Annotated in this window: 115 protein-coding genes, 1 tRNA gene and 2 pseudogenes (1 of these 118 running past the window's edge); 53 read left to right on the forward strand and 65 right to left on the reverse strand. The window is 71.5% G+C overall.

Annotated elements, in window-relative coordinates; translation table 11 throughout:
* The 5 genes from AB0J88_RS30135 to AB0J88_RS30155 all read right to left on the reverse strand — a co-directional run.
* Nucleotides 1-302, reverse strand: a 302-nt coding sequence (locus tag AB0J88_RS30135; protein WP_364347579.1) for an NUDIX domain-containing protein, incomplete at its 3' end; no start/stop codon positions are given.
* 9 nt (nt 303-311) lie between these two features.
* Nucleotides 312-1,082 (reverse strand): nucleotidyltransferase domain-containing protein, encoded by a 771-nt coding sequence (locus AB0J88_RS30140; protein WP_364347582.1) that lies wholly within the window; start codon nt 1,080-1,082, stop codon nt 312-314.
* Nucleotides 1,082-1,576, reverse strand: coding sequence for a hypothetical protein (locus AB0J88_RS30145; protein ID WP_364347585.1), 495 nt, complete (start codon nt 1,574-1,576; stop codon nt 1,082-1,084). The genes AB0J88_RS30140 and AB0J88_RS30145 overlap by 1 nt, the downstream gene beginning before the upstream one ends.
* A gap of 95 nt (nt 1,577-1,671) precedes the next feature.
* Nucleotides 1,672-3,960: a hypothetical protein gene (locus AB0J88_RS30150; RefSeq protein WP_364347588.1), complete on the reverse strand. Its 2,289-nt coding sequence runs from the start codon at nt 3,958-3,960 to the stop codon at nt 1,672-1,674.
* A gap of 358 nt (nt 3,961-4,318) precedes the next feature.
* Complete coding sequence (locus tag AB0J88_RS30155) at nt 4,319-4,717, reverse strand: VOC family protein (RefSeq protein WP_364347591.1); 399 nt, start codon at nt 4,715-4,717, stop codon at nt 4,319-4,321.
* A gap of 28 nt (nt 4,718-4,745) precedes the next feature.
* On the opposite strand from AB0J88_RS30155, the gene AB0J88_RS30160 reads away from it, so the two are divergent.
* Entirely contained in the window at nt 4,746-5,795 is a 1,050-nt protein-coding gene (locus AB0J88_RS30160; protein ID WP_364347594.1) for a YafY family protein, read from the forward strand.
* Nucleotides 5,796-5,825: 30 nt separating this feature from the next.
* Here the strand turns inward: AB0J88_RS30160 and AB0J88_RS30165 are convergent, their stop codons facing one another.
* Nucleotides 5,826-6,998 (reverse strand): GDSL-type esterase/lipase family protein, encoded by a 1,173-nt coding sequence (locus AB0J88_RS30165; RefSeq protein ID WP_364347597.1) that lies wholly within the window; start codon nt 6,996-6,998, stop codon nt 5,826-5,828.
* Nucleotides 6,995-7,582, reverse strand: coding sequence for a WHG domain-containing protein (locus AB0J88_RS30170; RefSeq protein WP_364347600.1), 588 nt, complete (start codon nt 7,580-7,582; stop codon nt 6,995-6,997). Before AB0J88_RS30170 ends, AB0J88_RS30165 begins: the two co-directional genes overlap by 4 nt.
* A 116-nt stretch (nt 7,583-7,698) precedes the next feature.
* Here AB0J88_RS30170 and AB0J88_RS30175 point away from each other — a divergent pair, with 116 nt between their 5' ends.
* A complete protein-coding gene (locus AB0J88_RS30175) occupies nt 7,699-7,974 on the forward strand; it encodes a hypothetical protein (protein ID WP_364347603.1) in 276 nt (91 codons plus the stop codon).
* On the opposite strand, the gene AB0J88_RS30180 is transcribed toward AB0J88_RS30175, so the two are convergent.
* From AB0J88_RS30180 to AB0J88_RS30195, 4 genes are all read right to left on the reverse strand, one after another.
* On the reverse strand, nt 7,975-8,556 hold the full coding sequence (locus tag AB0J88_RS30180; RefSeq protein WP_364347606.1) for a dihydrofolate reductase family protein: 582 nt from the start codon (nt 8,554-8,556) through the stop codon (nt 7,975-7,977).
* Between the two features lie 64 nt (nt 8,557-8,620).
* A complete protein-coding gene (locus tag AB0J88_RS30185) occupies nt 8,621-9,460 on the reverse strand; it encodes a helix-turn-helix domain-containing protein (protein WP_364347609.1) in 840 nt (279 codons plus the stop codon).
* Nucleotides 9,461-9,513: 53 nt separating this feature from the next.
* Nucleotides 9,514-10,236, reverse strand: coding sequence for a copper homeostasis protein CutC (locus tag AB0J88_RS30190; protein ID WP_364347612.1), 723 nt, complete (start codon nt 10,234-10,236; stop codon nt 9,514-9,516).
* 2 nt (nt 10,237-10,238) lie between these two features.
* Nucleotides 10,239-10,982, reverse strand: a complete 744-nt coding sequence (locus AB0J88_RS30195; protein WP_364347615.1) for a helix-turn-helix domain-containing protein — start codon at nt 10,980-10,982, stop codon at nt 10,239-10,241.
* A 64-nt stretch (nt 10,983-11,046) separates the two neighbouring features.
* Between AB0J88_RS30195 and AB0J88_RS30200 the strand changes: the two genes are divergently transcribed.
* Nucleotides 11,047-11,619, forward strand: a complete 573-nt coding sequence (locus AB0J88_RS30200) for a TIGR03086 family metal-binding protein (protein ID WP_364347618.1) — start codon at nt 11,047-11,049, stop codon at nt 11,617-11,619.
* Between the two features lie 75 nt (nt 11,620-11,694).
* On the opposite strand, the gene AB0J88_RS30205 is transcribed toward AB0J88_RS30200, so the two are convergent.
* From AB0J88_RS30205 to AB0J88_RS30215, 3 genes are all read right to left on the reverse strand, one after another.
* Nucleotides 11,695-12,081: a VOC family protein gene (locus AB0J88_RS30205; protein ID WP_364347621.1), complete on the reverse strand. Its 387-nt coding sequence runs from the start codon at nt 12,079-12,081 to the stop codon at nt 11,695-11,697.
* A 74-nt stretch (nt 12,082-12,155) separates the two neighbouring features.
* Nucleotides 12,156-13,424 carry a cell wall anchor protein gene (locus tag AB0J88_RS30210; RefSeq protein ID WP_364347624.1) on the reverse strand — a complete coding sequence of 423 codons (1,269 nt, stop codon included), beginning with the start codon at nt 13,422-13,424 and terminating at the stop codon, nt 12,156-12,158.
* 192 nt (nt 13,425-13,616) lie between these two features.
* Complete coding sequence (locus AB0J88_RS30215) at nt 13,617-13,913, reverse strand: antibiotic biosynthesis monooxygenase (protein ID WP_364347627.1); 297 nt, start codon at nt 13,911-13,913, stop codon at nt 13,617-13,619.
* 41 nt (nt 13,914-13,954) lie between these two features.
* On the opposite strand from AB0J88_RS30215, the gene AB0J88_RS30220 reads away from it, so the two are divergent.
* Together AB0J88_RS30220 and AB0J88_RS30225 are read left to right on the forward strand one after the other, a co-directional pair.
* A complete protein-coding gene (locus AB0J88_RS30220; protein WP_364347630.1) occupies nt 13,955-14,356 on the forward strand; it encodes a hypothetical protein in 402 nt (133 codons plus the stop codon).
* An 8-nt stretch (nt 14,357-14,364) separates the two neighbouring features.
* On the forward strand, nt 14,365-14,871 hold the full coding sequence (locus AB0J88_RS30225; RefSeq protein ID WP_364347633.1) for an O-acetyl-ADP-ribose deacetylase: 507 nt from the start codon (nt 14,365-14,367) through the stop codon (nt 14,869-14,871).
* On the opposite strand, the gene AB0J88_RS30230 is transcribed toward AB0J88_RS30225, so the two are convergent.
* On the reverse strand, nt 14,868-15,239 hold the full coding sequence (locus AB0J88_RS30230; RefSeq protein ID WP_364347636.1) for a nuclear transport factor 2 family protein: 372 nt from the start codon (nt 15,237-15,239) through the stop codon (nt 14,868-14,870). The two genes, AB0J88_RS30225 and AB0J88_RS30230, sit on opposite strands and share 4 nt — an antisense overlap.
* A gap of 24 nt (nt 15,240-15,263) precedes the next feature.
* Between AB0J88_RS30230 and AB0J88_RS30235 the strand changes: the two are divergent.
* Nucleotides 15,264-16,193: pseudogene (locus AB0J88_RS30235) on the forward strand (RNA polymerase subunit sigma-70); the annotation flags it as partial.
* Between the two features lie 95 nt (nt 16,194-16,288).
* Here AB0J88_RS30235 and AB0J88_RS30240 read toward each other — a convergent pair.
* The 5 genes from AB0J88_RS30240 to AB0J88_RS30260 all read right to left on the reverse strand — a co-directional run bounded on the left by AB0J88_RS30240 (nt 16,289) and on the right by AB0J88_RS30260 (nt 26,544).
* Complete coding sequence (locus AB0J88_RS30240; protein WP_364347639.1) at nt 16,289-17,917, reverse strand: zinc-binding dehydrogenase; 1,629 nt, start codon at nt 17,915-17,917, stop codon at nt 16,289-16,291.
* A gap of 128 nt (nt 17,918-18,045) precedes the next feature.
* Nucleotides 18,046-20,493 carry a M14 family metallopeptidase gene (locus AB0J88_RS30245; protein WP_364347642.1) on the reverse strand — a complete coding sequence of 816 codons (2,448 nt, stop codon included), beginning with the start codon at nt 20,491-20,493 and terminating at the stop codon, nt 18,046-18,048.
* 183 nt (nt 20,494-20,676) lie between these two features.
* Entirely contained in the window at nt 20,677-21,549 is an 873-nt protein-coding gene (locus tag AB0J88_RS30250; RefSeq protein ID WP_364347644.1) for an RNA polymerase sigma-70 factor, read from the reverse strand.
* A 16-nt stretch (nt 21,550-21,565) separates the two neighbouring features.
* Nucleotides 21,566-22,768 (reverse strand): FAD-dependent oxidoreductase, encoded by a 1,203-nt coding sequence (locus tag AB0J88_RS30255; protein ID WP_364347647.1) that lies wholly within the window; start codon nt 22,766-22,768, stop codon nt 21,566-21,568.
* Nucleotides 22,769-22,890: 122 nt separating this feature from the next.
* Nucleotides 22,891-26,544, reverse strand: coding sequence for a S8 family serine peptidase (locus AB0J88_RS30260; protein ID WP_364347650.1), 3,654 nt, complete (start codon nt 26,542-26,544; stop codon nt 22,891-22,893).
* Between the two features lie 135 nt (nt 26,545-26,679).
* Here AB0J88_RS30260 and AB0J88_RS30265 point away from each other — a divergent pair, with 135 nt between their 5' ends.
* From AB0J88_RS30265 to AB0J88_RS30275, 3 genes are all read left to right on the forward strand, one after another.
* The gene (locus AB0J88_RS30265) at nt 26,680-27,657 is read left to right on the forward strand and encodes a helix-turn-helix domain-containing protein (protein WP_364347653.1); all 978 of its coding nucleotides are present in this window, start codon (nt 26,680-26,682) and stop codon (nt 27,655-27,657) included.
* Between the two features lie 259 nt (nt 27,658-27,916).
* Nucleotides 27,917-28,387 (forward strand): hypothetical protein, encoded by a 471-nt coding sequence (locus AB0J88_RS30270; protein ID WP_364347656.1) that lies wholly within the window; start codon nt 27,917-27,919, stop codon nt 28,385-28,387.
* 44 nt (nt 28,388-28,431) lie between these two features.
* On the forward strand, nt 28,432-28,833 hold the full coding sequence (locus AB0J88_RS30275; RefSeq protein ID WP_364347659.1) for an integrase: 402 nt from the start codon (nt 28,432-28,434) through the stop codon (nt 28,831-28,833).
* A gap of 13 nt (nt 28,834-28,846) precedes the next feature.
* Here AB0J88_RS30275 and AB0J88_RS30280 read toward each other — a convergent pair whose 3' ends face one another.
* Both AB0J88_RS30280 and AB0J88_RS30285 read right to left on the reverse strand, forming a co-directional pair.
* Entirely contained in the window at nt 28,847-29,548 is a 702-nt protein-coding gene (locus AB0J88_RS30280) for an MOSC domain-containing protein (protein WP_364347662.1), read from the reverse strand.
* Nucleotides 29,549-29,589: 41 nt separating this feature from the next.
* Entirely contained in the window at nt 29,590-30,144 is a 555-nt protein-coding gene (locus tag AB0J88_RS30285; protein ID WP_364347665.1) for a DUF6529 family protein, read from the reverse strand.
* Nucleotides 30,145-30,263: 119 nt separating this feature from the next.
* On the opposite strand from AB0J88_RS30285, the gene AB0J88_RS30290 reads away from it, so the two are divergent.
* From AB0J88_RS30290 to AB0J88_RS30320, 7 genes and pseudogenes are all read left to right on the forward strand, one after another.
* Nucleotides 30,264-31,112, forward strand: coding sequence for a GDSL-type esterase/lipase family protein (locus AB0J88_RS30290; protein WP_364347668.1), 849 nt, complete (start codon nt 30,264-30,266; stop codon nt 31,110-31,112).
* 126 nt (nt 31,113-31,238) lie between these two features.
* Nucleotides 31,239-31,547: pseudogene (locus AB0J88_RS30295) on the forward strand (permease); the annotation flags it as partial.
* Nucleotides 31,548-31,949: 402 nt separating this feature from the next.
* Nucleotides 31,950-32,081, forward strand: a complete 132-nt coding sequence (locus AB0J88_RS30300) for a hypothetical protein (protein WP_364347671.1) — start codon at nt 31,950-31,952, stop codon at nt 32,079-32,081.
* 536 nt (nt 32,082-32,617) lie between these two features.
* On the forward strand, nt 32,618-32,836 hold the full coding sequence (locus tag AB0J88_RS30305; protein ID WP_364347674.1) for a hypothetical protein: 219 nt from the start codon (nt 32,618-32,620) through the stop codon (nt 32,834-32,836).
* 13 nt (nt 32,837-32,849) lie between these two features.
* On the forward strand, nt 32,850-33,689 hold the full coding sequence (locus AB0J88_RS30310; RefSeq protein WP_364347677.1) for an EamA family transporter: 840 nt from the start codon (nt 32,850-32,852) through the stop codon (nt 33,687-33,689).
* Between the two features lie 176 nt (nt 33,690-33,865).
* Entirely contained in the window at nt 33,866-34,102 is a 237-nt protein-coding gene (locus AB0J88_RS30315; protein WP_364347680.1) for a hypothetical protein, read from the forward strand.
* A gap of 15 nt (nt 34,103-34,117) precedes the next feature.
* On the forward strand, nt 34,118-35,041 hold the full coding sequence (locus AB0J88_RS30320; protein WP_364347683.1) for an aminoglycoside phosphotransferase family protein: 924 nt from the start codon (nt 34,118-34,120) through the stop codon (nt 35,039-35,041).
* Here the strand turns inward: AB0J88_RS30320 and AB0J88_RS30325 are convergent.
* From AB0J88_RS30325 to AB0J88_RS30340, 4 genes are read right to left on the reverse strand one after another with little or no spacing between them, the layout of a single operon-like run.
* The gene (locus AB0J88_RS30325) at nt 35,007-35,648 is read right to left on the reverse strand and encodes a methyltransferase domain-containing protein (RefSeq protein WP_364347686.1); all 642 of its coding nucleotides are present in this window, start codon (nt 35,646-35,648) and stop codon (nt 35,007-35,009) included. The genes AB0J88_RS30320 and AB0J88_RS30325 overlap by 35 nt on opposite strands.
* Nucleotides 35,649-35,704: 56 nt before the next feature.
* Nucleotides 35,705-36,706, reverse strand: coding sequence for an alpha/beta fold hydrolase (locus tag AB0J88_RS30330; protein ID WP_364347689.1), 1,002 nt, complete (start codon nt 36,704-36,706; stop codon nt 35,705-35,707).
* A 9-nt stretch (nt 36,707-36,715) separates the two neighbouring features.
* The gene (locus tag AB0J88_RS30335; RefSeq protein ID WP_364347692.1) at nt 36,716-37,036 is read right to left on the reverse strand and encodes a GYD domain-containing protein; all 321 of its coding nucleotides are present in this window, start codon (nt 37,034-37,036) and stop codon (nt 36,716-36,718) included.
* 5 nt (nt 37,037-37,041) lie between these two features.
* Nucleotides 37,042-37,914 carry an alpha/beta hydrolase gene (locus AB0J88_RS30340; RefSeq protein ID WP_364347695.1) on the reverse strand — a complete coding sequence of 291 codons (873 nt, stop codon included), beginning with the start codon at nt 37,912-37,914 and terminating at the stop codon, nt 37,042-37,044.
* A 58-nt stretch (nt 37,915-37,972) separates the two neighbouring features.
* Here AB0J88_RS30340 and AB0J88_RS30345 point away from each other — a divergent pair, with 58 nt between their 5' ends.
* Nucleotides 37,973-38,605, forward strand: coding sequence for a DUF305 domain-containing protein (locus AB0J88_RS30345; protein ID WP_364347698.1), 633 nt, complete (start codon nt 37,973-37,975; stop codon nt 38,603-38,605).
* Between the two features lie 22 nt (nt 38,606-38,627).
* On the opposite strand, the gene AB0J88_RS30350 is transcribed toward AB0J88_RS30345, so the two are convergent.
* On the reverse strand, nt 38,628-39,182 hold the full coding sequence (locus AB0J88_RS30350; protein WP_364347701.1) for a GNAT family N-acetyltransferase: 555 nt from the start codon (nt 39,180-39,182) through the stop codon (nt 38,628-38,630).
* A gap of 138 nt (nt 39,183-39,320) precedes the next feature.
* Between AB0J88_RS30350 and AB0J88_RS30355 the strand changes: the two genes are divergently transcribed.
* The gene (locus AB0J88_RS30355; RefSeq protein ID WP_364347704.1) at nt 39,321-40,106 is read left to right on the forward strand and encodes an alpha/beta hydrolase; all 786 of its coding nucleotides are present in this window, start codon (nt 39,321-39,323) and stop codon (nt 40,104-40,106) included.
* Nucleotides 40,107-40,119: 13 nt separating this feature from the next.
* Nucleotides 40,120-40,629 carry a DUF4188 domain-containing protein gene (locus AB0J88_RS30360; protein ID WP_364347706.1) on the forward strand — a complete coding sequence of 170 codons (510 nt, stop codon included), beginning with the start codon at nt 40,120-40,122 and terminating at the stop codon, nt 40,627-40,629.
* On the opposite strand, the gene AB0J88_RS30365 is transcribed toward AB0J88_RS30360, so the two are convergent.
* Nucleotides 40,626-41,192 (reverse strand): GNAT family N-acetyltransferase, encoded by a 567-nt coding sequence (locus AB0J88_RS30365; RefSeq protein WP_364347708.1) that lies wholly within the window; start codon nt 41,190-41,192, stop codon nt 40,626-40,628. The two genes, AB0J88_RS30360 and AB0J88_RS30365, sit on opposite strands and share 4 nt — an antisense overlap.
* 105 nt (nt 41,193-41,297) lie before the next feature.
* Between AB0J88_RS30365 and AB0J88_RS30370 the strand changes: the two genes are divergently transcribed.
* The gene (locus AB0J88_RS30370) at nt 41,298-41,738 is read left to right on the forward strand and encodes a VOC family protein (RefSeq protein ID WP_364347709.1); all 441 of its coding nucleotides are present in this window, start codon (nt 41,298-41,300) and stop codon (nt 41,736-41,738) included.
* 225 nt (nt 41,739-41,963) lie between these two features.
* Here the strand turns inward: AB0J88_RS30370 and AB0J88_RS30375 are convergent, their stop codons facing one another.
* A complete protein-coding gene (locus AB0J88_RS30375) occupies nt 41,964-42,905 on the reverse strand; it encodes a nucleoside hydrolase (protein WP_364347711.1) in 942 nt (313 codons plus the stop codon).
* Between the two features lie 75 nt (nt 42,906-42,980).
* Here AB0J88_RS30375 and AB0J88_RS30380 point away from each other — a divergent pair, with 75 nt between their 5' ends.
* Complete coding sequence (locus AB0J88_RS30380) at nt 42,981-43,310, forward strand: putative quinol monooxygenase (RefSeq protein WP_364347713.1); 330 nt, start codon at nt 42,981-42,983, stop codon at nt 43,308-43,310.
* Here AB0J88_RS30380 and nadE read toward each other — a convergent pair.
* The gene (nadE, locus tag AB0J88_RS30385; protein ID WP_364347715.1) at nt 43,307-44,137 is read right to left on the reverse strand and encodes an ammonia-dependent NAD(+) synthetase; all 831 of its coding nucleotides are present in this window, start codon (nt 44,135-44,137) and stop codon (nt 43,307-43,309) included. The genes AB0J88_RS30380 and nadE overlap by 4 nt on opposite strands.
* Nucleotides 44,138-44,261: 124 nt before the next feature.
* Here nadE and AB0J88_RS30390 point away from each other — a divergent pair, with 124 nt between their 5' ends.
* The 4 genes from AB0J88_RS30390 to AB0J88_RS30405 all read left to right on the forward strand — a co-directional run bounded on the left by AB0J88_RS30390 (nt 44,262) and on the right by AB0J88_RS30405 (nt 46,316).
* Nucleotides 44,262-44,705 (forward strand): hypothetical protein, encoded by a 444-nt coding sequence (locus tag AB0J88_RS30390; protein ID WP_364347717.1) that lies wholly within the window; start codon nt 44,262-44,264, stop codon nt 44,703-44,705.
* A gap of 106 nt (nt 44,706-44,811) precedes the next feature.
* Nucleotides 44,812-44,991 (forward strand): hypothetical protein, encoded by a 180-nt coding sequence (locus AB0J88_RS30395; protein WP_364347720.1) that lies wholly within the window; start codon nt 44,812-44,814, stop codon nt 44,989-44,991.
* A gap of 20 nt (nt 44,992-45,011) precedes the next feature.
* Complete coding sequence (locus AB0J88_RS30400) at nt 45,012-45,395, forward strand: VOC family protein (RefSeq protein WP_364347722.1); 384 nt, start codon at nt 45,012-45,014, stop codon at nt 45,393-45,395.
* An 84-nt stretch (nt 45,396-45,479) separates the two neighbouring features.
* Complete coding sequence (locus tag AB0J88_RS30405; RefSeq protein ID WP_364347725.1) at nt 45,480-46,316, forward strand: polysaccharide deacetylase family protein; 837 nt, start codon at nt 45,480-45,482, stop codon at nt 46,314-46,316.
* On the opposite strand, the gene AB0J88_RS30410 is transcribed toward AB0J88_RS30405, so the two are convergent.
* The 3 genes from AB0J88_RS30410 to AB0J88_RS30420 form a co-directional block, all read right to left on the reverse strand.
* Nucleotides 46,307-46,609: a hypothetical protein gene (locus AB0J88_RS30410; RefSeq protein WP_364347728.1), complete on the reverse strand. Its 303-nt coding sequence runs from the start codon at nt 46,607-46,609 to the stop codon at nt 46,307-46,309. The genes AB0J88_RS30405 and AB0J88_RS30410 overlap by 10 nt on opposite strands.
* A 61-nt stretch (nt 46,610-46,670) precedes the next feature.
* Nucleotides 46,671-47,276, reverse strand: coding sequence for a GNAT family N-acetyltransferase (locus AB0J88_RS30415; protein WP_364347731.1), 606 nt, complete (start codon nt 47,274-47,276; stop codon nt 46,671-46,673).
* A gap of 103 nt (nt 47,277-47,379) precedes the next feature.
* Nucleotides 47,380-48,291, reverse strand: coding sequence for an NAD(P)H-binding protein (locus AB0J88_RS30420; RefSeq protein WP_364347733.1), 912 nt, complete (start codon nt 48,289-48,291; stop codon nt 47,380-47,382).
* A gap of 257 nt (nt 48,292-48,548) precedes the next feature.
* Here AB0J88_RS30420 and AB0J88_RS30425 point away from each other — a divergent pair, with 257 nt between their 5' ends.
* A complete protein-coding gene (locus tag AB0J88_RS30425; protein ID WP_364347736.1) occupies nt 48,549-49,337 on the forward strand; it encodes an SAM-dependent methyltransferase in 789 nt (262 codons plus the stop codon).
* Nucleotides 49,338-49,340: 3 nt separating this feature from the next.
* Here the strand turns inward: AB0J88_RS30425 and AB0J88_RS30430 are convergent, their stop codons facing one another.
* Nucleotides 49,341-50,129 (reverse strand): hypothetical protein, encoded by a 789-nt coding sequence (locus AB0J88_RS30430; protein ID WP_364347739.1) that lies wholly within the window; start codon nt 50,127-50,129, stop codon nt 49,341-49,343.
* A 104-nt stretch (nt 50,130-50,233) separates the two neighbouring features.
* Between AB0J88_RS30430 and AB0J88_RS30435 the strand changes: the two genes are divergently transcribed.
* Together AB0J88_RS30435 and AB0J88_RS30440 are read left to right on the forward strand one after the other, a co-directional pair.
* Complete coding sequence (locus AB0J88_RS30435) at nt 50,234-51,037, forward strand: NAD(P)H-binding protein (RefSeq protein ID WP_364347742.1); 804 nt, start codon at nt 50,234-50,236, stop codon at nt 51,035-51,037.
* Between the two features lie 96 nt (nt 51,038-51,133).
* Entirely contained in the window at nt 51,134-51,409 is a 276-nt protein-coding gene (locus AB0J88_RS30440) for a hypothetical protein (RefSeq protein WP_364347745.1), read from the forward strand.
* Nucleotides 51,410-51,632: 223 nt separating this feature from the next.
* On the opposite strand, the gene AB0J88_RS30445 is transcribed toward AB0J88_RS30440, so the two are convergent.
* Complete coding sequence (locus AB0J88_RS30445) at nt 51,633-52,622, reverse strand: AraC family transcriptional regulator (RefSeq protein ID WP_364347748.1); 990 nt, start codon at nt 52,620-52,622, stop codon at nt 51,633-51,635.
* A 102-nt stretch (nt 52,623-52,724) separates the two neighbouring features.
* Nucleotides 52,725-53,159 (reverse strand): hypothetical protein, encoded by a 435-nt coding sequence (locus tag AB0J88_RS30450; RefSeq protein WP_364347751.1) that lies wholly within the window; start codon nt 53,157-53,159, stop codon nt 52,725-52,727.
* A gap of 393 nt (nt 53,160-53,552) precedes the next feature.
* Here AB0J88_RS30450 and AB0J88_RS30455 point away from each other — a divergent pair, with 393 nt between their 5' ends.
* The 3 genes from AB0J88_RS30455 (at nt 53,553) to AB0J88_RS30465 (ending at nt 55,261) form a co-directional block, all read left to right on the forward strand.
* Entirely contained in the window at nt 53,553-53,906 is a 354-nt protein-coding gene (locus tag AB0J88_RS30455) for an STAS domain-containing protein (RefSeq protein ID WP_364347754.1), read from the forward strand.
* A 71-nt stretch (nt 53,907-53,977) separates the two neighbouring features.
* Nucleotides 53,978-54,739: a serine/threonine-protein kinase gene (locus AB0J88_RS30460; protein WP_364347757.1), complete on the forward strand. Its 762-nt coding sequence runs from the start codon at nt 53,978-53,980 to the stop codon at nt 54,737-54,739.
* A 9-nt stretch (nt 54,740-54,748) separates the two neighbouring features.
* Nucleotides 54,749-55,261 carry an SRPBCC family protein gene (locus AB0J88_RS30465; protein ID WP_364347760.1) on the forward strand — a complete coding sequence of 171 codons (513 nt, stop codon included), beginning with the start codon at nt 54,749-54,751 and terminating at the stop codon, nt 55,259-55,261.
* Here AB0J88_RS30465 and AB0J88_RS30470 read toward each other — a convergent pair.
* Nucleotides 55,255-56,328, reverse strand: a complete 1,074-nt coding sequence (locus AB0J88_RS30470) for a hypothetical protein (RefSeq protein ID WP_364347763.1) — start codon at nt 56,326-56,328, stop codon at nt 55,255-55,257. The two genes, AB0J88_RS30465 and AB0J88_RS30470, sit on opposite strands and share 7 nt — an antisense overlap.
* 230 nt (nt 56,329-56,558) lie before the next feature.
* The gene (locus AB0J88_RS30475; protein ID WP_364347766.1) at nt 56,559-57,467 is read right to left on the reverse strand and encodes a cation diffusion facilitator family transporter; all 909 of its coding nucleotides are present in this window, start codon (nt 57,465-57,467) and stop codon (nt 56,559-56,561) included.
* A 169-nt stretch (nt 57,468-57,636) separates the two neighbouring features.
* Here AB0J88_RS30475 and AB0J88_RS30480 point away from each other — a divergent pair, with 169 nt between their 5' ends.
* Entirely contained in the window at nt 57,637-60,174 is a 2,538-nt protein-coding gene (locus AB0J88_RS30480; RefSeq protein ID WP_364347769.1) for an ABC transporter permease, read from the forward strand.
* Nucleotides 60,175-60,227: 53 nt separating this feature from the next.
* On the opposite strand, the gene AB0J88_RS30485 is transcribed toward AB0J88_RS30480, so the two are convergent.
* Both AB0J88_RS30485 and AB0J88_RS30490 read right to left on the reverse strand, forming a co-directional pair.
* Entirely contained in the window at nt 60,228-60,518 is a 291-nt protein-coding gene (locus AB0J88_RS30485; protein WP_364347772.1) for a metal-sensitive transcriptional regulator, read from the reverse strand.
* A 14-nt stretch (nt 60,519-60,532) separates the two neighbouring features.
* Nucleotides 60,533-62,590 (reverse strand): copper-translocating P-type ATPase, encoded by a 2,058-nt coding sequence (locus AB0J88_RS30490; protein ID WP_364347775.1) that lies wholly within the window; start codon nt 62,588-62,590, stop codon nt 60,533-60,535.
* Between the two features lie 57 nt (nt 62,591-62,647).
* Here AB0J88_RS30490 and AB0J88_RS30495 point away from each other — a divergent pair, with 57 nt between their 5' ends.
* The 3 genes from AB0J88_RS30495 to AB0J88_RS30505 all read left to right on the forward strand — a co-directional run bounded on the left by AB0J88_RS30495 (nt 62,648) and on the right by AB0J88_RS30505 (nt 64,547).
* On the forward strand, nt 62,648-62,965 hold the full coding sequence (locus AB0J88_RS30495; RefSeq protein WP_364347778.1) for a hypothetical protein: 318 nt from the start codon (nt 62,648-62,650) through the stop codon (nt 62,963-62,965).
* 10 nt (nt 62,966-62,975) lie between these two features.
* Nucleotides 62,976-63,551: a YdeI/OmpD-associated family protein gene (locus tag AB0J88_RS30500; RefSeq protein ID WP_364347781.1), complete on the forward strand. Its 576-nt coding sequence runs from the start codon at nt 62,976-62,978 to the stop codon at nt 63,549-63,551.
* Nucleotides 63,552-63,620: 69 nt separating this feature from the next.
* On the forward strand, nt 63,621-64,547 hold the full coding sequence (locus tag AB0J88_RS30505) for a superoxide dismutase (protein ID WP_364347784.1): 927 nt from the start codon (nt 63,621-63,623) through the stop codon (nt 64,545-64,547).
* Here AB0J88_RS30505 and AB0J88_RS30510 read toward each other — a convergent pair.
* Nucleotides 64,537-66,642 carry a UvrD-helicase domain-containing protein gene (locus AB0J88_RS30510; RefSeq protein ID WP_364347787.1) on the reverse strand — a complete coding sequence of 702 codons (2,106 nt, stop codon included), beginning with the start codon at nt 66,640-66,642 and terminating at the stop codon, nt 64,537-64,539. The genes AB0J88_RS30505 and AB0J88_RS30510 overlap by 11 nt on opposite strands.
* Nucleotides 66,643-66,795: 153 nt before the next feature.
* Here AB0J88_RS30510 and AB0J88_RS30515 point away from each other — a divergent pair, with 153 nt between their 5' ends.
* A complete protein-coding gene (locus AB0J88_RS30515) occupies nt 66,796-67,848 on the forward strand; it encodes a saccharopine dehydrogenase NADP-binding domain-containing protein (protein WP_364347794.1) in 1,053 nt (350 codons plus the stop codon).
* Nucleotides 67,849-67,921: 73 nt separating this feature from the next.
* Here AB0J88_RS30515 and AB0J88_RS30520 read toward each other — a convergent pair whose 3' ends face one another.
* Entirely contained in the window at nt 67,922-68,851 is a 930-nt protein-coding gene (locus tag AB0J88_RS30520) for an alpha/beta hydrolase (RefSeq protein WP_364347797.1), read from the reverse strand.
* 257 nt (nt 68,852-69,108) lie between these two features.
* On the opposite strand from AB0J88_RS30520, the gene AB0J88_RS30525 reads away from it, so the two are divergent.
* Both AB0J88_RS30525 and menC read left to right on the forward strand, forming a co-directional pair.
* A complete protein-coding gene (locus AB0J88_RS30525) occupies nt 69,109-69,960 on the forward strand; it encodes a GNAT family N-acetyltransferase (RefSeq protein WP_364347800.1) in 852 nt (283 codons plus the stop codon).
* Nucleotides 69,961-69,970: 10 nt separating this feature from the next.
* Complete coding sequence (menC, locus tag AB0J88_RS30530; RefSeq protein WP_364347803.1) at nt 69,971-71,092, forward strand: o-succinylbenzoate synthase; 1,122 nt, start codon at nt 69,971-69,973, stop codon at nt 71,090-71,092.
* Here menC and AB0J88_RS30535 read toward each other — a convergent pair.
* The 5 genes from AB0J88_RS30535 to AB0J88_RS30555 form a co-directional block, all read right to left on the reverse strand.
* Entirely contained in the window at nt 71,044-71,244 is a 201-nt protein-coding gene (locus tag AB0J88_RS30535) for a hypothetical protein (RefSeq protein WP_364347805.1), read from the reverse strand. The two genes, menC and AB0J88_RS30535, sit on opposite strands and share 49 nt — an antisense overlap.
* Before the next feature lie 73 nt (nt 71,245-71,317).
* Complete coding sequence (locus AB0J88_RS30540) at nt 71,318-73,507, reverse strand: hypothetical protein (protein WP_364347808.1); 2,190 nt, start codon at nt 73,505-73,507, stop codon at nt 71,318-71,320.
* A 149-nt stretch (nt 73,508-73,656) separates the two neighbouring features.
* Nucleotides 73,657-74,679, reverse strand: a complete 1,023-nt coding sequence (locus AB0J88_RS30545; protein ID WP_364347811.1) for a glycosyltransferase family 2 protein — start codon at nt 74,677-74,679, stop codon at nt 73,657-73,659.
* Nucleotides 74,680-74,739: 60 nt separating this feature from the next.
* Nucleotides 74,740-76,455 carry a glycoside hydrolase family 3 protein gene (locus AB0J88_RS30550; protein ID WP_364347814.1) on the reverse strand — a complete coding sequence of 572 codons (1,716 nt, stop codon included), beginning with the start codon at nt 76,453-76,455 and terminating at the stop codon, nt 74,740-74,742.
* A 152-nt stretch (nt 76,456-76,607) separates the two neighbouring features.
* Complete coding sequence (locus AB0J88_RS30555; RefSeq protein ID WP_089248762.1) at nt 76,608-77,099, reverse strand: DUF3145 domain-containing protein; 492 nt, start codon at nt 77,097-77,099, stop codon at nt 76,608-76,610.
* A 218-nt stretch (nt 77,100-77,317) separates the two neighbouring features.
* On the opposite strand from AB0J88_RS30555, the gene AB0J88_RS30560 reads away from it, so the two are divergent.
* From AB0J88_RS30560 to AB0J88_RS30580, 5 genes are all read left to right on the forward strand, one after another.
* Nucleotides 77,318-77,647 carry a hypothetical protein gene (locus AB0J88_RS30560; RefSeq protein WP_364347817.1) on the forward strand — a complete coding sequence of 110 codons (330 nt, stop codon included), beginning with the start codon at nt 77,318-77,320 and terminating at the stop codon, nt 77,645-77,647.
* Nucleotides 77,648-77,768: 121 nt separating this feature from the next.
* Entirely contained in the window at nt 77,769-78,329 is a 561-nt protein-coding gene (locus AB0J88_RS30565) for a TetR/AcrR family transcriptional regulator (protein WP_364347820.1), read from the forward strand.
* A complete protein-coding gene (locus tag AB0J88_RS30570) occupies nt 78,326-78,991 on the forward strand; it encodes an alpha/beta hydrolase (RefSeq protein ID WP_364347823.1) in 666 nt (221 codons plus the stop codon). Before AB0J88_RS30565 ends, AB0J88_RS30570 begins: the two co-directional genes overlap by 4 nt.
* 9 nt (nt 78,992-79,000) lie before the next feature.
* Nucleotides 79,001-79,636: a DJ-1/PfpI family protein gene (locus tag AB0J88_RS30575; RefSeq protein ID WP_364347826.1), complete on the forward strand. Its 636-nt coding sequence runs from the start codon at nt 79,001-79,003 to the stop codon at nt 79,634-79,636.
* 21 nt (nt 79,637-79,657) lie between these two features.
* On the forward strand, nt 79,658-80,572 hold the full coding sequence (locus AB0J88_RS30580) for an ion transporter (protein WP_364347829.1): 915 nt from the start codon (nt 79,658-79,660) through the stop codon (nt 80,570-80,572).
* Here the strand turns inward: AB0J88_RS30580 and AB0J88_RS30585 are convergent.
* From AB0J88_RS30585 to AB0J88_RS30595, 3 genes are read right to left on the reverse strand one after another with little or no spacing between them, the layout of a single operon-like run.
* On the reverse strand, nt 80,545-82,251 hold the full coding sequence (locus AB0J88_RS30585; RefSeq protein WP_364347832.1) for an ATP-binding protein: 1,707 nt from the start codon (nt 82,249-82,251) through the stop codon (nt 80,545-80,547). The genes AB0J88_RS30580 and AB0J88_RS30585 overlap by 28 nt on opposite strands.
* A 14-nt stretch (nt 82,252-82,265) precedes the next feature.
* Nucleotides 82,266-82,895, reverse strand: a complete 630-nt coding sequence (locus AB0J88_RS30590; protein ID WP_364347835.1) for a class I SAM-dependent methyltransferase — start codon at nt 82,893-82,895, stop codon at nt 82,266-82,268.
* Nucleotides 82,896-82,908: 13 nt separating this feature from the next.
* Entirely contained in the window at nt 82,909-83,607 is a 699-nt protein-coding gene (locus AB0J88_RS30595; protein ID WP_364347838.1) for a class I SAM-dependent methyltransferase, read from the reverse strand.
* Between the two features lie 27 nt (nt 83,608-83,634).
* Between AB0J88_RS30595 and AB0J88_RS30600 the strand changes: the two genes are divergently transcribed.
* On the forward strand, nt 83,635-83,853 hold the full coding sequence (locus tag AB0J88_RS30600) for a hypothetical protein (RefSeq protein ID WP_364347841.1): 219 nt from the start codon (nt 83,635-83,637) through the stop codon (nt 83,851-83,853).
* Here the strand turns inward: AB0J88_RS30600 and AB0J88_RS30605 are convergent.
* The 6 genes from AB0J88_RS30605 to AB0J88_RS30630 all read right to left on the reverse strand — a co-directional run bounded on the left by AB0J88_RS30605 (nt 83,850) and on the right by AB0J88_RS30630 (nt 90,249).
* Nucleotides 83,850-85,259: a carboxyl transferase domain-containing protein gene (locus AB0J88_RS30605; RefSeq protein ID WP_364347844.1), complete on the reverse strand. Its 1,410-nt coding sequence runs from the start codon at nt 85,257-85,259 to the stop codon at nt 83,850-83,852. The genes AB0J88_RS30600 and AB0J88_RS30605 overlap by 4 nt on opposite strands.
* 40 nt (nt 85,260-85,299) lie before the next feature.
* Nucleotides 85,300-86,526, reverse strand: a complete 1,227-nt coding sequence (gene fabF / locus AB0J88_RS30610; protein ID WP_089248742.1) for a beta-ketoacyl-ACP synthase II — start codon at nt 86,524-86,526, stop codon at nt 85,300-85,302.
* 1 nt (nt 86,527) lies between these two features.
* Nucleotides 86,528-86,767 (reverse strand): acyl carrier protein, encoded by a 240-nt coding sequence (locus tag AB0J88_RS30615; protein ID WP_116075309.1) that lies wholly within the window; start codon nt 86,765-86,767, stop codon nt 86,528-86,530.
* Between the two features lie 41 nt (nt 86,768-86,808).
* Nucleotides 86,809-87,753 carry a beta-ketoacyl-ACP synthase III gene (locus AB0J88_RS30620; RefSeq protein ID WP_364347848.1) on the reverse strand — a complete coding sequence of 315 codons (945 nt, stop codon included), beginning with the start codon at nt 87,751-87,753 and terminating at the stop codon, nt 86,809-86,811.
* On the reverse strand, nt 87,750-88,919 hold the full coding sequence (locus tag AB0J88_RS30625; protein ID WP_364347851.1) for an acyltransferase domain-containing protein: 1,170 nt from the start codon (nt 88,917-88,919) through the stop codon (nt 87,750-87,752). Before AB0J88_RS30625 ends, AB0J88_RS30620 begins: the two co-directional genes overlap by 4 nt.
* A gap of 136 nt (nt 88,920-89,055) precedes the next feature.
* Nucleotides 89,056-90,249: a helix-turn-helix domain-containing protein gene (locus AB0J88_RS30630; protein WP_364347854.1), complete on the reverse strand. Its 1,194-nt coding sequence runs from the start codon at nt 90,247-90,249 to the stop codon at nt 89,056-89,058.
* Between the two features lie 23 nt (nt 90,250-90,272).
* Here AB0J88_RS30630 and AB0J88_RS30635 point away from each other — a divergent pair, with 23 nt between their 5' ends.
* The gene (locus AB0J88_RS30635) at nt 90,273-90,908 is read left to right on the forward strand and encodes a phosphatase PAP2 family protein (RefSeq protein WP_364347857.1); all 636 of its coding nucleotides are present in this window, start codon (nt 90,273-90,275) and stop codon (nt 90,906-90,908) included.
* A 591-nt stretch (nt 90,909-91,499) separates the two neighbouring features.
* Here AB0J88_RS30635 and AB0J88_RS30640 read toward each other — a convergent pair.
* A complete protein-coding gene (locus AB0J88_RS30640; RefSeq protein WP_364347860.1) occupies nt 91,500-92,672 on the reverse strand; it encodes a histidine kinase in 1,173 nt (390 codons plus the stop codon).
* 169 nt (nt 92,673-92,841) lie between these two features.
* On the opposite strand from AB0J88_RS30640, the gene AB0J88_RS30645 reads away from it, so the two are divergent.
* Both AB0J88_RS30645 and AB0J88_RS30650 read left to right on the forward strand, forming a co-directional pair.
* Nucleotides 92,842-93,393, forward strand: a complete 552-nt coding sequence (locus tag AB0J88_RS30645) for a hypothetical protein (RefSeq protein ID WP_364347863.1) — start codon at nt 92,842-92,844, stop codon at nt 93,391-93,393.
* Between the two features lie 1,097 nt (nt 93,394-94,490).
* The gene (locus AB0J88_RS30650) at nt 94,491-95,048 is read left to right on the forward strand and encodes a WHG domain-containing protein (RefSeq protein ID WP_364347866.1); all 558 of its coding nucleotides are present in this window, start codon (nt 94,491-94,493) and stop codon (nt 95,046-95,048) included.
* Here the strand turns inward: AB0J88_RS30650 and AB0J88_RS30655 are convergent.
* From AB0J88_RS30655 to AB0J88_RS30675, 5 genes are all read right to left on the reverse strand, one after another.
* On the reverse strand, nt 95,045-95,680 hold the full coding sequence (locus tag AB0J88_RS30655) for a hypothetical protein (RefSeq protein WP_364347869.1): 636 nt from the start codon (nt 95,678-95,680) through the stop codon (nt 95,045-95,047). The genes AB0J88_RS30650 and AB0J88_RS30655 overlap by 4 nt on opposite strands.
* Nucleotides 95,681-95,911: 231 nt before the next feature.
* Nucleotides 95,912-97,318 carry a glutamate--tRNA ligase gene (gltX, locus tag AB0J88_RS30660; RefSeq protein ID WP_364347872.1) on the reverse strand — a complete coding sequence of 469 codons (1,407 nt, stop codon included), beginning with the start codon at nt 97,316-97,318 and terminating at the stop codon, nt 95,912-95,914.
* A 165-nt stretch (nt 97,319-97,483) separates the two neighbouring features.
* On the reverse strand, nt 97,484-98,761 hold the full coding sequence (locus AB0J88_RS30665; protein ID WP_364347874.1) for an MFS transporter: 1,278 nt from the start codon (nt 98,759-98,761) through the stop codon (nt 97,484-97,486).
* Nucleotides 98,748-100,064, reverse strand: a complete 1,317-nt coding sequence (locus AB0J88_RS30670; RefSeq protein WP_364347877.1) for a GH1 family beta-glucosidase — start codon at nt 100,062-100,064, stop codon at nt 98,748-98,750. The genes AB0J88_RS30665 and AB0J88_RS30670 overlap by 14 nt, the downstream gene beginning before the upstream one ends.
* 70 nt (nt 100,065-100,134) lie before the next feature.
* Complete coding sequence (locus tag AB0J88_RS30675; protein ID WP_364347880.1) at nt 100,135-101,199, reverse strand: winged helix DNA-binding domain-containing protein; 1,065 nt, start codon at nt 101,197-101,199, stop codon at nt 100,135-100,137.
* 286 nt (nt 101,200-101,485) lie between these two features.
* Between AB0J88_RS30675 and AB0J88_RS30680 the strand changes: the two genes are divergently transcribed.
* Both AB0J88_RS30680 and AB0J88_RS30685 read left to right on the forward strand, forming a co-directional pair.
* Complete coding sequence (locus AB0J88_RS30680; protein WP_364347883.1) at nt 101,486-101,815, forward strand: hypothetical protein; 330 nt, start codon at nt 101,486-101,488, stop codon at nt 101,813-101,815.
* Between the two features lie 310 nt (nt 101,816-102,125).
* The gene (locus AB0J88_RS30685; protein WP_364347886.1) at nt 102,126-102,422 is read left to right on the forward strand and encodes a hypothetical protein; all 297 of its coding nucleotides are present in this window, start codon (nt 102,126-102,128) and stop codon (nt 102,420-102,422) included.
* A gap of 174 nt (nt 102,423-102,596) precedes the next feature.
* On the opposite strand, the gene aceE is transcribed toward AB0J88_RS30685, so the two are convergent.
* Nucleotides 102,597-105,347, reverse strand: a complete 2,751-nt coding sequence (gene aceE / locus AB0J88_RS30690) for a pyruvate dehydrogenase (acetyl-transferring), homodimeric type (RefSeq protein WP_364349325.1) — start codon at nt 105,345-105,347, stop codon at nt 102,597-102,599.
* Between the two features lie 154 nt (nt 105,348-105,501).
* Nucleotides 105,502-105,909: a YjbQ family protein gene (locus AB0J88_RS30695; RefSeq protein ID WP_364347890.1), complete on the reverse strand. Its 408-nt coding sequence runs from the start codon at nt 105,907-105,909 to the stop codon at nt 105,502-105,504.
* Nucleotides 105,910-105,986: 77 nt separating this feature from the next.
* Between AB0J88_RS30695 and AB0J88_RS30700 the strand changes: the two genes are divergently transcribed.
* From AB0J88_RS30700 to AB0J88_RS30715, 4 genes are all read left to right on the forward strand, one after another.
* Nucleotides 105,987-108,251: a thiamine pyrophosphate-dependent enzyme gene (locus AB0J88_RS30700; RefSeq protein ID WP_364347893.1), complete on the forward strand. Its 2,265-nt coding sequence runs from the start codon at nt 105,987-105,989 to the stop codon at nt 108,249-108,251.
* Between the two features lie 156 nt (nt 108,252-108,407).
* A complete protein-coding gene (locus AB0J88_RS30705) occupies nt 108,408-108,842 on the forward strand; it encodes a DUF3052 domain-containing protein (protein ID WP_089248697.1) in 435 nt (144 codons plus the stop codon).
* Nucleotides 108,839-109,306: a peroxiredoxin gene (locus tag AB0J88_RS30710; protein ID WP_364347896.1), complete on the forward strand. Its 468-nt coding sequence runs from the start codon at nt 108,839-108,841 to the stop codon at nt 109,304-109,306. The genes AB0J88_RS30705 and AB0J88_RS30710 overlap by 4 nt, the downstream gene beginning before the upstream one ends.
* A gap of 34 nt (nt 109,307-109,340) precedes the next feature.
* A tRNA-Val gene (locus tag AB0J88_RS30715) sits at nt 109,341-109,412 on the forward strand.
* A gap of 76 nt (nt 109,413-109,488) precedes the next feature.
* On the opposite strand, the gene AB0J88_RS30720 is transcribed toward AB0J88_RS30715, so the two are convergent.
* Nucleotides 109,489-110,234: the 3' portion of a tyrosine-type recombinase/integrase gene (locus tag AB0J88_RS30720; protein WP_364347899.1), read on the reverse strand. 661 nt of this gene lie beyond the right edge of the window; 746 of the gene's 1,407 nt are visible here — the last part of the coding sequence; the start codon falls outside the window, past its right edge — the gene reads right to left on this strand; it ends in the stop codon at nt 109,489-109,491.

Below are 110,234 nucleotides of genomic sequence, written 5' to 3' on the forward strand. Positions count from 1 at the left end.
TCATCTGCGGCAAGCACTTGGTGCCAGATGTGCGGCGGATCGGCGATGGTCGCCAAGCCGGTTTCCTCGCGCAGCTCGCGGCGCAGTGCGGACAGTCGGTCCTCACCTGGTTCTATGCCGCCACCAGGAGCAGCCCACACCGCGGGTGCTCCGTTCGGGACCGCCGGGTGGGGAGAGACGAAGCGGCATAGCAGGACCCGGTCGGCCTCGTCGAGGATGATCGCGCGGGCAGAGGTTCGAAGGTTCAGTGATATGGCGAGCTCCTGATCTCCTGGGCGCCCGAGGTCCGCGGTCTCGACCATGAAGCGCGTTCACCGAGGTTGGTCGGCGTGTTCCGTCGAGGCGAACAGGGCCTCCGCGGCGGCCACCGCACGGGTCAGCGCCGCCGGTTCCGGTCGGAGCCCGGCCACGATCCCGTCGAGGTCGCGTAGGCCCGCCCGGTCCAGCAGCCGCTTCTCGTTGGTGGTCCACTCACCGCGGGAGGCGAGGACCGCGTGGCCGGTCTGCATCGCGGCGGTGACCAGGGTGCCGGCGACCTCGGCGGCCTGGCCCCGCGGCGCGTAGGAGGCCCGGGCGTAGCCGAGCGTCATCGCGGCCCGCTGCCGCCAGACCGCCGGCGCCGCCGCCCGCAGCGCCGGCGGATAGTCCGGGCGCGGCAGCGTGCCGCGCAGCACCCGGTTGACGGCGAGCTCGGCGACCAGCAGGTAGCTCGGGATGCCGGCCAGGTGGAACATCAACGGCTCCCAGTGGAACCGGCCCTCCCGCGCCTCCGCCAGCTCCTGTTCGACCACGTCGAGGTCGCGGTAGTGCACATCGACCCGGCGTCCGTCGATGGTGAGCCAGGCTCCGCCGTTGAAGACCCCGCCGCCCCAGCCGCCGACCTCGGACACCTCGCCGGCCCAGCCCACCGCGCGCAGGTCCGCCGGATCGAAACCGCCCCGGTAGTAGACGGCCAGATCCCAGTCACTGTCCGGGGTGTGGGTGCCCTCCGCGCGGGACCCACCGAGAGTCACCGCCTCGACCGTGGGCAACGCGGCGAGCCGATCGGCGACGGCGCCGAGGAAACTGTCTCGGAGGCACATCAGTAGGGCAGGTCGATGTTCTGCCGCCGGGCGAACTCGCGATGGGCCGTGATGATCGTGTCGAGCCACCGGGCGAACACGTCGTCCGCTCGCAGCACGCGCGTCAGACTCACCTCGAAGAGCTCGCGATCGGCGTGGTAGGCCTCCGCGACGTCCGGCTGCGCGGCGAGCGCTTCCTCGAGGAGGTCGTCTTCGACCAGGTCGCAGCCTGCGTCGACCACCAGTTTCACCTCGTCGCCGAGGCTCAGATCCCACCGCAGACCGTCGCTCGTGCCGAGGTAGAGCACCTGGCACAGCGCCTCGCGGCTCAGCGGATCCTCACCGAGGTCGGGCTGGACAATTGGAAGCAGTGCCTGCGGGGCGCGGTCGAGCACCGCGGCGACCGGCGTCGTCGCGGCGAGCTGGTCGCCGCGCCACGAGATCTGGCGTCCGTCCTGCGACGTGCGAGAAGGTTCGACCCCGGGCACCGCGTACGCGGGAAGGTTGGAGCTCATGCGGCCAGTTTTCCTCATCTTCTGGTTGGCGAACCACCGCGGACCCGGGGTCGACGGGAGTGTCGACCCCGGGATCCGCGGTGGCGTCGTGAACGTCAGTCCAGTGGCATGTGGATCGTGAACGTGATGCCCTTTTCCTCCATGCACTTCAGCAGCGCGTCAGAAACCCCGAGGCTGTTGTAGGGCGCGGACCGCGGGCCACCGCCGTGCGGCATGAAGTGCCAGTGCACTCCGACGATCTTCCGGTTGCCGAAGCCGCGATCGGCGTTGTCCGCCTGGATCTTCGCAATATTGGCGGGATCCTTGTACCAGCCGTCCTTGCGGCACTGGATCAGGTGCTCGTCGGTGTTGTCGCTGGGGATGCCGGTCTTGACCTCGTGCAGAAGATAGTCGCCGGCGGCGTTGACCTCCTCCGCGAAGTCCACCTCGCGACCGCCGACGAACGACCCTTCGGCGTCGTCACCCGGCTTGCGGAGATACAGCTTCTGGCCTGGCTTGCCGGCGAGCACGTCCTCGCGGAGAACCTTTTCGCCGTCCCGCCAGCTGTAGACCCAACGGACCTTCTGCCCGTCGACGTGGTTGGCTCGCCAGGTCGCACGGTAGAGCTTGGCCATGTCGGTGCGCTCGCTGGCAAGAAGCTTGTTGAACTGCTGCTTGCTCAGCTTCGAGGCCGGGCCGAGAGCGGCGAAGCCGTCGGACTCGACGAGCCCGGCCCACACCTCCGGCATGATCAGCTCGTAGGTGATGTCCTTGACGGCGTCCGGGATCTTGTCGTACTTGGCGACCATCCGGGCCGTCGCGCCCAGACGGTGGACGTACCGCTGGACGAACTTGGCGATCTTGGCGGGAATGGCTACCGCGTCGCCCGCGTACGGGATCAGGCTCAGGACGCTGAAGCCCGCACTGACCCAGTCACCGCGGATCGCGGCGGCCACGGCGTCGCGGATGTCGGTGATGGCACCGGCGATCCAGCCGAACACGGGGATGAAGCTGAGGGCGGTGGAGCAGATGTTGCCCGCCAGCCACGCCATCGAGTCCCGCATCGCGAACTCGCCCGCGACCAGGCCGAGCCCGAAGTCGGAGATGTAGGTCCACGTGCTGATCTGCTCGTCGACGCGGCCAGGGTCCAAGGCCTGGTCGACGGCGTGTGCCACCTCGTAGTCGTCGCGCAGGCCGTCTCCGTCGGTGTCCTGCTTGAGCGCGCTGATGCCCCGGTCGAACTCTTCGCCGTCGGAGAGACCGTCGCCGTCCGCGTCGGGGTTGTCGGCGGGCGTGCCGTTGTCTTCCTCCATGACGTCCGGCAGGTCGTCACCGTCGGCGTCGGTGTCTGTCGGGACGGGCACGATCGGCGGCAGGTCACCGGCGACCGGAGGCGCACGAGGCTGGTCGGCCACGAGCGGGTTGCTGCCCTGTGCCACCTCGGTGCCGTCGTTGACGCCGTCACCGTCGGTGTCCGGATCGGTGGGCGAGGTGCCGAGCCGCTGCTCGTCGAGGTTGTTCAACCCGTCGTTGTCGACGTCTTCCGCACCGTCCGCGATGGAGTCCTTGTCGGTGTCGACCGCGTTGGGCTGTGTCCAACCCACCAGTTCGGTGATCTCGAACTTGTCGGTCAGGCCGTCGCCATCGGTGTCGACCAGCAGCGGGCTCGCTCCGAACCGCAGCTCCACGACGTCGACCAGGCCGTCGTTGTCGTGATCACCTCCGTAGGTGATGCCGAAGCGAGCGAGCACGTTGAAGCCGTTGCGCCAGGCGTCGGTGGCCTGGATGGTCGCCGGCTCGGGGTTGGCCTTGACCAACATCTCGTCGGCCTTGGCCAGGTCGGCCTTCGCCTCCTCGAGGTCCTCGAACGCCTCGGCGAGGCCCGCCGGGGCCGGCCCGGGTGGCGGGTCGGCCCGGAACGGGCCGATCGTGATCTCGGCGTCCTGGACCGCGGCGTCGGCGAGCATCCGCACGCCGCTGAGGGTTTCGACCAGCGCCTTGACGTGCGCCTGCTCCGCCTCGCCGTTGGGCGGACTGGAGCCGGTCATCCGGCTCTTGAGGAACGACTCCAGGTGTTGGAGGTTGTCGAACGCGATCTCGGCGTCAGCGGTGCCCTTGAGCCGGGCGCCGTCGAAGTAGCGGACGTCGACATCGGCCAACACCGGATCGATCCGGCTCGCACCAAGCCCGTCACCGACGTACGGGCGCAGCGCCTGGGTGGCCTCGCTGATGTAGAGCTTCGCGTCGCGGGTGTATTCCGCGGTGGGAATCTTCGCGACTTCCACTTCCCACAGTGGAGTCTCGTTCGCCACTGCGGCGGCGCCGGAGAACGCCAGTTGTCCGACGACCGCCGCGGCCACCGCCGCGGCAAGACTTCTTCGGCGTAACGGTGCGCTGATGCGCATGTGCTCCCCCCGTCTGTCCAAACATTAAGGATGGTGACGAGAAGAATAATTGTGAACATCGATGTCCGTGGCCCCGCGAGCAGCCTTCGAAGTCGAATGTGGAATTGATAACTATGACTCGCGAAGTCGTGACGCCACGGGCTTCCTGGACGCTCCTCAAGGGGGTCTCCATGCCTCGCGCACGGGTCAGAAGCAGGTCCCTGAGATCCCCGAACGGCCAATATTCCATAAATCGCGTGGCGTTCCGGGAGAGATTCCAGGCAGTACATGACCACCTCATCGGCGACGACGTCGCCGGCTGACCCCAACCCGACGCCCAGAGCCAGCACCGTAGCCCGCCACGCACGCGCCGGCTCGGTCAGCGGCTGAACTTTTCGATCGCCTCGGGGGTCACCGGGGTGAAGAAGTTGACCAGGTTGCCCTCGGGGTCGCGGAACAGCAGCGCTCGGTTGCCCCAGGGCATCGTCGTGGGCACGTTCTCGAAGTCGTCGACCACGCCCTTCAGGTCCTCGTAGAGCGCGTCCACGTCGTCCACCAGGAACTCGATGATCGCGGTGTGGTTGTCCGCCGGGTGGGCCGAACCGGGCGCGAACAGCGGGACCGTGCGGGTGCTGCCGATGGCCAGCGTGCCGTGTGCGGTGCGCAACTCGGCGAAGTCCTCGTTGCTCCAGACCGCCTGCACGCCCGTGACCTTCTCGTAGAAGCCGACGAGGCGGTTGATGTCGTCGGCGATTACGCGGATCGAGACGAGATCCATGGATTCTCTCCTTGCTCGGTGGGGTCCCGTGTTGCCCGTCGAGATCCACGCTAGGCCGAATACTGGACAGAATCGGTCCAGTATTCTCGGTACAGTTCGAAACATGGCACGACCGACGGCTGGGGTGCTCACGCTGCTCGAACTCCTGCAGTCTGGCGGCGTTCGGACGATGGCCGAGCTCGCCGACCGCCTCGGTGTCGATCAACGCACGGTGCGGCGCTACATAGGGCATCTGATCGACCTCGACGTACCGGTCGAATCGGTGCGCGGCCGCTACGGCGGATATCGGCTCGCCGCCGGCTATCGTCTGCCGCCGCTCATGCTCGGTGACGACGAAGCCCTGGCCGTGCTCCTCGGCCTGGTTGCCGGCCGGCGCGCCGGGTTGGCGACGACAACGGGCACGGGTACGGCGAGCGAGACGGCCGCCGCGAAGATCCGTCGCGTCCTGCCAGGGCGGATCGCGGATCGGCTGGACGCGGTACTCGAATCCCTCGCTTTCACCGCCGAGCCCTACGACGTCCCTCGACCGCGGACAGGGGTCCTGCTCACCGTCGCCGACGCTGTCTGGCACCACCGGCCGATCTCGATCAGATACACCTCGGGCGGCGGTCACGGCAGCGTCCGCACGCTGCATCCGTTCGGGCTGGTCAACCATGCGAACCGGTGGTACGTCACCGGTGCCGATCCGGAGATCGGCGAGGATCGGACCTTCCGGCTCGACCGCATCGCCGACGCGAGGACGTTGCCCGGCTCGTTCGAGCCGCCCGCCGGACCTGAGCCCGCGGAGCGCCTGCTCACCTCGCTGGCGCGGGCTCCGTACCAGCACGAGGTGACGTTGCGGATCCAGGGGACGCTCGATCAGCTCCGCGAGCGGCTACCGGCCAGCGTGGCCGAGGTACAGGACGGTGCGGACGAGGGCTGGCAGCTTGTGGAGATCCGGGCGGAGAGTCTGGACTGGCTGCCCGCGGTGCTTGCCGCGCTCGACCTGCCGTTCGTCATCGAGCGCCCGGACGAACTGCGCGACCGCGTAATCGCGCTCGCCGACCGCCTGGCGACCTCGGGACGGAGACGGCCGTAGTGCCGGTTGGGCTCGGACGGGAACCGGCCGTCAGCCGTTGTGGGTGCCGGCGAAAGCGCCCGCGAACGCCAGCTTTCCGAAACGCTCGCCGATGCGGCGGTGCGCGGGAGCATCGGGATGCAGTCGATCGGGCAGCGGGAGATCCGCGAAATCCGCCTCGCCATAGAGCTCGAGCCCATCCAGATAGTGCAGGTGGGGATCACGAACAGCGCGCTCGGCCACGATCCGGGCGAGCTCGTCACGGATCACTCGCAGCGTCAGCTTCCCGGCGGCCCGGTCGGCGGGGTCGCCGGTCGCGACGAACGTGACCTGCCCCTCGCGCAGGGCCTCGAGATCGAAGGCGCCGGGACCAGGAGTGTCCTCATGGATCGGGCAGTAGATCGGCGATACCACCAGCATTGGCGTGGCGGGGTGCCCGTCCCGGATCGTGTCGAGGAAGCCGTGCACCGCCGGGGTGAACGCCCGCAGCCTCATCAGGTCGGTGTTGACCAGGTTGATGCCGATCTTGACGCTGATCAGGTCGGCGGCCGTGTCCCGGATGGTGCGGGCCGTGAACGGGTCGAGCAGCGCACTGCCGCCCAGACCTAGGTTCACCAGTTCCACACCGCCCCGCGCCGCCGCCAGCGCCGGCCAGGTGGTGGACGGGCTCGCGGCGTTCGAGCCGTGGCTGATCGAGCTGCCGTGGTGAAGCCATACCGAGCGATCACCTCCCGCGACCGGTGTGACCGGGGCGTCGGTGCGCAGCGCCACCAGGTCGGCGATCTCGTTGTACGGCAACCAGATCTCGACGGTCTTCTCGATGCTCGGCAGGCCGGCGAACGACGCCGTGCCGGCCGGCCCGGTCCGGTGTTCAGCGTTACCGGTGCTCAGGTCGATGGTCACGACGTTGCCGCCGGGCACGCTGCTCTGCCCGGCCAGGCTGCCGTCGACGAGCAGGTCGTAGCGGCCGGGCGGCTGGGCCGGCAGGCCGGTGTAGACCCGCCGGGTGGCCACGGCGTCGAGCTCGATCGCGGTCGCGGCAGTGCGGAAGCAGACCCGTACCCCGGACGGCTGGGCTTCGACCAGGTGCAGTTGGGGGTCGGGGCTCTGTGCGCGGGCCCAGCCCGGCAGCCGGTGCGGCCGCAGGCCGTGCTCGGTGCGTTCCCACTCGGCGGCGCCGTGCAGGAGGCCGGTGGTGATCGGTGTGGTGATCCAGGTGCTCATGACGCCACCTCAGGGGTCGGGGCGGGCCAGTTGTGCAGCAGGGCGTCGAGGGCGTCCATGATCCGCTCCCAGGATTCCTGCGGGTCGGGCTCGCTGTGGTCGAAGCCGCCGGCCAGTTCGAGGCTGATGTAGCCGTGGAAGGTGCTGCCGATCAGCCTGACGGCGTGGACCTGGTCGGCCCCGTCCAGGCGGTAACCGAGCAGGATCGCCCGCATCAGCTGTGCGTGCCGCGGTCCGGCGCTGGTGGCGGCGGTCCGCGGGTCGAGGCGCAGGCGGGCCGCGGCGTACCGGCCGGGATGCTCGCGGGCGTAGTCGCGGTAGACGGTGCCGAGGGCGATCAGCGCGTCCCGTCCGGCCCGGCCGGCCAGCGCGGCGGCGGCGCGGTCGGCCAGCTCGGCCAGGGCGTACAGGGTGATCCGGGTCTTGAGGTCGCGAGAGTCCCGCACGTGCGAGTAGAGGCTCGGCACCTTGACGTCGAACCGCCGGGCGAGCGCGGAGACGGTGACGCCGTCGAAGCCGACCTCGTCGGCCAGTTCCGCACCGGCCTGCACCAGACGCTCCGGCGTCACACCCGCTCGAGCCACGCTCACCACCTCATTTCCTAAAACCATTATGCAACAGCCTAATGGTTTTAGGCGACCGAGGAGGTCGAAGGGGCCGCCGATGGACGCGCGTCGCCCGTTCACCGATCATGAAACTCATGGAGGATCAGCAGGCGCCGGAGTCGGCCCAGGGTGAGGCGAAGGTCATCACGCTCTGCGGCTCGACCAGGTTCGAGGCTGAGTTCGCGGAGGTCAACCAGCGGCTCACGATGGAAGGTTGCGTCGTGATCAGCCTCGGGATGTTCAGCCTTCCCGATCTGCCGGGCTACGACTGGACGGTCGACAGCTCGGACCTGAAGGGGCGCCTCGGCGCCGGTTCGGTACCTGAGTCGCGAGCGCTCGGCGCCGCGCGCCTCCGCCGGCAAGAGGTCTGACTAGCGGCGCACCCGATAGCGCAGGTGGAGCACCCGGTTGCTCTGGATCACCACGTCGGGGTCCTCCAACAGGTGCTGCGCGTGGACCGACCCGAAGTAGCGCTTGCCCGATCCGAAGACGACGGGTACGACGTCCATGCGCACCTCGTCGACCAGGCCCGCGGCGAGCGCCTGGCCACCCACGTCGCCGGCGGCGATCTCGACCACGCGGTCGCCCGCGAGCTCCTGCGCCCTGGCCACGGCCGCCTCGACACCCTCGACGAAGTGGAACGGCGCCTCGGGGTCCCAGCCCTCGGGTGCCGGCCGGTGCGTCACGACGACCACGTGGTCGATCCCGCTCGGAGGCTTCCCGTCCCAGCCGTCGGTCAGGTCGAAGACGTGGCGGCCGGCGATCGTCACCCCGATCTGGTCCCAGTGCGGCCGCGTGTAGTCGTAGGACGTCCGCGACACCTTCAACACGCCGCTCTCGTCCAACGGGACGTCACCACCGGTCAACCAGTCGAACAGCGGTCCGGGTTGGTCATTCTCGTCAGCGATGAAGCCGTCCACCGACACCGTGCTGTACATGACCACCTTGCCCACGGGGCTCTCCTCTGTTTGGGTGCCCCCAAGTTAGCGTCGCGGGATCGGTCGGTCTTGTAAGAAATCAATCGGACGGCAGCGGCCAGCCCTCGATCGCGTGGCCGGGATGTTCGCGCAGGAACCGCTGCCGGACCTCGACGTACCGGGTCGGAGTGAGCCCGGTGAACGCCCGGAACTCGTGGCTGAAATGGGCCTGGTCGAAATAGCCGGCGTCACCGGCGAGGGCGCCCCAGTCGACCGGTCCGGCGGGGTCGATCGCGAACACGGTGGCGGTGAAGCGGTACGTGCGGGCCAGCCGCTTCGGGGTGACGCCGATGAGCTCCTTGAACCGCTGCGCCAGGTGTGTGCTGCTGACCCCGGCCGCCGCCGTCAGGTCGCCGATCGCCGTCCCGCCGTTGGTCGCGGCGATGACGCTGCTCGCATGGCGGACCAGCCCCAGGCCGGTGGTCGCGCACAGCCGTCGCATCAGCTCCTCCTCGAGCAGCGTCAGCATCTCGTGCGGTCCGTGCGCCGTGGCGAGCCGGTCTCGAAGCTCGGCGACGGCGGGCCGGCCCCACACCTGCTCCATCGTCACCGGCCGGTCGCACAGCTCGGCGGCGGGCATCCGCAGGAACGGCGCTAGCCCCCACGGCTTGACGTGCGCGCCGACCGACCGGGTCCGCGGTGGATAGCCGAACTCGTACGCGCGGGTGGGCATGGTGATCACGCAGCCGTCGGCGTACTCGCCCGTCTCGATGTCAGCGCCACCCCGGATGCCGAACGGCGCCCCGAGGTTGACGATGAGCAACGCCGACGGCGCGGGCGGCAGCGTCAGCCGGGCGTACGGCGGTGCACCCTCCAGGTAGTAGAGGTCGTCGATCAGCCTGTCCAGCGGCGGTCGCGGCACTCTGGACACGTACTCCATGCCCACAGCATCGACTATCGCGCCGACAAGTTATCGGCCCGCACCAAAGGTTCCTACGCGGTGCGGACCACCGTGCAGAGTGCGGCCACCTCGTCCGGGTCGGTCTCGAAGTGGTCGTAGCCGGGTGGGACGCCGGCGCCGGCGTACGACACGTCGCCGGCTCGGGCGGTGCCCGCGGGTCGGCGGGGCGCGGCGTGCAGGTCCTCGACGCCGGTCGCGGCGACGACCAGCGCGGCGTTGGCGGCCCGCACGCCGCCGCATGCCATCACGGTGACGCTCGTCCGGGTGGCCAGTTCCTTGATCAGTGGCGCACCGTCGAGTGCGGACCGCCGCCGGCCCGAGGTCAGCACCCGCGTGAAACCCAGGTCCGCCAGCCGGTCCAGGGCCTGACGGGAGTCCGCGCTGACGTCGATGGCGCGGTGGAACGTCGTCTCCAACCCTTCGGCGGCGTCGACGAACCTGGCACAGTCGTCCGCGACCGTGCCGTCCCCGGCCAGCGCGCCGACGACCACGCCCGTCGCGCCGTGCCGCCGTGCGACGGCGATGTCCCGGAGGACGAGGTCCACCTCGTCGCGCGAGTAGTGGAAGTCGCCGGGTCGCGGCCGCACGAGCACGTGCACCTCGGCCAGCGAGGCGGCGGCCTCGATCAGCGCCGCGCTGGGAGTGAGGCCGCCGTCCGACAAACCGGCGCACAGCTCGACGCGCGCCGCGCCGGCCCTGGCGGCGATCCGGACGCCGTCGACCGACTCGACACTGATCTCGACGCGCGTGGGCACCACTAGTACCGCTGGGCGTACCAGGTCGGCGGCTCGCCGAACATGCTCTTGAAGTCGCGGATGAAGTGGCCCTGGTCGGCGTAGCCGAGGTCCGCCGCCAGCCCGGCCCAGTCGATCGTGCCGCCGTCGGCCATGCGCGCGGTGACCTCGTGCAGGCGGTAGCGCCGGATCACCCGCTTGGGCCCGATGCCGACGTACTCCGCGAACAGCCGTTGCAGCCCCCGCATGCTCAGCCCCAGCTCGGCGGCGAGTTTCTCGACCCTGGTCACGGCCTTGTCCTTGGCGACCAGCTCGACCGCGGCCGCCGCCTGCTGGGCCTGGGGGTCGTCGCCCGGCAGGTGTGCGCGCAGGAACGCCTCCACGGTCGGCACGTCGAGCGTCGTGGGCAGGTCCGGGCCGAACACCTTGGTCGCCGGGACGACGCGGTCGGTGATCGTCGAGACGGAGGCACCGAGGAACGGGCGGAAGCAGCCCGGCCGGAACGCGACACCGAAGACGTGGTCGCGGCCCTCGAGGACCTTGATCTGGTGGCCGCTGGACACGCCGTTGACGTCCGCGCGGCCCCGGCCGAAGGACAGGTGCACGTTCGGGTACGGCACGATCTTCTGCCGGTACGGCTCGGCGTAGTCCCAGCGAGCCTCCCAGTACCGCTCCACCCATGGCGCGAGCACCGGCGACGGGCTGTGGAACGCGTGGCGCTGAAATCTGGTCCACGCACTCCGCAGCTCACGAACGTCCCGCCCCACAGCGCCGAGTCTATGGCGCGTTTGTTCAATACCGCTCCGGCCGGGGCCGCCTAGCGTGGCCGCCATGTCACACCTTTCCCACGCGGCCGAGGCCATGGCCGCGGTCGCCCGCACCATCACCGACGACCAGCTTGCCAACAAGACGCCCTGCACGGAGTACGACGTGCGGGCACTGGTCAACCACCTGCTGTTCTGGGGGCCGTCGCTCGCCGGCGCCGGTCGCAAGGAGTCGGTGCCGCAGCCCGCGGCCGCCGAGGCCGACGTTGACCTGGCCGCCGGCGACTGGCGCGGCAGCCTGCTCGCCCTGCTGGAGGACCTCACGTCGTCGTGGGCGCCGCCGAGCGCCTGGGAAGGCGAGACGAGCATGGGCACGCCGCAGAAGCTGCCGGCACCCGTCATGGGCGAGATGATCGTCGGCGAGCTGGCCGTACACGGCTGGGACCTGGCGGTCGCGACCGGACAGCGGCTCGAACTGCCCGCCGACCTGCTGGCCCATCTGCACGAGACGATCCTCGCCGGCGTGGAGCAGGGGAGGGAGATGGGAATGTACGGACCGGAGATCGCGGTGCCGGCCGACGCGCCCACCTTCGACCGCATCCTCGGCCTGACCGGCCGTGATCCCGCCTGGGTGCGATAGACGTGCCGCGGTGGACCCCGCAGATCGCGAGCGAATGCTGAACATGGTGGTGTCGTTCGCGGGGTTGCGAGGATTTCAGTGGTCCGAGAACGCTTGCCTGGCGCAGAACTCGTTGCCTTCCGGATCGGCCAGGACCCGCCAACCGTCATGTTCGGACAGCACCGTGGCGCCGAGCCGGACGAGGTCCTCCAGATGGGCCTCGTCGCGGAGCCGCACGTCGACGTGCATGCGGTTCTTGACGGTCTTCGGCTCGGGAACCTCTTGCAGGAAGAAGACCAGGGAGCCGTCGGGGGAGTCGATGGCCACCGTCGGATCGGTCTGCGGTGTCAGTCCCAGGGAGGCGAGCCGAGCAACCTCGGCCTCGTCGTACGGCCGGATCCGCCAACCGAGCGCGGCCTCCCAGAACGGCGCCAGGCTCGACGGGTGACGGCAGTCCAGCACGATCTCCACGAGGTGGCTCATCCGCCGAACGCTAGCGCGCCCAGCGGGAATGCGAAGAGGGCCTCGGTTCCGGTCGAGGCCCTCTTCGGGTGTGGTCAGGACGCCAGGCTGAACTCAGAACCGCCCGAGATGGAGCGGGCCGGATCGAGGCTGGTGACCACGGCCTCGGCCCGGTTGGTCGAGCCGCGGTCGCCGATGCCGAGTTGGCCCACTCGGTTCGCGCCCCACGCGAGCACGCCGCCACGGGCGATCGCGAGGCTGTGGCCGCTGTTGCTCGCGCCGTCATAACCGGCGGCGACGGCCGTCACCCTGGTCAGGCCGAGCACGTCGACCGGCGTGAGCCGCGTCGTGTTCGTGCCGTCACCGAGCTGGCCGGACGCGTTGCTGCCCCAGGCCTTGACCCGGCCGTTGGTCAACAGGGCGACGGTGTGGCCGAACCCGCCGTCCAACGACTTGACGCGTACGCCGGTCAGGCCGACGGTCGCGACCGGGCTGGTCTGCGGGCTCACGAAGTTGCCGATGCCGAGCTGGCCGGTGAAGTTCGCACCCCAACCGCGGACCGAGCCGTCGGCCAGCACGGCCAAGCTGTGGAAGAGGCCCGCTCCGATGCTCGTGGCCCGCTGCGGCAGGCCGACCTCGAGTGGCACCGGGTGCGGCCCGTCGTCGGCGTCGCCCTGGCCGAGCTGGCCACGCGTGTTGCTGCCCCAGGCCAGGACGGTGCCGTTGGCCAGCAGTGCCAGGGCGGTGCCCTGACCGGCCGCGATCGCGGTCACCCGGCCGGGCAGGCCGTCCACCTGGACCGGAACGGTCCGGTCGGTGGTGGTGCCGTCGCCGAGCTGGCCGTAGAAGTTCAAGCCCCACGCACGGAGCGTGCCGTCCTCGAGCAGCGCGAGGTTGAAATAGCCGCCGGCGGCGATCGCCTTGACCCCGCTCAGCCCGGCCACGCTGCCCGGGATCGGACGCGAGGTCTGCGTGCCGTCGCCGAGCTGCCCGAACTCGTTGGATCCCCAGGCCTTCACCGTGCCGTTGGACAGCAGGGCGAGGCCGTGCTCGCCGCCGGCGGAGACCGACCGCACGGTGTGCGGGCCGGCCACCGTCACGGCCGTCGGCCGGAACTCCAGGTTCCCGACCGTCCCGATGCCGAGCTGTCCCACAGAGTTGTATCCCCAGGATTCGGCCTGGCTGCCGCGATCACCGCCACCGTCGTGGCCGCCGCCACCACCGCCATGACCGCCGCCACCACCATGGCTGCCGCCATTGGTCGGAGCGGCCTGGGCGGGCGCGCCGAGCACACCCGGCAGGGCGATCAACGCCCCGACAACGACGGCGGCGAGCTGTCGCCGCCGTATGAACATTGCTCGCATGTGGTTTCCCCCCGTTAATGCGAACGCGGGCTGACCGCGCAGAAGCGCAGCTCAGCCACCCTGCGTCACATTACGCACTCCGGCCCCTCCTGAACCGTGAAACCCATTGCCTCCGAGCGGACCGAGCCACCCGGGACGAATCGGGTGCCGGGTACGTCGCCGGGCCGGGGCGAAGGAAACCGAAACAGCGGGTCAGGCGTTCTGGACCACCTCGAACTCGAGCAGCGTCGAGCCGGAGGCGACCGGCTTGGCTCGGGCGCCCGCGTGGGCCTCCTTGGCCGGGCCGTTGGACCATGCTTGGAACGACTCTTCGCTGTCCCACTTCGTGTAGACGAAGTAGCGGGTCTCGCCCGACACCGGGCGCAGCAGTTCGAAGCCGAGGAAGCCCGGCTGGTTCTCCACCGCGTGCAGTCGGGCGGCGAACCGCCGCTCCAGCTCCGGGCCGGCGCCCTCGGGGACCTCGATCGCGTTGATCTTCACTACTGCCATGCGTCTCACCGTAGTCGCGTCGGTGCGACACCATGGCGGGCATGGCGGACGCAGGCAACTACCAGGGCGAGCGGCTGTGGAACGCCGCTGTCGCGGCCTTCGACGGTCTGGACGGCTTCCATGTCGTCGAGCCGCGCCTGGACGCTTGGCGAGGGGCCGGCGTCACCGTGACGAGCGAGACGGTCTCGATCATCGTGGAAGCGGACTGGGTGGAATGCGAGCTCGCGGTGTGGGTCCAGGTCGCGGGTGCGCCTCCGGTGCCGGTCGAGAAGCTGGTCCCCGAGCTGCGGGGCCTCCGGCGGCTGCCGCGTGGCGCGACCCGCGGCGTGCTGCGCAGCCGCCTCGAACAGATCGTGCGTGCGGTCCAGGAACGGGCGCCGGAGGTGCTCGACGGAGGCGAGCCGGCGCTTGCGCGCTTCCGAGATGGCGACAGCGAGTCATGATGGCGAGCGTGGAGATCGAGATTGTCACCGGTGACCTGACCGCCGAGCGGGTGGACGCCATCGTCAACGCGGCGAACTCCTCTCTGTTGGGTGGCGGCGGTGTCGACGGCGCGATCCATCGCAAGGGCGGGCCGGCGATCCTGGAGGAGTGCCGGGCGTTGCGCGCCGGTCACTACGGCAAGGGGCTGGGCGTCGGGCAGGCGGTGGCCACCACCGCCGGTCGCCTCGACGCGCGTTGGGTCATCCACACCGTCGGACCGGTCTGGAGCGAGACCGAGGACCGCTCGCCGCTGCTGCGCGCCTGCTACCGGAACTCGCTCGCCGTCGCGGCCCGACTCGGCGCGCGCTCGGTGGCGTTCCCGCTGATCTCGTCGGGCATCTACCGCTGGCCCAAGCAGGACGCCGCCGCCCAGGCGCTGGCCGTGCTTCGGACGCCACCGCCCGGCATCGAGGTCGTCCGCCTCGTCCTGTTCGACGACGACACCAGGCGCGCCGCTGAACGGGCGTTGAGCTAACGGCCCTGCTGTCGGCGGCGGAACTCCTCGAACGGCAGCCGGTCGAAGACGAACCGGTTGTAAACGATCTTGCCCGCCCGGACCGTCAGGCATTCGGCTGCCGGCGCGCTCGCGGCCGGGATCGTCTCCGTGTCGTACATGAGCAGGGCCGTCTCCTCGTCCCCGAAAGCGGCGATCAGCTCCGCGCGGACCAGGAACCGCTCGGCGAAAGGACGCAGAAACTCGCGGTACGCCGGGGCGCCGGTGAGTCGCCCGGCCGGCGCGTCGAGCACGACGTCGTCCGCGATGTAGGCCATCGCCGCCGTCAGGTCCTTGCTGGTCCAGGCGCGGTGGTGGGACAGGGCGATCTGCAATGCTGAACTGGTCATGCCTGTAACGACACCGACGACGCGGCGAACGGAACGGCTGTGACGCAGGCCACTTTCGAGGATCTGGTCGCGACGCACCGGCGTGAGCTGTTGGTGCACTGCTACCGCCTCCTGGGCTCGCTGACCGACGCCGAGGACGTGCTCCAGGAGACGCTGCTGGCGGCCTGGCGTGGCCTGGACGGATTCGAGGGCCGCGCGTCCGTGCGGTCCTGGCTCTACCGGATCGCCACCAACCGCTGCCTCAACGCGCTGCGCGACCGCGGTCGACGGATCCCGGCCGAGCCGACGCCGCCGTTCGAGCCTCCCGAGCCCAGCCGGCGCGGTGACGTGACCTGGCTGCAGCCGTACCCGGACGCCTTGTTGCCGGACACCGATCCCGGTCCCGAAGCGCGCTACACCAACCGGGAGGCGATCGAACTGGCCTTCATCGCCGCGGTGCAGCGGCTCACTCCCCGGCAGGCCGCGGTGCTGGTGCTCTGCGACGTGCTGGGTTACCCGCTCGCCGCGGTCGCGCCCATGCTCGACACCACGCCGACCGCGGTCAAAGGCCTGCTCCAGCGGGCACGGGGCGCGATGGAACGACACCGCGAGGCGCCTCCCGCACCCGGGTCCACAGCGGAACGCCGGCTGGTCGACCGCTTCGCCGAGGCCTTCGCCGGCGACGACATCGACACGTTGGTCAGCCTGCTCACCGACGAGGCGTGGCTGGCGATGCCGCCGGCTCCGCACGAGTACCACGGCCCGGCGGCGATCGCCGCGTTCCTGCGGGCCAGCGCCGCCTGGCGGCGAAGCCAAGGGCTACGGATCCGGCTGCGCCCCACGCGCATGAACGGCCAGCCCGCGTTCACGTCGCGGCTCGTCGGAACCGCCTTCGAGCGACCCGGCGGGCTGGTGGTGCTCACGCCGACCGGCGACCGCCTGCGCGGCATGACGTTGTTCCTCCACGACATCTGACTCCGCTTCGCCCACGTGCTGCGCGGGCGCGGCGGTGGGCGAAGCGGCATCGCAGCGGCGATGGGCACCCTCGGGCACCCTCGGACCTGAAACCGTCAGATCAGCCGGCGGAACAACTCCTCCTCGGCGGCCTGGGTCCAGTGGATGCGGTCCAGGTGCTCACCGACCTCGGGCAGCACGCCGCGTAGCGCGATCAGCGCCGTCAGCGGCAGCGGCTCCCGCAGGTTCGGGAAGATGACGACCTTGCCGCCGAAGCGCCCTTCGGCGACCGCTCGCAGCGCGTCCGGCGCCGCGTCCAGCCCGCCGATCGCCGCCACCGACCGGTTCGGCTGGAGCGCGCCGCTCTCGATGCGGTCGCGGGCCTGGCACAGATCGGCCACCGAGGAACCGCTCGTCCCGACGGCGCGCACGCCGCGGTGCGCGACCGCGGTCAGGTCCCACGCGCAGCGGGTGCCGCGGGGGAGTCCCGCGAACAGGTTGATCACTCCGCCGTCGGCCAGGTGCTCGAACGCCGTCTCGACGGCCGTCGGGGCCGGTGCCGTCACCACGACGTCGTCGAACCCGAGCCCGCCCGTCGCGTCCAGGAGCCCCTTCGCCAGGGTCTCGGCGTTGCCGCACTCCCGCTCGGACAGGAACGTGAGCACGCCCGGCGCGATCCGCTCGAACCCGCGCCGCGCGCGCCCGCTGCGGTCCGTCGCCACGATGGTCGTCGGCGCGCCGTCCCGCTGGAGCGCGCGCCGCAGGTGCATCCGGCCCATCGGACCGCCGGCCCCCACGACCCAGAGACGGCCGCCGGGGGTGAGCTGGGTGCGGATCGGCGCGTACGCGGACGCGATGTCGCTTCGCCCGGTGCCGAACAGGGCCAGGCCGTCGTAGTGCAACCGGCCGACGTCGACCCGCACGTGGTGGGGCAGCGGATCGGTGGTGACCAGGGCGCAGGTGCCGTGCGGCGCCAGCGCTTCGATGGCGTGCTCGACGCGCTCGGGCTCCGGGCCGAGCACGACGACGTCGTCCACGGCGTCCTCCGGCGCCCCGGCGACGACCTCCACCCCGGCGGCGTGCGCCCAGGCGCGTACCCGATCGGCGAACGCGGTGTCGCGGACGTCGAGGTGCACCCGGCGTGGACGCCAGGCGGCCGCGTCGCCGAGCTCCGCCCCGGCGCCGTCGCCGGTCAGCCAGAGCGTGCCGCCGGCGAGCCAGGTGGTGCGGTAGGCGACGGAGTAGGAGGCCTCGACGCAGGCCCACGGCTCGACGAGCGCGGCCTCGGCGTAGCCCATGCCCGACCGTACCGGCACGAGGAAGGGCAGCACGTCCGACCCGAGCACGGCGTACTGGGCGAGGCCGCCGCGCAGGTCGTACCCGTAGCAACGGGTGACCCCGCCGGCGGTCATCGTGGCCTGGACGATGAAGCGGTCGCCGGGCGCGTAGGCGTCCCGCAGTGCCGGACCGACGGCCGCCACCGTGAGGCACACCTCGTGGCCGGGAACGACCGGAAACTCGCGGACCCGCGGATGGTCGAGCCCGAGCCGCGCGATCCTGGCGTCGGACACGCTCAACCCGACGGCGTCGTGCCGCACGAGCAACTCGTCGGTCCCGGGCACCGGCAGCGGCTCACCGACCGGCTCCTCCAGATCGGACAGTCCAGGCCCGGTCAGCCGCCAGACCCGGTGTTCCGTGGGCAGCGGCCCGGCCACTGCGCGGTAGTCATCGAGAAGATCCCCCATGCGCGGACGGTAGTTGATCCGGGGGATCGGGGACCGGAACGCCGGAAAATTGCGTTCGATCGGGTCCCCGGAGACGGCACCGCCGCCAGGACCATGGGCTGTCCTGGCGGCGGGCCGTACGCGGGGTGCTAGCGGATCGTGATCGTTGCCTTGCGGTAGTTCTTGCCGTTCTTGTCGGGGTCGTAGTTGCCCTCGACGTTGCCGGCGGCGTCGACCGAGAACCAGTGGAACGTGGTCGTCTCGGTCACGTGGAAGATCTGGCCCGGCTCCCGGAACTCCGTCGCCTCGTAGCGGGGCGAGTCGAGCGTGGGCCGGCTGCCGTCGGTCGTGTAGTAGATCGTCGCCGGCTCGTTCGTCTCGAAGTGCACGTCGACGGGCCGGGTGAACGTGCCGCTGTCGGGGACGAGGGTGGACTTCGGGTCCTTCTTGTCCTTGCCCCAGTCCGCGGCGACCCGGAACATCTCCATGAGGCCGTTCGCGTACTCCATCGTCTCGGAGTGGCCGCTGACCAGGTTCGGGTCGCCCTCCCACACCGGCTGGAACGAGCCGCCCTGCCAGTTGCCGGTGGCCGGGTTGTAGACCGAGCCGCCGACCTCCCAACCGAAGGCGAAGATGCCGTACGTGTGGTAGAGGTCCTCACGCACGTTGCCGGCCGACGAGTAGAGGACGTCCGACGAGCCGCCCACGTTCTCCGGGGTGACAACCGTCTCGCGGTACGCCTTCACCTGGGACAGGATCCGGCCGGCCGACTGCCAGTAGAACGCCTCGTCACCCAGCGGCGGGCGCGGCGTGGTGATCCGGCCGTCCGCGATGTAGGCGCCCGGCTGCCAGAACAGCTGGCCGCCGTTGGAGTGCACCGACATCATGAACTTGATGTTCTGGAACTTCTCGACCAGCCAGATGATGTTCTTCGACTCCGGCTCGGACAGCTCCGCCGGACCCTGGTACGTCCCGCTGGTGCAGGTCGACGACGCGCCGTCGTAGCCGTCGAAGCCCGAACCGACCCGGTAGTTGCGGTTGAGGTCGACGCCCCACGAGTCACGGCGACCCGGGTCGTCGTTCGCGTCCTCGCAGTGGTTGGTCATGTTCTTCCGCTGCGAGGCGAAGTTGTAGAAGCTGTAGTTCGCCCCGTCAGGGTTGTTGGAGAGGATGAAGAAGACGTCGGTGTTGTTGACGATCTTTTTCGTCTCCTGGTCGGTCCGGTAGTTCCGCACCAGCCGCTCGGCGGCCTCCAGCGAGGCCGTCGCCGGCACCCACTCGCGTGCGTGGTCCTGCGCCTGGATCAGGACGCCGGGCTTGCTCATGTCGCGGTGCTTGCCGATCCGCAGGACGGGGATCGTCTTCGGACCGCGCGGCACCTCGCCCTCCGGCGCGCCGACGCGCTTCTGGTCGAGGGAGTCCGTCAGCTTGACCGGGCTCGGCGTCGCGGCGACGATGCCGGTGCCCGCGTTGGTGCGGTACGGGTGCGCCCGGTCGACCAGGCCCTGCGACTGGGTCTCCAGCGCCGTCGACACCTGCGCGGCGGTGCTGGACACGGCCCCGTCGGCGTTCGTGGCGAGCAGGACGCGGATGGCCTTGCCGGTCACCTCGACACCGAGCGGCAGGTTCGCACCCGATCGCTCGACGAACTCGACGGTGATGTCGTTGCCGCCCTGGTGACCCCACGCCGCCGAGCTCAGCACGACCGCGGACTGACCGGTGCCACCGATCTGGGCCTGCGCCTTGCGCTGGTAGCCGTTGGTCCGGTTCGGCAGGTAGATGATCTCGGCGATGTCCGGGTACTGGTCCGCGATCTCCTCCGCGCGGGAGTAAAGCTGCTGCGGGTGCTTGTAGCCGTCGATGAAGTTGGACTTGTAGCCCGGACGGTCCGTCAGCGGCGGAGGAGCGTTCTCGAGCCAGTCGGAGACCTTGCCGACGGCGACGCCGCCCGTCGAGCTGGTGACCCTGATCTCGTGGGGACGGGTGTCCAGCTTGAACAGGTTCCGATGGAACATGTACTCGCCGGAGTCGACGAACCGGCTCATCGTGCGGGCGTAGCCCCAGTCGGTGGCCTTGCCCGAGTCGTTCTCGAGCTGCATGCCGACGATCGGGTCGGTCTGCGCGCCTTCGGTGGTGCGGGCCTCGACGTAGAGGAAGCCCTGGCCCTTCGTGGTGAACCAGTCGGCGCGTACGACCCGCACCGTCTCCTCGTGGTTGAGGGTCTGCACGGACCGCGCGCTGGCGGAGGCGCCGGCGATGCCGCCGTCGGCGACCTCGGGCCACTCGAAGCCCTCGTTGTCGGCGAGGATCTTGACGCCCATCGCCTTGAGCTTGGCGACGTCCTCGGGGGTCGCGAAGACCTCGCCCTCGATGCCGTTCGGCACCCGCTCGAGGCCGTGCTCGATGTCGAAGCCGGCGTCGTTCACCTTGTTGAGCAGGGCGGCGCCGGACAGCTCGATCCGGACGAGGCGCGCCCCGTCCTGGTTCTGCGCGGAGGTGGTCGGGTCCGCGCCGGCGGACGGTGTTGCGATGAGGACACTGCTGGCCACCAGGGCCGGCAAAGCGAGAAGTGCGATCCGCAGCCGTCTGCGTCGCATGCTTCCTCCTTCTAAAAGGACACCTCGTCACGACGCCGCCTGGGTACGGCAAAGCAGCCTCGACCACAGGGGTCGGGGCTGTCCGTGAGCGAGCTGGGTCTGATCAGCGTATGTGTATCTCTCACTCCCGCGACGGCGCGCGGAGGATCTTGAGTATTACTTGAGCTGGGGAGACGACCGGGGTCAGCGCAGGGTGAGTGGGGTCAAGGACTCCACGCGGGAGAGTTTCTCCGGGTTTCGGACGTAGTAGATGCCCGTGACGCGGCCCTGCTCGACGCGCAGGGCTGCTACTCCGTCGAGCTCGCCGTCCAGCCTGAACAGCAGCGCCGGGTTTCCGTTGATGACCGTCGGCTCGACCGTGAGGGTGCCGCCGACCTTGCGCATGCTGCCGACGAAGAAGCGGATCGCCTTCTCCGCTCCCACGACCGGGCGCAGGGCCGCCAGTTTCAGGCCGCCGCCGTCGCTGACCACGACCACGTCGGGGGCCAGCACGTTGAGCAGCGCCTGCAGGTCGTTGGTCTCCACCGCGTGCTGGAACGCCGCCAGGGCCGCCCGTTGCTCGCCGGGGGACACCGTCGCTCGGGGGCGGCGGGCGTCGACGTGGCGGCGGGCGCGGTGGGCGATCTGGCGTACCGCCGTCGCGCTCTTGTCGACCGCTTCCGCGATCTCGTCGTAGCCGACGTCGAAGACCTCGCGCAGCACGAAGACGGCGCGTTCGGTCGGTGACAGCGTCTCAAGGACGAGCATCATCGCCATCGACACGCGCTCCGACAGGTCGGCGTCGTCGGCCGTGTGCAACGGCTCCGGCAGCCACGAGCCGACATACGCCTCCCGGCGCCGCTGGTTGGTGCGGATGCGGTTGAGCGACTGCCGGGTGGTGATCCGGATCAGGTACGCGCGCTGGTCGCGTACCTGATCCAGATCGACCTTGGCCCACCGGAGCCAGGTCTCCTGCAGCACGTCCTCCGCGTCGGCCGCCGATCCGAGGATCTCGTACGCGACGGTGAACAGCAGGTTCCGGTGCGCGAGGAAGGCGTCGGTAGCCGGGTCACTCATCTCCGCACCCTTGTCCTCACGCCGGCTGGCCACTGACCTCCGGGGACTCGTCGGCCCTGGCGCGCAGCACCCTCGGCCGTTCGCGGTCCTTGAACCAGAGGTTGAACCGGCCGGGCCGGCGTGCCTCCTGCGAGAGCTGCCAGACGGTGCTCTTGCACACGCCTTCCTTGAGCATCGCCATGCCCCGGTTGCCCAGGACGAACACACCGGTCACGGTGTCGTCCCTCCGAGCGTACTGGACGACCCCGCCGCGCCGGCCCAGGCTGATGCACTGGCCGAAGAGCCCGACCTCGAACCGGGCCGGCTGCTTGCCGGCGATGCGGCTGAGCACCGTCTCGGCGGCCTGCGGGCCGATCTGCATCGCGGACTGGCAGCTCATCCGCACCGGCAGGTTCGACGGTGACGCCGAGTCGCCCGCCGCGATGACGCGCGGGTCGTCCACGCTGGTCAGCGTCTCGTCGGTGAGCAGGCGACCCACCGCGTCGGTGCTGAGTCCGCTGCGGGCGGCCAGGTCCGGCACGCCGAAGCCGGCGGTCCAGATGGTCACGGCGCTGGGCAGGTCCCGACCGTCGGCGAGCTGGACCGCGTCCCGGGTCACGCCCGTCACCGTCGCGCCGGGGCCTTCGACCAGGGTCACACCGAGCTTGACGAGCCGTGCGGCCACCGCCTTCCGCGTGCGCGGGTGCAGGTAAGCTCCGAACGTCCGTCCACACACGAGCGTCACTGTGCGACCCAGCTCCCCGAGCTCGGAGGCGGTCTCGATGCCGGTCGACCCGGCACCCACCACGGTCACCGGGGCCGACGCCGCCGCGGCCGCGAAGACCGGGCGCAGGCGCTGGGCGTCCTCCAGGGTGGAGATGGGATACGCGTACTCCGCCGCACCGGGCACGGTCGGCTCGGCACTGCCGCTGCCCACCGCGTAGACGAGGTAGTCGTAGTCGAGCGCGTCGCCGCTCGCCAGCGACACCCGCCGGGCGGCCGGGTCGATCAGCGTCACGGTGTCGACCACGAGCCCGACGCGGCGGCCCAGGATCTCCTGGTAGTCGACGACCGCGTCGTCCGACCCGCCGACGAGCTGGTGCAGGCGGATCCGTTCGACGAACGCCGGGCGAGGATTGATCAGGGTCACGCTGACGTCGTCGCGCTGCGTCAGCCGGTTCGCCGCCATCACGCCGGCGTATCCGCCGCCGATCACGATGACCTTGGTGTGCTCAGGCATTGGCCTCTCCTTCTCCGTGAAGGTGTGACCACGAGACACCGCTCGTCCGGCCGTCTGTGACGGTCAGTGGTCCAGTTCACTGGCCGGGCGGCCCGCCCCTGGTGGAGGCGGGCCGCACGGGGCTAGCGGAGGCCGACGGCGCGGATGATCGTCTGGGTGACGGAGTTGCCGGCGGAGTCGCCGGCGGTCACCCGGAGCGACGCGAACCGCGCCTTCTTCGGAGCGTCGAAGCGGGACGAGAGCCGGCTCCAGGTCCGGCCGTCGTCGTAGGAGACCTCGACCCGGGGTGAGCGAGGCGTGCCGCCGCCACCGACCGACACCGGGGTCAGGCCGACGGAGACGGGTGCGCGGGTCTCGACAATGACTCCGACCGTCGAGTCCCGGCGCACGAACCCGGCGGCGTCCGGGTCCACGGCGTACCGGATCTGCAGGAGCGGCAGCAGATCCCGCTGGCCGGGAACCTTCGGCGCCGCCGAGGTGAACCTCCACTCCGTGGTGGTCGACGACGAGTACGGGCTGATGGTCGCGTCGCGCTGGTTGGTGACCACCAGGCGGTACGGCAGCGGGCCGGCGCTGGGAGCGGTGGGATAGAAGACGAGCCCGTTGTCGGACCGGCCCAGCAGCGTGTCGCCCTGGTAGAGGACAACGCTCTGGCTCGCGTGCTGCTGGTCCGAGATCGCCCCGACGTGGTCGGCGTTGCCGTAGCCCGGCAGGTCGATCCGCATCTCGTTGTCCGTACGCGTGGGGCCGAGGTAGTTGTTGTTCAGGTAGGGCCGCTGGATCGGCGTGAACCACTTGTCGCTCGACACGCTGCCGGCCCGGTACGTCCGCCGGACGCCGTACTGGCCCGACACTCCGTCGTAGACCTCGTGACCCCATCGGTTCGCGCCGTCGGTGGTGACCCAGTCCGTGCGGTGCCCGCTGGCGGCCATGGCGACGTAGTTCCCGATGCCCCATTCCGTGTACGCCGGGAAGTCGTACCGCCATTCCTGGCCCTGACCGCTGGGCACGAGGCCGGCGAACGTCTGGTCGATGCGCGCGAGGTTCCTGTTCGAAGCCTGCACGAGCATGTTTCGCGGCACCTCGTTGTGCCAGGTGTGCGCGAGGTCGTACACGTAGGCCGGCGCCGGATGTGACTCCGCCCGCAGCGTCGCGTGGCGCTGCCGGGCCTGGGCGATCAGCTTCTCGCCCTCGTCGACGCCCACGAGCGCGACGTCGAGCGCGTCCGTCCCGAAGTACAGGCTCTCCCGGCCGGGCCGGTCGTTGGCCACGAGCAGGAGCTTGGCGCCTGCGTCGGCCGCCGCCCGGGCGAGCACGTCCGGGGTCACCGAGTCGCTGCGCCGGACGACCACGGCCTTGCCCCGAGCCCGGACACCGGCGTAGTCCGACGGCGCACCGGCACCCGCGAAGACGAGCGGCAGGGTCCGGGTGCCGTCGGGCAGTGCGGCGACGGCCCGCTGCCGCACGACGTCGGTGTAGTCGGTGCCCCGGACGGACACCGCCAACGCCGGCTGTTCCTTGCGCCAGCGCGCACCGACCAGGAAGTCGCCGTGCGTCACCTTGCCCTGCGGCTGGATCCAGAGGCTGTCGACGTCCATGCCGGCGAGACCGAAGTCGTGCAGGCGGCCGTCCGCGTGGAGCATCCGCGAGTACTCGAGCCGCTGGTAGGTCGCCACGCTGCGCTGCGGGGTGGTCTCGTCGACCAGCCTGACCTTGGCCGCGTCCAGCGTGACCGTTCGGTCGCCGTCGAGCGTGAAGTCGGGGTCGCCGACCAGCGCGAGTCCCTTCGAGGTCGGGCCGTGACGGCCCGGCACGGCCACGAAGCCGAGTGCCGAGTACTGGTCGTCCGGCGTGTAGAAGCTCGCCGTGCCGTCGATCGCGAGCAGGATCGGGTTCGGGTCGCCGGCCCGCAGCGCGATGACGAACGCCCACGCGGGCCGGCCCGCCGCGTCCTTGACGTCGATGGTCAGTCGGTGGGCCAGCGCGCCGACCGAGACCGCGGTGTGCGCGGCGAGCGCGCCGTCCGGCCCGGTGGCCAGGATCTGGGCGCTGAACCCGGTGGACCCACGCGGCGCCTTGCGGGGGTCGATGGTCACGGTGACCGTCGCGGTCCGGTGCGCGGGCACGGTGACCTCGCTGCCGGAGAGCGTGAACATCCCGGCCGGTACGCCCGACGCCACGATCGACAGGTCGAGCGTCACGGGAGCGGAGCCGAGGTTGGTGTACGTGACCGGGCGGCTGACCGGGCCGGACGCGCTCTGCCCGGCCGACGCCGTCGCCGACGCGAAGACCCCGGCGCGAGCCGCGGAGGCCACGTCCACGCGGCCGCTGCCCGCCTGGAACGCGTTGTACTCGGGAGTCCGCTTGGCGGTGCTGGTCAGCAGGTCCTTGAGCTGGGCGCCGGTGAGCTCGGGGTGCTGGGCGGCGAGCAGCGCGGCGGCGCCGACCACGTGCGGCGTCGCCATCGACGTGCCGCTCATGGTCAGGTAGGGGCCTTCCCCTTCGGACATGTACTGCGACCGCGCGGCCAGGACCTCCACGCCGGGTGCCGTGAGCTCCGGCTTGAGCGCGCCGTCACCGACCCGGGGACCCTGGCTCGAGAACTCGGCGAGGTGGTCACCGCTGTCCACGGCGCCGACGGTGAGAGCGGCGTCGGCGGCACCCGGCGAGCTGACGGTGCCGGACCCGGCGGTGTTGCCCGCCGCGATCACGAACAGCGCGCCGGTCTGCGCGCTGAGCCGGTTCACCGCCTGCGACATCGGGTCCGTGCCGTCGGACGGCTCCTGCGTGCCCAGGCTCATGTTGATGATCTTGGCGTGCTGGTCGACCGCGGCCCACTCCATGCCGGCCAGCACCTGGGAGTCGGTGCCGGAGCCCGAGTTGGCCAGCACCTTGCCGATGTGGAGGCGAGCGCCCGGTGCGACACCCTTCTCGGTGCCGCCGGACGCCGCGCCCGTGCCCGCGATGGTGGAGGCGACGTGGGTGCCGTGGCCGCGGACGTCCTTGACGTCCTCGCCCTCGACGAAGCTGCGCGCCTCGACGATGCGTCCCGCCAGATCGGGGTGGCCCTCGTCCACGCCGGTGTCGAGGACCGCGACGTCGACCCCCTGCCCGGTGTCACCGCCGGCCCAGACCTCTGGTGCGCCGATCTGCGCCACCGACTCGGCCAGGTCCGGGTAGACCTTGCCGTCGAGCCAGATCTGCTTGATGCCGTTGGCGAACGCCGGTGCCGCGCTGCCCGCCGCGAACGCCGCCGGTGTCCCGCTAGTGGCCGCCGCCCAGAAGTCCCGTGCGCGCGCGTGGTCCGCGGTCACGGCGGCGCCGTCCACGCTCGTGAGGCTCCGCACCACCGTCGAGCCCGGCAGCGCGGCGTTCGCGCGGAGCCCGGCCGACGAGCTGGCGTAGGAGACGATCAGCGGCAGGTCGTCGCGGTGCGCGTCGTCGTAGCCGGCGGCGATCAGGTCGGTGACGTTGAAGAGCCGCCTGTCGAGCACGCCCTTGCCGAGATAGGACGCCGCCGAGTTCGGGAAGACATAGACGTCTCCAGCCGACTCCAGGATCCGTGCGTCCGCGGGTCCGCCGTCCGGCCCCTTGACCGAGATCGTCCCTCCGCTGTCGCCGGGGTCACCGGCCGCGTTCACCGTGACGACATCGCCGGTGATCAGAGTGAGCGTGTGGGTGGCCGCGGCCGACCCCCCGGGTGCGGCCGAGGCCGGACCGGCGATCATGATGGAGTGGAGCGACGACGCGAGGCACGCGGCCGTCGCGATGGCCATGACCCGACGTGTACGTGAGGTTCTCAACGGCGGGATTCCTTTCTGTGCAGGAGCTGGCCGAACACTGTCAGCCGTCGATTCCCGTCACAAGATCCCTATGTGGCTGCTTACTGCCAGCTGGCACAATCTGGCCCCATGGAGCTCGCGGTCCTGGGTTTGTCCGCCGACGAGGAGCGGGTCTACGAAGCGCTCGTCGCCCTCCCCGGATCGACGGTCGCGGCGCTCGCCGACCACCTGTCGACCCCGCCGGAACGGTTGCGGCTGACCCTCGACGCCCTCACCGCGAAGCACCTGGTGGCCGCCAGCGGCAGCCCGGCCCGATACTTGGCCGCACCGCCGGACATCGCCATCAACCAGCTCGTGCAGCAACGGGAACGCGAGCTGAGCGCGGCCCGGGCCAAGGTGCATTCGCTGTCGGAGATCCACCGCAGCGCGCACCGGACCAGCCCCGAGCTCGTCATCGAGCAGTTGACCGACCGGGAGACGATCGCGGCGGCCGTCGCCCACCTGGAGTCCGAGGCGCGCCACCAGGTCCGGGTGTTCGACACGCCGCCCTACTACGAGCTGCCGGGCGGTGCGGGCGCGGCCCGGAACACCCAGGCGCAGATCGCCCACCACAAGAACGACGGCGTGGCACACCGCGTGATCTACAGCCTGGACGCGCTGGCCTGGCCCCAGAAGCTGGAGACGGACATCCTCCCGGCGGTACGCGGTGGCGAGCAGGCACGAACCCGGCGGACCCTGCCCATCAAGCTGATCATCCGTGACGACCAGGACGCGCTGATCCCGTTCGACCTGAGCCGGAGCGGCCTGCAGGTCGCCTACCTCGTCCGCCGATCGCCGTTGCTGACCGCCCTCGAGGCGCTCTTCGAGGGCGAGTGGGCACAGGCCGCCCCGCTCGACGTCGCTCCGGCCGGCCGCTCCGAGCCGGACGAGGAGACCCGGTCGCTGTTGAAGATGATGATGGCCGGGCTGACCGACACGGCCATCGCGCGCGTCAACGGCTGGAGCACGCGGACCACGTACCGCCGGCTCCAGGCCCTGATGACCGAGCTCGGCGCGTCGAGCCGGTTCCAAGCGGGCTGCCTGGCCGAACGCCGCGGCTGGCTCTGAGCGCGGCGTCCGCCTCGGCGACCGGCACGTCCCGCGTCCTCAGGCCGGAGTCGGTGCTCGGCTGGACGCCGTGCACCGACTACAAGCTGGCCACCTACGAGCAGATCGCCGACTACTACCGCAAGCTCGACGCGGCCAGCGACCGCATGAAGCTGATGGAGATCGGCAAGACCTCCGAGGGACGGCCGCAGCTCATGGCGATCGTGTCCTCCGAGGAGAACCTCAAGGACAAGAACCTCAAGCGGTACAAGGTGAGGCGATGGGGCAGCGGCTCGACCGCGAGGGCAAGGTCGGCGCGCTGGCCCGCCAGTCCTACGACATCTGGTGGAACGGCGGTGCGCGGACGGCGCCGTACTACCACAACCAGATCGGCATCCTGACCGAGACGGCGCACGCGTCGGCGACTCCGCGCGTGTACGACCCGAAGGACTTCCCGGCCACGTTCGCCGACGGCACGTCGACCACCCAGCCGTCGGTGTTCTATCCGAGCCCGTGCAAGGGCGGCGAGTGGCACCTGTCGCAGAGCTGCGCGTACATCGTCTCGGCGTCGTGGGCGATGCTGCGGCAGGCCAGCGACGACCGCGAGGGCTGGCTCTACGGGTCGTACCACGGACGGCCGCAGCTACGCCTCGTTCGCCTCGTTCACGGACCCGGACGGCAATGGATGGCTGCTGCAGGAGGTGAAGGAACGCGCCCCAGGACGGTGACCAGCTCAGCGCAAATGCGTTGAAGGGCCAGGGCGGAGTAGGGAGGATCTGTCCGGAGGTGGCCTGCGTGCGGATTCGGCTGCGGCGGTTGCGAGTCGACGGGCGGGTCTTCGCGTGGCGGGCGGAGATCAGGCATGTGCGAGGCAGCGGCGACTGTCATCGCTGCATTCGGGTGCGGGTGTGGGGTGACGGGAAGACGAGCCAGGTGCTCCAGGCCGATTTGCTCTCGACATACTGGCCCGCGCCGTGGGGGGCGTGTGCTGCCGACGGCTCCTATCCGACGCCCTCCGATGTGCGCGTCCTCATCGACCACGCGCTCCGGCGCGGCTGGCGGCCCGAGCAGCGCGGCGGGAGGTTCCTGGTGTCGGAGCACGCCGGCTTGGTGCTGCCCGGCTTTCTGGTGACCGATCGGCTGCGTACCCCCGACAGCGCCGACCCCACGGACAGGGTGGTCCGCGCGTCGACATGACGTGTCGGGATGGTCAGCTCGTTCCCATGTCCGACGCGCCCCGCCGGGCGCGGGAACGCCGCCGGGGAAGCCGCTCCGCGAGGGTCGTGCGCAGGTCGTCGGGCAACCCGTCGATCGCGAGCAGTTCAGGCACCAGCGCGGGCTCGGTCAGGTACGCCCGGAACGCTCGCGCGATGGTCACCCCGTGGGCCGGGCGGTCTTCGACGGTGATCGGGTCGCCGGCGCAGATGGCGCCGGGCTCGAGCACACGCAGGTACGCGCCGGGTCGGTTGGACCTGGCGAAGGTCTTCGTCCAGCGGGGCTCGCCCATCTTGTGCTGGAACGTGGCACACGGGATGCGGCCGAACGTCGGCTGAAGGACCAACTGCGGGCCGAGGCGCCACCGCTCGCCGATGACCGCTCCGTTGACGTCGACGCCTTCGGTCGTCACGTTCTCGCCGAAGAGCCCGTTGGCCAGCCGGCGGGACAGCCGCGCCTGCCACCAGTCGTAGTCTTCCCGCGCGTACGCGTAAACGGCCTGGTCGTCGCCGCCGTGGTGTGCGATGTCCAAGATCTGGTCGCCGACCAGGCCGCTGTGCAGCCCGGTCGTCTTCGGCCCGGGCGCGCGCACGGCCACCAGGTGGTCGACCGGCCGCTTGTTGATGCCGGTGATGCCGACGTCCTTGGCCGGGTTGGGCTCAGGCACAGCCAGGTTGACCGAGAGAATCCGACCCACGCCGGCAACCTAACCGCCGCGCGGCACCCTACGCGCGCGATTTATCGCGGCAGCCCGTACGTCGCGACGTACCAGAGGGCGCTGCTGGCGGTGACGCCGACGACGGTGGCGAGGAGCAGGCCGGCGACCGCGGGGAGCGCCCAGCTCGGCAACCGTCTGCTGTGGACGACGAGGACCTTGGCCACGAACGCGCCGTAGAACATGCTGCCGAGGATGCTGTGCGTGAGGACCCGGGCGTCGTACGACTGGAAGCCCATCGCCCAGAGGCACGCGGCCGCGACCGGCAGGCTCACGAGGAACGCCAGGTAGCCGGTCGTGCGGTGCACCGGACCGAGCCACGGCCGGGCGCGCAGGCCGAGCTTGCCGTAGATCCACAAGGCGGTGCAGAGCTGGACGGCGGCCAGGAGGAGGACGCCGAGGCTGAACCAGACCTTCATCGCGTAGATCGACGGGAAGGGCCGCTGCCAGGGAACCTCGCCGGTGGGCGTGTGCACGCTGCCGAACACGCCCAGCGCGACCGCGACCGCGGCGCCGATCAACAGCGGCACCAGGACGAGCGATGGCCTGGTACGTGGGAGGGCCGCTCGATCGGACACCGCGTCAGTATCCGCCGAATTCCAGCCATAGGCCGTGAACCGGGCCGAGGCGGCGGCGCTCGTTTTGGTCACGCTTTTTGATCGTCCATTAGTTGGACTAATGGGCTATGGTCGTTCGCGTGGACAACACCGTGATGTGGACGGCCGCGTTCCGCAGCGCCGTGATCAACCCGTACGACCAGCTTCAGTTCGGCCAGCCGCGGAGTTTCGCCGACCAGACCGTGAGCCAGCTGCTGCGCTTGGCCGGTGAGATCACGCGGGTCGTGGCCGGCGATCAGACGCATACCCACCCGTCCGTGGGAGCGGAACGCGTGGAAGCCAGGTACTACCTCTCGGGCGTCGACGTCCCGGCCCCGACCGGCACCATGATCGGCGCGGCTTTCGGAGACTCGTGGTTCGAGGGAGTCGGCACGACGCCGGGCGCGAACCACCGCTCGGTCGACTTCCTCAACCGCCGGCTCGACAACGGCTGGGTCGTCAACCTCGGCATCGCGGGCAACCGCCTGCTGCGCGACGGCGTCGGCGAACACGCGCTGACCCGGTTCGACCGTGAGGTCGTGCCGATACCCGCGTTGACCCACGTGCTGGTCAACCTCGGCATCAACGACCTGGTCCTGCCCGGCATGCTGGGGGAGGGGCCGCCGACCGCCGACGACCTAGTCGCCGGCTTCACCACGCTGGCCGACAAGGCGCACGAGGCCGGCCTGAAGATCGTGGTGGCCACCATCGGACCCTTCGCCGGCGCGGGGGTCGCGGTCGAGGCTCTCGAAGCCCGCCGCGAGGTAAACGAGTGGATCCGCCGGACGACCGTGTTCGACGGTGTCTTCGACGTGGCCCGGGCGGTCGCGGACCCGCGCTCACCTGACCACATCAACCCCGCTTTCGACGCGGGCGACGGCATGCACCTCGACGACACCGGCGCACAGGCGATGGCGGAATCCGTCGACCTGCGGGACCTCACCCTCTGACGGCGGCGACTCGCCGGGAGTCCGTCGCGCACGGGCAGGGCAGTCGCTACCGTGTCCGTCGTGACGGCACCCCTCACCGACGGGCGCGACCGGCCGGCTGACGTCGGCGAAGCGCCGCCTCGGCGGTTGTTCGGCGACCGGATCGGGTCCGTCGAGGTGCTCACCGCCGTGCTGGTGTTGCTGGTCATCTTCCGCGGCCCGGTGTCCGACGCGATCTCCAGCCCCCGGTTGCAGACCTGGACCACCGTGTTCGTCTCCGTGATGGTGCAGGCCGTGCCGTTCCTGGTGTTCGGTGTCGTGCTGTCCGCGGTGATCGCGGTGTTCGTGCCGCCCTCGTTCTGGTCCAGGGCCCTTCCCCGGCGTCCCGCGCTCGCCGTGCCGGTCGCGTCCGTGGCCGGCGTGGTGCTCCCCGGCTGCGAGTGCGGGTCGGTGCCGTTCTGGAGCGCGGTGCCACCCCGGACGGCCGCCTGCGGCTGGAGGTGACGTTCCAGGACCACAGACACGCCGAATGGGCGATGTGGCAACTGGCCGCCGACGGGGAAGCCCTTGCCCCGCAATGGCTACGCGCAACCCTGCACGCCCGCGCCGCCGCGATCGCAACCCGCCACGAGGGTATTCCCGGCGCCTTCGAGTGACTCGCACAGGACAAGCCGAGGCAACCAAACTGGTGACACAACCGCGACTGCCTTGCGATAAGACCGTTTCTGTTCTCGTGACCAATGTCGGAGGGGACGCCTAGCATGAGCCCTCACAGCCACTCGCCGGGCCGGAGGAGGAGCTATGCCCACCGCGATCGTCAAGACGCGAGAAGAGCTTGAGGCATGGCGCGATCGACTCATGTCCAAGATCCCCGCCGACATGGGCAAGGACGAGTTCTACGACCTAGGCCGCAATTACGAGCTCCGCGCTGACGAGCGGGCGGTCTACGAGACTCTCCGGACCATCGACTACCTCCTGGGCGATGACTGAGGCTGACGCCGCTACCGAAGAACTCCGCGCCATCGCAGGCGTGTTCGCCGAAGAGATCACCGCTCGGATCCATCGGGTCGTGACGACCACCGGCGCGCTCACCTCCATAGTCCTGCGTGGCAACCGGAACAGCCGGGTGGCGGTCGGTTTGATCAATGAACACGCGCGAGGCGCCGACAACCTGGTCGGCAGCTTCCCGCTCACCATCGACGGCAATCATGCCCTGGATCTTTCGCTGCGCTTTTCTGTTGCCAGGACTCCGCAGGCGAGTTCCTGGCCGTCGACAAACTCCTGGATGCTGGTCCTGCCCGCCGGCGATCCCATCCCGCTGTTCCGTTACGAGTACGTCCGGAGTGCCACGGGCAACGTTCCGGTCGCACATCTCCAGATCCACGCACACCGCGACGAGTTCGGCTACGCGCTGATGCGGCCTCGCCAAGTCCCGACACAGATGGTTGAAGGGAAAACCGCCACGTCTTTCCGAGTTCCACTTCCCGCTCGGCGGCCACCGGTTTCGACCCTGCCTGGAAGATCTGTTGCAGGCGATCGTCGCCGAGTTCAACGTCGACTGCCCGACTGGATGGGAGGCGGCGGTGAAGGAAGGTCGCGAGGAGTGGCGCCGCACCCAGCTACGGGCGGCGGTGAGGGACGCGCCCGCGGACGCGGCGGAGGTACTCGACCGCATGGGATACAAGATCGCCCCGCCGGACGCAGGCGCACCAATCGGCAATCGGGAGCGACTGCGCGCCTACTGACCAGGTCGACGCGATGAGTCCGACGCCGACGTTGCTCGTGCTGTTGTCGGTCTGTTGTGCTCAGGTCGGTGGGGCGCTCGCGCGTACGTTGTTCGACGATCTCGGCCCACCCGGCGTACTCCTGTTGCGCCTGTCGATCGCGGCCCTGGTCTTCGCGGTCGCCACCCGTCCCCGGGTGCGGTCCTGGTCGCGGGAGGCCTGGCGGGCCGTGGTCCTGCTCGGCATGTTCTCCGCCGGTCTCAACCTGCTGACCTACCTCGCCCTGAGCGTCGCGCCGCAAGGGGTGGTCGTCACCGCGTCGTTCGCCGGGCCGTTGATGCTGTCGCTGGTGCAGACCCGGCGTCCGGCCGATCTGCTCTGGGCGGTCCTGGCCGGCACCGGGGTCGTGTTACTCGGCCTCCGCACCGGGATCGACGTGCCGCTGTCGGGACTCCTGCTCGCTCTCACGGCCGGTGCGTGCGGGGCCGGCTACATCATGTTCAGTGCCCGCGTCGGCAGCGTCGTGCCCGGCCTGAGCGGTCTCGCGGTCTCGTTCGCCGTCGGCGCGTTGCTGGTCCTGCCGTTCGGCCGGGCGGACGCCGGCGACGTGTTCGGCCGGCCGGGGCTCCTGCCCACCGTGGTCGCGGTCGCCGTGCTGTCGTCGGTCGTGCCCTACGCCCTCGAGCTGATCGCCCTGCGCCGCCTGCCGACGCGCGTCTTCGGTGTCCTGATGAGCCTGCAACCGGCCGCTGCGGCGATCGCGGGCCTGCTCATCCTCGATCAGCGCCTCGGAGTTGTACCGATCGCCGCTTTGATCCTGGTTTCTGTGGCCAGCGTCGGCGTCACGCGGCGCGGTCGTGACGAAACAGAGTGATGAGCCACCTGGATATCCGCCACCTGGCGTATGTCTCGGTGGCCACCCGCCTCCAGGCGCGTAAGCCACCCTCGCAATGTCAGCGAGGTGTCCGTTATCTCGACAGGCCAGAACCGAGAGGCTCGCTACGAGCGCCGGGCCGTGACGATACGGCGCCAAGGCGAGAGGCGGACCCGATGAGCACCCTCGGACGGGGCGACGAGCACTTCCACTACAGCGACGGCTCACATCGCTGGATCGCACCAGCTCATCTGGAGCAGAACGTGTGGGAGGCGGGGATGCGCGCCCACCTCGGCCGCCACCTGCTCACCATGGGCGGCCGGGAACAGGTCGACCCCATCGACCTACCGAAGGCGTACGTGCCACGGCAGCGCGGCTCCAGCTGTTCGACACGCCCGAAGTCGGCCACGTAGGAGCCACGGCTACGGTTGGTCCGCGTGAGGATCGACATCACCGCGGAGCTGGTCCAGGGCCTGGTCCGCGACCAGCATCCCGACCTCGCCGGGCGACCGGTGCGGCTCGGTGCGCGGGGCTGGGACAACCAGCTGTGGCGGCTCGGCGACGACCTGGCCGTCCGGCTGCCCTGGGCGACCGCGGACGCCGACGCGTTGCTGCGCAACGAGCACCGCTGGCTCCCGAGCCTGGCCCCGCGCCTGCCGTTGCCGATCCCCGTCCCGCAGCGACTCGGTGAGCCCTCCGAGCGTTTCCCGCGGCCCTGGCTCGTCACGACCTGGCTGAGCGGCACCCCGGCGGACCTGGCTCCCGTCACGCGGGCGGGCCGAGCGGCCGGCGACCTGGCGGCGTTCCTGACGGCCCTGCACCGACCGGCTCCCGACGGAGCGCCCGCGGGTCGCGACCGTGGTGGCCCGTTGGCCGACCGCACCGAGGGATTCACGAGCGGGCTCGCCCACGCCACCGAGCAGGGGCTGATTGCCGACCCGGACGCCGTCCGCGCCGTCTGGCAGGACGCGGTCGACGCTCCACGATGGACCGGACCGGCGCTGTGGCTCCACGCCGACCTGCACCCCGCCAACGTCCTCACGGCCGACGGCAGCATCTGCGGCGTCGTCGACTTCGGCGACCTGTGCGCGGGCGACCCGGCGTACGACCTCGCCTCCGCCTGGCTCCTGCTGCCGGACGACGCGATCGACCTCTTCTACGCGGCGTACGGGCCGACGGCGGATGACGCCACCATGCGCCGCGCCCGCGGCTGGGCGGTGGCCCGTGCCCTGAGCGGCATCCTGATCGCCAACGCCGGCCCACCCGGCGGCAAGCCCACCTGGGGTCCACCCGCCCAGGCCGCCCTGCGCCGCCTCGTCAGGCGTACGCGACGCCCGCGATCTGGGTGTTGAAGGTGATGAACGGGCTGTGCAGCCGGTACGCCGAGATGTCCACCCGGGCGAAGCCGGCCGCCCGCAGCAGGCTCGCCAGATCCCGCTCGCAGGAGCAGCCCTCGAAGGTCCAGGCCCACGGCCGCCGCAGCATCCGCTGGAGCGCGCGGGTCGGGGAGCCCGGAGGCGCGGCGACGTGCTCGACGAAACGGAACGTGCCGCCCGGCCGCAGCACGCGGCGCACCTCGGCCAGCACCTCCGCCGGGTCGGCCACCGTGCACAGCACCAGCGACGAGATCACGCTGTCGGCGCTCCGGTCGGGCAGTTCGGTGCGCTCGGCGGACCGGTCACGCAGGTCGAGCCGCACGCCTCGGCGCTCGGCGGCCGCCCGCAGCCGCCGATGCATGGGCGCGTTCGGCTCGATCGCGACGAGGGTCGAGCCCGGGCGCAGGTAGCGGAGGTTGGCACCCACGCCGGAGCCGAGCTCCACCACCGTCTCGGGCAGGTCCGCGAACACCCGCCGCTTGTGCCGGCGCACGTTCCACTCGATGTAGGGACCCATCACGCTGAAGAACGCCGCGTTGAAGGCGCCGCGCCCCTCGTGCACCACGAAGCCGGTATCAGTCACACCACCCACTGTGCGCGGGTCGCAGGGGGCCCGTCAGGCGTAGAACTACCCCACTCTCAAAGCTGGTCCCGCCACCACGCCGCGATCTGGGCGCGCGACCGGAAACCCAGGCGCAGGCGGATCCGTTCGACGTGTCCCTCGGCCGAGCGTTCGTCGATGCCCAGGCGCGTCGCGATCTCGCGGTTCGTCAGCCCCTGGCTCACCAGCTCGGCCACCTCGCGTTGGCGGGCGGTCAACCCGCTGCGCCGCGCCACCGGCAGGCCGAGGAACCGGCGGACGACGCGGACCAGCGCGTCCCGATCACCGGCGTACGGGAGGTGCGAGCGGCCGGGCAGCACCACGAGCCGGGCACCGTCGATGCCGGCGGCGAGGGCCTCGGCCTGCGCGACGGGTGCCGCCCGGTCGCCGGCGCGGTGCACCACCAGCGTCGGGGCGCGCACCTGGTCGAGGCGGTCGCTGACGTCGAGCGCGTAGCTCAGTGCCAGCAGCTCCCGGGCCGTCGCGGCGCTCGAGCACGCGCGCTGGTAGCGGGCGAGCTCGGCTCGGGTCCCGCGGTCGGCGTCGGGGGCGAAGATGTCGGTCAGCACGTCGGAGCCGAGGCCCCAGTGCGCCTCGACCAGGCCGAGGACGTGGTCGCGTACGGCCGGTGGGGACAGGTCGTCGCCGCGCGCCCAGCCGCCGTAGAGCACCAGGCGCCGCACCGTGTCGGGGTGGGCCGCGGCCCAGGCGACGGCCACCGGCGCACCCATCGAGGTGCCCATCAGGTCGAACGGCTCGTCCAGCGTCGCCGCGACCGCGCCGAGTTGCTCGAGCTCGAACGCCAACGACGCCGGGCGGTCCGCGGCCGGCGACAACCCTGAACCGGCGCGGTCGTAACGGACGAGCCGACAGCCCTGCGCCATCGCCTCGTAGAGCGCCCGCTCGGCCGGCAGCTCCCAGCCCAGCTCGAGGTGGGTGAGCCAGCCCATCACGTAGACCAACGGCCGGCCGGCACCGGCCGAGGCGTAGGCCAGGGTCGTGCCACCGTCCAACGCCACCTGATCGATCCGTTGCCGCACGTACCCGGTCTACGCGCCGGGCGCCCGGAAGTCGACCGCCGCCCGGGCTGCCCCGTCGACCTCCTCGGGCGTCAGCAGGACCACGGTCCTGGTGTCCAGGGCGCCGCTCGCGCCCACGGCGATCGACAGCGCGGCCGCCGCCTTGTTGTCCGGCAGGTCGCAGATGATGTAGACGTCGTGGTCGCCGAAGCTGTAGTACATCGCCTCGACGCTGCCGCCGACGCTCGCGGCCGCCTTGCGCGCGGCGTCGACCCGGCCGCTCCCGCCGTCCTTGAGCAGCCCGCGACGGCCCTCGGGGGTGTACGCCGCGGTGAACAGGAATTTCGCCATAAATCCTAAGGTAGTAGGACCTCGTGCAGCCGGGCGGCGAACTCGGCCGGCTTGCCCGCGTATCCGAACTCGCCACCCATGAATCCGCCGTGGTGGCTCGGGAACACGACCGCCTCCTGGCCCAGCAGCGCCGCCAGGCCGAGGGCGGTTCGCGCGGTGTACGTACCCGCGGACTCCTCACCGACCGCGACCACGACGCGGGTCGGCGCGGCCGTCAACGCCGCCGCGTCCGGACGGTAGTCGGAGACGGCCCACGAGGCCTTGGACAGCAGCGGGTCGTCGCGGCCGCCGTCGTCCTCGGCGGGCATGCCGAACATCGCCGGGTCGGGCGCCGGCTGCGCGAAGTACTCGTCGGTGAACTCGCCCTGCCACGAGGTCATCGCGATGAACGCGGCCATGCCGGCGCCGGTGCCCTTCGCCTGGTACGCGTCGTGGAAGCCGGCCCGGGCACGCTCGGCGGCGGCCGCGTCGGGCAGCACGGCGTTGATCGGCGGCTCGTGCGCGACCAGCGTGGCGACGTCACCCGGATGGGTGGCGACGAGCTCGAGCCCGGTGACCGCACCGCCGCTGCTGCCGAACACGTCGACCGGCCCGGCGCCCAGCGCCTCGATCAGCTGGTGCAGGTCGGCGGCCTGCTGCTGCGGCGTGTTGTCCGTGCGGCCGTCGCTCCGGACGCTGCGGCCCAGCCCCCGCGGGTCGTAGGTGACGACCGTCCGGTCCGGGAAGTGCCCGGCGAGCGCGGTGAACCCCTCGGCCGTCATCGGCTGGCCGATCATCAGCAGCACCGGCTGCCCGTCCGCGGGAGGCAACGGCCCGCGCACGTCGTAGACGAGGTCGACGCCGGGCAGGGCAAGGGTGTGCGTCTCCATGCCAGTCATGCCGGCCAGCCTAACGGCGTACCGCGGAACGGCGCCGGAAGCTCGCTACGCTGCTCGCGTGCTTGATGACGACGCGCTCGAGACGGACCACCGCCCGCGCAATCTCGTCCTGGTCGCCGTCGCGGTGCTCCTGGCCGCGCTGGCCGGTGGTGTCGGCGGCTGGCTCTTCGCGCAGGACGGCCACGACGACGCCTCGGTCGAGGCCGGCTTCGCGCGCGACATGTCCTCGCACCACGCGCAGGCGGTCGAGATGGGCATGCTCGCGCACGGCCGTTCCGACGATCCCGACGTCCGCACGCTGGGCGGTGACATCGCGCTGACGCAGCACGGCCAGATCGGCATCATGCAGACCTGGCTGCGCGACTGGGACCTGTTGCCGACCGGCGAGCAACCCCGGATGGCCTGGATGGCCACTCACGAGGGCCACGCCGCGGACGGCCCGATGCCGGGAATGGCCACCCAGGAGGAGATGACCCGGCTCCGCACCGCCACCGGCCGCGACTTCGACGTCCTGTTCGGACAGCTCATGCTCCGCCACCACCTCGGCGGGATCGTCATGGCCGACGCCGCGCTGGCCCAGAGCGACGACGAGGACGTGCACTGGCTCGCCGAGAGCATGAAGTCGGCCCAGCAGTCCGAGATCGGCGCCCTCACCCAGCTCCTCGAACGCAAGGGCGCCAAACCCCTGTGACCGTCAGTTGTGCTGCCGGCCGTCAGCGGTCGGTGAGGGCGCCCAGCACCCGCGGTGGCAAGGGCTGGTCGCTGTAGAGCAGCCGGATCGCAGTCGGGTCCGGGTTGCCGGCGTCCGGGCCGCGCCAGACCCGGTGCAGGCCGAGGCGTTCGACCGAGCGCAGCGAACGGTCGTTGCCTTCCAGCAGGTACGCGGTGACGGGAAGCTCGGCCCGCTTCCCGCGTGCGGCGGCGATCCCGGCCGCGCTGATCTCCTGCGCGTAGCCGCGTCCCCACCGGGCCGGCGAGAGCCGGAAGCCGAGGTTCCACGCGACGCCGTAGCGAACCATGCAGCCGCCGATCCCGACGAAGTCGTCGTCGTCCCAGGCGGTCCACATGCCGAGCCCGTCGCGGACCCAGGCCGCCCGCCAGTTGTCGATCATCCGCGCGGTCTGCGCCGGGGTCTCGTGGCGGCTCAGCGGGTCCGGACCCCAGACCCGCTCGTCGGAGTAGAGGGCGAACAGGCGGTCTAGGTCGGCCGGCTCGGGCACGCGCAGAGTCAGCCGCTCGGTCGAGTGCACCACCGGTTCGTCGCTCACGGACAACGATGATCCGCGACGACAGCGCGGCCGGCCACCCGAATTCCGCGGCTCCGGGAAGTCCTCGTTCAGTGATCGTCAACTAGCGGCTCGTACGGTGGGCCGGCTGGCTGAAACGATCTCGAGGGGACAGATTCGATGACGACCACCCGACGCACGCTGCTGGCCGGATCCGTCGCGGCAGCCACCGGCGCTGTTCTCGGTGCGCCCGCGGCGCAGGCCCATTCGAGCCAGGCCAAGCCGACCGTCGTGCTCGTGCACGGCGCGTTCGCCGACGCCTCGGGCTGGAACGAGGTCGCCGCGCGCCTCATCCGGGCCGGCTATCCGGTCATCGCGCCGGCGAACCCGTTGCGTGGCGTGGCCTCCGACTCCGCCTACCTGGCCAGTGTCCTGGCGACGGTCAGCGGCCCGGTCGTGCTGGTCGCGCACTCGTACGGCGGCATCGTCATCACCAACGCCGCCACCGGGAACCCCGCGGTCAGGGCCCTCGTGTACGTGGCCGCGTTCGCTCCCGACCAGGGCGAGTCGCTGTTGGACGTCCAGGCGAGGTTCCCCAACACCCAGCTGACCGAGGCGGCACTCGACTTCCGTTCGTACGCCGAAGGGGTGGACGGCTACATCAAGAAGGAGGCGTTCCACGACGTGTTCGCCGGCGACCTGCGCAGGTCGACGACCGACGTGATGCGGGCGACGCAGCGCCCGGCCGACGTGCGGACGCTGGGGGAGCCGTCCGGCGTGCCCGCTTGGAAGACGATTCCCTCGTGGTATCTCGTCGCCCGTGATGACAAGGTGATCCCAGTGGCGACGCAGCGGTTCATGGCGCAGCGGGCCGGCTCGCGCGTCTGCGAGGTCCGCGCCTCCCATGTCGCGATGATCTCGCAGCCGGCCGCCACGGCCGAGCTCGTCGAACGCGCCGCCCGCTGAAGGGAGCCGGAGAATGCCCACCAAGGTCACCCGACAGACCGTCGACCTGTCCGCCTACCCGGACCTGCTGGTCCTGTACCTCGGCATGCGCGTGAACCACTTCTACGGGATCCGGACCTTCTTCAGCTTCGGCCGCAAGATCAGCGAGTCGGTCGCGGGCAAGCCCGACGGGTTGCTGCTGCACGAGCCCGTCTACTACTCGATCTTCCCGATGAACATGGGCATGCGGCAGTACTGGCGCGACCTGCCGTCGCTGCTCGAGTTCGCGCGGTCCGAGCCGCACCGGCAGTGGTGGCTGGACTTCCTGCGCGACTCCGGCGGCACGGGGTTCTGGCACGAGACCTACTCGGTCAAGGGCGGCATGGAAGCCGTGTACGACGACGTGCCCAAGCCGATCGGGTTCGGCCGGTTCGCCGGCGTCCAACGCGCCCGCGGCACCATGTTCGGCTCCGCGGCCCGCCTGGGCCGGGGCGAGGTCGGCGGCCCCGCGGCGATCGGCGAGAACGAGCTCTACGACTCCTAGACCGTTGCCCGCATGACCCAGCGCCACTTGGCGATCTTCCGGACCCGGGTGAAGCCGCACCGCGTGTAGAGCTCCTCCGGGCCGGTGTGCAGGTAGGCGCCGCGCTGCGGTGGGCGTTCCGCGGTCTGCTCGGGGTAGGCCTCGACGACACCGCCGCCGGCGCGCTTGATCTCTTCGAGGGCCGCGGCGACCGCGGCGGCGGCGACGCCCTTGCCGCGGTCCTTGGAGTTCGTGAAGACGCAGCCGATCCGCCAGTCCGGGAGCTCGTCGGCCCCGCGCCAGTACGCCCGCCGGTTCTGGATGTTGGGCAGTTCGGGCGGGGGGCCGAACTGGCACCAGCCGACGCAGCGGTCGCCGTCGTAGACGAGCACCTGGTGGACCGTGCCGCCCGTCACGTGGCGAAGCTTGGCCTCCCGGTTCCCCTCCCGGGTGTGCCCGGCGCCGACGCCCTCTGGGTGGAACCCCATGCACCAGCAACCACCCCACACGCCGTTATTGACCTCGACCAGCGCGGCGAAGTCGTCCCAGGTCTCCGGCGTGAGCATCCGAGTCGTCATGGTCATAGCCGCAGTCTGCTGCTCGGCCTTTCCGACGGGAAGATGTCGAGAGTGGCCTCGCGGTTCCGTCCCTGGAGCGAACGGCCGCCACGACAGCAGGGAGACACCGGTATGGCGCTCAAGCGGATGGACAACGTCCTGATCGTCGTCGAGGACCTCGACGCCGTCATCGCGTTCTTCGTCGAGCTCGGCATGGAGCTGCGGGGCAAGGGGCCGGTCGAGGGGCGGTGGGTGGAGAGCATCATCGGGATCGACGGCGTCCGGCAGGACGTGGCGATGCTGCGCACCCCGGACGGCCACGGCGGGATCGAGCTCGCGATGTTCCACACCCCGAAGGCGATCAGCCCCGAGCCGAGGCACGCACCGGCGAACACGCTCGGCATCCGCCGGATCATGTTCGCCGTGGACGACATCGACGACGTCATCGCCCGTTTGCGCCCGCACGGCGCCGAGCTCGTCGGCGAGGTCGCGCGCTACGAGGACGTCTTCCGGCTGTGCTACGTCCGCGGGCCGGAGGGGATCATCGTCGGACTGGCCGAGGAGCTGGCGTGAGGACGAGCGCGCCGTTGTGGCCGCCGAAGCCGAAGCTGTTGGACAGCACCGGCCCCGGCTCCCAGGGTGTCGGCCGGCGCGCGAGGTCGAGGTCCACCGCCGGGTCCTGGTTCTCCAGCCCGTACGTCGGCGGGACGGTCCGCTCCCGCGCGCCCGCGCCGCGCTGGCGGCCGCCGACGCGGTCCGTGCGGCCGCCCGGCACACCTGCCCGGCCGACTGCGTGGTCTAGGCCGGTGCGCCCAGCCGTTTTACCGCGGTCATGAGCAGGCGCCAGAAGGCGTCCACGTCGATGCCCACCGCCACGTCCACGTTCGGGGTGGCGCTCGTGCGGTGGTGCAGGTCCACGACCGTCGCGCCGCGCGTGTGCGTGCCGGTCAGCTCGACCGCGACCGGTGCGGCGACCGTCCGGACGACCGACGGGTCGATGACGGTGGCCACCGCGATCGGGTCGTGCACCGGGGGATGCGGGAACCCGAACTCCCGGAGGTAGGCGCTCGCGAAGAACGTCATCAGCTCCGCGCAGACCGCGCCCAGGCGGGTGCCCAGGCCACGGAACTCGGCGATGATCTGCTCGGTCGCGAGCGCCTGGTGCGTGACGTTCAGCCCGATCATCGTGGTCGGCAGCCCCGAGCGCAGCACGATGTCGGCGGCTTCGGGGTCGGTGACGATGTTGAACTCGCCGAGTGGCGTCGTGTTGCCCCGGTCGGTCGAGCCACCCATGAAGACGACGCGGCGTACGCGCGGCGCGACCTCGGGATGACGACGCAGCAGCAACGCGACGTTGGTGAGCGGCCCGAGCGCGATGAGGGTGACCGGCTCGGGGGAGTCCGCGATCAACCGCCGGGTCAGATCGACCGCGTGTACGCCGGCCACCTCCCCGACCGGCAGGTCGAGGTCAGGACCGTCGAGCCCGGACGTGCCGTGGATGTTCTCGGCGACGGTGAGCTCGCCGACCAGCGGGCGGCCGCACCCGGCCGCGACCGGGACGTCGCCGACGCCGGCCAGCGCGAGCATCCTGAGCGCGTTGCGCGTCGTCTTGTCGAGCGTCTGGTTGCCGGCGACCGTCGTGACGCCGAGGACGCGCAGCCGCGGGTCGCCCACCGCCAGCAGCAGCGCCAGCGCGTCGTCGTGGCCGGGGTCGCAGTCGACGATCACGTTCTCGCTCACGCGGATCATTCTGCGACACTGACCTGGGCCAGGCACGGGGAGAATGACCCCGAACGGCCACGAGGAGGGGTTCGGATGATCTTCATTACCGCCAAGTTCCGGGTCAAGCCCGAGCACGCCGAGCAGTGGCCGGCGATCTCGCGCGACTTCACGGAGGCGACCCGGGCCGAACCCGGCTGCCTGTGGTTCGACTGGTCGCGCAGCCTCGACGACCCGACGGAGTACGTCCTGGTCGAGGCCTTCCGCGACGGAGACGCCGGCGCCGCCCACGTCGGCTCCGACCACTTCGCGCAGGCGCGGAAGACGCTGCCGGCCTACCTGACGGCCACCCCGAAGATCATCAACGCGACGCTGCCCCAGGACGACTGGTCGGCGCTGGGCGAGCTCGCGGTGCCGGAGGCCTAGGCCCGCCACCAGTCGTCGGCCGGGGTGGCGGGGACCGTCCGCTTGTGGCGGGTCGCTCGGTAGACCGACTCCACCCTGGCCGCGACCTCCGGTGAGACCTCGACGCCCTCGAGGTAGTCGTCGATCTCCCGGTAGGTCAGGCCGAGCGCCTCCTCGTCGGGCAGTGCGGGGCGGTCGTCCTCGAGGTCGGCCGTCGGCACCTTCTCCCAGGCGCTCCGCGGCGCGCCGAGCTCCTGGAGCAGCGCGGCGCCCTGGCGCTTGGTCAGGCCGGTCAGCGGGGTCAGGTCGACGCCGCCGTCGCCGTACTTGGTGAAGAAGCCCGTCACCGCCTCGGCCGCGTGGTCGGTGCCCACGACGAGCATGTTGAGCTGCCCGGCGATCGCGTACTGGGCCACCATGCGCTCACGGGCCTTGATGTTGCCGCGCACGATGTCGCGCAGCTTGCGGTCACCGCCGAGCGCCTCCGCCACCCCGGCGGCGACGGCGTCCGTGCTCGGTTTCACGTTCACCACGAGCGACCGGTCGGGCCGCATGAAACGCAGCGCGGCCTGCGCGTCGTCCTCGTCGGCCTGCACGCCGTAGGGCAGCCGGACCGCGACGAAGGTGGCGTCCAGGCCCTCGGCCCGCGCCTCCTCGGCGGCGAGCTGGCACAGCCGGCCGGTCAGCGTGCTGTCCTGGCCGCCGCTGACCCCGAGCACGAACCCGGTGGCCGGCGTCGATCGCAGGTAGTCCTTGAGGAACTCGACCCGCTCCCGGATCTCGGCCGGGGGATCGATGCTCTTCTTGACGCCGAGCTCGACGAGAATCTGCTGCCGTAGGTCCGCCACCGGCACACTGTACTGGCCTTCGATTCTCGTACCGTCCGCCGTGCAAGGTTCTTCGCTCGGCCGCGGCATGCACGAGAAAGGGCGTCGGCGCGTGAGGGCCGCACAGGTCACGTACATTTGCGGCATGCCAACGGTCAAGTTCGATCGAAGCTCTGACTTGACCGACGCGCGCAAGCTGACCGCGTTCGTCGTCGGGGTCGCGTCAGTCGCGCTGGCTGTCGGTTTCTCGACGGCCAAGCTCGGCGAGGACCCGCACACCGCCGAGACAGAGACCGTGACCGGCATTGTCACCTGGTCGAACGACGTGTCCAGGCTGATCGCCTTCGAACAGGACGGCGCCCCGCGGGTACCTGGCGGCGGCGACACGATCGTCTCGGTGTTCGCCGACAGTTGGTACGACGCCGCCGGGACGTCGCACAGCGACGGCACCTATCCGACCTGCCTGGCCGGTGTCGGCGAGGACCCGGTCTCCATGGACCGGCACCGGGTCGAGCTTCAGGTCCTCCACCGGGCGATGGCCGGGGGGCCGTCCCAGCTCATCGCGGTCCAGGTGCACTGCCTCGACTGACTCAGATGCCGGACAAGCCCCGGAAGGAGAGCACCTCGGGCTGGCCCGCCGCCTTCTAGGGCAGACAAGGGTTCCGGTTGCCCTCGGCGGATGCCATCATGCCGGAATGGAAGACCGTGAATTCGATGCGACGAGCCGTCCCGGCACCGGCCCCGCGATGAGCCGTCGAGTGTTCTTCGGCCGCACGTTCGCCATCGCCGGCGGGACCGCCGGGCTCCTGAGCCTGACCGCCTGCCCAGGTGGGGACGACGGAGACGACGATGACGACGACGGAGACGACGACTGAGGCAGCTACGCTGACCGGTCATGGTGTCGTTCATCCGGAACGTGTCGTTCGACTGCGCTGATCCGTATGCCCTGGCACGGTTCTGGAGCGAGGTGGTCGGGCACCCGCTGGATCCGCGGTTCGCTCCCGGTGACAGTGAGGTCGTCATCGAGCCTCCGGGCGGCCCTCGGCTCTATTTCCAGGCGGTGCCCGAGGCCAAGACCGTGAAGAACCGGGTGCACGTCTGCCTCCAGCCGGGTGACCGCGACCGCGACGCCGAGGTCGAGCGGCTGCACGCGCTGGGCGCGACCACCCTGGCCGACCACCGCACGCCCGACGGCGACGGCTGGGTCGTGCTGCTCGACCCGGCGGGCAACGAGTTCTGCCTGACCCGGTCGGCCGCGGAACGGGAGTCGACGCCGTAACCGACCGACTACGCCTGGTGGAAAACGTGAATCCGGTGCATGGTGCTGACAAGTCCATGACATGACGCGGCTACCTTTCCCTGCGTGTCGTTCAAACCCGCCGCCCGGGTGCTCGCCGTGTTCATGGTCCTGCTGGCACTGAACGCCTGCGCCGCGCAGCACCAGCCCGAGTTCGTCGCCCGCTCAGGCCCGCCCAGCCCGTCGCCGACGCCCTCGAGCACGCCCACGGGACAGCCGACCCCGACCCCGACGGTCAAGCCCAGACCCAAGAGCCTCGAGTGGTACGTGGCCAAGGCGCCCGCGTACGAACCCGTGCAGCCGCACCCGGTGAAGCTGCCCGCGAACGGGTTGCCGCCGTTCTGGCTCCGCGTGCCGACGCAGGACAAGGTCGCGTTCATCACCATCGACGACGGGGCGCTGGCCCAGCCGGCCGCCGTGCCCGACTTCATCCGCGACGCGCGCATCCCGGTCACGATGTTCCTGAACTCGCCGGCCGCGACGGAGCACACGGACTACTTCAAGGCCATCGAGGCGGCCGGCGGCGTCGTGGAGAACCACACGATCCACCACACCTCACTGCGCGGTATGTCGTACGCGTACCAGAAGCAGGAGATCTGCGGCTCCGCTGACAAGCTGGAGCAGCTGTTCGGCAAGCGCCCGACGCTGTTCCGTCCGCCGTTCGGCGACCACGACGACACCACGATCCGCGCGGCCAGGGACTGTGGGGCCGAGGCGCTCTTCTACTGGACCGAGACTGTCGACAAAGGAATCGTGCGCTACCAGACGCCCGACAAGCGCGTGCAGCCCGGCGACGTCCTGCTGATGCACTTCCGGCCGCGGCTGATGGACGACCTGTTGGCGGCGCTGCGGGCGATCCACCAGGCCGGACTCACTCCGGCGTTGATCCGGGACTACCTGTGACGGCGGTCCGCGGCGGCGTAGGACACGGCGGCGGTGAGCGCCGCGACGGCCAGCACCGAGGGCCAGGCACCGATCCTCTTGGCCAAGGGGTGCGACAGACCGAAAGCGCCGACGTACGTCGCCAGTAGCGCGCCCGTGACCGCCGGGCTGGTGCTCCTCGCCCACTCGCGGCCCGCCACCACACCGCCGGCCGCGAGGACGGCACCGCCGAGCGGCCGGATGCCGGTGCGCCGGGCCAACTGCCAGCCGCCGATCAGGGACCCCGCGGTGACCGCGGCGGTGGGAACGCGCATATTTCGACCGTACACCGGCGGGCGGACGCGGCGGCCGGGACCGCCGCGCCCGTCGTGCGTGTTACCGGGGGTCGCGCCACATGGGGTAGAGCGACGGCCCGGCCGGCAGGTCGATCGTCCGCGGCATGCGCTCGAAGCCGAGGCGCTCGTAGAGGGCGGCGTTGCGCAGGGTGCTGGCCTCCAGATAGGCGGGCCGGCCGGCGGCGTCGAGCTCCGCGAGGCGGTGGCGGAGCAGCGCCGCGCCCACCCCGGTGCCCTGGTGGTCGGGGTGCACCGCGATGAACGGCAGGTAGGCGTGGCTGCGGTCGTGCGGGTGGTTGGCGACCATCAGGTCGTCGAGCTCGGCGACCCGCTTGAGCGTCTCGCCGTCGAGGCCCGCCTCGAAGGCCGCGCCCAGGCCACCGTCGTCGTCGGACTCCGGCGCGTCGCCGTCGACGTCCATCCAGAGCGCGAGTCCCTTGTGGCCGTCGAGCGTGTCCGCCCGGCCACCGGCCAGCGCCAGGTCCACGAACGCGCCGAAGAACACCAGGTGGTGGTCCGGCCGACGGTCCTCGTCGCGGAAGACCCACTGCGCGATCGGGTCGCCCATGAAAGCCGCGGCGATGACGGACTTGAGACCCGACACGTCGTCCGCGGTGGCGGGGCGTACACGATGGTTCGTCGACACGTGCTCTCCTTGCGGTTCGGGATGGTCTCGGGCTTCGACAGCCGCGACGGCGGACACTAATCCGGCCAACGCCCAAAACGCAAAGGGATCCGGACCGTCCCCACTAGACCTTGGCGAAGGTTTCGCGGAGCGCCGGCTCCAGGTCTCGTCCGGTGGTCGGCTCGATGAACAGTTCGGCGAGGAACAGGTCACCCGCGTACGTGGGGTTGACGCCGGACTCCTTGCCGCCCAGGGCCTGCAGCGCGCCACCCAGCCGCGTCGACGCCCGGACGACGACGGCCGGCAGGCGAAAGACCCTGCGGCTGCGACCGACCGCACCGGCGATGCGCGCGACCATCTCCGCCCAGCTGAGGTTCTCGTCGGCGATCGGGATGTCGGCACCGCTGGCCTGCTCGAGCGCGTCGGCCGTGACCTCCGCCACGCTGCGCGCCGACGCGGCGGCCGAGCCGCCGGCCGGCACCAGCAGGGGTGCGCGGGACCTGGCCCACCGGTCCAGCGGGCCGGACCAGTTGGGCAGCCGGTCACCGGCCCGGCCGAACACGAACGGCAGCTCCAGCACGGCCACGGGCAGGTCCGGCCCGGCCGCCGCGCGCGCCTCGGCGGTTTGCTCGACCCGGCACCGGATGTACGTGTGCCGCTCGGGCAGCCGCCACTGGGGGTGCCTCCGGTGGAAGAGCGTGTAGTACGAGCCCATGACGACACCGCGGCTCAGGCCCTCCGCGCGGGCGGCGGTGAACAGGCGGACCACGGGGTCGACGAGGTCCTGCCGGAACACCGGGTAGATGGGCTTGGGCAGCCCGCGCTGCTCGTCGGTGCGGGTGGCGTAGACCACGCCGTCGTGGCCGGCGAGCAGCCGCCGGAGCTCGTCCGGCTCGGCGGACTTGACGTCGACCAGGTGGTCGATGCCCGGCGCGGCGGTGCGCGCCGCGGTGGTCACGGTGTGTCCGCGCTCACGCAGCACGTCTGTGACATGGGCGCCGACCAAACCGCTCGCACCGACCACGAGAATGCGCATCCGCGCATCGTCCACTGTCAACCCACCCTGTTGTCAACGCGTGGTCGGGTCGCTGTTCGAGGCCCTTCCGGGAGATCGGCGGGCCGAGCCGGAAGTCGCGGAAGGTGGCCACCGGCCCGGCGCGCGAGGGTGAGCACGCCATGACGCCCACGCTCACGGTGTCGGCCCGGGCTATCATGCCGGCCTGTTCGAAGAGGGTCGTGTGCGCGGCGGACACGACGACCTCGGTGTATCGGAGTGCCTCTATGCTGTGCGGCGTGGACGAGCTGACCTCATTGGACACCGGCGTGGCGCACTCGGCGCGGTTGTGGAACTACCTGCTCGGCGGCACCGACAACTTCCCCGCGGACCGCGAGGCGGCCGAGCAGGTGCTGGCCTTCCTGCCGGAACTCGTGCGGTCGGCGCGGTCCAACCGGGAGTTCCTCGGCCGGGCGGTCCGCCACCTGGCCGGCGAGGCCGGGGTGCGGCAGTTCCTCGACCTCGGCACCGGCCTGCCCACCGCCGGCAACACGCACGAGGTCGCCCAGTCCGTGGCGCCCGACTCCCGGGTCGTCTACGTCGACAACGACCCGATGGTGCTGGTGCACGCGCGGGCCCTGCTGACCAGCGACCCGGCCGGCGCCACCGACTACCTGGACGCGGACGTCCGCGACCCGGTGTCGATCCTCGCGGCCGCCGACCGCACGCTCGACTTCGACCGCCCGGTTGCCGTGATCCTGCTGGGCATCCTCAACTTCGTCACCGACGACGCCCAGGCCCGGCAGATCGTGACCGCGCTGACCGCGGCGGTGCCGGTCGGCAGCTACCTGGTCATCTCGCACCCCACCCGCGAGGTCAACCCGGAGGCGGTCGACCGCGCGGTGGCCATGTGGAACGACAGCGGCGCGGCACCGATGGCGGTCCGCGACCCGGCCGACCTTCACCGCTTCTTCGACGGCTGGCAGCTCGTCCCGCCGGGGCTGGTGACCTGCTCGCAGTGGCGGCCGGACGGCAACGACACGACCCCGGCCTCCGAGTACGCCGGCGTGGCCCGCAAACTCGGCTGAGCCCTAGGGCGTGTCGGGCTCGCGGTGGGCCAGCCGCGCGCAGGCCGGCACGGTCAGGGCGGCGCCGACGAGCAACGCCGCGAGCACGCTGCCGGACTCGACGTCGGGTCCACTGTCTACGGACACCCCGACGACGAGGAACGCTACGTCGCTGGGCGGCTCCGGTCGGCTCCGCCAGGCCTGTTCGACCGCGAGCCAGGTGAGCAGGACGAACGGGGTGATGCCTACCGCGGCGATCGCGGCGGCACCGTGCCGGCGGGCCGTCCGTCGCACCAGCCAGACGTACGCGCCGAGCACGCACAGGACCTCGACCGCCGCCGTGATCGGTCCCACCACGGCGACGATCAGCGGAACGAGCACCAGCGCCAGCAGCGTGAGCGGAGCGACGGTGGCCGTCGCCGGGCCGAGATCGCGCAGCCGGTCGCGGGGCAGCCGGCCGACCGCGACTCCGAGGCAGGCGCAGGCCAGCACGAGCAGGCCGGCCACGGTCGCATGCCGCACGAACAGCCGGCGCTCCCACCGCGGGTCACCGACCGCCGCGAGCATGCCGTCCGTGGCGGCCGGCCAGCGCCACATCAGCGCCGCGACGGCGGCGGCGCACAGCAGGAGCACGCCGTGCAGCAGGAAACGGCTCGCCACCGGCACGCGCGGGTCCCGCACCGCCGGATGCGCCGCGGCCAGCCCCAGCGACGTGGCGGCGCCGACCACCGCGACGGTCGGGTTGCCGAACGCGGCGGCCGCGACCGCGACGAGCGCCGCAAGGGACATCAGGACCGCGAGGCGCGACGACATCGGCACAGGCTAATGGGATCGAGGGTCGAGACCGAAACTCGGTGGCGGGTACGCCTGACGCGGTGTTCGCTGACGTCGCCAGATCAACAGGTGGCGGCAGAGGGATGGGCATGATCGTTGTCTGCGCGGCGTCGGGTGCGCTGGGTCGGTTGGTGGTCGCGGAGCTTGTCGCGCGGGGTGAGCGCGTGGTCGCCGCCGTCCGCGACCCGAACCGGGCGGCCGACCTGGAGGGTGCCGAGGTCAGGCACGGTGATTACGACGAGCCGGCGAGCCTGCGCTCGGCGCTGGCCGGGGCCGAGCGGGTGCTGCTGATCTCCTCACCCGAGCTCGCCACGGACCGGCGGGTCGCGCAGCACCGCGCGGTGATCGACGCGGCGGTCGCCAACGGAGCAGGGGCCGTCGCCTACACCAGCTTCCTCGGCGCTGACCGCGGTGGCGACGCGCTGAACGCCGCACACCACGAGACCGAGCGGGCGCTCCTGGCCAGCGGACTGGGCCACGTCGTCCTGCGCCATCCGTTCTACACCGACGCGTTCGTCAACGCCCGGCTCCGGGAGGCGGTCGAATCGGGTGTGCTGGTCTCCGCCACGGGCGGGCGCGGCCTCAACACGGCGCTGCGGGCGGACCTCGCGGAGGTCGCGGCGAACGTGCTGACCTCCGACACCCACCTGGGCCGGGCGTACGACCTGACCGGTCCGGTCTGGACCTATCCACAACTGGCGGCCGCGCTCGGCGAGGTGAGCGGAAAAGCCGTCGAGCACCGCGACGAGACCGTACCCGGCCCGATGGGCTTCCTGATGGGCCTGGCCCGGGCCGGGGCGTTGGAGCGGCAGACCGACGACCTGCGCCGGGTGCTGGGCCGCGACCCGGCGACGCTGCGTGACGTTGTCGAGCGGGCGCTGGGCTAGGAGAGACGCGCGATCCGGATAACCCCGGCGTGAAGTGGATCGACGCACAACAGGCACCGGCCTACAGTCCGTCGGATCTGGGGGAGGGACGCGTCCATGCAGGACCTCGAAGGTGACATGTTGCGAGCGGTCGCGGCACTCAGCGGCGCGGTCGACTTCCTGCACCGCTACGACCGGCTGCAGGCCGCACTCCGGATCGAGACCGGCGCCACGCCGTCGGCGCTGACCACGAAGACGGAAGACGGCCTGGCGGCCGCACACCGGGTCCTGGACACCCTCCGCTCACCCGACGGGCGCCCGGCCCGCACCGAGCCGTTCATCCCGGCCCAACGCACCTCCGGCGAAACCCGCCCGGGCGACCCGGGGGAGTAGGAGAAAGGGGCCGCGCCCCAACCGGATGACGGCCGGCCACCCGCGGCCAAGAGCCCGCGCCGGGTGCGGTCGACCGCGGCGAGCGACGCCTGACCCTGGCGCCGCCTGCCACCCGGCGCAAGGCCTCGCGCGCCTGACGCTGGCGACGGCCGTCCGTACCGGCCAGGCGCCGCCTGCGACCCGGCGCAAGGCCCCGCGCGCCTGACGCTGGCGACGGCCTCCCTTACCGGCCGCGCAGGGTTGCCGAGGGGGACTCGCCGTAGCGTTCGCGGTAGGCCGCCGCGAAACGGCCCAGGTGGCCGAAGCCCCAGGCGTGTGCGATCGCGGCCACTGTGTCGCGGCCCGGCACCGGGTGCCGCAGCTCGTCGCGCGCGTAGCCGAGCCGGACGTGTTGCAGGTAGCCCATCGGTGACAGGCCGACGTGCCGGCGGAAGCCCTCCTGCAGCGACCGCACCGACACCCCCGCGATCCGCGCCAGCTCCGCGGTGGTGAAGGGGTGCGTCGGGTCGGCCTCCATCACCTGCACGGCCCGCCGGACCGTACGCGGGCGCACCGGGGGTGTGTGCGCGGTGAGCGCGTCCGCGTACTGGTGGTCGACCGCGTACAGCAGCCCGCCGAGCAGGCCCTGCGCGTAGCGTTCCGCGACCAGCGGCTGGCGCAGCGCGCTGTGCGGGTTGGCGATCTCCGACCGCAGCAGATTGATCATGCGGCACCAGGTGAGGCCGGGGCCGTGGGTCGTGTCGAAGCTGGCTCCGAACCGGATCGGCCCGCTCACCGGTCGGCCGAGCAGCGCCGCGAGCTCCGCCTCCAGGACCGCTCGGTCGAAGCGGATGCCGAGGCTGCGGCACTCCGCGCCCCAGCGGCCCGTGTGCGCGCCCGCGCCGGGCCGGTAGACGGCCGCGCGGCGGGGGTTGGCGACCGTGATGGCGCCGCGGTGCTCGCTGCCGATGGCACCGGCGATCGGCATGTTGACGTGGTAGGCGTCGATCAGGTCGGCGCCGATCGCGACGTCCGCACCGAACTGGATGTCGCCGACGGTGATCGGGCCGAGCCGGACCAGGTCGGCGGCGAGGGCCAGTGGCCGCGCCTGGTCGAGCAGGTTCAGGTCGACGTCGTAGTAGAACTCCGCGCAGAATGCCCGCGCCTCGTCGAGGTCGCTGGTGCGGACCGAGTGTGCCTCGATGGGCAACGGATCGCCACGCTCAGTGGTCACCCCGTGACGCATGACCATGAGCATCGCTCGGGCAGAGTCACACGTCAATCGGGCGGCAGAGCGGGGTTGCCGGTGTGGCTGTTCGGCAACCCCGCCCTGTTCTCAGCTGTCCAGCGTCGACTTCGCCCGGTCGGCATCGACGAACTCGATCTCCTCGACCCCGGCACCCTGCGCGTCGTCACCCATCCGGGCGATCGCGGCCCGGGACGCCGAGCCGGCGGCCCAGCCGATCGCCGCGCCGACCGCAGCCGCCGCGACCACCAGCACCCAGGGGGTGGGCATCCGGCGGCCGGCCAGGGCGTCGAACGCGAGGCCGGCTCGCCGCCGGGCCTCGTCGGCCGCGTCGCCGACGACGCTCGCCGCGCCGCCGACGGCACCGACCGCACCGGTGACCGTGCTGCCGGCGCCGCCGGCCAGATCGGCGGTGCGCCGGCCGGCCTGGCGCGCCGAGTCGACGAAGGCGTGCAGGTGGTCCCAGGCTTCGTCACTGATCCGCTCGGCCCTGCTCCGGCGGTCAATGAGGTTGGTTCCGAACATCCCTGCTGTCCTCCTCGGTCGCCGAACCTGCCACTTCGGACGCAACGGAGCGTCCGGCTGTTTTGGTGAGTGCCCGCCGGTCAGTGGGCGCAAACCACGGAACGCGACGAAGCTCACTGTGGACGGTCGGCATGGCCTCACTCAGTGTGACGGCCGCCACGTGCGGTAGGCTGGCCGCGGCCGAATTCGACACGTGTGTTCGGTTCACACGAGTCGAAGGTCACATATTCATGTTTTTGCCGGCTATGCCGGTTTCGGAATACGAGAAAGGGGAAAGTACGCGGCCGCAAGGCTGGCGACCATGTGATGGATGCGAATACTCTCGGTCGCGGTCCGCGTACTGTCGAAAGGTCCCCTGGATGCGGACCGAGGTTCGAGCTCGGAGGTAGTTGCGTGAGTCTGTCGATCGTGACAACTCGGCGTGCCAACGGAGTCCTCGAGATTGCCCCCCGCGGTGAGATCGACGTCGACTCCGCCCACGAGGTCAAAGAGGCCATCGCCACTGCGCTGACCGATGACCGCCCCACCCGGATCGAGCTCAACCTCCGGCTGGTGAGCTTCATCGACTCTGTCGGGATCAGCGCCATGGTGGCCGGCTTCCAGACCGCCGAGGTGAGTGGCGTCAAACTGGTGGTCACCGAGCCCAGCCGGTTCGTGCACCGCCAACTCTGGGTGACCGGTCTGCTCGGCCTCTTCGGTGCGCCGGAGCCCTATCTCGGCGACCTCAACACGCCGGCGGGCGCCTGACCCTTATGGGCGGTTAAAGCCTTCCCGTCGGCTCTTGTCCGGGCTCGTGCGATACGGCAGAGTCCCGCATCGTGGCGTGGTTGCGGATGGGCACGACCATCCTCCGGCGGTACGTCCTGCTGGCCCCGATCGCGCGCGGTGGCGTGTCGACCGTCTACCACGGCTTCGACAGCCACTCCGCCCGGCCGCTGGCCATCAAGGTCATCACACCCACCCACGCGGACGCCGCGGGCCGCGAGGCCGCGATCACCGAGCGGCTCCGCCATCCCAGCGTTCCCAAGGTGTACGACCACGGGAGCGCGCGCCTACCGGACGGCTCCGTCTCCCCGTACGTCGTGCTGGAACTGCTCGACGGCGTCCCGCTGGCCGGCCGGCTGGTCAGCGGCGCGCTGCCGTGGCCCGAGGCCGTGCGGATCGCGGCGACCATCGCCGACGTCCTGGCCGTGGCCCACCGCCGCGGCGTCGTGCACCGCGACGTCTCCGCCCGCAACGTGATGCTGACGAGGGCCGGCGCCAAGATGATCGACTTCGGTCTGGCCGGTCCGGCCGGCGCACCCGGGCTGCCCGCCGACGACGTCCTCGCCCTCGGCGCGCTGCTGCTCCGGATGCTCACGGGGTGGCCCGAGCAGCAGGGTCCACGCCCGGCGCCGGTGCTGACCGTGCCCGGGCTGCCGCGCGCCGTCGCCGACCTGTGCCGGGCGACGATGAGCCGCCAACCAGCAGACCGACCGGGCAGCGCGGACGTCGCCATCGGTCTATGGTCATCGATCATGCCGGCGACCGCTCCGCTGCCTCACACCTTCCCCGCGCCGGCCCTCCACCGCCTCAACTAGGGGTCATCGTTGGCGAAGACCGGCTCGTTCACCTACGACCTGCGGGCCGGCTGCACCGTGGCCGACGCGACGGCGCTGCTCTCCGACTTCAGCCGGCACACCGAGCTCCATCCGTTCATCGTCAAGGTGACCGAGGTGCCGCCGGTGGACGGTGCGCGTCGGAGCTTCGTGATCAACGACCGGTTCCCGCTCGGCCCGTTCCACTTCACCACCACGTACACGGCCGACGTCAAGGCGATCAACACGCTCGGCGAGAGCGTCGTCGAGATCCTCACTGTCGCGCGCCAGCGACCGGGCACCACACTGGACAACTGGACCAAGATCTACCCGGTGTCCGACGGCGGCTGCCACATCGAGGTGCGGATCACGCTGACCGCACCCACGCTGCTCTTCGGGTACGCGTTCAAGCAGGCCCAGAAGGCCCACCACGCGCTGGCGGAGCGGCTTCCCGCGGTGCTGGAGCGCGCATCAGGGGGCACGCCGGACGGCGTACCCCCTGATGTTTCTTCGGGACCTCAGTAGACGCTCAGGTGCACGTGGTTGGTGTGGTCGCTGGACGGGTCCCCACCCGCGCCGCTGTAGGCCTTCCAACCACTGCTGGGTAACCAGATCTGCCGGTACCAGATCACGTAGAGCACGGCGAGCCGGTCCGAGTTGCGGATGAAATAGTTCGCCAGGTTCGTGCCGTAGGTCTTCTCGGCACCGGTCGCGTCGCCCTCGAAGCCGCCCTTCGCGGCCGCGAAGTCGCACGCCCGGCCCTTGGGATGCTCGCCGGAGCCACCGCTGCGGTAGCACGACACGTAGTGCGTGAAGCCGGCCGCCTTGGCCTGGTTCAACGCGTGCAGGGTCCGCGGCGTGATGCAGCCGTTGGCCGGGGTCGGGTCGTTGACGCTGCACGACTCGGTCGGGTAGCTGCCGTCACTGTTGCGCTTGGTGGGTGTCGCGGTGGCGCCGCCGGATCCGCCGGTGTTGCTGCCGCTGCCGCCGGACCGGGCCGCCCTGGCCGCGTCCGCCTTCTGCGCCTTGGCCGCGACGTCCAGCGCCCGCTCGGCCTGGTCCTTGCGAGCCTTCATCAACGCCACCTGGCGTTCCTGCTCGCGTACCTCCGTGCGGATCGCGGCCGTGGCCTGTGCCGCCTTCTCCTTCGACTGCTCCAGGCCGCGGATCTCCCGCTGTTCGTTGGCGGCGACCATGCCGAGCGCGTTGGCCCGTTCCAGGAAGCGCTCGGGCGAGTCGGCGTTGATCAGCGCGGACATCGGGCCGAGCCGCCCGGTGCGGTAGGCCGAGCGGCCGATCTCGGCGACCGTCTCGACGTGCGTGGCCAGCTCCTGCTCGATGTTCCGCAGCGCGGTCTCCTGCTCCTTCTGCTTGCCCTGCGACCTCTTCAGCGCGGTCTGGGCGTCCAGAAAGCCCCGGCTGGCCTTGTCGAGCTGGTCCCGCAGCTCGGCGGTGCCGCCCTCGTCGTCAGGGTCGGCGTTGGCCGGTGCCGTCGGGCCCACGAGCCCGAGGACGAGGCCGAACAGCACGACCGTGGCGACCCGGAACCATCGTCGTCGTCGGAGATGCGGATGACTGGGGGGATCGATCATCTGGGGCATGTCCTTCCGTCACGCCGCCGACCGGGTCAGCTGTCGGGTTCGGGTCGGAAGATCCCTACCGCTCGTGCACGCCCGTCCGGCGAAGATCGGTCTGGACGTTACCCACGATGCCTACGGAGCGGGAGGCCCGTTAAAGAGGCATTAGTGGCTCTTGCCCGCATTTATCCGGGCAAATTGACTGCGAAGGTCACCAAAGTTAAGGCCGCGCTAAGCACCCACGGTCACCAGCGCGCGGTGTGACAACCACCCGTGGTAGCGGCCGGCTCGACCTGGAGGGTGGCGTGCTCGATGCCGAAGCCGTCGTGCAGGGTCTCGCGCGCCGCGGTCAGCACCGCCGACAGCTCGGCGTCACCCTCGATGCCGAGGTGCGCGGAGGCCACCTCCATGCCCGAGGTCAGCGTCCAGACGTGCAGGTCGTGCACGTCGCACACGCCCGGCACCGCGCCGAGCGAGGTGCGCATCGCGGCGACGTCGAGGTGCTCGGGTGCGGCCTGCACCAGGATCCGCAGCGCCTCGCGACCGAGCTTCCAGGTGCGGGGCAGGATGAACAGGCCGACGGCGACCGCGATCAACGGGTCGACCACGAACCAGCCGGTGCCCGCGATCACCGCCGCGCCGACCAGCACGCCGACCGAGCCGACCAGGTCGCCGAGCACTTCCAGATAGGCGCCCCGGACGTTGATGCTCTCCTTCGCGCCCCGGCGCAGCAGCACGAACGCGACGATGTTGGCGACCAGGCCCAGCCCGGCGACCACCAGCATCGGCGTCGTGTTGACCTCGGGGGCGTCGCCGAACCGGCGCACGGCGGCCACCAGCACGTAGAGCGCGACGCCGAAGAGCAGCACCGCGTTGGCCAGCGCGGCCAGCACTTCCAGCCGGTAGAGGCCGAACGTGCGCTGCGGGTCGCGCGCGGCCCGCCGGGCGGCGGTGATCGCGGCCAGCGCCATGCCGATGCCCAGGACGTCGGTGAACATGTGGCCGGCGTCGGAGAGCAGGGCGAGCGAGCCGGTGGCGAACGCGGTGATCGCCTCGACCACCATGAAGACCGCGAGCAGGCCGAAGGCGGCCCAGAGCCGCCCGCGGTGCTGGGCGCCCGCGTCGCGCACGCCGTGGTCGTGTCCTGCCCCCACCGGTCCTCCAGCCCTCCGTCTCCGCTGCTCACTACAGTCTTATGCAAACATCGCTATGTATGCAAAGGTGACACCGGGAACCATTCCCATTGTCCGCCCGACGCGACTGTCGTCTTGTTTACCCGTGGGGCGTGGCGGGTTTCCGTGGTTGTTGATCAGACTGGGGCACGTGAAACGGCCTCTCCTTCGCCTCGCCGTGACCGGTTTCCGGGCGCACGCCGTCCGGCTCGTGCTGACGGGCTTCGCGGTGATGGTCGGGGTGGGCTTCCTGGCCGGCACCCTGGTCTACGGCGACACCGCGCGTGCGGCGTTCTACGACGACCTGGCGCGCTCGGCCCGCAACGTCGACGTGGCCGTCGAACCCGCCGCGCTGCTGGCGGAGCGGGACACGGTGGAGACCGTCGCCGCGGTCGACGGGGTGGCCGCGGTCGACGGCCGGATGGCGGCCTGGCTCAGCATGCTCGACCGCGACGGCCGGCTGATGATGGACCACGGCCACGTCGGCTACGGGCTGTCCGTGCCCGACGTGCCCGCGCTGGCGGCCTACGACCTGCTCGCCGGCCGCCTGCCCGTCGGGCCAGGTGAGCTCGCGGTGGAGAAGAACACCGTGGCCCGCGCCGGCTTCACGGTGGGCGGCCCGGTGACCGTGCTCGACGCCGAGGGCGACCCACGAACGCTGACCCTCGTCGGGGTGCTCGACCTCGGCGTCAACCGGCTCTACGGCGGGTCCACCGTGGCCGCGCTGACCGACGCCGAGCTCACCGCGCTGACCGGCACGGAACGGTTCGCCGAGGTGGTGGCCGCCGCCCGGCCCGGGGTGTCCGAGGCGGTGCTGCGCGACCGGGTGGCGGCCGCGCTCGGTCACGCGTACCCGGTGCTGACCGGGGCCGAGCTCCGCGACAGGCTGGCCGTCGAGGCCGGCAAGTACGTCACCGGCTTCGTCGCCGTGCTGCTCGGCTTCGGCCTGGTCGCGGTGACCGTGTCGGCGTTCGTCATCTACAACACGTTCGCGATCCTGGCGGCCCAGCGCACCCGCGAGCTGGCGCTGCTGCGCGCCGTCGGCGCGTCCCGCCACCAGGTCAGCGGCACCGTGCTGCTGGAGGCGCTGCTGCTCGGCATCGTCGCCTCCGTCGGCGGCCTGCTGATGAGCGTCCTCATCGGGTACGGCCTGATCTGGGGCCGCGAGCTCGTCGCCACCGACATCCCGCTGCACACGCCCGTGGTGCGCTGGCCGACCTTCCTCGTCGCCGTCGGCTTCGGCACCTTCGTCGCGGTGGTCTCCGCCCTGGTGCCGGCCCTGTCCGCCGGTCGGGTCGCGCCGCTGGCCGCCCTGCGCGACGCGGCACTGTCCGAGCCGCGGGCGGTGGCCGGCGGCCGGCGCACCGCGCGGGTGGTCGCCGCCACCCTGCTGGCCGCGCTCGGTCTGCTCGCGGTCGTCGCCGGCGTCCCGCTGGGCTTCCCCGGCCTGCCGCTGGTGCTCGGCGGCGGGATGCTGCTGTTCGTCGCCGCCGTGGTCGCCGGCCCGCTGCTCGTGCCCCGGGCGGTCGCGCTGGTGGGCTGGCTGCCGGCCCGGCTGTTCGGCACGGTGCCGGCGCTCGCGGTGGCCAACACGCGGCGCAACCCGCGCCGGGCCGCGGCCACCACGTTGGCGCTGGTCATCGGGGTGGCGCTGATGTCGCTGTTCGCGGTGCTGCTCGCCACCGCCCGGGACCAGAGCGGCCGGGAGTTGACCGAGAACTTCCCGGTCGAGTTCACCCTCAACCGGGCGCGCACCGACGGCACCTTCGAGTCGATGCGGGCCGGCATGCCGGCGGGCCTGGCGTCGGCCCTGCGGGGGCACCCGGAGTTCGCGACCATCGCGGAGGTGCGCTCGGAGGTGCCTCTGCCGGGGGAGCGCACCCGGGTCGCCGCGGTGCCGCCGTCCCAGCTCCGCGGCGCGATCCGCCCGGAGGTGACCGCGGGCTCACTGACCGACCTCGGGCCGGCCACGGTGGCGCTGGCACGGGACTGGGCGGCCGAACGCGGGCTGTCGGTGGGCACACCGGTGCCGTTCGGGGCGCTCGGCACGCTGCGGGTGGTGGCGCTGTTCGACGACTCGCCGCTGGACGGCTCGGCGCTCGTGTCCTACGAGGCGTTCACGTCCGCGTACGGCGAACGCCCGGCCGTGGAGATCCTGGTCGACCTGGCACCCGGAGTGTCCACGACGGACGGTCGCCGGATCCTCGACGACGAGCTGCGCGCGTACCCGGTGGTCCAGGTGACCAGCCGCGCGGCCGAGGCCGACGAACTGGCCGCCTCGTTGGACGAGCTCCTCGGCATCTTCGCGGCGCTGCTGGGCATGTCGGTGCTGATCTCCCTGTTCGGCATCGGCAACACCCTGGCGCTGTCGGTCGTGGAACGCCGCCGCGAGTCGGCGACGATGCGCGCGCTGGGACTGTCCCGGCGCCAGCTACGCGGCATGCTCCTGCTCGAGGCCGGCCTGGTCGCGGTGGTCGGTGCGATCGGCGGCGTCGCCCTCGGCGGCGGCGTGGGCTGGGTCGCGGCGGCGGCCCTGATCGACACCTACGGCCACGGCGTCCCGGTGCTCCCGGTCGGCCAGCTCACCCTGGTCGTGCTCGCGGCCGCCGGCGCGGCCCTGCTCGCGGCCGTCCTGCCGGCCCGCCGCGCCGCCCGCCTCCCGGTCGTCGCGGCACTGGCCGACGACTGACCGCACTGCCGGCGACCAACCGCGCTGCCGGCGACCAACCGCGCTGCCGGCGACTAGCCGCGCTTCATGAGGCGGCCGACCGCCGCCATCATCTCGCCCGCCATCTCGTCGGCGCGGCCCTCCTCGGCGCCCTCTTTCATGCAGTGGCGGGCGTGGCCGTCGAGGAGGCCGAGGGCGACCTTGTCGAGTGCGGCCTGGATCGCGGAGATCTGGGTCAGCACGTCGATGCAGTAGCGGTCGTCGTCGACCATCCGCTCGATTCCGCGTACCTGTCCCTCGATCCGGCGCAGCCGGCCGACCAGCTGGTCCTTGCTGGCGGTGTAACCGCGCGTCGGGGCTGTCATGTCGTCAACCATAGCTACGAGCCCTCCCGTGTCAGGCGCACGCGGCGCAGCAGTTGCGCGTTGAGCGCCACGACGATCGTGGAGGCGGACATCAGCACCGCGCCGATCGCCGGGCTGAGGGTGAGGCCGGCCCACGCCAGCACGCCCGCCGCCAACGGGATCGCGACGACGTTGTAGCCCGCCGCCCACGACAGATTCTGGATCATCTTGCGGTACGCCGCGCGGGACAGGCGGATGACCCCGCTGACCCCGCGTGGGTCCGAGGACGCCAGCACCACGCCGGCGGACTCGATCGCGACGTCCGTGCCGGCGCCGATCGCGATGCCGACATCGGCGCGGGCCAGGGCCGGCGCGTCGTTGACGCCGTCGCCGACCATCGCCACCCGTAGGCCGCGCGCCTGGAGGTCGGCGACCGCGCGGTCCTTGTCGGCCGGCAGCACCTCGGCGAAGACCTCGTCGACGCCGGGCCGGAAGCCCAGGTCCGCGGCCACCGCCTCGGCCACGGCGCGCGAGTCGCCGGTGATCATCGCGATCGTGCGTACGCCCTGGTCGCGCAGTTGGGCGATGGCCTCCCGGGCCTCGGGCCGCACCTCGTCCTCGAGGGCGAACGCGCCCAGCACCTCGGGCGTCCCACCGAGTTGCAGCAGGTGCAGCACCGCGGCGCCGCGCTCCGCCCAGCCGTCGGTGCGTCCCGTGAGACCGTCCGGCACCGACACCGCGAGCTCGCGCAGCAACGCCGGCCCGCCCACGGCGTACACCGTGCCGTCGATCGTGGCCTGCACGCCTCGGCCGGTCAGCGACCGGAAGTCGCTCGCCGGGGCCGGGCTGCCGGCCGCCGTCACGATCGCCTTGGCCAGCGGGTGCTCGCTGTCGGCCTCGACGCCGCCGCCGAGGCGCAGCACGTCCTGCTCGGTGACGCCCTCGACCGCCGCCACGCCGGTGACCTTGTGCGCGCCCTTGGTCAGGGTGCCGGTCTTGTCGAACAGCACGGCGTCCACGGTGCGCATCCGCTCCAGCGCGAGCCGGTCCTTGACCAGGATGCCGGCGCGGGCCGACACGGCCGTCGACAGCGCGATGACCAGCGGGATGGCCAGCCCCAGCGCGTGCGGGCAGGCGATCACCAGCACCGTGATCGTGCGGACCACGGAGTCGTCCAGGTTGCCGACGGCCCACCACGCGAAGAAGGTGACCACGGCGACCGCGCTGGCGACGTAGAACAGCGCCGCGGCGAACCGGTCGGCCAGCACCTGGGCACGGCCGCCGGACGCCTGCGCCTGCGCGACGAGGCGCTGGATGCCGGCGAGCGCGGTGTCCGCGCCGACCGCGTCGATCCGCACGCGCACCGCGGAGTCGGTGACCACCGTGCCGGCGACCACCCGGTCGCCCGGCTCGCGCGGCACCGGCCGGGACTCGCCGGTGATCATCGACTCGTCGACCTCGGCGGAGCCCTGGACGAGCCGCCCGTCGGCCGGCACCCGGCCACCGGGACGCACCAGCACGACGTCGCCGAGCCGGAGTGCCGCCACGGGCACGGTCTCCATCCCGCCGTCGGTGACCCGCTCGGCGTCGTCGGGCAGCAGGGCGGCCAGCGCCGCGAGCGCGCCCTGCGCCTGGCCGATCGCCTTCATCTCCTGCCAGTGGCCGAGCAGCATGATGGTCACCAGCGCGGCTAGCTCCCACCAGAAGTCCAGGTCGAACGCCCCGGCGGCGGTGGCCAGCGAGGCGCCGTAGGCCACGGTGATCGCCATCGCGATCAGCAGCATCATCCCGGGCGCGCGGTCGCGGACCTCGCGGACCGCGCCGACCAGGAACGGCCAGCCACCGTAGAGGAAGACGAGCGACCCGAGCACCGGGCCGATCCAGTCGATGCCCGGGAAGTCGAGCGAGTAGCCGAACCAGTCCATCACCATCTCGCTGGTCACGACGATGGGCACGGTCAGGGCCAGGGAGAGCCAGAACTTGCGGCGGAACTGCTCCGGGTCGTGACCGGCGTGCTTGTCGTGGCCGGCGTGCCCAGCCGCGGCATGGTGCGACTCGTGGTGCCCGTGCACGGTGTCGATGTCTCCTCGCATGTCTTCACTATACCCCCAGGGGGTATACCCGCAAGCCTTTGTGCGACCCTGACGCGCATGTCCAACGAGCCGGTCGTCATGCAGGTCTACTGCCGCGTCGAGGTGCTGGTCCGCGATCCCGCCGCCGTAGGGGAGCTGGCCGTCCGGGAGCTCACGGAAGCCGACCTCGACTGGTCCGCTGAGCCGGACACGCTCGACGAGGCCGTGGCCGAGCTGCGGACCGACCTGCCGCAGGCGTTGGGCAGCGTGCTCGTGCCGCACCGGATGCTGCCGGACGTGCCCGGCGTGGAGTTCCGCGGCGCGCACCTGTGGGTCGAGCACGGCGGGCCGTCGCCACGGTTCCTTCCGGGCTTCGTCGACCCCGAGGAGCGATAGCCTCGCGCGCATGGATCCGATGACCTTTCGCGCGCTGGCCGACTGGGAGGCCTGGCTGGCCGACCACCACGACACCGCCGGCGAGGCCTGGCTGGTGATCGCCAAGAAGGGAGCCACGACGCCTACCATCTCCGCGGCCGAGGCCGGTGACGTGGCGATCTGTTTCGGGTGGATCGACAGCCAGCGCCGCGGGTTCGACGACTCCCATTTCCTCCAGCGCTACTCGCCCCGCCGCAAGGGCGCGCGCTGGTCGCAGGTCAATGTGGACCGTGCCGAGGCGTTGGTGGCCGCCGGCCGGATGCGGCCCGCCGGGTTCGCCCAGATCGAGGCGGCCAAGGGTGACGGTCGGTGGGCCGCGGCGTACCCGGCCCAGCGGGACGCGAAGACACCCGAGGACCTCGAAGCGGCTCTCGCGAAGAGCCCCGCCGCGGCCGCGCGGTTCGCCGCGCTCGACAAGACCAGCCGCTACTCGGTGATCCTCAAGCTGACCAGCGCACCCAGCGCGGCTGCCCGCGCCAGGCGACTCGTCGACCTGACCGACCTGCTGGCCAGCGGCGAGCCCATCCCGCCGCCGCAAGTTGGTTGAAGATTGAACCGCATCGACATGACGTGCGTGTCTCCCTGAACGGACGTCACGTCGAGAGGAGACGCCATCGTGCGCCACCGAATCGCGCTGGGACTCACCGCGGTGCTCGCCGCCACCCTGCTCGGACCGGCCGGCACAGCCAACGCACACGACAGGCACGACCTGTTCCCGACCACCATCGCGCTGCCGAACGGCTTCCAGCCCGAGGGCATCGCCATCGGCACGCTCCCGTATGCCTATTTCGGATCCCGGGTCGACGGGGCCATCTACCGGGCCAGCCTGGTCACCGGCCGAGGCGAGATCATCAACCCGGGCTTCGGCACCGGGTCGCTCGGGCTCAAGCTGGACGACCGCGGCCGGCTCTTCGTCGCCGGCCAGACCAGCGGCGACGGCCGGGTCGTCGACGCGCGCACCGGCAAGACGCTCAAGGTCTGGAACTTCACCGACGGCACCAGCTTCGTCAACGACGTGATCCTGACGCCGGACGCCGCCTGGTTCACCGACTCGCGAAGCCCCGTGCTCTACAAGGTCCCGCTGGGTCACCACGGCAAGCTGGGCGACACGTTCGAGACCATCCCGCTCACCGGCGACTTCGTGTTCACAGCGGGCGCCACCAACGCCAACGGCATCGCGCGTACGCCTGACGGAAAGAACCTGCTCGTCGTGCAGTCCAACACCGGCCTGCTGTTCGTGGTCGGCCCGGACGGGGTCGCGACGCGGGTCGACCTGGGCGGCGTGCCGATGACCAACGGCGACGGGCTCTGGCTCGAGGGCCGGCGCCTCTACGTGGTGCAGAACCTGCTCAACCAGATCGCGGTCGTCGACCTCAACCGGTCCGGCAGCCGGGGCACGCTGGTCCGGACGATCACCAGCCCGCATTTCAACGTGCCGACCACCATCGCCGCGTACGGGAAGCGGCTCTACCTGCCCAACGCGAAGTTCACGACGGCGCCCACCCCGGACACGCCCTACGAGGCGGTCGCCGTCAGGCGCTGACCTCCACGGTCACCAACCGCTGGGTGGCGCGGGACAGGGCGACGTACAGCGTGCGTACGCCCGCCGCGCCACCCGCCCGGATCTCGCTCGGCGCGACCAGCACGACGGCGTCGTACTCCATGCCCTTGGCCTGGAGGCTGGTGACGACCTGGAGGCGCGGGTCGTCGAGGCCGGCCAGCCACCCGGCGACCTCGCCGACCCGGGGCACCGCCGTGATCACGCCGACCGTGCCCTCGACCTCGCGAAGCTGCTCGTCGACCGCGTCGCGCACAGCCTCGGGCAGCTCTCCGGCGGGCACCGTCAGCGCCACCGGCGGCACGCCGGTCGACCGCACGGCCGTCGGCAGCGGCAGGTCCGGCGCGATCGTGCGGATCTCCGCCGCGGCCACCTCGAAGATCTCGGCCGAGTTCCGGTAGTTGGTCGTCAGCGTGTACGTGTTGCGCGCCCGCGAGCCCAGCGCCCGCTCCCGGGCCTGGTCGAGCTCGCCCGGGTCGCCGGTCCACGCGGTCTGCGCGGGGTCGCCGACCACCGTCCAGGACGCCAGCCGGCCCCGCCGGCCCAGCATCCGCCACTGCATCGGCGAGACATCCTGCGACTCGTCGACCACGACGTGCGCGTACTCCCGGTAGTCGTCGGGCCGGGCGGTCGCGGCGGCCCGGGCGGCACGCGCCCGCTCGGTCGACGTGCTCAGCTCGTAGACGCCGCGCGCCACCTCGAACTGGTTGCGCTGCTGACGCGCGGCCTGCGCCGGCCGGCCGAGCAGGGCGTCGAGCTCGTCGAGCAGCGCGACGTCGGCGATCGTCGGGTCCTCGGCGTCGAAGCTGCCGGTCAGCAGCTCCACCTCGGCCCGGGACAGCAGGCCCTCCGCGTACCGCCGCAGCCGGGCCGGGTCCTGCAGCCAGGCCAGCACGTGCCGGGGGCGCAGCCGGGGCCACCACTCCTTCGCGAACGACCGGAAGTCCTCGCGCTCGGCCAGCGCGCCCTCGAACTCGGCCTTCTTGAGGCCGGGCAGCTTGCGCTCCTGCGCCTGCGCCCAGAGCGCGTCGAACAGCCCGTCGAAGCCGGCCCGGCGCACCTCGTTGCGGCGGGCGCCGCGGGGCAGCGCGCGGGTCCGGATCCGGTCGAGCTGCGCGCGGTCGAGCTGGAGCAGCGTGCCCCGGTAGAGCAGCCGCAGCGTGGTCGGGCCGTCGGGCACCGCGTCGTGCGAGGCCCGTTCGAGCAGCCGGCGCATCCGCAGCGAGCCCTTGACGGCGGCCACCGGGCCGGGGTCTGTGCGGGTCGCCGACCAGCCGGGCACCAGCGTGCCGAGCGAGCGCAGGGTCGCCGACTCCTCGCCGAGGGAGGGCAGCACCGACGCGATGTACTCGACGAAGACCGTGGACGGCCCGACCACCAGGATGCCGCCGCCGGCGAACCGGTTGCGGTCCGAGTAGAGCAGGTACGCCGCCCGGTGCAGGGCCACTGCCGTCTTGCCGGTGCCGGGGCCGCCGGACACGATCGTGACGCCGCCGCCGGGGGAGCGGATCGCCTGGTCCTGCTCCCGCTGGATGGTGGCGACGATGTCGCGCATGCCGTGCCCGGTCGCCTTCGACAGCGAGGCCAGCAGGGCGCCGTCGCCGACGACCCGCATGTGCTCGGGCGCGGCCTCCGGGTCCAGCAGGTCGTCCTCGATGCCGGTCACCTTGACGCCCGACGACTGGATCATGCGACGCCGGATCACGCCGCGCGGCTCGGCCGCAGTGGCCTGGTAGAACGCCGCCGCGGCGGGCGCGCGCCAGTCGACCACCATCGGCTGGGCGTCCTCGTCCCGGACCCCGAGCCGGCCGACGTGGAAACTCGCGCCGCCGTGCAGGTCCAGCCGGCCGAAGACCAGCCCCTCGTGCTCGGCGTCGAGCAGGTAGCGCCGGCGGGCGGCGTGGAACACGAACGCGTCACGCTCGACCAGCGCGCCGAAGTTGCCGACCGAGGCTTGGCGGTAACCCTCCCGCTCGGCGTGCGCGGCCGCCCGGCGCAGTTCGTCGACCCGGGCGTACACCCGGTCCACGTGCTGTTGCTCGGTCGCGATCTCCTGCTGGAGCGTGGTGACGTCGGTCAAGCGGATGGCTCCTCGTGCGATGGCTCGGCCGCAGGTCGTGCGACCAACCCGAACGAGAGTACGGGTCGCCGAGCCCGGACGAATCGGTAACCGGGTCGATGTGCGCGTACTCGCACCTCGATAAGATTGCCCTTGAGCCCTTAGGTTGATGCCGTGTCGCATCAACGATGGATGATCTACGGCGCCAACGGCTACACCGGCGACCTCGTCGCCCGGCTGGCCGTCAGCCGCGGTGCCCGTCCGCTTCTCGCCGGCCGCAACGCCGCCGCCGTCCGCGCCCTCGCCGACGAGCTCGGCCTCGACCACGTGGTCTTCGACCTGCGTGACTCCGCCGCTACCCGCCGTCACCTGGCCGAGGTCGACGTGGTCGCGCACTGTGCCGGCCCGTTCGTGGCCACGTCCGGCCCGATGGTCGACGCCTGCCTCGACACCGGCACCCACTACCTCGACGTGACCGGCGAGCACCCGGTCTTCGAGGCCGTGCTGGCCCGCGCGCAGGACGCCCGTGCGGCCGGGGTCGTGCTGCTCACCGGGGCCGGCTTCGACGTCGTGCCGACCGACTGCCTGGCCAACCTGCTGCACGCGGCGCTGCCCGACGCGACCGCGCTCGAGCTGGCCTTCGTCGCACCGGGCGGGCTGAGCCGGGGCACCGCGACCACGGGCCTGTCGATGAACGCTCGCGGTGGGTGGCGGCGGATCGCGGGCACGCTGGTGCCGACGCCGATGGGCACCCCGGCCCGCGACGTGCCGTTCCCGACCAAAGTCCGCCGCGTCGGCGCCGTGCCGTGGGGCGACCTGGTGACCGCGCACCACTCGACCGGGATCGGCGACATCGTGGTCTACACCCGGGTACCGGCGCCGAGCCTGCTGTCGCGGCTGATCCGGTTCGCGCCGGTCCGCGCGCTCGCCGCCCGGGCGATCAAGCGTCAGCCGCCCGGCCCGACCGCCGCCACCCGGGCCGCGACCACCTGCGAGGTGTGGGGCGAGGTGCGCAACGCGGCCGGTGAGGTGCGCACGGCGACGCTCACCGGCCCCAACGCGTACGACCTGACCGCGGACGCCCTGCACCGCGCGGTGGAGCACCTGCTGGCCGGCACGGGCGGCCGCGATGGCGGCGCGGTCGCACCCGGCGCGCACACGCCGGCCACCGCCTTTGGTCCTGACTTCCTGTCGCAGCTCGACCGGGTGGTGGTCACCGCTCCCTAGCCCGCCCGTTCCGCGTCCGAGGCCAGGTCGCGGGGGCTCCAGGCGCCGGCTGGCCGCCGCTGCGCGACAGGGCCTACGCGGCCTGGAGGTCCTCGGTGGCCGGATCCGGGCCGAGGGCCGCCCTCGTGACCTGGGCCAGCGCCGCGGTGACGATCGCGGGGCGTTCGAGCATGAGCATGTGGCCGGCGCCGGGGCAGACGGTGAGCTCGGCGTTCGGCAGGGCGGCGGCGATCGAGACGGCGCAGGGCGGCGGCGTGAGCCGGTCCTGGTCGCCGACCAGTGCCGCCGCCGGCAGGTCGCCCAGCGCGGCCAGCGTGGCCAGGCGCTGCTGCTCGCCGACCGACGAGCGGAACGCGCCGATCGCGAGGAGCTGCGCCCGGGCAACGGCGGCGGTGGTGACGATCAGGTCCTCGGGCACGCACCGGTCGCCGAACAGCAGCCAGCGCAGCGAGGGCGCCAGCGCGCGCAGGACGTAGCGGTGCACCCGCCAGGAGCCGCCACGCGCGAGGATGCCGGCTCCGGTGGTCTCCGCGAGGCGGATGAGGCGCGTGATCCGCGGGGGGAGGCCGTACACCGTGTGGGTGTGTCCCTCGGCCGTCGTCGAGATGAAGACAAGCCCGGCCACCCGCAGCGCGAAGAACCGTGGATGCCCGTGGGCGAACTCCATGATCGTCATGCCGCCGAGCGAGTGACCCGCGAGCACGACGGGGCCGGTGGGTGCGACGGCGGTGATCACCTCGGCCAGGTCGTCGCCGAGCTGGGCCAGGTTGGCGCCGGCCCGGTTGGTGCCGCTGGAGCGGCCGTGCCCGCGCGCGTCGTACGCCACGATCCGCACCGGCGTGCCGAGCGTCTCCTCGAGCGTGGCCAGCTGGCGGTGCCAGGTGCGGGTGTCGAGCGTCCACCCGTGCAGCAGGAAGACGGTGATCGGCGCGTCGTCGGCCCCGCTGATCTCGACGTGCAGCCGCACGCCGTCGGGCAGCGTCACCGAGCTCCGCTCCGGCATGGTCACCTCCAAGGCCGAGGATTCCGCACCGATGTTCTTACCCACGTGCATACCGGGCAGTAACAATCATGCCTTAAGCTGCGTTCAGGACGCTAGATCGAAGATCCGTTTTACCCCGTTTCGCCAAAAGTGCGTTGGATGGGCGGCTGGGCCGTGGGTGGCAACGTAAAGAAAACCGTCAATTACCTACGGTAGCCTCGACACGAGGCCTGTTCACCTGTTGAAGTAAGGACTCGGTCTGCACAATGGGAGGCTGGGTGGACGAGCTGATCGCGGAGGCGAAAGAGGTCGCGACCGCCGCCGCGACCCGGCTGGGCATCACCGTGCGGGAGCTCCGCGAGCCCGCCGCGCACGACGAGGCGGCACGGCTGTTCGGCAGGATCTGGCGCACGGACTCGCCCAACGAGCTGCTGGACGCGCGGATGATGCGTGCGCTGTCCTACGCCGGCAACTACGTGGTGGGCGCGTTCCGCGACGAGCGGATGATCGGCGCGGCGGTGGCCTTCTTCGGCCTCGACCATCTCCACTCGCACATCACCGGTGTCGACCCGGCGACGCAGAGTCGCGGCGCGGGCCACGCCATCAAGCTGCACCAGCGCGCCTGGGCCCTGGACCGGCGGATCGAGTCGGTGCACTGGACGTTCGACCCGCTCGTCCGCCGCAACGCCTACTTCAACCTGCACAAGCTCGGTGCCCGGGCGGTGAAGTACCTGCCGGACTTCTACGGCGTGATGACCGACGGCATCAACGCCGGCGACGCCACCAGCGACCGCCTCTACATCCAGTGGGACGTCGCCTCGCCCGAGGCCATCGCGGCCGCGGCCGGTGACTCCCGCGAGATCAACATGCAGGCCGTGTACGCCGCCGGCGCCGAAGTGGCCCTCGCCCGCGACGACTTCGGCCGCCCCAGCCCGGGCAAGGCGGTCCACGACGGCCGCCCGCTGCTGGTCGCGGTGCCGCTGGACATCGAGGCCCTGCGCGGCACCGACCCGCCCCTCGCGGTCGCCTGGCGCCGAGAGGTGGGCGAGGCTCTCTGCGCCGCGTTCGACTCCGGATATCGCATCGCCGGGATGGCCCGCGATGGTTGGTACGTCATGGAAGCCGAGTAAAGGACAACTGTTGAACCTGCGTGGTCTCGAGCTCCGCCGCATCGCCCTTCCCCTGGTCAGCCCGTTCCGCACCTCGTTCGGCACCGAGACCGCCCGCGACGTGCTGCTGGTCCGCGCCGCCGGCGACGCCGCCGAGGGCTGGGGCGAGTGCGTGGCCATGTCGGAGCCGCTCTACTCCAGCGAGCACGTCGACGGCGCCGCCGAGGTGATCCGCCGCTTCCTGCTGCCCGAGGTGGTCGCCCTAGCCAAGGCGGGCGAGCTGACCGTGCCGCGGCTGGAGTCGGCGCTGGAGCGCATCAAGGGCCACCCGATGGCCAAGGCCGCCGTGTTGACCGCGCTGCTCGACCTGTCGCTGCGGGAGTCCGGCACGTCGTTCGGCACCTACCTCGGCGCGGTCCGTTCGACCGTCCCGGCCGGCGTCTCGGTCGGCATCATGTCGTCGATCCCGGAGTTGCTCGACGCCGTCGACGGCTACCGCGCCCAGGGCTACGTGCGGATCAAGCTCAAGATCGAGCCCGGCTGGGACGTCGAGGCGGTCCGCGCGGTCCGCGAGCGCTTCGGCGACGACCTGCTGCTCCAGGTCGACGCCAACACCGCGTACACCCTGGCCGACGCCCGGCACCTCGCCCGGCTCGACCCGTTCGACCTGCTCCTGATCGAGCAGCCGCTGCCCGAGGACGACCTGCGCGGGCACGCCGCGCTGGCCCGGCTCATCCGCACCCCGGTCTGCCTCGACGAGTCCATCACCTCGGCCCGGGCGGCCGCCGACGCGATCGCCCTGGGCGCCACCTCGGTGGTCAACGTCAAACCGGGCCGGGTGGGCGGCTACCTGGAGGCCCGCCGGGTGCACGACGTGTGCGCGGCCAACGGCGTGCCGGTCTGGTGCGGCGGGATGCTCGAGACGGGCCTCGGCCGGGCGGCCAACGTGGCCCTGGCGGCGCTGCCCAACTTCACCCTGCCGGGTGACACGTCGGCGTCGGACCGCTACTTCGCCCGCGACGTCACCGAGCCATTCGTCCTGGACGCCGACGGTCACGTCGCGGTGCCGACCGGCCCGGGCCTCGGCGTGACGCCGGACCTCGACTACCTGACCGAGATCACCACCGCGACGGAGTGGCTGCCGCTGTCCTGAGCCAGCCCGCCGTCGTCCCGCCCGAGCGCGAGCGCGGCGAGCACGATGCCGGCCAGACTGATCACGATCGCGAGAGCGGCGATCACCAGCGCCACCGCGACGAGCACGCTGCGCTGATGCGGAGGCGAAGCCGACCAGCGCGGAAGATTCACGCGCAAACGCTACGTCGCGGTTGGCATGCTAGGTATTCGCCTTTCGAGTGACATGTGCCAAGAGACCGAACCGTCAGCGCAGCTCGTAGACGGCCATCCGGTCGTTGGAGTAGCGCAGGTCGGCCAGGCTTGCCAGGTCCGGGGACTCCGGGCCGGCCTGTCGGTCGGCCACCAGCCACCGGACCTTGTCGTCGGCCCGGAACGCCGCCAGGGACTGGAGCGTCGGTGCCGTGAACGCGGCGTCGTTGCGGGCCAGCAGGGCCGGGTCCCAGAACTCCCACGAGCCGGACTCCGACACCCGGGGCGCGAACGCCCAGCCCTCGACGAGCACCCGGCGCTCCGCGTACGCCGAGAGCCAGAACGACCTCGGGTCGCAGTAGCCGTCGGTCGGCGCGTTGATGCAGTGCGCGTTGGTGGCCACCACGTCCGTCGGCGCGCTGTGGTCGCGCAGCCACCGGGCCGCCTCGACCCGCGAGCGCGGCAGCGGGACCGTGGCGTACGCGCCGCCGTTCGAGAACCGCTCCGACTTGCGCATGTCCATGATCAGGCCTGGGGCGCCGACCACCAGGATCGCGGTCAGCGCCACCACCCCACCCCGGCCCCGCAACGAAGGTCGCCAGCGGCTCAGGGCCGGCCACAGCGCCGCCAACAGCAGCCCCAGCGCGGCCAGCACCAGTGACCAGCGCAGCAGTGGCATCAACGGGTCGATCGCACGAGGCGGCACGGACGCCTCCGCCGGGCCGGCCAGGCGGAACTGTGCGAGCACCAGCACCACCGCGAACGCGAGGGCCTCGACGCCGAGGAAGATCCGGCCGACGCGGGAGAGCTTGGCCCGGTCGTACACCATCGCGTAGCCCCACGCCGACAGCAGCACCGCGAAGGTGAAGCCCGCCCGGGTGAAGTACTGGTTGCCGTCGCCCGGCTGCTTGACCATCAGGTAGATCAGCGGGCCGCCGACGCCGCCGGCCAGCAGGAACACCTGGGTCGGCTCCAGCCGGCCCCGGCGCAGCCAGACCAGCGGGACGATGCCGGCCGCGCGCAGCTGCATGTTGACCAGGAACGCGAACCAGACCGGCAGCACGGCCAGCCACATCGGCCCGTCCGGCGGGGTCCAGAAGCGCTCGAAGCTCCACATCGGCTCGGGCGTCACGCCGTACGCCTGGAACCGGAACAGCACCGCCATCGCGAACAGCTGCGCGGCGCCCGTCAGCACGCCCAGGGTCAGCAGCGTCCACGGGATCTTCCGGCGGGCCAGCAGGACGACGACGAACGTCGCCAGCAGCGCGACCGCGACCACCGGCAGCGAGCTGGCCTTGGCACCGCTGGACGCGACCAGGAACAGGAACGCGAGCACGAAACCGCCGCGTCCCAGGGAGCCCGTCAGCAGCGCGCAGACCACCCCGATCAGCGCCAGCAGCAGCACCCAGGAGTAGATCATCGACATGCCGTGCCAGATCACGAACGAGCTCTGGGTGCCGAACGGCATGGTGACCGGGTCGGTGAAGTTGGTCTCGCCGACGACGAAGAACAGCGCCGCCGCGACCGCGCCGACCAGCGCACGGCCGCTGATCCGCCAGCCGACCACCGCGGTCAGCACGATCGCCAGCGCGCACAGGAACGGGATCGCCAGCCGCAGCGCGATCACCGGCAGGTCGATCCCGCCGATCATGCTGCTCGACGCCATGTGCGCGTAGCCGAACCAGTGGTAGAACAGCGGCTCGCCGGCCACCTGCGGCACGTGCAGCGGGAACTGGTGCTTGGCCTCGCCGGCCAGGGACAGCTGGTAGGCCAGGTCGAGGTACTGCCGGGTGTTCTCCGACGTCGGCAGGATCGGGTTGCGTTCGAGGAACGTCGACGACAGGTAGGTGGTGAAGAACGCCACCGCGCCCCCGACCGCCCACGAGAACCCGAGCGGAGCCGCGTGCTCGTAGCGGGGAAGGAAGTGGCGGCGCAGTCGGGGCACGCCGGCGAACAGCGCTACCACGATCAACGGCCAGGCCCACAGCACCCCGCGGATGTCCAGCACCGAGACCAGCGTCCACGCCGGCAGCTCGAGCACCAGGCCGACGGCCGTGCCCATCGCGAGGTCGTCGAGCAGCGAGTGCGGCGTGCGGCGCAGCGCGCGATAGACAAGGGTGCCCGGCAGGGTGAGTGCGAGGGCCACGTAGAGCGCGTACTTCACCAGGTCGAGGACGGCGGTGTCCGCGGCGACGAGCACCCACGCGACGTACAGCACCGTCGCCAGGAAGGGCAGGACACGCACGAGGGGATACGCGCGACGGGGCGCACCGGTCTCGGAGGAGACCGACGAAGCCGGCGCGGGTTCCGCCGGCACCGGCGGCCTCGCGACCGGAACCGTTGGCGGGGTGACGTCAGCGGCCCGCTCCTGCGCGGGCTGCTCGGCGGGGGCGGTCACCGGCGGCTGTCGGCCAGCACGGCCGGGTCGTCGTCCGCCGCGGGGCGCTGCTCCGGTGCTCCACCGGGATCACCGCCGTCGCCGGGATCGCTGTCGCTGGCGATGAAGTACGCCGGTCTGGCCTGCACCGCCGTGTAGATCCGGGCCACGTACTCCCCGAGCAAGCCCAGACACAGCAGCTGGACGGCCCCGAGGAACAGCACCGCGACCAGGATCGACGGCCAGCCGGTGACGGTGCGGCCGGACGCGAACGCGACGATCACGGAGATCACCAGCAGCCCGCACACCGCGACGCCGGCCAGGCCGAGCCACGTCGCCACCCGCAGCGGCGCCGCGGAGAAGCTGGTGACGCTCTCCGCGGCGAGCGCGAGCATCCGGGAGAGCGGGTACTTGGTGCGGCCCGCCGCCCGCTCGGCCCGCAGGAAGCGCACCTCGCCGCTCGGGAAGCCCAGCCAGGGCACGACCAAGCGCAGCACCGGGCTGCGCTCGGGCAGCTCCCGCAGCGCCTCGATCGCGGCCCGGCTGAGCAGCCGGAAGTCGCCCGCCTGGGCCGGCACCTGCTTGCCGACGAGCTGCCGCATCAGCCGGTAGTACGCGCCGGCGGTGAGCCGCTTGAACGCGGTGTCGGAGCTGCGGTCACCGCGTACCCCGTAGACGATGTCGAGGCTCTCGGCCCGGGCCAGCGCGAGCATGTCCGGGATGAGCTCGGGCGGGTCCTGCAGGTCGGCGTCGATGCTGACCACGTAGCTGCCCTTCGCCCGCAGCAGGCCCGCGATCAGTGCCGCCTGGTGGCCGCCGTTGCGGCGCAGCCGGATGACCCGCAGCTCGGGCCAGCGTTGCCGCAACCCGCTCAGGCCGGCCGCGGTCGCGTCGGTGCTGCCGTCGTCGACCGCGACCACCTCATAGGGCTCGGCGAGCCCGTCGAGGGCCGCGCGCAACCGCTCCGCGAGCAGCGGCAGCACGCTCTCCTCGTTGTACATCGGCACGACCACGGAGAGTGCCGGATCCTGCTGAGCCATCCCGCCCGTGCTCCTCCCGCACTTCGAACGGGGGAACCGTATCAGGCGGGCCGGGGCAAATCAGCACACGCTACGGGGCAAACCGGGCACATCTACCGGCGACTTGCCGGTCGGCTTCTGCTTTCCGGCCAGGACCTGGGCCAGCGCCTTCAACGAGTCCGGGGTGGACGAGTACGTGGCCAGCACGTTCGGCGACTTCGCCTTGCCGAGGACGTACGGCGTGTCCATCCCGACCGTCACGTCGGCGGTCGCGCTCAGGTCACCCGCGCCGTCGCCGTAGCCGACCAGGTGCACGACCCGGCCGCCGCTCGGCTTGACCTCGACACCGGCGCTCCGGAGCGCCTTCTCCAGGTTGGCCTTGGCGGTGTCCCGGCCTCCCGAGGTGGTCACGGTGACCGGGCCCTTGACCGGCACGCCGCACTGGCCGCGGAGCTGGGTGACGGCAGCGGCGGACAGGCCGCTCGCGACGTCCAGGTGCGACTGCGACGCGAGCACGTTCTGGTCGCCGACCTGCGCGTCGGCCAGCGTGAACCGCAGCGTCAGGTCGCGGGTGACGGCCTCGACCAGCCGGTCCTTCTTCAGCGAGCCGTTGTGCAGCCCGTCGAGCAGGCCCTGGTGCGCGCCGCCGATGTCCGGTGGCATCAGCAGCAGGTCGTTGCCGGCGTTGAGGGCGCGCACGGCGGCCTCGCCGGCCGGCCACTTCTCGGCCGGCGCCATGTTGAGCGCGTCGCTGACCACGACGCCCTTGAAGCCGAGCTCGCCGCGGAGCACGTCGACGAGCGCCTTGTGCGAGAACGACGCGGGCACGCCCGGCTCGATCGACTTCACGTCGAGGTGGCCGCTCATCACCATCTGCGCCCCGGCGTCGATGCCGGCCTTGAACGGCGCCAGGTCGACCTTGGCGAGGTCGGACTTGCTCTTGCCGATCACGGGTAGGTCGGTGTGCGAGTCCGACGGGGTGCTGCCGTGCCCGGGGAAGTGCTTGAGGGTGGCGGCGACGCCGGCGCCCTGCAGGCCGCGGACCGAGGCGGCCACGTGGTCGCTGACGGCCTTCGGGTCGGAGCCGAACGAGCGCGAGCCGATCACGCCGCCGTCGGGGGTGCCGAGCACGTCGGCGTCGGGCGCGAAGTCGACGTTGAGCCCCATGGCCCGCAGCTCGTCGCCGGCGACCTTCCAGCCCTGCTGGGTGGCAGCGGAGTTGCCGCCGGCGCCGATCGCCATCGCGCTGGGCAGCAGCGTGACGCCGCTCTTGATCCGGGTGACCGCGCCGAACTCCTGGTCGGTGCCGATGAAGATGGGCGCCTGGCCGCCGGCCGCCTTCTGCAGCCCGTCGGTCAGCGCGGTGATCTGCTTCGGGTTGTCGACGTTGGTGGTGGCCTGGTTGGTCGACGTCGGGTCGTCGGCGGAGAAGCCGACCAGGATCAGCCCGCCCAGGTGGTACTTCTGGATCATCTGCGCCGGGGTGTCGACCTTGCCGAGCTTCTGGTTGCCCGTCGCCGACCCCGCGCTCACGTCGGTGGCCGAGGCGCCGTAGGCGTAGGGCATCAGCACCTGCCCGGCGAGCTGCTCGTCCGAGAGCGTCTTGACCAGTGCCGACGCGCGGGCCGCGGGATCGCCGGCCGGACTCGGGCTGGCGGGTGCGGCCGTCGCGGACGGCGGGGACGAGGACGGTGCTGCCGCGCGGGGCGCCGGCTTGCCGCAGGCAGCGACGGCCACGAGGATCGCGGCAACCACAGCGGCGAAAAGCAACGCGAGGCGGCTCCGGGGGGAGGCCATCGAGCCATGATGGCCAGGTCGTTGCTGAATGAGCAAGTGAAGCAGACGATACGGTCGGTCCGGAATTCGCACGAACTGGCTGCCCCTGGTCGGCCCTGGCCTGCGGTGGGTGGTTTCCCGGTCGGCCGAACGGCCCCGGTGGGGGGCCGCGATCAGCCCACGCGGGTGAGCAGAGTCACCGGGGCGCCGTCGCCGGCGTACCGGTAGGGCTCTAGCTCGCCGTCCCAGGCGGTGCCGAGCGCCTTGTCGAGCGCGTGCTGGAGCGCCTCGGGGGCGCGCGAGCTCGCCATGATGGCGCGCAGTCGGTCCTCGCCGAGCTGGATGTCACCGGCGGCCCCGGCGGTCGCCCGGAACAGCCCGCGGCCGGGCACGAACATGAAGCGTTCACCGTCACAGCCCGGGCTGGGCTCCTCGGTGATCTCGAAACGGATCATGGGCCACTGCCTCAGGGCAGCAGCCAGCTCCGCGCCGGTCCCCGCCCGGCCGGTCCAGCTGCACTCGGTGCGCCGCGCGCCGGGGTCGACCGGCTGCGCTGTCCAGTGCAGTGTGACCGGCGCGGTGAGGACGCGCGCGATCGCCCACTCGACGTGTGGGCACACGGCGAGCGGGGTCGAGTGGACGTAAACGACGCCACGCGTTGGCACGGTGACCTCCCGAAGACACGAGGTGCGTCTTCCCCTACGACCTCGCGCCACTCCGAGTAGTCAGCAATCATGATGACGCCTGTTGCCGATGTTGCGCCAGGGAATCGGAAAACTGGTTGGGACGATTGGTCCGGATGGCCGATCCACCGCTGGTGCTACCCTTCACTGGGCCCCTGCGGTCCATTTCCCATGTACGCGCCCTTGCAAGGAGTCCCCCCGTGGCGAGTAACACCTCCAAGACCGCGCGCGCGTCCGTCCGGGCTGGCCAGGCCGGGCAGGGTGGCGCACTGAGCGTGCTCGGTGAGTTCAAGTACCTCATCCCGCTCAACAACGGGAAGTTCGTCTACGTCCGCAACCTGACGAACGGCAAGACCAACCACCTGCGCACCGACTCCGACGCCTTCGTCGAGGAGATCCGGACGCTGGCGGGTGCCGGCCACGCGGCGAAGATCCGCGTCGAGCTCAACGGGCTGGCCGAGGCCTTCCCGGGCCACGGCTGGGACGTGACGGAGAAGCGCCTCGTCGACGCGGGCGTCTTCGAAGCCTGAGTTCCACCACAGAGTTCCATCGAAAGAGCGCCCCGGCCAACCGCCGGGGCGCTCTTCCGTGTCCCCGAGCGCTCTCGTGACGCTGTAGACAGTGTCTACCTACTACTGGTAGACACTGTCTATGTGCGACGAGCCGCTGCGTGACCGACTGGTGCGGGTCGGCGTCGAGCTGCTGGAGCAGGAGGGGCTGCCGGCCCTGACGCTGCGGGAGATCGCGCGCCGGGCCGGGGTCTCCCACGGCGCGCCCCGCCGCTACTTCCCGACCCACCTCGAGCTGCTGTCGGCCATCGCCCGTGCGGGCTTCGCGCAGCTCGAGGTCGCGGTCCGGCCCCGGCCCGGCGACGGCCCCCGGGCACAGCTCGCCACCCTCGCCCGGGGCTACCTGGCCTTCGCCCGGGCCAATCCCGGCATGTTCGCGCTGATGTTCCGGCACGACCTGCTGGCCAGCGGTCACCTCGGCCTGCGCGAGACCAGCCTGCCGCTGTTCGACCGGCTGGTCGACCTGGTCGCCGGCGTCGGCACCCGCTCGGCAGCACCGCCGCGGGTGGTCGCCGGCGCCCTCTGGGCCAACCTGCACGGCATCGCCCAACTCGGCGGCTGGGGCAGCCTCCAACTCGCCACGGGCGAGGACGACCCCGAGCCCCTGGTGTCCGCCGCGCTCGACGCGTACGTACGCGGATGAGCCGCCTGTCCTATCGCGACTCCGGCGGAGCCGGCTCGCCGGTCGTGCTGTTGCACGGCGGCGCCAGCAGCGCGGCGACCTGGGACCGGTTCGCGGCGGTGCTGGCCACGGCCGGCCGGCGGACGGTCGCCGTGGACCTGCCCGGGCACGGCGCCAGCCCGCGGGCGAGGAGCTACCCGCTGACCAGGTTCCACGACGATGTGGCGCACCTGCTCGACCTGCTCGGCCTCGACCGGGTCGCGCTGGTCGGCCACTCGCTCGGCGCGCACACCGCCCTGCTGCTCGCCCAGTCGCGACCGCACCAGGTCAGCCACCTCGTGCTGGAGGAGCTCCCGGTGCCCGGCACCTCGTCCGGCCGGCGGTTCCTGCTGCCGGCGCTGGCCGTGCTGGCCGCGCGCCGCCGCTTCGACCCGCGTGCCGTGGTCTCGGCCGTCCGCCAGCTCCGCTCGCCCGACCCGGCCTGGTGGGACCGCCTCGGCTCGGTCAGCGCGTCGACGTTGCTCGTCTCCGGCGGCCCGCGCAGCCACGTCCCGCCGGCCCGGCTGGCCGAGGTCGCCCGGGCCATCCCGGCCGCGCGGCTGGTCACCATCCCGGTCGGGCATCGCGTCCACAGCCACGACCCCGCCGGCTTCCACGCCGCGGTCCTGCCGTTTCTGAGCTGAAGGAGTCCAATGCAGATCGCCATCCTGTTGTACGACCGCTTCACCGCGCTCGACGCCGTCGGGCCGTACGACGTGCTCAGTCATCTCCCCGGCGCCGAGGTGGTGTTCGTCGCCGAGCGGCCCGGTCCGGTGACCAACGAGGTCGGTGGCCTGAGCCTGGTCGCGGAGGCCGCGCTCGCCGACGTGCCCCGGCCCGACGTGGTCGTGGTGCCCGGCGGCCCGGGCCAGACCGCGCACATGGGTGACGGCCCGATCCTGCGCTGGCTGCGCGCGGTCGACGCGCACACCACCTGGACCGCCTCGGTGTGCTCCGGCTCGTTGCTGCTCGCGGCGGCCGGCCTGCTGGAAGGGCGCACGGCCACGAGCCACTGGCTGGTCCGCGACCTGCTGGCCGACCACGGCGCGATCCCGATCGCCGACCGGTACGTCTTCGACGGCAAGTACGTGACGGCGGCCGGCGTCTCCGCCGGGCTGGACATGGCGTTCGCCCTGGCCGGCCGGATCGCCGGCGACGGCGTGGCGCAGGTGATCCAGCTCGCGCACGAGTACGACCCGCGGCCGCCGTACGCCTCCGGCAACCCCGACACCGCACCCCGCGCGATCGCCGACGCGGTCCTGGCCCGGCGGTCGGCCATCGTGTCCTGACCGGACAACTAAGCTTCGTTGATGTTCCGGCGCCCCATCCCTCGCCAGCGGCCGGCACCCGAGGATCCGTCGCCCCTGGCGCGCCGGTGCGCGGCGATCGTCGACTCGCGGGTGTTCGACGTGGTCATCGTCGCGGTGATCGGGGCCAACGCCGTGGCACTCGGCATCGAGACCTACCCGCACCTCGGCGAGTTCCGGCCGTTGCTGCTCGGCCTGGAATGGGTGTTCCGGGCCGTGTTCGTGCTCGAGATCGCGATCCGGCTCGGGGCGTACGGCCGCCGCCCCCAGGACTTCTTCAAGCACGGCTGGAACGTCTTCGACTTCCTGGTCATCGCGGCCGCCTTCCTGCCGCTGCCCGGCCTGCACGACTCGACCGCGCTGCGGATCGTGCGCATCGCGCGCGTACTCCGGCTGGTCCGGTTCTCGCCCGGGTTGCGCACGATCGTCACCGCGCTGTTGCGCAGCCTGCCCGGGGTCGGCGGCTTCCTCGCCCTGGCGCTGGTCACGCTCTACGTCTACGGCATGGCCGGCTGGCTGATCTTCGGCGAGCGCTTCCCGGACGACTACGGGAACCTCGGCCAGGCGGTGCTGACCCTGTTCGTGCTGCTCTCCCAGGAGACGCTGCCCGACCTGATCCGACAGGGACTGACGGTCTCGCCGTGGACCCTCGTCTACTACGTCAGCTACGTGCTGATCACGGCGAACCTGCTGCTCAACATCCTCATCGCGGTCATCGTCAACTCGATGGAGGAGGCCCGCCGGCTGGAGATCAGCGAGGGGATGGCCGACCGCGACGGTGACGGCGTGCCCGACGAGGTCGACCGGATAGCGGTCACCCAGCGGATCGACGACCTGCGGGCGGCGCTGGCCGAGCTGGAACGGGAGCTGCGGATCGAGCGTGACGAGGATCAGGCCCGAAGGGTCCGGTCCGGATAGGCGGCGCTCCGCTCGAAGAAGCGCACCCGGTCGGTGCACTCCAGCAGCACCTCGTTCCAGGTGCGCACCCGGACTGCCGCGCGTTCGGTCTCGATCCTGTTGACCACGAGCCACACGTCCCAGTCGACCCGGATGCCGCGGTACCGGGTGTCGGCCGCGATCGCCTCGGCGTAGGCGGTGAGCTGGGCCAGGTCCTTGGCTCCGGCCGTGTCGGCCCCGAGGACGACCAGGTGCTGGAGGCGCTCGTGCTCGCGGCGCGTGCGGGCCACCAGCAGGTCGGCGTCGGGTCCGGCGTGGCGGTCCAGGACCACGTCGAGGGTACGGTCGGCGGCCAACAGCCCGTGCCGCTCGCCGAAGACCCAGGTGTTGTCGGCCAGCACCGGGCGGAGCCGTTCGGGCTCGGCACCGTTCGTGGTGAGCTTCCGGAGCGCGGCGATCACCGCCAGGCGGTCGGCGACGGTGGCGGCGGCCCGGATCGGTCCGTCGGAGTCCCGCAGGACCCGGTCGAGCTGTGCCCGGTCGTCGTCGGAAAGCTTGAAGATCGTGCCGAGCAGGTCGGCGACCCGGTCCGGCCGGGCGCGCAGCACCTCGCGCAGCAGCGCCAGGGTGGCCCGACGCTGGTTGCCCCGGCGGGGGATGTGCCGGTGCACGGTGGTGGCGACGAGGTCGAAGGTCTCCTGTTCGAGCCCACCCTCGCCCTGGTACGGGTAGTCGCCCTCGGTGCGCCACCGCTCGACCAACTCCCGGCGGCGGTCGTCGGCCCTTCCCCGGAAATGCGCGCGCAACTGCTCCCGCGCCGCCGCGACGAGCGCGGTGATCTCACTGTCGTGCCCGTCGCCGAGGTGCACGTCGCCCACGTGGTCGGAGGTGGCGTGCCAGAGCACGTACGCGGTGAAGTCGAACCCGGGCGCTCGGATGCCGACGTCGACGGACCCGACGGGGATGCCGTGCCGGTCGCACAGGTGCAGCTCACGGTCGACGGGCGACGACCACTCGATGACCTTGAGCTGCGCCTCCTCGCCCTCGGCGAACGTCAGCGGATAGACGGCGGTGCGCTGCACCGAGGTGCGCGGGTCGACAGGCACGCCGTCGTAGACGACCGTGACCTCCGGGTACGCGGTCAGGTAGGGCGCGAGCTCGGTGGTCAGGCGGCGGTGGTTGGCCCGCAGCGGCAGCCGGTCGAGCCGGGGCGACTGCTTGCCCCACGCCTCGACAAGCGTGCCGGTGGGGGACCGGGTGGGCTCGCTGTCGCCGATCAGGAAGTCGTTGCGCGTCCCGGCGTGCGCGGTCACCTCGGTCCGGGACCGGCCACCCACGCCGTCGGCCACGGTGGTCCAGCGGAGGTGGTCGCCGAGTGCGTACGCCCGCAGCCGCCCCTGCCCGTTGCTGCCGTGCAGGGTCCGCTGTTTGAGTAGCGTGCCGGCGGTCCACTTCTTCCAGGAGCCACCGATCCGATCGAACGCCGCGGCCAGCGCCTCGGGAGCCATGCCGGTGCCGTCGTCCCGCACGGTGACGCGTTCGACAGCCCCGAGCGGCGAGCGATGCAGCACCACGTCGACCCGGGTCGCGTCAGCGTCGAGCGCGTTCCAGATCAGCTCCTTGACGGCGCCGAGTGGGTCACTCTCGCGCGCCAGCCGCTGCACATGGTCCTCGGCAGCTTCCAGATGCACACGGCGCATCACCGCATCGTGCTTTACGCCGCCGCGACGTGCAGGGGGGTGGCCATGCGCATCAGCCAGAAGGCGGAGGGGACGCGGATCGCGTCGTCGACGACCTCGCCCGTCACGTCGGCGAAGGACTCGCGGGCCAGGGCCTCGAAAGCGGCCGGCTCGCGGACGTGCTCGCCGCGGTCGTTGTCGCTCATCCACTTCGAGATGCGGCCCTGGCCCGGGGCGTAGCAGGTGTCGACCGCGATCACCCGCCCGCCCGGCGCCAGCGCCTGCGACGCGACCCGCAGCAGGGAGCGCGAGTCCTCGTCGGAGAGGTGGTGCAGCAGGCCGAGCAGCAGCACCGCGTTGGCCGGCGGCAGCACGCCCAGGTGGCGCTCGCCGAAGATCTCAGTGGAGAACGACGCCCGCTCGGAGCCGTAGCGGGCCGAAGCATGTTCGATGTACCGCGTGGAGGTGTCGAAGCCGAAGTACGTCACCGCCGGGAGCTTGTCGAAGTAGTACGCCGGTCCGCAGCCCACGTCGATCACCGTGTCGCCGTCGTGCAGGTCGAGTTCGGCCAGGCAGCGGTAGCGCAGGCGGTCGGAGCCGAGCGCCTTCTGCAGGGCCACGTACATCGTGACGTTGCCGAGCAGGTTCTTGAGCGGGGCCAGCACGGGGACGGGTCTCCTATTCGGGACGGTGGGCGCGCAGCATCAGCGAGACGCCGGGCAACGACTTCACCGGAAGATAGCGTTCGGTCGCGACCACCGCACGCAGGCCGAGGTTGACCGGGGCCGCGATGTCGTCGAGGTCGCTGCCGGTCGAGGTGCGCCGGCGCCACGCCGCGATCGGCCGGAGCAGCACGTTCCAGCTCCACAGCTCGTCGACCACGAGCCCGGCCTTCTCGACGACCGCGCGCAGGCCCTCCCGGTCATAGCGGCGCACGTGCCCGACGGCCACGTCGTGCGCCGACCAGAGCTTCATGTCCGCGGGTACGGCGACCAGCAGCGCGCCACCTGGCCGCAGGACGCGGAAGATCTCCGCGGTGGCCTCGTGGTCCTCGTCGATGTGCTCCAGCACGTCGAACGCGGTCACCAGGTCGAGCGCCCCGGTGCCGACCGGGAGCCGCCGCGCGTCGGCCCGCATCACCGACAGCCCGCGCTCGCGGGCAACCTCCGCGCCCTCGGTGCTGTATTCGAGCGCCACCGGACGCCAGCCGTGCGCACGCAGCACGCGGGTGTTGCCGCCGCCGGCCGCGCCGATGTCGAGCGCCGCACCGGGCGCGCCGAGCCCGCGCAGCGCACGGGCGAGCAGCGCCCGGCGCTCGGCGTACCACCAATGGCGGTCCTCGAGCGCGGCCAGCTTGCGGATCTCGGTCGCTTCCACGGCACTCACCCTATTACGCTGCCCGGCATGCCCGAGGCACACGGCTTCGCGTACGAGGAGCGCGCCGACGGATCGGTCGTGATCTTCCACCACGGCCGGACCGCGACGACGTTGCGTGGCGGCCGCGCGGCGGAGTTCCTGGCCGAGGTCGACGCCGACCCGCAGGGCGTGATGGCCCGCTGGACGGGCAACTACCGGCGGGGCAACGAGCGCATGGGCAAGAACCACCCGCGTAACAGGAGCTAGAGCGGGATGTTCCCGTGCCCGCCACGCGCCGCGGGTGCGGCCGCCAGCGCCTCCGCCAGGCGGCGACGGGTCTCACCGGGCTGGAGCACGTCGTCGACGACGCCGATCTCCAGCGCCCGCTGCACGCCGCCGGCCTCCTTGATCTGCTGCTCGACGAGCCGCGCCCGCAAAGCCTCGCGGTCCTCGTGGGACGCGGCGGCGAGCTTCTTGCGGTGCAGCACGTTGACCGCGGCCGACGCGCCCATCACCGCGATCTCCGCGTCCGGCCAGGCGAACACCGCGGTGGCACCCAGCGAGCGGGAGTTCATCGCGATGTACGCGCCGCCGTACGCCTTGCGGGTCACCAGCGTCACCCGGGGCACGACTGCCTCGGCGAACGCGTGCAGGAGCTTGGCGCCGCGGCGCACCACGCCGTCCCACTCCTGGCCGAGGCCGGGCAGGTAGCCGGGGACGTCGACCAGCACGACCAGCGGCACGCCCAGCGCGTCGCACATCCGGACGAAGCGGGCGGCCTTCTCGGCGCTGGCCGCGTCCAGGCAGCCGCCCAGGCGCAGCGGGTTGTTGGCGATCACGCCGACCGTGCGGCCGGCGAAGCGGCCCAGGGCGGTGACGACGTTCGGCGCCCACTTGGCGTGGAGCTCCACACCGGGCTCGTCGAGCAAGGCGCTGACCACGGGCTTCACGTCGTACGCCCGGTTGGCGGTCTCCGGCATCGTGCCGGTCAGGTCGTGCGTGGGGTCGTCGACGGCGACGTCGGCCGGTGAGATCCGCCCCTGCCGGCCGAGCAGGGCGGCCAGTTTGCGCGACTCGTCGAGCGCCGACTCGTCGTCCTTGGTGGTCACATGGACGACGCCGGAGCGCCGGCCGTGCGGCTCGGGGCCGCCGAGCCGTTCCATGTCGACCTGCTCGCCGGTGACGCTGCGGACGACCTCGGGGCCGGTCACGAAGATCCGGCCCGCGCCGCTCATCACCACGATGTCGGTCAGCGCCGGCCCGTAGGCGGCACCGCCGGCCGCGGGGCCGAGCACCACGGAGATCTGCGGGACCTGGCCGGACGCCCGGACCATGGCCGCGAAGACCTGGCCGACAGCGTCCAGGGCGACGACGCCCTCGGCCAGCCGCGCGCCGCCGGAGTGCCACAGGCCGAGCACCGGCACGCGCTCCTGGACAGCGGCGTCGATCGCCTCGACGATGTGCCGGCAGCCCTCGCTGCCCATCGCGCCGCCCATCCGGGTGGCGTCGGTGGCGTACGCGACCACCGGGGTGCCCTCGATCTCGCCGCGGGCGGCGAGCACCCCCGAGTCGTCGCGGGGTGCGACCAGGCGCAGGGTGCCGGCGTCGAACAGGGCGCGCAGCCGAAGCTCCGGGTCCCGGTAGTCCGCGCCGGCCGTGTCGTCGACAGCCATGCTCCTGGTCACCACATTCCCCCCGTCAGTGGCGCGATGGTCACCCGCGGGTGAACACCAGCGCCACGTTGTGCCCGCCGAAGCCGAACGAGTTGTTCAGCACCGCCGGGATGTCCAGCGGTCGCGCCTTGTGCGCGGCCACGTCCATGTCGAGCTTGTCGTCGGGGTCGTCGAGGTTGATCGTCGGCGGCACCACGCTGTCACGGATGGCCAGGATCGAGGCGATCGACTCCAACGCGCCCGCCGCGCCGAGCAGGTGCCCGGTCATCGACTTGGTCGCGGTGATCACAGGATGGTCGCCGAGCGCGGCGTGCAGTGCGGCGATCTCCGCCACGTCACCCACAGGGGTGGAGGTGGCGTGCGCGTTGACGTGGACGATGTCGCCCTTGGCGATGCCGGCGTCGGCGATCGCCTTGGCGATGGCCCGGATCGCGCCGCGCCCCTCCGGGTGCGGCTGGACGATGTCGTAGCCGTCTGAGGTCAGGCCGGCACCGGCGAGCCGGGCATAGACGTGCGCACCGCGCGCGGCGGCGTGGTCGGCGCGCTCCAGCACCACGACGCCGGCGCCCTCGCCCAGCACGAAGCCGTCGCGGCCCTTGTCCCACGGGCGGGACGCGCGCTCCGGGTCGTCGTTGCGGGTCGACATGGCCCGCATCGAGGCGAAACCGGCGATCGGCAGGGGGTGGATGACCGCCTCGGTGCCGCCGGCCACGACCACGTCGGCCCGGCCGGCGCGGATCATGTCGAGGCCGAGCGCGATCGCCTCGGCGCCGGTCGCGCAGGCGCTGGCGACCGAGTGGACCCCGGCCTGGGCGCCGAGCTCGAGCCCGACCCAGGCGGCCGGGCCGTTCGGCATCAGCATCGGCACGGTGTGCGGGGACACCCGGCGCGGGCCGGAGGCCTCCAGGATGTCGTCCTGGGCGAGCAGGGTGGTCGCGCCCCCTATGCCCGAGCCGATGCTGACGCCGAGCCGCTCCGGGTCGAGCCCGGTGTCGGCCAGGCCGGCGTCGGCCCACGCCTCGTGCGCGGCGATCAGCGCGATCGCCTCGGACCGGTCGAGCCGGCGGAGCTTGACCCGATCGATCTTCTCGGAAGGCTCGACCGCGAGCTGCGCGGCGATCCGGACCGACAGTTGGCCGGCCCACTCCTGGGTGAGCGGACCCACCCCGGAGCGGCCGGCCAGCATGGCGTCCCAGGTCGACGCGACGTCCCCGCCGAGCGGGGTCGTCGCTCCGAGCCCGGTGACGACGACGTCGGTGCGACTCATGTCAGGCGTTCGACTCGATGTAGGTGACGGCGTCGCCGACGGTCTTGAGGTTCTGCACCTCGTTGTCGGGGATCTTGACGCCGAACTTCTCCTCGGCCGCCACGACGACCTCGACCATGGACAGCGAGTCGACGTCGAGGTCGTCCGTGAAGGACTTCTCCTCGGCCACGTCGTCGGGGTTGACCCCGGCGACCTCTTCCAGGATCTCGGCCAGGCCCGACGTGATCTCGTCACGGGTCATTGCGGTGGTGTCCTCTCGGTGGGTGGTGATGTGTCTTGCGCTTACGGGCAACGAACAACCTGCCCGGCGTACGTTAGGCCGCCGCCGAACCCGAACAGCAGGACGGGTGCGCCGGACGGCACCTCGCGCCGTTCGATCAGCTTCGACAGGGCCAGCGGCACGCTCGCCGCCGACGTGTTGCCGGACTCGACGATGTCCTTGGCGACGACCGCCTGCGGCATGCCGAGCCGCTTGGCGATGCCGTCGATGATGCGGGCGTTGGCCTGGTGCGGCACGAAGGCCGCGATCTCCTCGGGCGCGACGCCGGCCCGCTCGCAGGCCTGCAGCGCCAGCGGCGCGAGCGCCGTGGTCGCCCAGCGGAACACCGACTGGCCCTCCTGCTGGATGTACGGGCGCCAGCCCTCGATCCGGACCGCGTCGGACTTCTCCGGCACCGAGCCCCAGATCACCGGGCCGACCCCGGGCGCCTCGTCCTCGGCGGCCGCGGTGACCACGGCCGCGCCGGCACCGTCACCGAAGATGATGCAGGTCGAGCGGTCGGTCCAGTCGGTGAAGTCGGAGAGCTTCTCGGCGCCGATGACCAGGGCGTTGCGGGCCGCACCGGCGCGGATCGCGTGGTCGACCGTGCCGAGGGCGTACGAGAAGCCGGAGCACGCGGTGTTGATGTCGTAGGCGCCGGGGGCGTTGATGCCCAGCTTGGCGGCGACCCGGCAGGCCACGTTCGGGCTGCGGTCGACGGAGCTGCACGTGGCGACCACGACGAGGTCTATGTCGGACGGGGTGAGGCCGGCGTTGGCGAGCGCCTTCTCGGCCGCGAACCCGGCCATGTCGGCGACCGTCTCGCTGTCGGCGATCCGCCGGGTGGCGATGCCGACCCGATCGCGGATCCACTCGTCGTTGGTGTCGACGATCTGGGCCAGGTCGTCGTTGGTGAGCACCCGCGACGGCTGGTAGTGGCCGAAGGCGAGGATGCGGGAGCCTGTCATGCGGGATGTCCTCCGATGCGCGCGAGCGGCTGGCCCGGTGCGACCGGGTCGTCGTGATGGGCGAGCCATTCGGTCAGCAGGCCGTCGCCGTGCGCGGTGACCTCGACCGGGCCCTGCCGAGTGGAGACGTGCCCGATGATCTGACCAGTACGTACGCTATCGCCTTCGGCCAGGCCGTCGACCGGGAGGAACAGGCCGGCGGTGCCGGCGACGACGACCCGGAACTGCGGGCTGGGCTCGTGACTGGGCGCTGAGCCGTGGCGGGCGATCAGGTCGCGCGCGGCGGGCAGGTCGTCGGGGGTGTTGAGGGTCACGATCTCGATGCCGTTGGCCTTGAGCTCACGCTTGACCAGCCCGGCCAGGGTGCCCGCGGGCGGCAGCTCGATCACGGCGGTCACACCGAGGTCGGCGAGGGTACGCATGCACAGGTCCCACCGGACCGGCGCGGTGACCTGGCGCACCAGCCGCGTGAGCAGCTCGCGCCCGTGGGCGACGGCGGCGCCGTCGAGGTTCGACAGCAGGATCCGGGTCGGGTCGGCGGGGGTGATGCCGGCCGCGACGGCCGCCAGCGCCTGTTCGGCGGGGGCCATGAACGGGGTGTGGAAGGCGCCGGCCACCGCCAGCGCGATGACCCGCGCCTTGGCCGGCGGTTCGGCGGCGAGCTTGGCCAGCGCGTCGAGCGCGCCGGCGGCGACGACCTGGCCCGCACCGTTGCGGTTGGCCGGGTAGAGGCCGTGCGTCTCGATCGCCGCGAGCACCTCGTCGGGGTCGCCGCCGAGCACGGCGGACATGCCGGTGGGCTCCAGCGCGCAGGCGGCGGCCATCTCGCGACCGCGGACCCCGGCCAGCGTCACCGCGGCCTCGGCGGAGAGCGCTCCGCCCAGCGTCGCCGCGCCGAGCTCGCCGACGCTGTGGCCGGCGACCACCGAGACGTCGTGCATCGGCAGCCGCTCGGCGGCGAGCAGCGCGGCCGCTACGAGCAGGGGCTGGGTGCGCGCCGTGTCCTTGATCTCGTCGGCGTCGGCCTGCGTGCCGAGGTGCACGAGGTCGACTCCGGAGAGTGCCGACCACCAACGGAGGCGGGCCTCGGCACCGGGGAGTTCGAGCCACGGTGCGAGGAAACCGGGCTTCTGCGAGCCCTGGCCAGGAGAGAGTACGGCTAGCACGTTTACGACTCTGCGGGATACTCGTGGGTCATGTGGTTGCCGGCAGGCACCAAACCACACTATTGGTTTTGTATGGTTTCTACAATGAGTGGCTGCGATCACGTACGGTATGGAGCCATTTTTCCCAAACGAGCGTTCAGGCGTCACCCGGCGGCGTGGAGCCACGGGGATCCAGCCGGCCGACCGTCAGCGCGATCCGCAACGCGAACAGGTCCCGCGGGGACAGCGGCGAGAAGCCGGTGACGTCGCCGATCCGCCGCAGCCGGTAGCGCACCGTGTTCGGATGCACGAACAGCGCCCGGGCCGCGCTCTCCAGCACGCCGCCGGCCGCGAAGAACGCGTCCAGGGTCTCGATCAGCTCGCCGCCGGCCCGCACCAGGGCGCCGTAGACGTCCCTTCGCAGAGCGCGGCGGGCCGCGGCGTCACCCGCGAGGGCCCGCTCCGGCAGCAGCGCCGCCGCGGCGACCGGCCGGGGTGCGTCCGGCCAGGCGGGCGCGGCCCGGAACCCGGCCAGCGCCGCCCGGGCCGACTCGGTCGCCTCGTCGAGGCTGGCCACCGCCGGCCCGACCACGACCGGCCCGGTGCCGAAGCCGTCGAGCAGCTTCTCCGTCGCGTTGAGCGGGTCGGTCGCGCCACCGAGCACCACGACCAGGCGGTCGCCGTGCACGCCGCTGATCACCTCGACGCCGATCCGGCGCGCGGCGCGGTAGACCGTGTGCAGCACCGGGGCCACCTCGCCGCCGGGTGAGCGCCCGACGGCCACCGCCACCGGCGGCGGGTCCGCCCAACCGAGCGCGGCGGCCCGGCTGGCCAGGGTGTCGGTGGAGTCGCCACGCAGCAGCGCGTCGACGAGCAGGGCCTGGAGCCGGGCGTCCCACGAGCCGCGGGACTCGGCGGCGCGCGCGTAGACCCGGGCCGCGGAGAAGGCGATCTCCCGCGAGAAGCGGAGCACCTCCTCGCGCAGGTCCCGCTCCTCGCCGGGCGCGGCCAACTGGCCGGCGTGCTCCTCGACGACGTCGATGGTGACCTGGATCAGGGCGACGGTCTGCTGGAGGCTGATGCTGCGGGCCAGCGCGCGGGGTGCGGTCGCGAACACCTCGTCGGAGACCTCGCGGGGCCGGGTCTGCGGACCCTGGCGCATGAACTCGACCAGCGAGCGGACGCCGGCCTGGGCGACCAGCATCACCCAGGCGCGCTGGTCGGCAGGCAGGGCGCGGAACCAGGCGAGGCTTTCATCCATCCGGGCGACACTGGCCGTGGCGAGGGCGCCCGCCGACCGCTCGATCCGGCGCAGGGTCGCCGCGAGCCCGTCAGCGGTCTGGTCGTCCACGCGTACACCATAGGCTTGTCGGGATGCACCACTCTCCCGCGCGCCCGCCGGCCGCCCTGCCCCTGGCCGCGTTGGCCGCGTTCGGGGTGCTGCTCGGGCTCGTGGCCGCCGACTGGCCGCCGCTGGTTCGCTGGGACGACTCCGTCAGCGCGACCCTGCGTTCGTTCGGTACCTCCCGGCCGGTGCTGGTCGACTGGCTGCGGGCACTGACCTCGTTCGCCGCCACCATCCCGTTCGTCGCCGTCGGGGCCGCCGCGACGCTGCTGTTCGCGGTCCGCCGGGAGCGCTGGCCGGCGCTGTTCTGCGCCCTTGTCACGGCGGCCGTGCCGATCGCGTGGGGGGTCATGCACTGGGCGCTGCACAACCCGCGTCCGGTCGACGGCTTCGTGGTGGTCTCCAGTTCGGGCTTCCCGAGCGGTCACACCAGCAACGCCGCCGCCTTCGCGGTGGCCGTCGTGCTGCTCGTCTGGCCCCGGGCCGGTGCCGCCACCCGGCTCGCGACCGCCTTGGCCGTGATCGCGTTCGCGGTGTTCATCGGCTTCACCCGGGTGGCGCTGCTGGCCCACTGGCCGACGGACGTGATCGGGGGCTTCCTGCTGTCCCTGGCGCTGGTGCCGATCGCCGCTCGGATCGCGAACCTGGGCCGGGTCGAGGGATGAGGCGTTCGGTCGCCGCAGCGGCCGGGACTCGCGGCTCGCGGGCCGCTGGCCGCGTCAACGGGTGAGAGTCGGTGTTCGCCGCCATCTTTGCGGCTCGCGGGCCTTCGGCCGCGTGCGCGCACCGGCTGACGCGGTCGCCGCTCGGGTGACCGACCTAGACGAGTACGTCCTAACCACCGCTGATGGGTGTTGCCAGGGGAGTGGGTGGTCCGGTTTGTGACGGCAGAGATCAGGCCTGGTTGTGCGTGAAGGTCGGTGACTGGCTCGGAGCGCCGGTGGCGGGTGGTCCGTCGGTCTAGGGGTGTGTCGGGACGCGGCTGGTTGTTGGTGGCGCGGGCCGTGATCGGGTGTGGCTGGTCTGGTCTCGGACGGGTGTGGGCCTTGATCGGGTGTGGCTGGTCTGGTCCTGGGACGGCGTGTCGACCAGGTCTGGCGCACACGATCAACGTTTCGGCCCTGGATCTACCAGATAGCTCACTCCCGATCACGGCCCAGCGCTTAAGGGCCACGGGCCAAGGCCACGACTGACGGGGCGTTACGGGCCACGGCCCACGGCAGGCCTGCGACGCGGGGCCGTTGGAACTCACTCGTCTAGGCCGCGTCGACGGGTAGGGCCGCGTGCACCCGCCACCGCGCCCCGGTGGCCGGCCCCGCGTCCAGCCGTCCGCGCAGGAGGGCGGCCCGCTCGCGCATGCCGATCAGCCCGGCGCCGGCGCCGAGGTGGTCCAGCGGTCCGGGGTCGGCGACCGGGTTGTGCACGGTCAGCCGTACCTCTTCGGCTCCGTAGTCGACCGTCACGCTGGCCGTACCCGTGCCGTGTTTCAAAGCGTTCGTCAGCGACTCCTGCACGATCCGGTAGCCGGCCAGGTCCACACCCACCGGCAACGCCCGCGGCTCGCCGGTCGTGATCAGCTCCACCGCGAGCCCGGCCGCCCGCGCGCCGCTGACCAGCCGCTCCACCTCGCTCAGCCCCGGCGTGACCGGGTCGTCGCCGGGCTCCGCTTCCGGACCGCGCAGTACGTCGATCATCTGTCGCAGCTCGCCGAGCCCCTGCACGCTGTTCTCGCGGATCACCCGCAGCGACTCCTGGACCTGGTCCGCCGACAGGTTCTTCACGCTCAGCGCCGCGGTCGCGTGGATCGCCACCACGCTCAGGTGGTTGGCGACCATGTCGTGCAGCTCGCGCGCCATCCGGGTGCGCTCGGCGACGACGGCCTGGCGCCGGTCGAGCTCGGCGACCCGGGCGGTCTGCTCGGCGCGGGAACGTTCGAGGGCGGCCTGGTCGCGGTACTGGCGGACGCTCAACCCCGTCAGGATCGGCAGGACCAGCACGAGCACGGCCGGGATGCCGAGCACGATCCCGCGGAGCTCGCCCGACGTCACCACACCGATCACCGAGGTCGCGACGACCAACGCGATCGACACTTCGAGCGCGCGCCGCCAGAGCCGTTGGGGTCCGAAGACGCAGGCGTCGTACAACACCTGGGTGTAGATCAGAAGCGTGCCGAGCGACCCGCCGAGGGCCAGGTCGACCGTGACCGCGACGGTGCCGATCGCGAGGCTGAGCAGCGGCGCCCGGCGCCGCAACGCGACGGCGCCGCTGGCCGCGACCATCGGCGGATAGAGCAGCCAGTTGGCCTCGTCGGCGGCGCCGAGCCCGATCGTCTTGTACGCCCCCGACGCGATGATCAGCGTCCCGCCCGCGAGCGCGACGGCGGCCAGCAGGAGGTCGCGGCTGATCGACCCGCGCGGGGGGAGGCGCATCACGCCACCGATGCAACCACACGCGCGCCGCCGTCTCGTCCGCCTGCGAGAGGAGGCGCCTCCGCCCGGGGGATGAGACGGGGTTCGTCAGCGCCGGCGACGCGGTAGTCGATCTTCGGCCTTCTCATGGATACGCACGGCCGTGTCCCGTGCATGGGGGGAGACCGACATGATCGTGGCGTTGATCGTGGCCAGCGAGATCGGGTTCTGGGTGCTGCTGGGTGCGGGCTTGATCGCGCGCTACCTGCTGCGGCTGCGCCGGCTCAGCGTGGTGCTCCTGGTCGGCTCGCCGGTGCTCGACCTGGTGCTGCTCGTGGCGACGGTCGTCGACCTGCGCCGGGGTGCGACGGCTGGTCCGTTCCATGGCCTGGCCGCGGTCTACCTCGGCTTCTCGGTCGTGTTCGGGCACGCCATGATCCGGTGGGCGGACCAGCGGTTCGCGCACCGCTTCGCCGGCGGTCCGCCGCCGTGGAAGCCGCCGAAGGGCGGGTGGGCGCGAGCGCGGCACGAGTGGCGCGAATGGGGCAAGGCGGTCGCCGCATGCACGATCTCGGCCGCGCTGCTCGGCGCCGGCATCCTTCTCGTCGGCGACGCGTCGCGTTCCGCTGCGTTGCTCGGCTGGCTGACCCGGATGGGTTGGGTAGCCGCGATCTGGTTCGTCGTCGGCCCCGCATGGGCGACACTCTTCCCGGGTCGGGCCAAAGAGGACGCGTTCCGTTGACGCAGCGGATCGCTGTAGTATGCAGCCAGTCACCCTGGCCCCGCGGGCGGGATTTCCGCTGCTCAGCCCATTAGGGTGTGGAGGCCTAGTGGCTCACCCGGTGGCGGCCGGGTGGCGAGACGGCGGAGAACAGGAGGCCGTGATGGCGCACGGGGAGGCCGATCCCGGCTGCGCCGACGCGGACAGCCAACCGCACATACCGGACGACTCCCGGCGCACGCCGCCGGGCAGACAAATCCGGCGGACCTGTGCGGAACCGACGGCGGAACGCGCTCGCAAAGAACGTCCGGAAACCGACCCCACGGACGACCCCCCAATGGACCAGGGCCCGATCCTCTTCGGCCGCGCACCAGCGTGCCGCAGTGACCGCCCAGGCTGGGCAGGAGCTCACCGCCACGGAGCGGTCCGCCCGCGCCGACGAGCCTCGCGCCGGGAACGCCCACCAGACCGCTGGTGCTGACCCCTCGCCAACTCGTTCCAGCGCCGAGCCTGCTGCGGACCGAAGCGGTTCCGTCCGGCTGACACCGCGGCAGGCGTCTCGCGTGTGCCGCCTCCGCGCGGTTCCCCGCCTTCGCAACACCTGCCGGCGGTCGGTCCGCCGGCCGCGTCCGCACAAGCGAAGTGTCTGGTTGATTCGCGCGAAGCAGCGGACGCATGCGGGTGTCGGCGGCGCTGGGCGCTTCGCGCGGCTCCGGGTTGCGGTGACGCACGCAGGTCGTGCGCCGCTCGCGCGGCTTACGTTTGTGCGCACTGCGGCATGTTGCGGTGACGGCCTCGTGGAGCGATGGCCGGCTCGCGGCTTGCGCCGCTCAGGCCCTGCCCGGCTCAGGCCTTGCCGGGCTCGGGTCTTGTCTGGCGCGTGCCGCGCCCGGACGCGTGTCGTGGAGCGCTCGCGCGGTTCGTGGTCTCCCACACGGCCGCATGGAGCGGTGCCCGGCTCGGGCCTTGCCCGCCCGGCTCGGGCTGCGCCCGGTACGCGCCGGTACGCGCCGGAGGCTGGATCTTCGGCTCGTGGTGGTGTGCGCTGTGGCGTGTCCGGGTGATGGCGCGTGGAGCGGTGGGTGTCGGCGCCGGGTGCAATGTAGATTTTGTCCGATATGGACGAGAAGCAGCGGCAGATCATCGACCAGGCGATCGCTATAGCCGACGAGCAGGGGATCGAGGCTGTGTCCATGCGGGCCGTGGGGCAGCGGCTCGGGCTTAGTCCGATGGCGATCTACCCCTACCTGCGGAGCAAGGGTGCGCTGCTCGACGGCATGGTCGAGCGCATGCTCGGCGAGTTGCTGGCGACCGCACCCGCGACCGGTGGCTGGCAGGATCGGCTCCGGGCGGTGTCGACCGCGGTGCGGAAGCTCGCGCGCCGGCATCCCGGCGCGTACCCACTGATCGTCGCGCGGCCGGGTGCCACCGCGGAGTCCAGGCGGCTCGACGACCTGATCTCGGAGATCCTGCTCGCGGCCGGCGTCCCGAGCGCCGAGGTGCCGCGGCTCGAGCGGCTGCTCTCCACCCTGCTGCTCGGCTTCGCCAACTCCGAGGTCAACGGCCGTTTCGGGGCGCGGCCGCCCGAGGGTGACTGGGACAGCGAGTTTGCCGCCGACCTCGACGACGAGATCCGGCTGATCGAGCAGATCATCGCCCGATCAGGCGCCGCCTAGCGCGTGCGGTGGCGGATGATCAGCGCGACGCCGGCGACCATGAACGCGAGGACCAGCACCACACCACCGTTGAGCAGCACCAACCGCCGCAGCTCGGCCAGCAGCGTGTCGAGGTCACGGCCCGTCGGCAGGGAGTCTTCCGGGATGACCCGCTCGCCGCCGCCGATGCCGCCGCTCATCACGTCGGGCTTCTGGGGGACCGGGGCCCCGGCGATGCGGAGGGCTTCCGACATGGTCATGCGGCCCAGGAACCACGCGGCGGAGGTCTTCTTCTTGTCCGGCTGCGCGGCCGGGCGGAAGGCCTTCGGGCCGCCGTTGGCCAGCGGGTACAGGTCGTAGGTGTAGCGCGGCTTGTCGTCGAACCGCACCACGACGGTGAACTTGCGGCCCAGGTTGGCCGGCTTCGGCGCCGCGATCTGGCCCGTCGTGCCGCCGAGGAAGCTCACCTCTTTGAGCAGGTCGGCGAAGAGCTGCGGCTTCTCGGCCGCGGTCACGGTGATGTCGGCCATGCCCTCCGACGTGAGGGTCAGCCCGGTGGGCTTCGGAGCCTTGGGCGCCTGACCGACCACTGTGGTCGCGAGCGCGGGCGAGGCCGCACCGGTGGTGGCCAACATGAAACCCGCGGCGGCCACCAATAACAACCGTCTGAAAACCGATCGCCCCACCACCGTCCTCCTCGCCCCGTTCCGATGGCTGGCTGGTGCTTACTGCATAGACTCCGCGAACGGCCCACAGGTTGCACACAACCGTCGGGTTATTTGCAGCTTCTGCCATCTCGGTGACCCTCGCGGGGGACGTCGCCGTGATCATCGGCAGGCCGGCATCGTAACCGGCCCGCACAACGTGGTGGGGACCCGGTCCCGTCAGAGACGGGCGCGGGCGGCGCGGATCCGGGCCAGCGTGCGCTCCCGGCCCAGCACCGCCAGGGACTCGAACAGCGGCAGCCCCACCGAACGGCCGGTAACCGCCACCCGGACGGGTGCCTGTGCCTTGCCGAGCTTGAGCCCGCGCGCCGCGCCGACCTTTTCGAGCGTGCTCTTCAACGTCTCCGCGTCCCAGGAGGACAGCGCCGAGAACGCGGCGTCGGCCCCGTCGAGCAGGTCGGCCGCACCGTCCTTCATGGCCTTCGCCCATGCCGCTTCGTCGACGGCCGGCGACGCCAGGAACAGGAAGTCGACGTTGGGCACGATCTCGCTGAGCACCGCCACCCGGGTCTGCGCCAACGGCGCCACCGCCGCGAAGGCAGCGGGGTCGAACGAGGCGGGCTCCCACGGCGGCGCCGGGATCGTCGCCGTGCCGGTCAGCCAGGGCTGGCACGCGAGAATGAACTCGTCGACCGACAGCGCCCGGATGTATTCACCGTTGAACGCGCGCAGCTTCTTCTCGTCGAAGAACGCGGGGGAGGGGTTGACGTCCTCGAGCCGGAACTCGTCCTCGATCACCGACCACGGCACGATCTCCCGGTCGTTGCTCGGCGCCCAGCCCAGCAGCATCAGGTAGTTGCGCATGGCGTCGGCGAGGTAGCCCTCGTCGCGGTACGCCTCCAGGGCGACCTTGTCGCGGCGCTTCGACAGCTTCTGCCGCTTCTCGTTGACCACCACCGGCACGTGCGCCCAGATCGGCGGCTTGACGCCGAGCGCCTCCCAGAGCAGCTGCTGCTTGGGGGTGTTGGGCAGGTGCTCCTCGGCGCGGATCACGTGGGTGATGCCCTGGGTCATGTCGTCGACGACGTTGGCCAGCAGGAACACCGGCGAGCCGTCGGCCCGGGCGATCACGAAGTCTTCGATCTTCGCGTTCTCGAAGGTCGGCTCGCCGCGGATCAGGTCGACGACCTTCGTCTCGCCCTCGTCCGGCGTGCGGAACCGCAGCGCACGGCCCTCGCCCGGACCGAGGTTGCGGTCACGGCAGAAACCGTCATATCCGGCGTACGAGTTGCCGGTGCGGGCCTGCACCATCTCGCGCGTGCAGTCGCAGTAGTACGCGCGGCCCGCGCTGTAGAGGCGGCCGGCCGCGGCGCGCTGCTCGTCGGCGTTGGCCGACTGGAAGTACGGACCCTCGTAGCTGCCCCGCTCGATCCCGATCCAGTCGAGCGCGGAGAGGATGCCCTCGGTCCACTCGGGGCGGTTGCGCGCGGCGTCGGTGTCTTCGACGCGCAGCACGAACACGCCGCCGTGCTGCTTGGCGTAGATCCAGTTCTGCAGCGCCGACCGGGCGCCGCCGACATGGAACATTCCCGTCGGGGATGGGGCGAACCGCACGCGTACCGTCACGCGCCAAGCCTACGGGCGCCCCGGGGGCGGTCCGCCACCAGGTTTCAGGCTTTGCTCTGCACCCACATACGCACCACCCCCGGCGGCGAGGTGGTGCGTATTTGGGTGCAGAGCAAAGCCGCCAGAGATGTCCGGTTCGACCTCGGCCGGAAGGGAGGGGTAGAACTACGGAACAGAGCGGATCTTGCGCACCAGCACACTGCCGAGCAGCGTCACCACTGCCGTCGCGGCGTACAACGTCGGGTATCCGCCCAGGTAGACCACGATCCACGCGGCGGCGAACGGCCCCAGCGCCTGCGGCGCCGAGTTGGCGATGTTGATCACGCCGAGGTCCTGGCCGCGGCTCGTCGCCGCCGGCAGCACCTGGGTGATCAGCGCCGCGTCGACCGCCAGGTAGGCGCCGTAGCCGGCACCGAGCAGCACCGCCGCGACCACCGCCGCCGTCCAGACCGGCCAGACCGCCAGGATCAGCGCGGCCACGGCCATGATCACGCCGGACCAGATCACGAAGACCTTGCGCCGGCCGGAGCGGTCGGACAGGCGCCCCGCGTACACGGCCGTCGCCATCATCCCGGCCGTGTAGAGCAGGATCAGGATCAGCAGCCCGCCCTCGGGATCGGCGTAGTGCACCCCGTCCTCGAGGAAATAGAGCAGGTAGAGCGTGCCCAGAGCGTTGCCGACCTGCACCAGGAAGCGGGTGCCCCAGGCCCAGGCGAAGTCCGGGTGGCGGCGCGGGCTGATCCACATGCCCCGGACGAGGCCGCTCCACGAGAACGGCGGCCGGTGCTCGCGCGGCAGCGGGTCGTCCCCGGTGAGAAAGACGAAGGGCAGACCCAGCAGGAGTACGGCCACCGCCACCGCGACGTAGCCCGACAGGGTGCCGGTGAACACCGTGGTGACCAGCACCGCCCCGATCACCAGGCCGAGCGCCTGCGGGATGCCGGCCCAGCCGGACACCCCGCCGCGCTGGTCGACGGGCACCCGGTCGGGGAGCGCGGCGGTCAACGCCGCGAGCATCGCGTTGAAGCAGGCCTGCGCGGCGACCCAGGCGAGCGTGACGCCGAGGATCGTCTGCTGCTGGGCCAGTGCGAGCAGTGACAGCGCGCCGAGCACCGCACCGCCGAAGGTCCAGACGTGCCGGCGACCGAAGCGGCGGCCGCCGATGGTCAGCGTGGTGCGGTCGGAGAATGCCCCGGCGACCGGGTTGGCGACGATCGCGGCCAGCGCCCCGAAGCCCATCGCCCAGGCCAGCGCCGTCTCCTTGTGGCCCGGCGCGATGTCGGCGACCTGGTTGGGCAGCAGGATCTGGATCGGCGTGAAGAAGGCCATCCAGACGCCGAGGTTCGCCGAGAAGAGCAGCGCGATCCAGCCCCGGCGGACCCGTACCGTCGGCTCGGCCAGCGCCGCCGGAAGGGCGGACGCCTCCGGGTCAACGGTGGTCACGGATGCGCTCCCGCAGCCATTCGAAGGAGCTCTTCGGCGTACGCGTCTGCGTCTCGAAATCGACGTGCACCAGCCCGAAGCGTTTGGTGAACCCCTCGGCCCACTCCCAGTTGTCGAGCAGCGACCAGACGAAGTAGCCGCGCACGTCGACGCCGTCAGCCTGGGCGTCGCCGAGGGCGGCCAGATGTCCGTCGAGGTAGGCGATCCGCTCCGGGTCGTCACAACGGCCGTCCGAAGACACCACGTCGTCGTACGCGCAGCCGCTCTCGGTGATGTAGATCGGCGGGAACTGTCGTCCGTAGCGCCCGTGCAGCGTCACCAGCAGCTCGCGCAGCCCGTCGGGGGCCACGGGCCAGCCGAACGCCGTGGTCGGGTAGTCGTCCAGCGGCACCATCTCGAAAGGCAGCGGACTGCCGTCCTCCGGGCCGCGTACGCCGGTCGGGTTGTAGTAGTTGACCCCGAGCGCGTCGATCGGCGCGGCGATCACGTCGAGATCACCGTCGCGGACGACCGAGAGGTCGGCGGCGCCCTCGGGATAGCCGAGGCCGAACAGCGGGTCGGTGAACACCCGGTTGTGCAACGCGTCGTACGCGGTCGCGGCGGCCAGGTCGGCGGCAGAGCCCGACACGGGCCGGGCGGGCGAGTAGTTGTTGGCGATCGCCACCGGGCTGCCGGAATGGTCGCGCAGCGCCGCCACCGCCAGGCCGTGGCCCAGCAGTTGGTGGTGCGCGACCGGGAACGCGTCGAACAGGAGCTGCTCGCCGGGCGCGTGGGTGCCCAGCGCATAGCCGAGCGACATGTGCACGAACGGCTCGTTCAGGGTGATCCACATCCGGACGCGGTCGCCGAGCCGGTGCGAGACCAGCGCGGCGTACTCGCCGAACCGGTGGGCGGTCTCACGGTCGAGCCAGCCGCCGCGATCCTGGAGGCTCTGCGGAAGGTCCCAGTGGAAGAGCGTGGCGACCGGCGCGATGCCCGCGTCGAGCAGCCCGTCGACGAGGCGCTCGTAGTAGTCGAGCCCCGCCGCGTTGGCCGGCCCGGTGCCGTCGGGCTGGATCCGGGGCCAGGCGACGGAGAACCGGTACGCGCCGACGCCGAGCTCCCGCATCAGCGCGATGTCTTCGGGAAAGCGGTGGTAGGAGTCGGTCGCCACCGCGCCGGTGGTCCCGTCGACGATACGACCGGGCGTCGCGCTGAAGGTGTCCCAGATCGACACGCCGCGGCCGTCTTCGGTGGTCGCGCCCTCGATCTGGTGCGCCGAGGTCGACACTCCCCAGAGGAACCCGCCTGGCAGCTCCGGCATCAGCTTCCGCGCCTCCTAGCTAGCGTTACCGGCTAGTAAGCCGAAACTGGCTCGGACTGTAACCCCCGTCTCACCCGCCAGTCGAGAGGTTCGCGTCGACCAAGCTTTGGACCGTGCGGCGTACCGTCGCCGGGATCGTCCCGAACCAGCTGATCTCGCCTGTGTCGGGCTCCCAGACACCACGCACCCACCCGTCGACGACGACGGTGGGGGAGATCCACCCCTGCGGCCGGGACACGTCGGCCTTGTGGCCCGCGGCGCCGATCTGCTCGAGCTGGCGGGTGCTCCCGGTGATGTACGGGTCGAAGGCGGGAAGCAGGGCCGCCGTTCGCGGGCCTTTCAAAGTGAGGCTTTCGAGGTGCTCTTCGGGCAGGTGCATGTCCGTCCCGTCGACGTCGACCGTCGCGAGCCCTTCGAGCCGCCGGAACGACTTCTTCGCCAGGGCCGGCGTGAGGTCGAACCAGCGGGCGAACTCGTCGGGGGTGGCCGGGCCGTACGCGCCGAGGTAGTCGGTGGCCAGCCGGTCGATCGCGTCGTCGGTGCCGACCGATTCCCAGCTCCCGAGCCACCGGCGAGGTGCGACGAACGTGACGTTGCGGCCGCGCGGCGGCCCGGAACAGAGCAGCCCGCGAAAGGCGGCCGGCTTGAGGATCGTGCCGAAGCCCTGGGTCAGCCTGTCTCGCAGCTCCTGGTGGCCGGTGGCCCTGATGATCGCGTCGGCTAGCTCTTCACGGGTGAGGGGCTGATCGGTCAACACGTCAGGCAGGGCGGCCAGGATGTCGACCATCTGCGCGGCCGTCACGCCGTTGTACCTGAGCCACGAGTTGGTCCTGTCCCGCGTGCGCGTCGACATGGCCGCGACCCAGTGCGGGAAGTCGTCGGCGGGCAGCAGGTGCAGGGTGCCGCGGGCGGCCCAGGTGCGGACCAGTGTGCGCTCGTCCCAGAGCAGCGTGTCGAGCGCGCCGGGTCGGCGGGTGCGGAGGTTGGTCGCGGTGACCGCCGAAGCGGCGACCTGGGCGTGCACTCCGACCACCCGACGCGCCACGGCGACCGGATCGGCCGCCTTGTCGTCGGCGAGGTGGTGCCGGCGCATCCGCCAACGCAGGACCTGGTCCCAGCTCAGTTTGGTAACCACTTAAACAGGTTACAGCCGATAAAGCGTCGGCGAAGCCCTCGTTGGCGCTCATCGCCCGCCCGGACGATGTATCGCGGCATTCATCACCGGCGATACTTGCGGATGGCATTACAACTGCTGAGATCGCCGGCAGGGCATCCGGCCCACCAGAACTCACTGCGGTGGCTGATCGCCGGCGCTCCGGCGTGGGTCGCGGTGTGTGCGTTGCTCGGGGTAGTCGTCGCGTCGTCCGCCGTCGCCACGGCGGCGCTGATGTTGACGAGCTCGGCGGCCGCCTATGGGTGGGGTGCCACCTGGTGGGCTCTTCTTCGACGTTGCCGCGGCGATCATGGGTGTGCTGGACTTCCCGGCCGAGCAGGGCAACTCCAGCCACGCGGTCATCGCGTTCTGCTGCGCGATCCTCAGCGTGATCATGCCGGCCCTCGTGCTCGGCATCGTGCTGGTGCGGATCTTCACGGTCAGGCCGTTCCGGTGGAGAGCCACCATGAGCCTCATTCGAGTCTCGGAACTCGACGTGGAGACGCGTGGGCTCGTCGACAACGGCGCGCAGATGGTGATCGCCGTGCGTTGGTACAAGATCCCACGGCAGCTGGTGATCTCGAAGCACGGAGCATGAGCTACTTGGCCTACTACCGACCCGGGACGTTCGACCGGATCGACGGTCAGGTGCTGTTCGCGCGCCGCGAACCGGGGGATCGGTCGCCGGTCAGCGGTCATCTGGCGCCCGTACCTGGACCGGCTGTGCGACGCGTTCGCGCAGCACGACGGCCTGCTGGAGATCTTCAACGCCGAGCCGCTTCCGGCCGACGTGCGGGTCGTCGATCTCGACAGGCGGAAGTGGGACGAGCAGGCGGATCCGTACGCGGACCCGGCGCCGTCCTGAACGGCGGCTACCCGGTTCGCGCGGCGCATCTACCCTCGTCGACATGAGGGGAACCTGGATGGTGACCGTCGTGACGACGGTCGGGCTGTTGCTCGTCGTCGGTTTCCGTTCGGTTCGGCGGCGCGGCCAGGCTCGGATGTCGACCATGGAGCAGGCGCGCCGCGCGACGCGGGAGATGCGCCGTGAGAGTCGCCTCCTGCGCGGTAGCCGCGGGCGCGGCGACGGAGAGCACTTCTGGCGCACGAAGCTCGGCAAGTACGGCGACGAGCACCACGGCGACGACAGCGGCGGCGCTGGTTTCGGGGACTCCGGCGGCGGATCGGGCGGCGGCAGCGACTAGGCCGGCAGGCTGAAGACGTCGCCGGTCAGCAGGTACGCCGTCCGCAGCAGCAGCCCCCACTGGTCCCGGACGAACTGCCGGAACCGTTCCTCGTCATCCACCCGCGCGCGAGAAAGGTTGAGCGAAGAAAAAGGGCGCCCCGCGAAAAGCGGGGCGCCCTTGAAGAACCGAAGCCTACGAGTCGCCGCCGGTCTCGCCGACGGGCGCCGCGTTGACGTCGTCGATCGCGTACTTGCGGGCCGCCTCGACCGGGATCGACGGGGCGATCTCGCCGCGGACCGCGAGCTGGCGCAGCGTCGCCACCGCCACCGACTCGGCGTCCACGTTGAAGTGGCGGCGCAGGGCGTGCCGGGTGTCGGACAGGCCGAAACCGTCGGTGCCCAGCGACGTGTAGTCGCCCGGGATCCAGCGCGAGATCAGGTCCGGCACGGCGCGCATCCAGTCGCTGACCGCGACGACCGGGCCGTCGGCACCCGCCAGCTTGCGACGGATGTACGGGACCCGCGGCTCGCTGCCCGGGTGCAGCAGGTTGTATTCCTCGGCCTGCACCGCGTCGCGGCGGAGCTCGGTCCAGGACGTCACCGACCACACGTCGGCGGCCACGCCCCAGTCCTGCGCGAGCAGCTGCTGGGCCTTGAGCGCCCACTGCATGCCCGTACCCGAGGCCAGGATGTTGGCCTTGAGCCCGCCGCCCTCGACCGCCGGAGCGGGCGAGTAGCGGTAGATGCCGCGGAGCAGACCCTCGACGTCGAGGTCGACCGGCTCGACCGGCTGCAGGATCGGCTCGTTGTAGACGGTCATGTAGTAGAAGACGTTCTCCGCCTCCTCGCCGTACATCCGGTGCAGGCCGCGCTCGACGATGTGCGCCATCTCGAACGCGAACGCCGGGTCCCACGCCACGACGGCCGGGTTGGTCGCCGCGATCAGGTGGGAGTGGCCGTCCTCGTGCTGGAGGCCTTCACCGTTGAGCGTGGTCCGGCCGGCGGTGGCGCCGAGGACGAAGCCGCGGGCCATCTGGTCGGCGGCGGCCCAGAAGCTGTCGCCGGTGCGCTGGAAGCCGAACATCGAGTAGAAGATGTACAGCGGGATCATCGGCTCGCCGTGCGTGGCGTACGAGGTGCCCGCCGCCGTGAACGAGGCCACGGAGCCCGCCTCGTTGATGCCCTCGTGGAGGATCTGGCCGCCGAGCGCTTCCTTGTAGGACAGGAACAGCTCCCGGTCGACCGGCGTGTAGTTCTGCCCGTGCGGCGAGTAGATCTTGGCCGTCGGGAAGAGCGAGTCCATGCCGAAGGTACGGGCCTCGTCCGGGATGATCGGCACCCAGCGCTTGCCGAACTCGCGGTCCTTCATGATGTCCTTGAGCAGGCGTACGAAGGCCATGGTGGTGGCGACCTTCTGCTTGCCCGACCCGCGCTTGACGTCGCCGAACCGCTCGCTGCCAGGGATCTGCAGCGGGATCACCTTGGTGTTGCGCGACGGCAGGTAGCCGCCGAGCGCACGCCGGCGCTCGTGCAGGTACTCCATCTCGTCCGACTTGTCCTCCGGACGGATGTACGGCGGCAGGTACGGGTTCTCCTCGAGCGCCTTGTCGGGGATGTCGAGGTAGAGCCGGTCGCGGAACGACTTGAGGTCGTCGAGCGTCAGCTTCTTCATCTGGTGGGTCGCGTTGCGGCCCTCGAACGAGGAGCCGAGCGTCCAGCCCTTGATCGTCTTGGCCAGGATGACCGTCGGCTGACCGGTGTGCTCGGTCGCCGCCTTGTACGCCGCGTAGATCTTGCGGTAGTCGTGACCGCCGCGCTTGAGGTTCCAGATCTCGTCGTCGGTCATGCCTTCGACCATCTTGCGCGTACGGGGGTCGCGGCCGAAGAAGTGCTCGCGGACGTACGCGCCGGACTCCGCCTTGTAGGTCTGGTAGTCGCCGTCTGGCGTGGTGTTCATGAGGTTGACCAGCGCGCCGTCGGAGTCGGCGGCGAGCAGCGGGTCCCACTCGCGGCCCCAGACGACCTTGATGACGTTCCAGCCGGCACCCCGGAAGAACGCCTCGAGCTCCTGCATGACCTTGCCGTTGCCGCGGACCGGGCCGTCGAGCCGCTGCAGGTTGCAGTTGATCACGAAGGTCAGGTTGTCGAGCTCCTCGCGGGCCGCGACGCCGATCGCGCCGAGCGACTCGGGCTCGTCCATCTCGCCGTCACCCAGGAACGCCCACACGTGCTGGTCGGACGTGTCCTTGATGCCGCGGTTGTGCAGGTAGCGGTTGAACCGCGCCTGGTAGATCGCGTTCATCCCGCCGAGGCCCATGGAGACGGTCGGGAACTCCCAGAAGTCGGGCATGAGGCGCGGGTGCGGGTACGACGGCAGGCCGCCGCCCAGCCCGGCGTGCGAGAGCTCCTGGCGGAAGCCGTCGAGGCGCTCCTCGGACAGCCGGCCCTCCATGTACGCGCGCGCGTACATGCCGGGGGAGGCGTGGCCCTGGTAGAAGATGTGGTCGCCGCCACCCGGGTGGCTCTTGCCCCGGAAGAAGTGGTTGAAGCCCACCTCGTAGAGCGCCGCGGCGCTGGCGTAGGTCGAGATGTGACCGCCGACGCCGATCTCCGGACGCTGGGCGCGGTGCACGAGCATCGCGGCGTTCCAGCGGATGTAGGCACGGATCCGGCGCTCGACGAACTCGTCACCCGGGAACCAGGGCTCTCGCTCCGGCGGAATCGTGTTGATGTAGTCGGTGGTGGTCAGCGGCGGGACGCCGACGTTGCGCTCACGAGCGCGCTCCAGCAACCGCAACATCACGTACCGGGCGCGCTTGGCGCCGGCCGCGTCGATGACTCCGTCGAGAGACTCGACCCACTCGGCGGTTTCCTCGGGGTCGATGTCCGGAAGCTGGCTCGGCAGGCCGTCACTGATCACCGGGCGCTTGCGTTCCGTAGCCACAGGCATTCCTCAGATTGTGGGGACGACTGACATTTCGGAGCCAAGTGTCCCGGGTGTGGGATTCGTCTCCAACGCCATACTGCCCCGTTTCTCATTCCGGCGTCACGTCGCGTACTGCCAGACGCGACACTCGACACACATACCAACCGGTAACTCACCCCGGAAGGAAGGAAAAGCGGACCTGTCGGACAGCGTTGTCCCCGTTGGTGTCGACCAGGCAGATGGACTGCCAGGTGCCCAGGGCGAGCCGACCTCCCAGAACCGGGATCGACGCGTACGGGGCGACGAAGGCGGGCAGGACATGGTCGCGACCGTGCCCCGGCGAGCCGTGCCGGTGTCGCCACCGGCCGTCGGCCGGCAGGAAACCGTCGATCGCCGTCATCAGATCGGGGTCGTCGGAGCCGGAGCCGCTCTCGATGATCGCGATGCCGGCGGTGGCGTGCGGCACGAACACGTGCAGCAGCCCGTCGCCCTCACCGGAGACGAACTGCTGCGCCTCCGCGGTCACGTCGCGCACCGCCGGGCGGCGGCCCGTCTCGACCGTGATCACCTCACTCCGCATCCGGTCAATTCTAGGGACGATCCACGCTTTCCGTGGCCGGGTCTGGCGTGACCGATGGGGCAGGTGACTGGCCGTGAGTGGCTTGCGTCGGTAATGCTTTCGACGTGACCACGCCGCAAGATCTCGACGAACGGTTCCGGGCGGCGGTAGGCGCGCTGACGCCCGGCACCGCCGGCCTCCCCGAGGGGATGACCGCCGAGCTGGCGCGCGCCGTGTTCGACGCCCAGCTGACCAGCCGGCACCTCGACCTGGCCGCGCGCTGGCTGCGCAGCTTCGGCGAGGGCTACTACACGATCGGGTCGTCCGGCCACGAGAGCAACGCGGCCGTCGCCGCCGCGCTCCGGCACACCGACCCGGCCTTCCTGCACTACCGCTCGGGCGCGTTCTACGCCGCCCGGGTCGCCCAGGCGGGGGTCGGTGACCCGATCGCCGAGGCGGCCCGGGACGTGCTGCGCGGCGTGGTCGCCTCGACCAGCGAGCCCATCGCCGGCGGCCGCCACAAGGTCTTCGGCAACGCGGCGCACCACGTCGTGCCGACCACCTCGACGATCGCGTCCCACCTGCCCCGCGCGGTGGGTGCGGCGTTCGCGATCGAGCGGCTGCGCAAGGTCAACGGCAACGGCGCCTCGGACGCTCCCTGGCCGGCCGACGCGGTCGTGGTGTGCTCCTTCGGCGACGCCTCGGTCAACCACGCGACGGCGACGGCGGCGCTCAACACCGCTGGCTGGATCGACCACACCGGGCTGCGGCTGCCGCTGCTGCTGGTCTGCGAGGACAACGGCATCGGCATCAGCGTGAAGTCACCGGCCGGGTGGGTCGCGTCGACGCTGCGGGCTCGCCCGGGACTGCGCTACTTCGCGGCCTCCGGAGACGACCCGGCCGACGCGTACGCCACCGCCGTCGAGGCCGCTTCCCATGTGCGACGGTCACGCAGACCGGCCGTGCTGCACCTGTCCACCGTGCGGTTCATGGGGCACGCCGGCGCCGACGCCGAGGTGGCCTACCGGCCGGCCGCCGACCTGGAACGCGACCTGACCCGCGACCCGGTGGTGGCCACCGCGCGACTGCTGGTCTCCTGCGGGCTGGCCACCGCCGAGGAGATCCTGGCCCGCTACGACGAGATCGGCTGGCAGGTGCGCAAGGTCGCCGAGGAGGTGCTGGGCGAGCCGAAGCTGACCACGCCGGCCGAGGTCGTGGCCACGCTGGCGCCCCGCCGGCCGGTGCGCGTCGCCCGCACCGTGGCTGATCTGTCGGTTGCTTCGGTGGCCGAGCGCGCCGCCGCCTTCGGCGGACGACTCCCCGAGGACGCCGGCCCGTTCACGCTGGCCCAGACGATCAACGCCGCGCTCGCCGACGGCTTGTGGGCCAACCCGAAGATGGCCGTCTTCGGCGAGGACGTGGCGCTCAAGGGCGGCGTGTACGGGGTGACCAAGGGCCTGCGTGACCGGTTCGGCGCGACGCGGGTCTTCGACACCCTGCTCGACGAGACCTCGATCCTCGGCCTGGCCCTCGGCTCCGGGCTGGCCGGGATGCTGCCGGTGCCGGAGATCCAATATCTGGCCTACCTGCACAACGCCGAGGACCAGCTCCGGGGCGAGGCCGCCACCATGCAGTTCTTCTCGGGCGGCGCCTACCGCAACCCGATGGTCGTGCGGGTCGCCGGGCTGGCGTACCAGGAGGGCTTCGGGGGGCACTTCCACAACGACAACTCGGTCGCCGTGCTGCGCGACATCCCGGGCCTGGTGGTCGCGGTGCCGGCCCGGGCCGACGACGCCGCGCCGCTGCTGCGCACCTGCCTCGCCTCGGCCGCCGTCGACGGCAGCGTCTGCGTGTTCCTCGAGCCGATCGCCCTCTACCACACCCGTGACCTCTACGAAGAGGGCGACAACGAGTGGCTGGCGCCGTACCTGGGACCCGCGTCTTGGTCCGAGGCGCACGTGCCGATCGGCCGGGCGCGCGTCTACAACGTGGGATCGGCCGAGGACTTGACGATCATCACGTTCGGCAACGGGGTACGGATGTCGCTGCGGGTCGCCGCCCGGCTGGTCGAGGAGGGCATCGGCGCGCGGGTGGTCGACCTGCGCTGGCTCGCCCCGCTGCCGGTCGCCGACGTGATCCGGGAGTCGTCGGCCACGGGACGCGTTCTTGTCGTGGACGAGACACGCCGTTCCGGCGGAGTCGGAGAAGGCGTTCTCGCGGCCCTGGTCGACGCCGGATATGTCGGATCTGTGAGCCGGATCGCCTCGGTCGACTCGTTCGTCCCGCTGGGACCGGCGGCCAGAGAAGTGCTGGTCGCGGAGGATGCGATCACTCAGGGTGCCCGAGCCCTCCTGGCACGGTAAGTTTCCCGGGGGACCCGAAAAGTCCGGGGGTTTGCCGCAGAATCGAGCCGGTCCGGCAGAAAATCGAAGCCGGATCGGTCGGTGCGCCACTTGCGCGCGGGCCGCCGACTGTGTGGACTTTGCGGGAACTGCAACGAATGAGGGAGGCACGCAACAGTGAGCGCGACCGCAGGTCAGGCCGCCGACGGCGTACGCAGCCTGGCGGACCGGTTCGGCATCGAGCCGGGGATGGTCGTCATGGAGATGGGGTACGACGACGACGTCGACCAGGATCTCCGCGACGCCCTGACCGACCGCTCCGGTGAGTTGGTCGACGAAGACACCGACGAGGTCGTCGACGCGGTGCTGCTGTGGTACCGCGACGGCGACGGCGACCTCTTCGAGATGCTCGTCGACGCACTCGGCCCGCTGGCTGGCAACGGCGTCGTCTGGCTACTGACGCCCAAGGCCGGCCGCGACGGGCACGTCGAGCCGAGCGAGATCACCGAACTGGCACCGACGGCAGGTCTCCAGCAGACCTCCACGGTCAACGCCGGCAAGGACTGGAGTGCCGCCCGGCTCGTAGTGCCCCGCGGCTCCCGCAAGAAGTGATGCTCCAGGTCGGCACGCCGGCACCGGACTTCACGCTCAAGGACCAGAACAACCAGGAGGTACGACTATCGTCGTACCTTGGGTCCAGTTCGGTCCTGTTGGTGTTCTATCCGCTGGCCTTCTCGGGCACCTGCAGCGGCGAGATGGCGGCGCTGGAGAAGGCGCTGCCGGCTTTCGCCGCTGCCGGGGTGTCGGTTTTGACGATCAGCGTCGACTCGTCCTACGCGCACAAGATCTGGCTCGAACGCGAATCCTGGTCTCTTCGCATGCTGGCCGACTTCTGGCCGCACGGGGGAGTGGCGTCGCTGTACGGGGTCTTCAACTCCGTGGCGGGTTTCGCGGACCGCGGCACGTTCCTGATCGACCGGGCCGGGGTGATCAGGTGGGCCGAGCACGTGGGCCCCGGGTCGTCCCGAGACACGGCGGCGTGGCTGGCCGCAGTGACCTCCCTGGACGACAGCTGACCGGCCGCCGGTCGGGTAAGCTACGGCCGGTCCGGGGCGCGTAGCTCAGCGGAAGAGCACTCGCCTTACAAGCGAGGGGTCGCAGGTTCGAAACCTGCCGCGCCCACCCCGGCGACCGGCCGAAACGCCGCATGCAAGATCGGCTAGACGGCGATTGACAGCCACGGTGACAGCAGCGTGGGTCATGACAGCCGCCCATCGAGCTTGCCCAGGGCCTGGCGCATGCTGTCCAAGTTGGCATGCGAGTAGATCTTCAGAGTGATCTTCACGTCCGCGTGACGGGCGATGGCCTGGACGGTGTGCGGCGGCACTCCCAGCTCCATGAGAAGTGATACGACAGTGTGTCGTAGATCGTGCAGCCGCGTTCCCTGACATCCGGCCTTCTCGCGGAGCTGCGCGAAATGTCGGTTCAGGTTCCGTGGCTCCATCGGCGTACCTAGCTCAGAGGGGAACACGAGGCCATGGTCCTGCCAGATCTCGCGGAGACGTTCCCGTTCGCGCTGCTGAGCTTCCTGGTGGTCAAGCAACACGATCCACGTCCATTCGGGCAAGGGTAGGACGCTCTCCGAATCTTCGGTCTTTGTCCCTTGCAGAAGCAGCACGCCGCCAACCCGCTGAACGGTCTGAGCGATCGTCATGGTGCCCTCGTCGAGGTCAAGATCGGACCAGCGGAGACCGAGAAGTTCGCCCCGGCGCAGGCCCATCGTGGCCGCAACGACGTACAGCGCATACAGCCGGTGGCCCTCGGCAGCGGCAAGCACCGCGCGTGCCTGGTCGACTGTGAGACCTTTGCCGACTCGGTAGCGCGGGGACGGGACCCGAACCAGTTTCGCAACGTTGCGTGACACCAGCTCCTCTCGCATGGCGTGCTGTAGGGCATTCCGCAGGACGGCGTGTACGAACTGGACCTGGCGGACACCGGGATAGC

The organism is Asanoa sp. NPDC049475 (assembly GCF_040676915.1).
GTDB lineage: Bacteria > Actinomycetota > Actinomycetes > Mycobacteriales > Micromonosporaceae > Asanoa.

Excerpts from the sequence above, each read along its gene's own strand:
- AB0J88_RS30140 (WP_364347582.1), bottom strand. The coding sequence starts at position 1,082 with ATGTGCCTCCGAGACAGTTTCCTCGGCGCCGTCGCCGATCGGCTCGCC.
- AB0J88_RS30145 (WP_364347585.1), bottom strand. The coding sequence starts at position 1,576 with ATGAGCTCCAACCTTCCCGCGTACGCGGTGCCCGGGGTCGAACCTTCT.
- AB0J88_RS30150 (WP_364347588.1), bottom strand. The coding sequence starts at position 3,960 with ATGCGCATCAGCGCACCGTTACGCCGAAGAAGTCTTGCCGCGGCGGTG.
- AB0J88_RS30155 (WP_364347591.1), bottom strand. The coding sequence starts at position 4,717 with ATGGATCTCGTCTCGATCCGCGTAATCGCCGACGACATCAACCGCCTC.
- AB0J88_RS30165 (WP_364347597.1), bottom strand. The coding sequence starts at position 6,998 with ATGAGCACCTGGATCACCACACCGATCACCACCGGCCTCCTGCACGGC.
- AB0J88_RS30175 (WP_364347603.1), top strand. The coding sequence starts at position 7,699 with ATGGAGGATCAGCAGGCGCCGGAGTCGGCCCAGGGTGAGGCGAAGGTC.
- AB0J88_RS30185 (WP_364347609.1), bottom strand. The coding sequence starts at position 9,460 with ATGGAGTACGTGTCCAGAGTGCCGCGACCGCCGCTGGACAGGCTGATC.
- AB0J88_RS30200 (WP_364347618.1), top strand. The coding sequence starts at position 11,047 with ATGTCACACCTTTCCCACGCGGCCGAGGCCATGGCCGCGGTCGCCCGC.
- AB0J88_RS30205 (WP_364347621.1), bottom strand. The coding sequence starts at position 12,081 with ATGAGCCACCTCGTGGAGATCGTGCTGGACTGCCGTCACCCGTCGAGC.
- AB0J88_RS30210 (WP_364347624.1), bottom strand. The coding sequence starts at position 13,424 with ATGCGAGCAATGTTCATACGGCGGCGACAGCTCGCCGCCGTCGTTGTC.
- AB0J88_RS30215 (WP_364347627.1), bottom strand. The coding sequence starts at position 13,913 with ATGGCAGTAGTGAAGATCAACGCGATCGAGGTCCCCGAGGGCGCCGGC.
- AB0J88_RS30220 (WP_364347630.1), top strand. The coding sequence starts at position 13,955 with ATGGCGGACGCAGGCAACTACCAGGGCGAGCGGCTGTGGAACGCCGCT.
- AB0J88_RS30230 (WP_364347636.1), bottom strand. The coding sequence starts at position 15,239 with ATGACCAGTTCAGCATTGCAGATCGCCCTGTCCCACCACCGCGCCTGG.
- AB0J88_RS30240 (WP_364347639.1), bottom strand. The coding sequence starts at position 17,917 with ATGGGGGATCTTCTCGATGACTACCGCGCAGTGGCCGGGCCGCTGCCC.
- AB0J88_RS30245 (WP_364347642.1), bottom strand. The coding sequence starts at position 20,493 with ATGCGACGCAGACGGCTGCGGATCGCACTTCTCGCTTTGCCGGCCCTG.
- AB0J88_RS30250 (WP_364347644.1), bottom strand. The coding sequence starts at position 21,549 with ATGAGTGACCCGGCTACCGACGCCTTCCTCGCGCACCGGAACCTGCTG.
- AB0J88_RS30255 (WP_364347647.1), bottom strand. The coding sequence starts at position 22,768 with ATGCCTGAGCACACCAAGGTCATCGTGATCGGCGGCGGATACGCCGGC.
- AB0J88_RS30260 (WP_364347650.1), bottom strand. The coding sequence starts at position 26,544 with ATGGCCATCGCGACGGCCGCGTGCCTCGCGTCGTCGCTCCACTCCATC.
- AB0J88_RS30265 (WP_364347653.1), top strand. The coding sequence starts at position 26,680 with ATGGAGCTCGCGGTCCTGGGTTTGTCCGCCGACGAGGAGCGGGTCTAC.
- AB0J88_RS30270 (WP_364347656.1), top strand. The coding sequence starts at position 27,917 with ATGGGGCAGCGGCTCGACCGCGAGGGCAAGGTCGGCGCGCTGGCCCGC.
- AB0J88_RS30300 (WP_364347671.1), top strand. The coding sequence starts at position 31,950 with ATGTCCAAGATCCCCGCCGACATGGGCAAGGACGAGTTCTACGACCTA.
- AB0J88_RS30310 (WP_364347677.1), top strand. The coding sequence starts at position 32,850 with ATGAGTCCGACGCCGACGTTGCTCGTGCTGTTGTCGGTCTGTTGTGCT.
- AB0J88_RS30315 (WP_364347680.1), top strand. The coding sequence starts at position 33,866 with ATGAGCACCCTCGGACGGGGCGACGAGCACTTCCACTACAGCGACGGC.
- AB0J88_RS30335 (WP_364347692.1), bottom strand. The coding sequence starts at position 37,036 with ATGGCGAAATTCCTGTTCACCGCGGCGTACACCCCCGAGGGCCGTCGC.
- AB0J88_RS30340 (WP_364347695.1), bottom strand. The coding sequence starts at position 37,914 with ATGACTGGCATGGAGACGCACACCCTTGCCCTGCCCGGCGTCGACCTC.
- AB0J88_RS30355 (WP_364347704.1), top strand. The coding sequence starts at position 39,321 with ATGACGACCACCCGACGCACGCTGCTGGCCGGATCCGTCGCGGCAGCC.
- AB0J88_RS30360 (WP_364347706.1), top strand. The coding sequence starts at position 40,120 with ATGCCCACCAAGGTCACCCGACAGACCGTCGACCTGTCCGCCTACCCG.
- AB0J88_RS30365 (WP_364347708.1), bottom strand. The coding sequence starts at position 41,192 with ATGACCATGACGACTCGGATGCTCACGCCGGAGACCTGGGACGACTTC.
- AB0J88_RS30370 (WP_364347709.1), top strand. The coding sequence starts at position 41,298 with ATGGCGCTCAAGCGGATGGACAACGTCCTGATCGTCGTCGAGGACCTC.
- AB0J88_RS30380 (WP_364347713.1), top strand. The coding sequence starts at position 42,981 with ATGATCTTCATTACCGCCAAGTTCCGGGTCAAGCCCGAGCACGCCGAG.
- AB0J88_RS30390 (WP_364347717.1), top strand. The coding sequence starts at position 44,262 with ATGCCAACGGTCAAGTTCGATCGAAGCTCTGACTTGACCGACGCGCGC.
- AB0J88_RS30395 (WP_364347720.1), top strand. The coding sequence starts at position 44,812 with ATGGAAGACCGTGAATTCGATGCGACGAGCCGTCCCGGCACCGGCCCC.
- AB0J88_RS30400 (WP_364347722.1), top strand. The coding sequence starts at position 45,012 with ATGGTGTCGTTCATCCGGAACGTGTCGTTCGACTGCGCTGATCCGTAT.
- AB0J88_RS30410 (WP_364347728.1), bottom strand. The coding sequence starts at position 46,609 with ATGCGCGTTCCCACCGCCGCGGTCACCGCGGGGTCCCTGATCGGCGGC.
- AB0J88_RS30420 (WP_364347733.1), bottom strand. The coding sequence starts at position 48,291 with ATGCGCATTCTCGTGGTCGGTGCGAGCGGTTTGGTCGGCGCCCATGTC.
- AB0J88_RS30430 (WP_364347739.1), bottom strand. The coding sequence starts at position 50,129 with ATGTCGTCGCGCCTCGCGGTCCTGATGTCCCTTGCGGCGCTCGTCGCG.
- AB0J88_RS30435 (WP_364347742.1), top strand. The coding sequence starts at position 50,234 with ATGGGCATGATCGTTGTCTGCGCGGCGTCGGGTGCGCTGGGTCGGTTG.
- AB0J88_RS30440 (WP_364347745.1), top strand. The coding sequence starts at position 51,134 with ATGCAGGACCTCGAAGGTGACATGTTGCGAGCGGTCGCGGCACTCAGC.
- AB0J88_RS30450 (WP_364347751.1), bottom strand. The coding sequence starts at position 53,159 with ATGTTCGGAACCAACCTCATTGACCGCCGGAGCAGGGCCGAGCGGATC.
- AB0J88_RS30470 (WP_364347763.1), bottom strand. The coding sequence starts at position 56,328 with ATGATCGATCCCCCCAGTCATCCGCATCTCCGACGACGACGATGGTTC.
- AB0J88_RS30485 (WP_364347772.1), bottom strand. The coding sequence starts at position 60,518 with ATGACAGCCCCGACGCGCGGTTACACCGCCAGCAAGGACCAGCTGGTC.
- AB0J88_RS30490 (WP_364347775.1), bottom strand. The coding sequence starts at position 62,590 with ATGCGAGGAGACATCGACACCGTGCACGGGCACCACGAGTCGCACCAT.
- AB0J88_RS30495 (WP_364347778.1), top strand. The coding sequence starts at position 62,648 with ATGTCCAACGAGCCGGTCGTCATGCAGGTCTACTGCCGCGTCGAGGTG.
- AB0J88_RS30500 (WP_364347781.1), top strand. The coding sequence starts at position 62,976 with ATGGATCCGATGACCTTTCGCGCGCTGGCCGACTGGGAGGCCTGGCTG.
- AB0J88_RS30520 (WP_364347797.1), bottom strand. The coding sequence starts at position 68,851 with ATGCCGGAGCGGAGCTCGGTGACGCTGCCCGACGGCGTGCGGCTGCAC.
- AB0J88_RS30545 (WP_364347811.1), bottom strand. The coding sequence starts at position 74,679 with ATGGCTCAGCAGGATCCGGCACTCTCCGTGGTCGTGCCGATGTACAAC.
- AB0J88_RS30550 (WP_364347814.1), bottom strand. The coding sequence starts at position 76,455 with ATGGCCTCCCCCCGGAGCCGCCTCGCGTTGCTTTTCGCCGCTGTGGTT.
- AB0J88_RS30565 (WP_364347820.1), top strand. The coding sequence starts at position 77,769 with ATGTGCGACGAGCCGCTGCGTGACCGACTGGTGCGGGTCGGCGTCGAG.
- AB0J88_RS30570 (WP_364347823.1), top strand. The coding sequence starts at position 78,326 with ATGAGCCGCCTGTCCTATCGCGACTCCGGCGGAGCCGGCTCGCCGGTC.
- AB0J88_RS30575 (WP_364347826.1), top strand. The coding sequence starts at position 79,001 with ATGCAGATCGCCATCCTGTTGTACGACCGCTTCACCGCGCTCGACGCC.
- AB0J88_RS30580 (WP_364347829.1), top strand. The coding sequence starts at position 79,658 with ATGTTCCGGCGCCCCATCCCTCGCCAGCGGCCGGCACCCGAGGATCCG.
- AB0J88_RS30585 (WP_364347832.1), bottom strand. The coding sequence starts at position 82,251 with ATGCGCCGTGTGCATCTGGAAGCTGCCGAGGACCATGTGCAGCGGCTG.
- AB0J88_RS30600 (WP_364347841.1), top strand. The coding sequence starts at position 83,635 with ATGCCCGAGGCACACGGCTTCGCGTACGAGGAGCGCGCCGACGGATCG.
- AB0J88_RS30605 (WP_364347844.1), bottom strand. The coding sequence starts at position 85,259 with ATGGCTGTCGACGACACGGCCGGCGCGGACTACCGGGACCCGGAGCTT.
- fabF (WP_089248742.1), bottom strand. The coding sequence starts at position 86,526 with ATGAGTCGCACCGACGTCGTCGTCACCGGGCTCGGAGCGACGACCCCG.
- AB0J88_RS30615 (WP_116075309.1), bottom strand. The coding sequence starts at position 86,767 with ATGACCCGTGACGAGATCACGTCGGGCCTGGCCGAGATCCTGGAAGAG.
- AB0J88_RS30620 (WP_364347848.1), bottom strand. The coding sequence starts at position 87,753 with ATGACAGGCTCCCGCATCCTCGCCTTCGGCCACTACCAGCCGTCGCGG.
- AB0J88_RS30635 (WP_364347857.1), top strand. The coding sequence starts at position 90,273 with ATGCACCACTCTCCCGCGCGCCCGCCGGCCGCCCTGCCCCTGGCCGCG.
- AB0J88_RS30640 (WP_364347860.1), bottom strand. The coding sequence starts at position 92,672 with ATGCGCCTCCCCCCGCGCGGGTCGATCAGCCGCGACCTCCTGCTGGCC.
- AB0J88_RS30645 (WP_364347863.1), top strand. The coding sequence starts at position 92,842 with ATGATCGTGGCGTTGATCGTGGCCAGCGAGATCGGGTTCTGGGTGCTG.
- AB0J88_RS30650 (WP_364347866.1), top strand. The coding sequence starts at position 94,491 with ATGGACGAGAAGCAGCGGCAGATCATCGACCAGGCGATCGCTATAGCC.
- AB0J88_RS30670 (WP_364347877.1), bottom strand. The coding sequence starts at position 100,064 with ATGCCGGAGCTGCCAGGCGGGTTCCTCTGGGGAGTGTCGACCTCGGCG.
- AB0J88_RS30685 (WP_364347886.1), top strand. The coding sequence starts at position 102,126 with ATGAGGGGAACCTGGATGGTGACCGTCGTGACGACGGTCGGGCTGTTG.
- AB0J88_RS30695 (WP_364347890.1), bottom strand. The coding sequence starts at position 105,909 with ATGCGGAGTGAGGTGATCACGGTCGAGACGGGCCGCCGCCCGGCGGTG.